Genomic DNA, 115,343 nt, shown 5'->3' with positions numbered 1-115,343 from the left:
ATATGGTCTAAGAAAATAGTAGGTGTGGTTATATTATTTGGCTGCAGAACCTTAAATAACCTTTTCGGGGATTGAATATGCCTAAGTCTGTACGAAAAAAACTGAAGTCGCTCAAATCACTCAAGGGAGAAGACAAGGACAGGATGGCACGTTTATTTGAAGAGATTACCGGCAAAGTGCAAGAGATGAGCACAATAATGAATCGTCTGCATGGCACGCCCGTTCAATGGTCACACTTCAGAATCTCGTCTTCAGGCGCGTCCGAAGCTGATGGTCCCTTCGTACTTATCGTAGTATGCAACGAAGAAACCGGAGAGTGTGGATGCTACGATCACGAGGCCGGAACATGCGGTCCCTGTCCCGATCTGAATTAACGGCGTCTATAAAGAGCAGTTCGAAAGCGATAACGTCAACGCGCCACCCCTTGCGCGTGCGCCCGATTGCGCCAACGAAAGATATTACCACTTAATCCGCCATCTGCCTGCACACAAGGCACAGCATACCAATAGCACAGGCATGTGAGTGAGGTACCGTAAAGGCATTTGTCAGTCAGGAGGATGATCATGACAATGAAGCATATAGCTGGCCCCAACGATTGGCCCAGGTTGCCGCTGTTGGAAGGGTGGCAGGACACCTGTACCACGCTCAATATGTGGGCACAGGTCGTCGGTAAAATCCGGCTGACGCTCTCCCCGGACATCAACCATAGTTGGGGCTCTACACTTTATGTTACCACGCACGGCCTCACAACTTCGCCCATCCCCTACGGGATGTTTACATTTGCCATCGACTTCGACTTCATCTCTCACGCGCTCTGCATCACGACTTCGCAAGGCAATGATCGCTCATTCGCTCTAGAACCAATGTCTGTCGCCAACTTCTACCGCAAGACTATGCAGGCGCTGGCCGAACTCGGTATCGAGGTCAGGATCTTTACCCGCCCGGTCGAGGTGGAGGTGGCAATACCATTCGAGAAAGATGAGCAGCATGCGAGCTACGACGCGAACGCGGCTTCCCTCTTCTGGCATGCGCTCGTGCAGACCGATTGCGTCTTCAAGGAATTCCGCGCTCGCTTCACAGGCAAGGTGAGCCCGGTGCATTTCTTTTGGGGAGGTATAGACCTGGCTGTGACCCGGTTTTCCGGACGAACTGCCCCGAAGCATCCCGGCGGCTTTCCTAATGTTGCCGACAGAATAACGCAAGAAGCGTATTCGCACGAGGTATCGAGCGCAGGTTTTTGGCCGGGGACAGGCGTGGGTGAAGCCGCGTTCTATTCTTACGCTTATCCCAGTCCCCCCGGTTTCAGCGACTATCCAGTTCAGCCAGAGGCCGCGTATTTTCATGACAAGCTGGGTGAGTTTATCCTTCCCTATGAAGCCGTGCGTACAGCCGCAAATCCTTCGCAAACGCTGCTCTCATTCCTTCAGACTACCTACGAAGCTGCCGCCACGCTGGCGCATTGGGACCGGTCAGCGCTGGAGCGCGAAATCGCATCGGCATGACAAGGCGCCGCAGCAGGCCTGCATCGCTTGAAGAGGCCGGGAAGCCGTGCCATGAAATGAAATAATAGTTCGATTGGCAACGCCAGTGTGACCAGTGTGCTCACGCTAATTGCGCTTTCACTTACAGGAGGAAGTATGTCGAATATCGATCAGCCCGATCAGGCAAAACGCCCGGATGTCAGACAATCTCCCAAAACGCTCCGGCTCACCTTTCGGGTCGCGGGCGGAGCAGTTCAGTTGATATCGCATGAACGACTGCAAATGATTTGCCCCCCTTCGATTGGAGAAGCTCCGCAGATCCCGAGGCATGGCGGATTCTGGATGGAGCTTCGCGACGAGAACAACCACGTCATTTTTCATCGGCTTATCCATTCGCCGTTGGCCGGATCGGTGGAGGTGCATTCGCCCGACGGCAGAATTCGGCGTGAATTTGGCGATGTCAAGGAAAGCATCTTCGAAGTGCTTCTTCCGGATAAGCCGGATGCTGCATCAGTGGCGCTGATGGGTGAGTCGCTAGACGTGACTCGGGCAGGTGCGTTGCAGGCGGGATCAACTGAACTGGCGAGATTCGACATACCCAGGGGAGAAAGAGGAGGCAGCCAATGAGCGCGAGTGATGGATATGTTGCTGGCACGACGAAGATTGTCGATCACGGTCCCGACAGTGCCCGCTGGAATCTCATCATTCTAGGCGACGGATACCGCGCGAGCGAGTTGCCCCGGTATCACTCAGATGTACAGAATTTCCTGGTGACCCTGCGCACGGCCCCGCCCCTGGACGAACTCTTTTGTGGAATCAACGTGCATCGGGTTGACGTCGTCTCAACCGATAGTGGCGCTGATGATCCCGGGTGCGCTGGCGGAACGCCAACAACAGCCAACACTTATTTCGACGCAACATTCTGCACGGATTTTGCCGGGACGCCTCTTGATCGCCTGCTGACCGTAAATACAGCCTTGGCATTGTCAGTTGCCACAGCCCAGGTACCGCTCAGGCATCAGGTGCTTTGCATCGTCAATTCGAGCAAGTATGGCGGCTCGGGTGGAACAATCGCCACCTGTTCCACAAATACCCTGGCATCCCAGATTGCAATTCACGAAATTGGCCACAGTGCTTTTGGGCTGGCGGATGAGTATGGCGGCAACGGGGTGGGCACACCGGCAGGAGAACCTTCCCAGCCTAATGTGACGCGGGACACGAATCGCGCCACGAACAAGTGGCGTACTTTGATTGCCGATACCACGCCCATGCCGTCACAATGTGATCCAGGCTGCGCGGCTTCCACCTGCATACCTCCTGCGACGCTTCCGGCGGCAGGAGCGGTAGGTACATATGAGGGAGCGATTTACTCGGACTGCAACACCTACCGTCCGCTGCCGAGTTGCTACATGCGGGACTACGCGCCGTTCTGTCCTGTATGTGCCGGTGTTATCCGCCAAACGCTACAACCGTTTCTACCGGCTGAATCGATCAGCCTGATTACACCGAGTATTGATTTCCGGGACGTTCCGGCGGGAATGGGGGGTGTCGGCATCACGACGCATCGTGCAATCGTATGGGAGGTCGTAGCCTGCCGCAGCCTCACGTTCGAAATTATCGCGGGACCGGCCGGCGGTTTCGACACACCGTATGGCACATCTGTCACTGTCACCAGCGATCCGATTCTCCCCATCATGCAAGCCCGCATCTGGTTGGCATACACGTCGACAAACCCGGGCGATTCCGCCAGCGGGGACGTTACCGTTCGTTGCGTCGAGACAGACCAGACCTGGACGATCAACATTCTTGCCAACACCATCGCGCGTCCCCGCGCGGCCGTCGTGCTTGTGCTCGATCGGTCTGGTAGTATGAATGACGACGCCGGCGATGCAGTTGCCAAGGTGCAGAAACTGCGCGAGGCGGCCAACGCTTTTATCAGCATCATGCAGTCCGGGGACGGGATTGGACTTGTCCGTTTCAACGAAGCTGCGCAACGGTTAATGGAAATCCAGGACGTCGGCGCTGCTCCCGGCGGTGCGGGGCGTACGACGGCGATCGGACATATTTCAGGAAGCGATATCGATCCCGCGGGCGCAACATCCATCGGCGACGGCGTAATGCAGGGAAAGCAGATGCTGGATGACGCGCAAGCGGCAGCGACCCCTCCATATGATGTGACGGCAATGGTGGTGCTCACCGATGGAATGTGGAACCGCCCTCCTCCGCTCGCCGATGTCTCAGGCAGTATCACGGCAAACACATATGCGGTCGGTTTCGGACTGCCCTCCAATATCAGCGTTCCCGCGCTGACAACGCTGTGCCAGGGGCACAACGGGTATCTTATGATTACTGGCGCACTCTCAACTGACCAGCCGATGCGGCTCGGCAAGTACTTTCTGCAAATTCTTGCTGGCGTCTCGAACGCACAAATCGCGGTCGATCCACGAGGCGTTCTCGGCAGGAATTCCGAGCATCGCATTCCGTTCTGGATTTGCGAGGCGGATTATGGAATGGATCTGATCGTGTTGAGTCCTGTTCCACAGGCCATCGATTGTCAGCTTGAAGCGCCGGACGGTTCACTTATCACGCCAACCTCAGGGCCGGGCGGAGCCAACTCTGAATTTGTGATGAGTCAGTATGCGTCCTATTACCGGTGCGCCTTGCCGGTGCTCCCGGCTCAGGCCGCCGGAACCCATGCCGGACTGTGGCACGCTGTGCTGAAACCACTTCGCGCATTGCCGGAAGGTGTCGCGCAACGGGCGGTTCTACCGTATGAGGTCGTGGCACACGTCTATTCCAGCTTGACCTTTTCGGCTTATGCGACGCAGACGAGTTTCGAGATCGGCGCCATCATCCATCTGACAGCGTCGCTGCGCGAGTATGAGGCGCCGCTCAGGGGCCATGCGGACGTGTGGGCAGAAATAATGCGCCAGGGCGGCGTAACCGACGTTATCGCACTGGGCCTGGATTCGGGAGGCCAATTCGTTGCGGCCTATCAACTGCAAATACCGGGGGTTTTCAGTTTCCGCGTTCGCGCACGCGGCGAGACCATGCGCGGACTACTTTTCGAACGAGAACGCACGCTTACTGCAGTGGCGACGCCAGGAGGCGACAACTGGGATCCGAACCATCCAAAGAGCAGCGATCTGTGCGATTTGCTGTACTGCCTGCGGGAGAGAGGTGTAATCAGTGACGAACTCACGCAAAGGTTCAAGGAGATGGGCGTCGACCTGCCGACGCTTCTTAAATGTTTGGGCGAACGGTGCCGGTCGAGGGCGGAGGACGGATGAGATCAAAGTCCGATGATACAAAACTGCCTGATCCGCCGGCCCTGTAAATGTAGTAGGCGGACCATTAACGAAATTCCTGATAGTACGGTTTAACAAGCACTTGGCAGAGAGGATGCACAGAAGTATGCCACCCCTGTATCCCTGTATATCAGCGATGCGAAAAATCCACTTGAAAGAGGAGTACAGACATGACAACCAGACCCATACCCGATGGTTACCATACCGTTACCCCGTACCTGATGATAAATGGCGCTGCCGATGCCATTGAATTTTACGAGCGAGCGTTTAACGCAGCGGAATTATACAGAATGGATATGCCCGGCGGCAAAATCGGACATGCCGAGATTCAAATTGGCGATTCCCGCATCATGATGGCTGACGATTGCGGCGGCGAAAGCCCATTTCGTAATCCGCAATCCTTAGGCGGCTCGCCCATTGGTCTTCATTTATATGTAAAAGATGTGGACGCGTTGTTTAATCAGGCGGTGAGTGCAGGCGCCAAGGCCATCAAGCCAGTCCAGGATCAGTTTTACGGTGACAGGACAGGCACGCTGCAGGACCCATTCGGGCATATGTGGTTCCTCGCGACTCACAACGAAGATCTCTCACTGGACGAAATCAAACAGCGCGCCAAGACAATGTTTCAGCAAGACAAGGCGAAAACCTGAACAACGGAACAGGCCCGATAAACGCATGGGGACATCTGGAATATTTATAAGCCTCTGAATAAACCTCGATGGAGGCCGGATTATCAACCAGCCCTCCCAAAATCGGACCGGGTCAGAGGCTTTCTTGGTGTCAGTTGCAACACAGGCTCTGATCCCGAAGGTAAACAAACCGTTCACCCCCAGCGTTGTAAGACGACAAGAAGCAAAGGCGCATTGCACCGTATGCAAATTGCCTCACTTTGTTGCCGCGGCACCTGATTATCATCGCGCATTACATGCTCTGACAGGTGTTATTCTTCACCCTCAATCTGCTGCTTCGCAGACTAGGAACCTGCTGATCGATACGGCGTGATGCTTCGCTTGTTTGGCCGCCTATCCCTGTGGCTAGTCGGACCACTTGCGAAGAAATCTGCGCCACCCTGTAGCAGTATTACAACTCGAAGTTTATTGGCTTCGACCGTATTGGTCTGTATGTAAATTATACGCAAGGCCACCTGTCTCCTCGATACGCTATAATGCTGGCTTTTTTGGCTTCGACAAATGCCAACGCTGCAAGGACACAACCTGACGTGCGTGCGCGGTGACCGCAAATTATTCACCGGTATCGATTTTTCCCTCGAAACGGGCGGGTTGATGCAGGTTCAGGGGCCCAATGGCAGCGGTAAAACCAGCCTTTTACGCATGTTGTGCGGGCTTGCAACTCCAGCTCATGGAGAAATTCGCTGGGATGGCGTCGAAATTCGCTCTCTGGGCGGCGACTACTACGGCGCAATGACCTATCTTGGCCATTTAAGCGGCGTAAAAGACGATTTGACCGCCATAGAAAACCTTCGTATTTCCAGTGCCCTGGCTGGTACCGAAATCGATGAACATAAGGCGCATGAAGCCTTGCAGCACATGGGACTGGGAGGACGCGAGCTGTTGCCGGCCAAAGTATTGTCGCAGGGACAGCGGCGCAGGGTGACGCTGGCGCGCCTGCTGGTATGCAGTACCGTGCTATGGATACTGGATGAGCCCCTGACGGCGTTGGATACAGTAGCAGTGAAACTGGTACAGGGTTTAATGGAGCGGCACCTGGAACACGGCGGCATGATAGTGATGACAACTCATCAGGAGATCGAGATAACTGCCTGCGCAACCCAGCGGTTGCAGCTCGCCTGACATGTTTCTGCGGATAATCCAGCGCGACCTTCTGCTCGCGATGCGACGTCGGTCAGATGTCTTGACGACCCTGTTTTTTTTTATCATCGTCGTGAGCCTGTTTCCTCTCGGCGTGGGGCCGGAGATGAACATGCTCCGAACCATGGCGCCAGGCGTCGTGTGGGTGGCCGCACTGCTGGCCTCGATGTTGTCGCTGGGGCGGATGTTTTCCAGCGATCACCTTGATGGCACGCTGGAGCAGATGCTGCTTTCCCCTCAGTCGCTATCCCTGCTTGTACTGGGCAAGGCGCTGGCGCACTGGCTGGTAACAGGTGTGCCCCTGGTGCTGATGGCTCCCGTGCTGGGCATCCAATATGATTTATCGGCGGATGCGCTGCTGGTCCTGACGGCCTCATTATTGCTGGGAACACCCGTATTAAGTCTGATTGGTGCGATTGGCGCGGCGCTGACTTTGGGATTGCGAGGCGGGGGGGTGCTGGTGTCGCTGCTGGTGTTGCCCCTCTATATTCCGGTACTGATATTTGGCGCCGGCGGGGTGGAAGCAAGCGTAGCGGGTTTGGGTGCTGGAGCACATATGTCGCTGCTGGGTGCATTTCTGCTGGCATCTCTTGCCCTGGCGCCATGGACCGCGGCCGTGTCATTGCGGATTTCGATGGAGTAACGGAAAGTCTGAGCAAGTCTTTCATTTTGATCACCGAGCGCAGCAAAATGAGGGTGGGCATAAAACGCATGACGAAGGTAAAAACTTGGCTGTCCACACACGTTACGCCAAAGCGCTCAGCCGAAGTTGATTGTGGCAACGAAGGAAGCCACCGTTTATTGCCAAATCCATGATACTTGCCCACGTCCTACAGTTGCCCGTTCTCCTGTGATGTCATCCCACTCCGATTCAAGACCGGTCGCGGCCCAGCTGCCAAACTCGAGACTTATTCAGAGCTTTCCAAAGAAACCAATTCTGAATTTAAGGTTTTTAGGTTAAAATTTGCAGTTAAGCACTTGAGGCGCAACACTTGAGGCGCAAAAACAAACACCTCAAACAGGAACTCGGTATTTTTCCATATGGCGATTAACTGGTTTAAATATTCCTCTCCGTCAAGTTTCTACTTCCTTGCCGGCAAAATGATCCCGTTTTTTTCCATCGCTGCGGCCATATTATTCGTGGCAGGGCTTTATGTCGGTTTCTTTGTAGCGCCCACTGATTTTCAGCAGGGTGAAGCTTATCGCATTATTTTCATTCACGTCCCTGCCGCCTGGCTATCCATGTTTCTCTACGTGATAATGGCGATGTGGTCCGGTATCGGCCTGGCGTTCAACACCCGCCTTTCCTCCATGGTGGCCACAGCCATTGCGCCGACAGGAGCAATGTTTACCTTTCTTGCCTTATGGACGGGCGCGCTATGGGGCAAGCCCATGTGGGGAACCTGGTGGGTATGGGATGCACGGCTCACATCCGAATTGATCCTGCTGTTCCTCTATATCGGCTTCATGTCGCTGCAGGCGGCAATAGATGACCCACGCCGCGCCGACAAGGCAGGCGCAATGATCGCTCTCGTTGGGGTAGTGAACGTACCGATCATATATTTCTCTGTGAAATGGTGGAATACGCTGCACCAGGGAGCTTCCGTCAGCCTGACCCAATCACCGAAAATGGCATCCACCATGCTGACAGGCATGCTGATCATGTCCATCGCATGCTGGATGTACGCAATCGCCGTGATACTGATACGCACACGGGCCATTATCCTGGAACGTGAGCGCCACACCGCGTGGGTGGGCGAGTTACAGGGGGCCGTACAGTGAACTGGGGTGGTCTATCGGAATTTCTGGACATGGGCGGATACGGATTCTACGTATGGGGATCCTATCTGGTAGCACTTCTCTGCCTGGCCGGAGAAATTTTTCTGGTTTTCAACCGCAAGCGAACTTTGCTCAGACATCTCAGTCTGATTCATCAGTCAACTAAACAACCAAGAGAAGAGAAATGAAACCACGTCATAAAAAACTGGCAATCATCGCCTCAAGCGTAACCGCATTGGGCGTTGCTTCCATACTGGTTTTGAATGCATTCCAGAGCAATCTGGTATTTTTCTTCAGCCCTACCCAGGTAGCCAACAAGGAAGCTCCCATGGGCAAGAGCTTTCGTATCGGCGGCCTCGTGGAAGAAGGCAGCGTCAAGCGTCAGAACGATGGCGTGACAGTGAATTTCGTGGTGACGGATACCGCAAAAGTTATTCCGGTAGTGTATACAGGCATTCTTCCCGATTTGTTCAAGGAAGGCAAAGGTGTGGTAGCTCAGGGAAAACTGGCGCAGGATGGCGTTTTCCGCGCAGACGAGGTACTCGCAAAACACGATGAAAATTACATGCCGCCGGAAGCCGCGGACGCGTTGGACCAGGCGGATAAGGCACGTAAAACGGTGCTGGTGCAATAGCACGAATAATATTGTGGGCGGAGGTTTGGCAGGACCGGAAACCTTTCAAACCTGGCCCAATCCTGGCCACATTTTCTATTTTCAATCCATAACTCATAGCCCCGACCATGATCCCAGAACTTGGTAATTTCGCTCTGATACTCGCCCTTCTGCTGGCACTTATACAAGGTACCCTGCCCATTATTGGTGCCGCCCGTGGCATACCCTCCTGGATTGCGCTCGCGCGTCCGGTAGTTCAGGGACAGTTTGTATTTGTCGTCATCGCATTTTTCTGTCTGGCCTATTCATTCGTCACCAGCGACTTCTCGGTAATAAATGTCGCGCAAAACTCCAATTCGAAATTGCCGGTGGAGTATCGGTTTGCGGCCACCTGGGGTTCGCATGAAGGCTCCTTGTTGCTGTGGACATTGATGCTGGCGAGCTGGTCGGTTGCAGTCAGTGTCTTCAGCCGCCATTTGCCTAACGACATGGTGGCGCGGGTGCTAGGCGTTATGGGCCTGGTGAGCGTTGGTTTTATTTTATTCATGCTTTTCACTTCCAACCCTTTCGAACGAATGCTGCCGGGCGCAATGGAAGGAAGCGATCTTAACCCGTTGCTGCAGGACCCGGGCATGGTTGTCCATCCACCTATGCTTTATATGGGTTACGTAGGCTTTTCAGTCGCATTCGCCTTCGCTATTTCCGCGCTGTTAAGTGGACAAATGGACGCAACCTGGGCGCGTTGGTCACGTCCATGGACGACGGTCGCATGGTTGTTTCTCACCATCGGTATCATGCTGGGAAGCTGGTGGGCCTATTATGAACTCGGATGGGGCGGCTGGTGGTTCTGGGATCCCGTTGAAAACGCCTCGTTCATGCCATGGCTGGTGGGAACGGCGCTGGTTCACTCCCTTGCAGTAACCGAAAAACGGGGAGGCTTCAAGAGCTGGACGGTGCTCCTGGCAATATGTGCGTTTTCCTTGAGCCTCCTCGGTACATTCCTGGTTCGCTCGGGGGTATTGACTTCGGTGCATGCTTTTGCAACGGATCCCAAGCGCGGCATATTCATCCTCGCCTTTCTGGTTATCGTCATAGGGAGTTCCCTGCTGCTTTTTGCCTGGCGCGCACCAAAAATTGGCCTGGGTGGCAAATTTGAACTGGTTTCGAGAGAATCGATGCTGCTTGGCAATAATCTATTGATGATGGTCGCGGCGGGCAGCATTCTGCTGGGTACGCTTTATCCGCTGATCATGGATGCGCTTGAGCTCGGAAAAATATCGGTCGGGCCTCCCTATTTCGAAGCCGTATTCGTGCCATTGATGACGCCCGCAATATTTTTGATGGGTGTTGGTCCCCTTGCGCGCTGGAAACAGGCAAGCATACCTGAACTCGCAATACGCTTGCGCTGGGCTTTTGCCGTGAGTCTCGTCACCGCCCTGCTGATGCCGTTTGTCATGGGTGAATGGAAACCTTTCGTAAGTTTCGGTTTGCTGCTCGCTTTCTGGGTAATTTCCACCATAGCCGTCAGCCTGACGCACCGATTACGGAGCAGTGGCAAGATAGGTTTATTCGCAAAACTTGCCGCACAATCGCGTAGCTACTACGGCATGCATTTTGCGCATCTGGGTATAGCGGTCTTCGTTATCGGTGTAACGCTGGTCGGTGGTTATGAAACCGAAAAAGATGTGCGCATGGCAATTGGCGAAACGGTGGAGGTCGGTGGCTACACATTCCGCTTCAATGGCGCTAAAAAGGCGCCGGGCCCCAATTACATTGCCGATATCGGCAATGTGGATGTCCTGCGGAACGGCGAAAAAGTTGGCGTCATGGAACCTGAAAAACGGGTTTACAACGCCTCTGGAATGGCTATGACGGAAGCTGCGATCGATACCGGTTTCCTGCGCGACCTGTATGTTGCCTTGGGCGAACCGCTTGAGAACGGAGCATGGGTGGTACGGGTTTACCATAAGCCATTCGTCGACTGGATCTGGTTTGGGTGCTTGCTGATGGCCTTTGGAGGCGCGCTGGCCGTAACTGACAGGCGTTATCGTCTATCGCCACGCGAGGAACGTGAACCTGCCGATGACAGAAAAGCTAGCGGCAAGAAAATCCCCGCTGGCAAGAAGGCTCCGGCTGCGCCCATGATTGCGAGGAGCAAGAAGGCATGACGCGTTTCCTGCTGCCATTGGCGGCATTCATCGTGCTTGTCGGTTTTCTGCTGGTAGGTCTGAATCTCAATCCCCGGCAGGTCCCTTCACCGTTAATCGGCAAGCCTGCCCCCGTTTTCCAGCTGGAACAGCTGCATGAATCGGAAAAAACGCTTACGTCGAAAGATAATCTAGGCAAGGTATGGCTGCTGAATGTCTGGGCTTCATGGTGTGTTTCCTGCCGCGAAGAGCACCCCATACTGGTTGAGCTGGCCAAGTCCGGAATAGTCCCCGTCTACGGCCTCAACTATAAGGATGAGCGGGACCTGGCTTTGCAATGGCTGAGGCAGTTCGGAGATCCATATACCGTCAGTGTCCGAGACCCGGAAGGTAGGACCGGCATAGAATATGGCGTCTATGGCGTGCCGGAAACTTATGTTATCGACAAGAACGGGGTGATCCGATACAAACAGATAGGTCCTGTCACAGTGGAAGCACTGGAGTCAAAAATTTTGCCGCTGGTGAAGGAGTTGCAGGGATGACAGCGCTTTTATTTCCATCAGTGAATCCTGTTTCCGCGCACACGCGCTTCATTATGCGAGAACATTTTTTTTGCATGGGGAAAATAATCCTGATGCTCGCCTTGATGCTTTTGCTATCCCCTGGATGGGCTAAGGAAGCTGCGCCGGTGGCCGAGGATCCCGAAATCGAAAGACGCATGATTGCGTTGTCGGAAGATTTACGCTGCCTCGTATGCCAGAACGAATCGCTGGCCGGTTCTCGAGCAGATTTTGCCAACGACTTGAGACGTGAAATCCGCGAACAGATGCGGGCTAACAAAAGTGATAAGGAAATTGTTGATTTTTTGGTAGCGCGTTATGGGGATTTTGTGCTCTATAACCCGCCGGTCAAGCCTACGACAATCTTCCTGTGGTTCGGTCCTTTCATTTTTCTGATAATGGGGGCAGTAATACTGGTTGTTTACCTCAAACGCCGTCGTAGCCAGACTGAAGAACCAATGCTATCCGAGCAGCAGCGCAAGCAGGCTGAAGCCCTGCTAAAGGAAAGCAAGGGTAACAACGCATGACGTCATTCTGGGTGGTAGCCGGCATATTTATTGTCGGTGCGTTGCTGTTCGTCCTCCCGACATTGTGGAGTAAAAAGAATCGTCAAGAGGGTGTCGAGCGCGATGCGACCAATATCAGCATCTATCGCGATCAACTGGCCGAACTCGATAGCGATTTCCTCAACGACGTTCTGACTCGCGAGCAATACGAACAAAGCAAGCGGGAATTACAGCACCGGATGCTGCAGGACATACCCGAAGGAGAAACCATGACTGCGGCAATTATGGGCGGCAACCGCAATGTTGCGACCATAACATTGACAACTCTGATAGTACCGCTTCTGGCAATATCACTCTATCTCTGGCTTGGCAATACGAAAGCGTTGCTGCCACAACCTGCCATGGAGCAGATGCCGATGGCTGGCGCAACGGACGATGGCAGTCACGCAAACATTTCGTCCGTGCTGGAAAACCTGACTGCACGCCTCCAGGAGCAGCCCGATGATGTAGAAGGCTGGCTCATGCTGGGTCGTACCTACGCAATGATGCAACGTTTCAACGAAGCAAAGGATGCTTACGAAAAAGTGCTTGCCTTGTCCCCTGATAATCCGGAATTCCTTACCGATTATGCCGATATTGTTGCGATGACGAACAACGGCAGTCTGCTGGGGAAACCTTTGGAGCTGATCAACAAGGCACTGCGCCTCGATCCCAGCAATCCCAAGGCGCTGGCACTGGCGGGCACCGCCGAATTTGAGCAGAAAAAATACAAAGAGGCGGCCGCCTACTGGGAAAAATTACTGGCGCTTATCCCGCCGTCAGAGGCCGAGCTGATGCAATCTGTCAACAACAGTATTGCGGAAGCAAAATCTCTGGCGACAGGAAAAGGTAGTTTAGTTGCAAGAGCGCAGGATCGGTCGCCGGGCAGTCAGGCGCCCCCTCCTGGAGAGAGCAAACCGGAGTCGGTGGCGGCGGCTGGCGCTGCCACATCAGGCTCGCTTTCCGGTACGGTGACATTAAGCCCCGCCTTGGCTGGCAAGGCATCTCCCAATGACAGTTTGTATATTTTTGCCCGCGCTAAAACCGGTCCAAAAGCACCACTGGCGACGCTGCGCCTGCAAGTCAAGGATTTACCTGCATCCTTTTCGCTGAATGACTCCATGGCCAGGTCTGGCGTCCAGCTATCCACTTTTCCCAATGAGGTAGTGGTGGGCGCCAGAATCTCTAAATCCGGATCTCCTATGCCACAAAGCGGTGATCTACAGGGTTTCAGCGAACCCATCAGGATTGGCAGCAAGGGTATTAATTTTGTAATTGACCAGCAACTGCCGTAGACAGATAGTTGTTTGAAGCAGGCAGAATTTGGAAGAACCGTACCAAAGTTTTTCCAGCAGCTCGTCGCTGCTGAAACGCTCATCTTCGGCCTTCCCGACTCCGAAAGTTAACTACCGCTTAGGTTGGTCTGCTTCCAGCCCAGCAGCCGGCGCCAGTATTGCAGTCCGGATCGTCGGTAGACCCTTCATGGAACTCGCACAGGGATTGAAGTCAGGAATTGGCGCGTCGTTTGTAACCGGATAGTATGGCAATGAGCATGCGCCCCCCGTTCGCCCCATACGCGTTGTGCCACAAAATACCAGGCCTGTTCCCGACTTAGCTGCGTAACCGGTGATTGACCCACAGGGCGGCGGTAAACAGCAACACCGCTCCCGCTTGGTGAGCTGCCGCCAGCTTCAGCGGAACGACGAGCAGCAAGGTGGAAATACCCAGACTTATCTGTACTGCCAGCATGATCAGTAGCAGACTGCATGCAAGACGAGCTGAACCATCAAGCGGCAGGCTTCTGGACTTATACCAGAAAATCGGTACTAGAATCGCGAGCGTCCAGGCAATAAGGCGATGATCGAATTGCACCGTCGTCATATTGTCGAAGAAATTTCGGTACCATGGTTCCAGCATGAATAATTCCGGCGGGACGATGTGACCATCCATCAGAGGAAAAGTGTTGTAGGCCAGGCCCGCCTGGATACCGGCCACAAACCCTCCGGATAGGATCATTACGAATATCAGCGAGGTCAGTGCGATCGAAAAACGGCGTAAACTGCGTAGCCCGCTGTTCGCAAGCGATATGCCGCTGGGGTAGAGCAGATCCATCGCCACCCAAAACATGGCGGCATAAATAGCGAAGGCAAGTCCCAAATGGGCGGTGAGGCGGTATTGACTGACGTGCGGATTATCTACCAGTCCGCTTTTTACCATGTACCACCCCATCCCTCCCTGCAACCCACCCAACAAGAAGATTCCGGCTAGTTTGAGGCCCAATGGCCGGTCTATTGCCTTTTTTGCAATGAAATACAAGAAGGGAATAAAAAAAGCCAGTCCGATGACACGCCCCAGCAACCGGTGGAAATATTCCCACCAGAAAATGCTTTTGAATTCATCCAGGCTCATGCCGAGATTGATCTTTTTATACTGAGGCGTCTGATGATATTTTTCAAAAAGTTCGTCCCAATCACTTTGACTGAGCGGGGGCATGGTGCCAACGATGGGCTGCCATTCGACAATGGACAATCCCGAATGGGTAAGCCGGGTGACGCCGCCGACAACCACCATGGCAAATACCAGCGCACAGCAAGCAAGCAGCCAGATGGCGATGGGTTTTTGCATGGCGAAATGGTAATCGGTTTTGGGCGGAATTAACGATGTCTGAGCAAGTTGCATGGCTAATAATTTAATTTAAGGGGCATCAGGATTTATTTGGCGCGCATCAATCGCTGCTTGTCGCGTGTCCATTCCTTCTGTTTTTCGGATTCGCGTTTGTCATGCTGCTTCTTGCCTTTGGCAAGACCGATTTCAAGTTTGATTTTGCCCGCTTTATAGTGCATATCCAAAGGTACCAGCGTGTAGCCGGCGCGCTCCACCTTGCCGATGAGCCGTTTAATTTCCTCGGCGTGTAGCAGCAGCTTTCGGGTACGCACCGGATCCGGCTGGATATGGGTCGAGGCCGCTAACAAAGGGCTGATATGACAGCCGATGAGGAACAGTTCCCCGTTGCGCAAAACGACATAAGCTTCTTTTAACTGCACCCGCCCCGCGCGAATAGCCTTGACCTCCCAACCCTCGAAAACTACGCCAGTTTCATATTTCTCCTCGATAAAATAATCGTAAAAAGCTTTTTTATTCTGGATAATACTCATGTAAAGGAAGAAAAAGGGTGAGTTCCAAGCGGGTTTGGTGTATTTTAACAGCTTTCAATAGGGTCTCGTTGGATCAGGGCGGTTTATCTCTATCTTATGGCTGAAATCGAGAAATCGGTGCTGATCGGTTATTCTGCGAGCCGTATGTTTGCGCTAGTGGACGCAGTAGAAGACTATCCCAAGTTTTTGCCTTGGTGTGGAGGTTCGTCCGTCGTTCCACAGAATGAGTCGGTTACCCACGCGACAGTCCAGATCGACTATCACCACATCAAGCACAGTTTCACTACCGAGAATATCAGGCAGCCGCCGGAATTGATTACCATGACCCTGCTGAATGGACCGTTCAAGAACCTTGACGGTCACTGGCGCTTCATACCTCTGGCGGAAAATGCCTGCAAAATAGAATTTCGATTGCATTACACGTTCGCGCACCTGTTTCTCGAAAAGCTTGTGGGTCCGGTATTTTTCATGATAGCGAATAGCTTTGTGGAAGCGTTCATTGAACGTGCGGAAGAAGTTTATGGAAGCTCCTGAACGAAAAGTTGAGATCGAAGTAGCGTACGCTTTGCCGGAGAACCAGGTTATGCGGCGGCTGAGCGTGCCGCCAGGAACAACAGCAGAGCAGGCTGTGCTGTTTTCCGGAATTATCGATCTTTTTCCGGAAATTGACCTTTCCCGCAACAAGCTGGGCATTTTTGGCAAGTCAGTCAAGCCTGGCATGGTCCTGCGAGATCGCGATCGCGTCGAAATCTATCGACCTTTAATCGTTGATCCGAAGGAAAGCCGCAGAAAACGGGCGAAAGAATCCAGCTCAACGCGGAAGGCCGGAGAATAAACCGCAAATCCGTCATCGCCCGCGCCGCGAAGACAGATGTTTTCGACATAATTGTCCGCGATCAATACGCCCGATTCCTGTGGTTTGTCCCCCCGCAATCTCCGGGTTTCGCTATAATGCCGCTTTGTGAAGGATCAATATCATGCGACTGGTTGAGAAAGCTCTAACCTTTGACGATGTTTTGCTGCTTCCTGCCCACTCCGTAGTCCTGCCGCGCAACGTCAATCTGACTACGCGGCTCACTCGCGAAATTTCTCTGAACATACCGCTGGTTTCCGCCGCCATGGATACGGTCACGGAGGCGCCGCTTGCTATTGCACTCGCTCAGGAAGGCGGCATAGGCATCATCCACAAGAATATGCCGGCAGAATCGCAGGCAGCCCATGTAGCGAACGTCAAGCGATTCGAGAGCGGTGTCGTGAAAGACCCGATCACCATCCCGCCAGACATGACAGTGCGCGACGTACTCAATCTCATCCATAAATACAAAATATCCGGCTTGCCGGTAGTGGAGGGTTCAAAAGTCGTCGGTATCGTCACCAATCGCGATCTCCGCTTCGAAACCAATCTGGATCAACCCATCAAAAATATCATGACGCTCAAAGAGCGGTTGATCACCGTAAATGAAGGGGCCAGCCGTGAGGAAGCAATGACTCTGTTGCACAAATACCGGCTGGAACGCGTGCTGGTGGTGAATGGAGATTTCGAGTTGCGCGGGTTGATTACCGTGAAAGATATTATAAAGACATCGGAGCACCCAAATGCATGCAAGGACGATTTTGGGCGCTTACGGGTAGGAGCGGCAATCGGGGTTGGCGAGGGTAGTGACGAACGCGCAGAAGCGCTAGCGGAAGCAGGCGTGGACGTGATAGTAGTGGATACCGCGCACGGCCATTCCCAGAGCGTGCTTGATCGAGTACAGTGGGTGAAAAAACGGTTTCCCCATATTCAGGTTATTGGCGGCAATATTGCTACTGCAGCGGCTGCCAAAGCGCTGGTTGACCAGGGTGCAGACGCCGTTAAAGTCGGAATAGGCCCTGGTTCGATTTGCACCACCCGCGTTGTGGCGGGCGTAGGGGTTCCGCAGATTACCGCAATCAGGAATGTATCCGACGCGTTGGCAAATACAGGTGTTCCCTTGATTTCCGATGGTGGCATCCGCTATTCCGGCGATATTGCCAAGGCAATTGCGGCTGGAGCCAGTTGCGTGATGCTGGGGGGGTTGTTCGCTGGCACCGAGGAAGCGCCTGGAGAAATCGAGCTATTTCAGGGACGCTCCTATAAGACCTACCGTGGAATGGGATCGCTTTCCGCAATGCAGCAAGGTTCAAGCGACCGCTATTTCCAGCAAGCCGAGCAGGACGCCAGGAAACTGGTGCCGGAAGGCGTGGAAGGGCGGGTTCCTTTCAAAGGCAGCGTTACAGCCGTTATTCAGCAGCTCATCGGCGGCGTACGTTCGGGCATGGGCTATCTTGGCTGCGAAACAATTGACGACATGCATGCTAAAGCCGAGTTTATCGAAATCACCTCTGCCGGTATTCGTGAATCTCACGTCCATAACGTGCAGATTACTAAAGAAGCGCCAAACTATCGCATGGAATAGTTTCTGGTACGAATACGTCGCGCCAGAAACTCGCCGTCGATGATGCGAATAACGCGCTCTCCAGGCACGGCCCGACATTGATTCAGTCTTCTTTTTAATTCCCGCCCGCTTTCTTGTTGTTCGAAGCTGTCATTCACAAAATTGCCGACGCACTGACCATGCATCAGAAAATACTCATCCTCGACTTTGGCTCCCAATATACACAGCTGATTGCCCGCCGAGTCCGGGAAAACAACGTCTACTGCGAGATTCATCCATGCGATATCAGCTCGCAATCTGTCATGGATTTCTCGCCCGTGGGTATTATTCTTTCCGGCGGCCCTGCTTCCGTAGCAGAGGATAAAACGCCGCGCGCGCCGCAAATCGTCTTCGAGTTGGGCGTGCCAGTAATGGGCATTTGCTACGGTATGCAAACGATGGCAGCGCAATTGGGCGGGGCGGTTGAAAATTCCAAAGTGCGCGAATTCGGTTACGCGGAATTGCAAATCAGGGCTCAGACTACCCTGCTGCGAGACATTGATGATCGCACCGATGCAGCGGGCAAACAGGTTCTCGATGTATGGATGAGCCACGGCGACAATGTAACGGCGCTTCCTCCCGGCTTTGAAGTCATGGCAAGTAACGCCGCGACGCCTCTGGCGGCCATAGCGGATGAGAGGCGCAAGTTTTACGGCATTCAATTCCACCCGGAGGTTACACACACCCTGCAAGGCAAGGCTATTATCGAACGCTTCGTGCATGAAATCTGCGGAGCAGGCTACGACTGGAACATGCCCGATTATCTGGAAGAGGCGATCGGCAGAATCCGTTCCGAAGTGGGCCGCGACGAAGTTATTCTGGGTCTGTCTGGCGGCGTCGATTCATCGGTAGCGGCCGCATTGATTCATCGCGCTATCGATAAACAGCTTACCTGCGTGTTCGTGGACAATGGTCTGTTGCGGCTCAATGAAGCCGAGCAAGTAATGGATGCCTTTAGCAGAAATCTGGGTGTAAAAGTCATACACGTCGATGCCGGCGGAGAGTTTCTGAAGCACCTGGAAGGAATTGCCGATCCGGAAATAAAGCGCCGCGTCATCGGTCGGGAATTCGTCGAAGTGTTTCAGCGTGAAGCGGCCAAAATCTCCAATGCCCGATGGCTCGCTCAAGGCACGATTTATCCGGACGTAATCGAATCCGCCGGCGGGAAAACGAAAAAAGCCCACACCATCAAATCGCATCATAATGTTGGCGGATTGCCCGACACGCTGCATCTGAAACTTCTGGAACCTTTGCGGGAATTATTCAAGGATGAAGTGCGGGAACTGGGACTGGCACTCGGTCTTCCGCACGACATGGTCTTCCGCCATCCCTTTCCGGGGCCTGGTCTGGGAGTGCGTATTCTGGGCGAGGTGAAGCGTGAATATGCTCAATTGTTGCGCCGTGCCGATGCAATTTTTATTGAAGAACTGCGTATCTCCGGTTGGTATGAAAAAACCTCCCAGGCCTTTGCGGTATTTCTTCCGGTAAAATCAGTGGGCGTGATGGGCGACGGACGTACTTACGACTATGTAGTAGCGTTAAGAGCGGTGCAAACCGAAGACTTCATGACGGCTCACTGGGCCGAGCTTCCTTACACCCTGCTCGCCAGAATATCCAACCGCATTGTTAACGAAGTACGCGGCATCAACCGCGTAGTCTATGATATCTCGGGCAAGCCGCCCTCGACGATTGAATGGGAATAAAGCATCCGGGTTTTCCCGGATGCTTTTAAACCTGGAACAGAATTCAGGGCGGACTTGAAATGTCGGAGAGCGCTTCCGCCACGACCCCGATATCGGAACCTTCGACGGCAAAATCCCCCAGCGATACAATACCCACTAGCCGTTGATCTGCGTCCACAACTGGCAGACGCCGGATCTGGTGATCGCTCATGATCTGAGCCGCATCTTCTACAGAATCGTTCTCGTCCACCCATATCACCCCTTCGGACATCACATCCCCAACCGGGGTACTGGAATCCTTACCCTCCGCGACCGCCCTGATGGCAATATCGCGATCAGTTATCACCCCGAGTAATTGTTCATCTTCGCCTACAGGTAACAACCCGAAATCGCCATCGCGCATTTCCTGCGCCGCTTCTTCGATCGTGGCGAGGGGGCTGATGGTCTGCACTTCCGAGCTCATTACCTCGCTGATTTTCTGCACTTTAACCTCCTTGTCTAAAGTTCCCTGTTATCGCACGCCCCAAGTGATCAAAGCGGTTTGCGACCACTAATCACTCTAAGCAGAATAACCACGATAGCGATTACCAGAAGAATATGTATGAAACCACCCATGGTATACGAGCTCACTAGTCCTAATAACCACAGGATGACCAAAACGACAGCGATTGTATAAAGCATGATAATTTCCTTTATAGTGAAAATTTATCGGCAAGCGGCTCGGCTGGGACCTGGCTGGATCTGGTGAATGTAGGAACATCGCATTGGTTCCGCCGGGTAGCATCCTGACCGCTTTTGCTGCTTAGTACTCTCTCTTGGCATCGGCTATTGCAGCTGCTTTCGCAGCTTTTGCTTCTTCCACGCAAACATCTTTAGCGTTCCCGTCTTTATCATCACATATCTCTTTTGCCACCCTGAAGTCTGCTTCCGCCTTTGCGGCATCTACTTCGTAGCGGGCTTTCCTGGAGGGTTTGTACCTGGCTTCGAGATCAGCCTTCGCGACTTCTTCCTTCCCCTTGGCTTCAGCAAGGCATATATCCTCGGCATTATCGTCAAGCGAATCGCAGCGCTCCTTGTCCACCTTATATTCACGTTCAATTCGATCAAGATCAGCCCTATATATATCGTATGGCATCTGAGGCTCGGCCACTACGCCGGCACTGCCAGCACTGAACACCAACCCGGCTGCTATCTGAATTACACTCAATTTGCGCATGATTTTCCTTGATTGGTTTGGCCGACACTTAGGCGAAATGCCGCAATTCGCTATGCCTGCTCCCGCTTCAATACTTCGGAGGATATACATCCTTCTGATTTCTTTCCCACTCGGAAATCTGCTCCTCCGCTTCTTCCTTGGTGATCCCATACGACTCCTGGATCTTTCCAGAAAGCTGATCTCGTTTTCCTGCAATAGTGTCAAGATGATCGTCGGTCAGTTTGCCCCATTGTTCCTTCACTTTACCTTTGAATTGCTTCCAGTTACCCTCTATTTGGTCCCAGTTCATTTGAATGCTCCTTATGCGTCAGACGTTAATAAGTAAGTAATAGCGTGTTTTTATTTCTTGACGCTCAGTTCATTGACAACATTCTTGACACCCTTTACTCCTCGCGCAACCTCTGCAGCCCGATCGATTTGAGCCGCGTCTGTCACATACCCGCTAAGCTGGACCTCCCCATCGCGTGTTACGACGGCGACATCGGTGCCATCGACACCTGAATCCCCCAGCAGTGCGGCTTTGACCTTGGTAGTGATGATTCCATCATCTATCTTTTCACCTACCGTGGTATCGGTCGTCTTCAACATCATTTTATTGTCCACGTTTTTTACACCTTCAACGCCGCGCGTAACCGTTATGGCGCGATCGATCTGAGCCTGGGTGTCTACATAACCGCTAAGTTGAACTTCGCCCTTGTGCGTTTCAACTTTGACATCCAGACCCTTGACTTCCTCATCCGCAAGTAGCGCGGACTTTACTTTGGTTGTAATGACGTTATCGTCGACATCGGTTCCGACAGTGGTTTTCGGCTCAGGCGCCGTTTCGGTTTTGACCTCAGGCGCCGCCTCGGGCTTGGGTCCCTTGTCCTCTGTTTTTCCGCAACCAGCCATGGACAAAGCGCCGATGAGGGTGATGGTCAGAACTACTAATTTATTTTGAATATTCATGCCATTTTTCTCCACAGTAGATTTGAATTAATAATTGCCGATGGCTCACAAGCAAATTCATGCTCGGCTCCACACTCCCTATCCGCAGTTTCATGATCGCGATTCTCAAGCAATGGCTCAGTGCGCTGGCGCACATAATTGTAAAAATAGACCGACCCGATCTGATCAATTATGAGGAGTTGGACATGCGCATCGCGACACAATTGGGGAAACCGGGGCTGCATCAGCATAGATGCCCTGAAAGGGCCTATGCTGCATCTACGTTTGAAGGACGGGGGAACAAAAACCTGAAAAACCCTGAACGGGCGGAAAAGGGGGCAGGATGCCTGGGACTGACTAAATCTATCGAGACTGGCGGTAACGGCTACAATTTATTTTCCCTCGAGGCCATTCAGAAAACATCGAAATATCCGTAAATTTCAGGAAGCTCAGCAAATTTCACACCGTATCTACTCAATTTTTCAACATGCTCAGTATTGCTGGTGGCAGTCGAAGCAACAGACTGATTTCCCTGAATCTGGTCGAATACTCCGCCGTTGCCGAAATGCGCGTTGTAGGCCTCCTTCCAGCCGCCAAAAACTTCATCGACCGTGAATAAATCGATAGGGGGAAATTGCATCGCATACTTGGCGGCAACTCTCTCATCGCGAGGGCGATAATAATGTTTGCCCGCGATATCCTGAGCTTTCGTGGTATAGAGGTAATCAATATAGGCTCGGGCAACCTCCCTCATACCTGTGTGATCGGCGACGTCGTTAACTATACTGACCGTGGGTTCGGCCAGGATCGACAGAGAGGGCGTAACCACCTCGAACTTATCGCCGCCTTCTTCGGCAATCAGATGCGCTTCGTTTTCCCAAGCCAGCAGCACGTCGCCAACACCGCGTTCGACGAAAGCATTTACCGATCTGCGCATCCCGGGATCGAGCGACTTGACGTTAGCAAACACTTTTCTGACGAATTCGAGTGCAGTTGCCTCATCGCCGCCTGGTTGTTTGAGTGCGTAGCCCCACGCAGCCAGGTAATTCCAGCGTGCGCTGTCGGAAGTCTTCGGATTGGGTGTGACCACTTCGATCCCGGATCGCGCGAGGTCGTCCCAATCTCTTAGTTTCTTCGGGTTACCCTTGCGCACCAGAAATACGATAGTCGAAGTAAAAGGTGTATTTTGCGGCAAGGCTTCCTGCCAATTAGGCAGTGTGAACTTGCTATTTGTTTTCAACGCATCTACATCATACGACAGGGCAAGCGTTGCCACATTAAGCCCATCCACAGCGGCGCGTATAGGCGCGCCCGATTTGCTTCTGGCTTGTTTGACCGTGACCTCGACGCCTGTCCGCGCTTTCCAGTGTCTGGCAAATGCTTTATTGAAATCTTCATACATCTTTTGGGTAGGATCGGAATTGTCTCTCTCGGAGATACCGTGCAGCGCCGCGAATGCAGCACCTAAACTGAGCAGAATCGCCGCCACTGCAAAAATAAGACGGGAACGATATGAACGCATCTTTATTTCCTCCAGGATAATAAACACCAGAGAAATTTAACATCCGTTTATTTCAGCAGCATTGCATAAACGTGAAGAAATTGAGTAGTTTCATGGCGTCTCCTGGATAAAGAGGGCCGGATACCTGCAGAAAAGGAAGGCTAATCCCGCGGGGCCTCTTCAGTAGCGGCATGAAATAAATGGTGCACCGGGAGCCGTGGCGTATAAAATTTAGTCGTCCAACATTGATGAGAATCGCATACCGAGAAAAACCCTCGTGAATATCAGAAACTTTACCAGTTTTTCCAATGTCGCTCTTGCGTTGCTACTGATAAGTATCGGAGCGCTCGTGTTTCATTCGCTGAACATCCGCGAGGAAATTAACAATGGTGAACGCCATCGATTCCGTGTGATTTTGCTGGTCGATGAGCTGCTTCAAAGCTCTGGAGATCTCACCTATATGGCTCGCAACTATGTGATTACGGAAGACCCGGTGTATGAGCGTTACTATTTCAAAATACTCGATATACGCGACGGCAAACGGCCCCGCCCCCTGAATTATTCCGCGACCTATCTTGTAGCCGCAGACGAAACTTCTGTCATAGAACAGGGTGATACGATTCCATTACTGGAAATGATGCGCCAGGAGGGCTTCAGCGATGAGGAATTTTCCCTGTTGCGAGAAGCGAAGGAGAGCTCGGATAGATTGGTCAAGATCGAAAAAAAGGCGTTTGCGGCCTTGACAGGGCGGTATGACGACGGACAGGGCAACTTTACTGTACATGGTAAGCCCAACCGGGAATTCGCTATCAGCTTGCTGTTTGATAAGCGCTACGTTGCGGGCATCTCCAGCATAATGACACCGATCCGGAAGTTCATGAATTTATTCAATGGACGTATACAGGCAGAATTAAACGCCAGGTCGGCCCGGCTCGAGCGCCAGATGATCTTTGAAATGGTGCTCATCTTCATCGCCCTGCTCGCCACGACAGGCATCATTTTTTATACCCGCCTTGGCATCCTACAGCCCTTGGCGGAGCTTGGCCGTCAGGTGGCTGGTATCACCCGCGGTATCCACCCTAGCCGCTACGGCAAAGCTACGAATAACGAAGTGGCGAAACTCGGCGAAGCATTAGCGCTGGCAGATGCAGAGAAAAGACGGCTTCTTGAGAACGAACGTATTGCCAGGAATGAAGCTGAACGCGCCAGCCAGCTCAAGGACGAGTTTCTGGCAACCCTGTCCCATGAACTGAGAACACCGCTGAATGCGATTCTGGGTTGGTCGCAACTCATCTTGAGCGGAAGCATGAAAAACGAGGACATCCAGCGAGGTCTGGAAACAATCGAAAGAAATGCTCGCGCCCAGAATAAGCTTATAGAAGATCTTCTTGAAATGAGCAGCATAATATCCGGAAAAGTCAGGTTGGATATGCAGCAAGTGGACGTTGCCAGTCTGGTCGAGGCAGCGGTCGAGTCAGTCAAACCGACGGCACAAGCCAAAGGAGTGGCTCTGCAAAAAACAATTGCCCCGAACATTGACCCCGTCACAGGGGATTACAATCGGCTCCAGCAGATCTTCTGGAATCTGCTCTCCAACTCGGTAAAGTTTACGCCCAAAGGCGGCAGGATAGAGATTGTAGTTGAGCAGTTAAACTCCTTGCTTGAAATCAGGATCAATGATTCGGGTCTCGGTATCGCGCCGGAGTTCATGCCTTATGTTTTTGATCGCTTCCGGCAAGGTGACCCTTCACTTACCCGACAGTATGGCGGCCTTGGCCTGGGCCTTGCCATTGTCAAGCAACTGGTGGAGCTTCACGGTGGAACAGTTCGGGCAGAAAGCGCCGGTGTCGGACAAGGCTCATCGTTTACCGTGATTCTGCCGCTTTCCATTGCTGATGATGTGAAAAATGAATTGCCGCCCTTGCGGGAGCACTTTGGTGGAAAAGATGCTTCGCTTGCGGGATTGAAAGTGCTGGTGATTGACGACGAACTGGACGCGCGCGAACTCATCAAGCGAATGTTGACTCAGTGTGAAGCGAGGGTGATCACCGCCGAGGGGGCCATGGAAGGATTGGAGCTTTTGAAAATCGAGAGGCCGGATGTGGTTATCAGCGACATCAGCATGCCGGAAAAAAATGGGTATCAATTCATTGCCGAGGTGAGAAGCCTTTCCGCAGAAGCTGGCGGTAAAACTCCCGCCATCGCACTCACGGCGTTTGCTCGTGCGGAAGATAGAGCCAGAGCCATGAATGCCGGCTATCAGGAGCATCTTCCCAAACCGGTCGGCTCATTTGAATTGATCACGGCCATTGATGCTCTTGTTAAGCAAAACGCAAATGCTGGAAAGAACATCGCACTGAACGGGAAAAAATCGTAACGTAACGCATCCTGTCTCTCAACAATCTGATCTGATCCCAGTTTCAAACAGCTCGATTCCTGTTTCCCGATACCAATTGCCATTGGCATGGTCCGAGCCGCCTTCGTAAAGCAATTGGCTATCCCGAGACTCACATCCCTATTCCTTTTCCGTTCAATCTTTCCTTCATTCTCAATTTACTTAATCATCATATTCTCTTAAAAGAATGATTATGCATTTGGATTAATCATTTCAACTGCATCCGCGCTCCCGCTATTCAAACTCCCGGTTATTGATGCGCCCATATCATCCACTGCGACAATTTGCCACATGCGGCAATATGTCACATTGATTTCTTGATATGAATAATAAATACTCCCTCAATCGGTTCTGCTGATGAGCATGACCGGTATAGAGAGATTATTTTCTACGTTTAACCACCGAGAGACCATATGAAAAAAACACTTCACTACGCATTTTTCGTGGCTGGCATGGCTTCATTGCCGGCCATGGCCCATGTTGGCTATGGCGGTCGCGATTTTGGAACTTTTGATAATACTTACGCCGCTTCCACCCGGCTAGATCAGGCGGTTACCGGAAACTATGGCTGGATAGACGGCACAGATGCCGACTATGGCGACAGTCATAAATTGCGCCCCTACCGCTTCACATTGCTTGAACCGACCGATGTCACACTTGAGTTCGCACAGGCTACCTCCCAGGTTACAGACCACCTTGGCAACGTCTCGATGTCTCAAGTTGGATTGATGCCGGCATTCTCGCTCTACCAAGGACTTGCCCATATGGCCCCGGTGAAGGCAGATCATGACTCTGCCGAAATATCGCTGGCCAATCGTCCAGACAATACGGAAGGCTCATTCAGAGCTTTGACGGACTGGTCGATCGGAAACGATCCAGGCGATCTCAACGGTATCCCGATTCCACCCAGCTTGAGCTTTTTCAAGTATATCGGTCACGCCTATGACGGCACGGGTTTCGGTTCGGACGGCGCACCTGACGGCAAGGTTTCACACACTTTTTCGAATCTCGCTGCCGGGGACTACTCTGTATTCGTGGGAGGCGCTGATTATTTTTCTCAGGATATCACCAACCCCAACCTCCTGACCAAGTATGGCGTTACCGGTACCCTTGTAGCTGGCGTAGTACCTGAGCCACAAACCTACGCCATGTTGCTGGCAGGCCTCGCGTTGATGGGTGTGATCATACGGCGACGATATAGCGGCGCCCCGCCGGCTGAGTCAGCATAAGCTATATTCGCGGGCAAGCCGCTTAAAGTGCAATCTACATCTTCTCCCACATCACATTGGACTGCTTTTTTGCCGCTGCGGTAAGTAATTCGATCAGGGGTAATGCGCGATGGGTAAGACTTACCGTTTGATCATTCGACCCCTCAGCTTCAGGCTCATCGTCCGTTTCCGGCGCTCTCGGCTTTTCGTGCTCAATCGAGCGTTTTAATCGATCAAGCACTGCCGGCACATCTTCGGCCAGTATCGCGCCGGGCACAGTTCCACTGTGTCCCATCATCCTCAACAGGCGGTGCGCGACATCGCCGAACATGGTTATATCGGCATAAGCATCGCTTTTAAATATTATCAGCATAAGAACTCGGTAATGAATAAAGAAATGCTTCTGTTCTGGATAAATCGGAGCCGCGATCAGGCGCCCTGGCATACCCTTGAAGGTTCCATGCTTCAGCTTTCGAACGATTGCTTCAGGGCACCTGCCCTCAGGCATGCGTACCGAGGTTCCGCTGGCGGTAGGCAGCGAAACCGAGAACAAACAGCCCGGCAATGAACATGGCTGTAACCTGCGGCTCCGGCACGGCACTTATGAAGGCGGATGCGAGAAGAGCATGAGCCCGCGTGGTGGGATGAACGCTATCCCAATAAAGATGGCCGTCGGGATTGTCACAAGAAAATACGAGCAGGGAAACACATGGATCTTGAACGTCCGTGAACCCATAATTGACCGGATTCTGGATTATGTCATTCTGGAAAGAATAAGTATCGAACTGATAAATATCCGTTGTAGGAAAATTCGAACTGGCGCTCCCCAACTGCGTTGCCAATTCCGTGTTGAAAACAAGTGAATATGCTCGAGCCTCAAATTCTTCGCCCTCGGATCTTGCAAGCGGTGTATGGCCCAGATCCACGAGATTTGGAACAAGGATATGCCTGGCTCCAGCTGCCGCTAGCGTATTTACATAACCCCCGATATTCTGTGCGGCTGCGACGGGAGAATTATGCGTAAGATAATCGCCCCCTCCGCCCCATACGAGGTACAAGGCGTTTGGATCGGCATTTCCTCCCGAGTCGCTCATATAAAGGTCCAGTTCCTGCTTGATACCTGGCAGGTTAAAAATTCCTGACTCGGTTGCACTGCCTTCATCGCCACTGTTTCCGATACCTGACGTGGCGCCTCCTACGGCGTAGCTGCGGAAATTCGTGCTGGTCACGCCTCCTGGAAAGAGAGACTCCGCCATATATTCGGAGGCGACAGGTCCATTGGAGAGGCGGCCGCCCTCATAAGGTGGACACGGATGAGAAACATCGCAGTTACCGCCCAGGATCTTGTAGATGCTAGTAACAGCAGAGGGACTATCCCCCGCATCCAAAAGACTGTCTCCAAACGTATGGAGACTGGTGAAAGCTGTAGCTGCCCAGACGTTGCTCCCTGCCGACAACAACGCGAAAAGGGCGACAAATGTCATTCGTGCATTCATGATCAACCTCCCCCATCAAATTGGTGACAGAAACCGGCCGGGTAGCCGGATCTAATGCTGATGCAAGAATAGCCGAGACTCAATTTTCCGCGCTGCTTGCTTTATGTGCGGTACCGGACCTGACCCTCATCCACCCTTCGTCTGCTCCTCATGAGCATTCGACGAGAAGGGCCGATTTTAGTCGCGATTCCTCATCAGGAGCCCAATCAGGATACCAACTCCAATTGCCAACCCGACGGTGCGCCACGCATTTTCATGCACATATTCATCGGTTGCCCGTGCCGCGATTTTGGATTTATCGACTACGGAACCTTCAAAATCATGCAAATAATCTTTGGCCAGCTTCAAGTTCTGATCGATCTTGTCGCGCAACACCTGGGCCTTTCCCCCTCCCTCGTTGCTCACAAATTTCATCAGTTCCTCAGTATCGGCAATGACCGATTGAAAATCCTTGATGAGCTTTTCTTTACTATCCTTGGCAGTCCTGGCCATCACAATCCTCCATATAAAATTAACATTGTTGTTATTACCATCCAGTTGCTTGCTGTGCCCATAAAAAAGCATTCTTCAGCATAAACACTGTATAGTCTACGTGCTCAATCCGAGGCACTTCATTCCTCTCACCTCGGCTTACTATCCCCTCAAGAGCGTTTATATCTTCTTTCCTGACATGCGTCTGTCGGGCACCGCACATACGATTTCCAAATTTAGATGTAATATTAAATCGTGCCGTTGCCGTACGTCCCATCCCATTCAACTACCGCACGTGTTGGACAACCATATGTTATCGAGACAAGCAAATAGCGAGGAATGTAATGACATATATTCATACCACTGAGCTGTATACCCCCAAACTTCATACTCCCAAGCAAAACCTGTTTCTGGCTTCTCTCCCCGAGAAGGATTACGAGCGGCTGCAATCGTGCCTTGAACTCGTGTCCCTGCCCCAGGGATGGGCCGTTTATGAAAATGGTGGGGGGTTAGGCCTTGTGTATTTCCCCACCACCAGTATCATTTCCCTGCACATCATTAACGACAAGGGAGAACCAGTGAAGATCGCTGCTATCGGCAAGGAAGGCGTATTCGGCATTTCCATGCTGATGGGGCGAAAAATTACGCCAACCCGGGCAATCGTGCAGAGTGCCGGTTTTGGGTATCGCCTCAAGGCAGCCAATTTACGAAGAGAATTCGAACTCGGCAGCCCGTTGCGTTATTTGCTTCAGCATTACACTCAGCGTCTTGCGGCCAAAATCGCCCAAGCCACAATGCCTGCCATTCACCCGGCTCTCAGACCTGGCATACCTTTGACTGGTTCACCCGCTCCTTTGGCTTGAGGCAGATGTAAATTTGTATTCCCCTTTCGTCAAGGCTGACGTATCCTCCGCTCTTTTCGGCCTTGACTGCCAGGCTTTACCTGCAGCATTTCCGCCTTAGCTTCCTCAACCGCATCCAGTCGGCGAAATTGCCGGTCATTCCCTCTGATTGTACTCACGCGCGAGAACTGCTTAACCGGACTTTGGCGGTGTGCGGTATCCGATCATCGACAAGAGCAATGGTCAGATCCTGCTGCTCGACACCATCGATTGTAAGGCCCTCATTTTCCATATCACCAGCTGTCTGTGCAACGGTAATGTGATAGATCGTTTCGCCATAACGGTATTTCATCGTGAACGTATTCCATTCCCCAGGCAGGCAAGGGTTGAAATGCAGTTTCTTATCCTCCAGTGAAAGGCCAAGCAATGTTTCCAGCATCAGCCGGTACAGCCAACTGGCTGAACCCGTATACCACGACCATCCGCCGCGGCCCGTATGCGGAGGAACCGCATAAACATCAGCGGCAACCACGTATGGCTCGGTCTTGTAGACCGAAACCGTCTCCGGTGACCGCGCATGGTTCACCGGATTAATCATCTCCAGCAGCTCCCATGCACGCTTATGATCTCTTAACACGGCGAAAGCCATCGTCGCCCAGATGGCCGCATGGGTGTATTGTCCGCCGTTCTCGCGTACGCCGGGCACGTAGCCTTTTATATAACCCGGATTCAAGTGGGACTGATCGAAAGGTGGATCAAGAAGTTGTATGAGACGAGCGTCGCGACGCACGAGATGTTCACTTACCGCTTCCATTGCCTGCCGTTGGCGCTCGGCAGAGCCGGCGCCGGACAACACTGACCAGCTCTGCGCGATCGAATCGGTCCGGCATTCGGGATTACTCCGGGAGCCAAGAGGAGAACCATCATCGAAGAAGGCACGGAGATACCATTTTCCATCCCAGCCGTGCTGTTCGATATTTTTACGTAAGCGATCAGCTTCCTTTTTGCATCGCCCGACAAACGCCGTATCGCCATATCGCTCGGAAAGTTCTGAAAACTGTATAAGATTGTCATACAGGAAGAAAGCCAGCCAGACGCTTTCGCCACGCCCGTGGAAACCGACAAGGTTCATTCCATCATTCCAGTCGCCAGTACCCATCAGTGGAAGACCGTGTTCGCCGAATCGCAGGCCATGCTCGATGGCGCGCACGCAGTGCTGATATAAAGTTGCGACCTGTTCGGAGTGGACCGGCAGATCATAGTACGACTCCTCGTCCACCGAAACCTGCCGACCTTCCAGAAAAGAAACCGACTCATCCAGCACTCCGATATCGCCGGTGGTGGCAACATAACGACAGGTTGCCAGAGGCAACCACAGATAGTCATCGGAACAGCGGCTTCGGATACCGCGCCCCGCTGGTGGATGCCACCAATGCTGGACATCACCTTCGATAAACTGACGAGCCGCCGACCGAAGCAGATGTTCGCGGACAAGAACGGGCTCAGCGTGAACAAGCGACATCACATCCTGCAGCTGATCACGAAAGCCGAAGGCTCCTCCCGACTGATAGTAACCGCTGCGTCCCCATAGCCGGCAAGCCATGACCTGATACACCAGCCAACCGTTGACCATCACGTTTACGGATGGATCGGGCGTTTCCACTTGTATCGTACCTAGCGTGCGAAGCCAGTATTGACGCACTTTTTCCAGTGCCTCATGCGCAACCGCGATCCCACGGAAGCGTTGAGCAAGCTGAAGAGCATCGTCAGCATTGAGCCCGGCGCCCAAACGAAATGGGATTTCCCGCGTCTGACCATCCAGCAATTCAAACGGAATACGGATAGCGCCACAAGGGTCGAAGCCCGCCCCCACCTGGCCCGAGAGGTCCTTCGAGGCCATCGCAGCGGGGTTCGTCAATCTGCCGTTGCGCCCGATAAACTCGGTTCGGTCGCCAGTCACACTGCGCGTATCATCGTCGACATCAAAAAAAGCGACGCGACCCGAAAACTCGTTGTTATAAGGATTGCGCGCAAGCAGAACTCCACTTTCGGGATCTATCTCGGTAACGATGTGCATTCTGCTCTTGGCTGGCAGATCGCCCAGTACCCACTCGACGCAGCCCGTTGCCGAGAGCTTGCGAGGCCGTCCGGATTCATTACGCACTCTCAGTACCGCAAACTTTACCGGGGCATCCAAAGCGACATAGATTTCAAGCTCTGAACGAATGCCACTCTCGATGTACTCGAAAATACTGTAACCGAATCCATGCCGCGTAACATATGGCGCTGCTCCCGGCTTCGGTAGAGGTGTCGGCGACCAGAAATTGCCGGTTTCTTCGTCCCGCAGGTAATACGCTTCACCACCGGAATCGCAAACCGGGTCGTTGTCCCAGGGAGTCAAACGGAACTCGTGCGCATTTTCATACCAGGTGTATGCTTGCCCGCTCTCGGAGATAACAGTGCCGAACTGCGGATTTGCCAGAATATTCGACCACGGTACAGGTGTCGTCCGACCCTGCCCTGTCGTTATGACGTACTCGCGCCCATCGGGAGTGAAGCCCCCAAAACCATTGTCGAAGAGCAGTTCGCGGGGCGGCGGTTCAACAACTTGATCGGGTTCTGGCTGCCGAATGGGCGCCAGCCTTTCGAGCGGACGCGGCAATTCGACCGGGAGCCGGCGGGTCAGTTGCTCCACCAGATTTCCGTTGGTGTCGAGAATAATCACGCGCGCGACGGTTTGCATCAGGATGCGATCTTCCGAGGCAATCTGCTCGGCGCGGCGGATGAAAATACCGCCGGGACGATCGAGCACGTGAGCTTCTGCACTGCCCGCGATAAGCCCCATGATGTGGTCGTGCAGGAGTTGCCGATAACTTGAATGGTCCTCATTCCAGATAACCAGGTCGACGGCCAGCCCCTTTACGCGCCAATAGGAGTGTGCCTGTATCAGCTGCCGCACCAGATTGAGATTAGCGGCGTCGCTGATCTGGAGCAGCACGATTGGCAAATCGCCAGAGATGGAGTATCCCCACAGGCCCGATTGACCACGCTGATTCCTGATAAGCACAGCGTCATCAGCACGTAGATAGGAACTCGCGTACAGCACCGAACCGGCCAGTCGGCCGAACAATTGTGCATCTGTCTCGGTAGCATTGAGTTGATGCAATACAACCAGACTGTGCGTCCATGCAAGATCGAAGACGCGATTCGTCAAGTGCTGATCCTGATACTTTTCGATCAGATGCATGGCGGCGTGGCGGGAATCACCTGCTCCGGTAACAATATCTATCGTCGCAGACTCCCCCGGTTCGACGGTCAAGCGTTTGCGGATCGCTACTATCGGATCCAGAACCGAGCCTGCGCCGCCGGAAAGTGGTGCGGAATCGGTCATCGCCTGCGGCGCGGACACATCGTTTCCGCGTCCGATAAACGCCATTCGATCCGTCTCATAGGAGGCGGCTTCGGTAACAACGCCATGGACCATCATAAGGTGGAACATCCAGGGAACCGCATCGCTTTGCGAGCGCGGTCGCCTGCTGCATACGATTGCATGTCGGTCAGGCAAAATTTCCGTCTGTACAAAAAGATTGCCGAAGGCAGGCGCTTGTGCGTCAGCTGCCGGTGCCGCCAGCACTACCTCGGCATACGAGGTGATTTCAATTGTCCGACTTGTCCATGCGCGATTGGTGATGCGAACCCGGCGAAGCTCGATATCATCTTCCGGCGATACGGAAATCTCGGTATGAGTATCAAAATCGAGGTCGCGCCGTCGGAACTCGACCCGTCCTTCTGAAAAGACGACTCCGTAACGCTTGGGTTCCTTTAATGTGGGCTGGTAGGTATTCGACCAGAAATCTCCACTCGCCACATCGCGCAGATAACAGAAATTGCCCCAGTAATCACACGTGCTATCCTCCCGCCAGCGGGTAACGGCAAGGTCCTTCCAGCGACTGCTCCCTCCTCCGCTATTGGTTACCATGACGTGATACCGGCCATTGGACAGAAGCTGTACTTCGGGAATAGCCGTGTTTGCACTCGATAGTATTCGCATCGGCATGTCCGGAAGTTCCTTGCTCACCCGCACATCAGGGAGCTCGGCGGCTTGCGAACGGAAGACAGTAGCCTTGGGAATCCGTTCCTGTAGCAGCAACATTGTTGCTTGAAATAAGGGCTCAGACTCAAAGCGCCGCTGCATGGGCCGATCCAGCAACACATACGCGAGGGACAGCAGGCTCATACCCTGATGATGGGCCATGAACGAACGCACCACAGCGCGCGTTTCGCCGCGCCGCAGCCGTGATGGTGTATAGTCGACGGCCTCATAAAAACCGAATTTACCCGCCATATCCTGGGCAGCCAGTTGCTGAAGGTTACGACACGCAGCCTCGGGCTCAACCATTAATGCCAGCACCGAAGCGTAGGGTGCAATGACCAGGTCTTCCCCGAGACCTCGCTTGAGTCCCAGTCCGGGAACTCCAAACGCGCGATACTGGTAATTGAATTGAACGTCAACCGCGTTGTAGCCCGATTCCGAGACCCCCCAAGGGACACCCCGTTCCTCGCCGTAGGCAATTTGACGCTTGACCGCCGCCTTGCAGGTCTGATCAAGAAGCGTGTTATCGAAGGTCGGCATCACCAGCAGTGGCATGAGGTACTCGAACATCGAGCCGCTCCAGGAGAGCAATGCGGCCTCTCCGCCGTAGGTGGTAAGGATGCGCCCCAGAGCGAACCAGCTTTCCTGCGGCAATTCCCCTTGCGCAATCGCCACAAAATTGCAGAGCCTGGCTTCGGATGCAAGCAGATCGTAGTAGCTGCCATCCAGTCGATCTTCCCCCGCGTTATATCCGATCGAAAGCTGTCGTTGCGCATGACTGAACAGGAACTCGTACTCCATTTGCGCCATTTCACCTGCCTGAAGCGCCAGGCGTTCGAGATTTGCCAGCCAGTCGCGCGCTACCTCGCTACCCTGGCTGGCGAGTTGCCGTAACGAGGGGATCCCGTCCGCATGCATTATCCCGGTTTCATCTTGCGCTCCAACCAGGGCGGGCTGCGGTACAAGGCCGGTTAATTCTGCAAGTGCGCTTTCACATTGCTTATTCAAAACCATCGCCCATTCATGAGCTTCGCTGGAAGTATCAGCAGCCGGCTCTTCGGCAATCTCGCGAACGATTTCTCTGGAGCAGGCCACCATCCAGTCAAGATCAGCATGCGCCCTCGCGATTGTGACCGGGCGGGTCTCTGCTGCAACCGCGAGCGCCATGCCGAATTGTGCGAGAGAGGAATTTGGAGCCATGGGACCGGCCGTTTTTTCCACTATCCGCAGCGTATCGGTCAGCCCCAAAAACAATTGTTCACTGACAATGGGTGCATCGGGTATCTCCAGAAGGCCGGCGCGCATTGTCAATAGGTGACCAGCCAGGTTGCCGCTATCCACTGTGGAGATATAGCGCGTCAATGGCGTCCTTGTTTCTGTATCGTACCAATTGTAAAAATGACCTGAATGCCGTTCCAGTGTTTCCATCGACTGCAGCATTTTATCGGTGCGGTCAATAAGCTGCCCGGCACCGACATAGCCGAAGTCGTAGGCGGCAACGTTGGCAAGCAGCGCCAGACCCATGTTGGTCGGCGATGTCCGCCGCGCTGTGGTTGGGACCGGATGCTCCTGAAAATTATCGGGGGGCAGCCAATTATCCTGTGGTCCGACATGAGTTTCAAAGAAGAACCAGGTCCGCCGTGCAACGTGGCGCAAGAAGTGTATTTGCCCATTGGTCAATTCCGAGCTTCGCGGCGGCAACGGCCGGCTTACCCACCACGCGATAGCGGGAGATCCCGCCCATAACAGCAGTACAGGCATGGCAACTATTAATGCATAGGGCTCTGTCATCACCATTCCCGTCACCGCCAGAACTACGGTCACAGGTGCTATCCACATAGATCGAAAGGATGCACCAAGGCTGGTAGGCCCATTCCTTTTGATCGCGGAGCCTGATTCGCGCTCGATGTAGTGGGAGGGATTCCACTCGAGCAGCCGGCGGTGTGTGATGAAAAGCCGCACGTGGGTGCGTATTACCGCGTCGAGGCTGAAATAAGCCTCGTATGGAAGACAGGCCAGTGTGAATAATATTTGTCCGAAGTGCCGTCCTGCCGCGCGCATTGAGGTGATAGCGTGCGGCCGCCACGCGACTTCGACCGGTTTCTTCAAAAGATCAGAGATGACGTCTATCGCGGCAGGGATAGCGAGCACACCAATAACGATCAGCGTCCAGAACCATGCATGGGCCAGTGCCATCCATCCTAGCAACAGGAGTAGCGTCAACGCGGCCGGCACAAGGCTGCGCCGAAGATTATCCATCAGTTTCCATCTGGAAAGCGCGGACAGCGGGTTTGGGTGATAGCTTTCCAGAGCTCCCGGTACCCGCCACAACAACCAGCTCGCGAGTTGCCAGTCTCCTCGAATCCATCGGTGGCGTCGGCTTACATCTGCACTGTAGCGGGATGGGAACTCCTCATATAACTGTACGTCACTTATTAAACCTGCCCGTGCATAGCATCCTTCCAGAAGGTCGTGACTTAGAATCCGGTTTTCGGGAAAGCGGCGGCAAACAGTCTGCTCGAATGCGTCAACGTCATAAATTCCCTTTCCGATAAATGATCCCTCATAGAACAGATCCTGATAGACGTCGGAGATAACCCGGGTGTACGGATCGATACCGGCCTCGCCGCCAAAAAGCCATGCGTATCTTGACTGATTTGTACTTGAGAGACTCACCACAACCCGCGGTTGCAGAATCCCGTAGCCCTCCGTTACCAGCATCGCATCTCCATCTGCGCGGATGGTGTCAAGCCTGGGGCGGTTCAGCGGATGAGCCATCGCACCAATAAGTTGATGGGCGGTCTCCCGCGGCAACTGGGTATCAGTGTCGAGCGTGATGACATACTTCACATTGGCCAGCACAGCTGTGTTGCCAACGATCAGGCAAAACGCATCGCCCCCGGCTCCCCGCAACAGCGAGTTCAAGTCCGCGAGCTTTCCCCGTTTGCGCTCCTGGCCCATCCAGAGACGTTCCCGTCCATTCCACCTGCGCGGGCGGTGGAAAAGAAAAAATTGACCATTCTGGTGTATTACGGTTGAGTCCTTTGCTTCAACCCTGCTATCACCAGGCGCACTGAAATATTTTTTATTCAGCTCTTCAATGCCGGCTCGAGCAAGCTTCAACAAGAATTCATCTTCAGGCAGCGTTTCCAGATTCGCGTCCTTGAAGTCAGTCAATAAACCGAAATCAAGGTTAACGTCGCGATTGGCCAAGAATCGTACTTCAAGGGCTTCAATAAGGTTAAAGACATCCGATTCGTTGGTCAGCATGGTCGGAACCACTACCAATGTCCGCAATGTGGGAGGTATACCCCTGGAAAAATCCATTCGTGGCAGCCAGTGGGGCCTCACCAACAAAGGGGTGGTCCAATTGACCAGTGATATGGCAAGCTGACCCATTGCAAAGAGCGACAGTATGCCTACTGCCGCCAGTAACCAACCGCTTGTACCGTCGAAGTACGCCTCGAGCAGCAGTAGACTGACCAGACTTAGCGTGATCAGCCCGATAGCGCCGAGATAACAGAAAAGCGGATACTGGCGGCCAGCCCGCCAAAATTTCTCTCGCAGCGATGGCAGTACCTGGGCTGCCTTCTCAAGGTCAGGCAAGCCTCTGTCAACCAGATAAAACCCGACATGAGCCCTGGCACTGTGGTTCTCGCTCGACGCAGCCTCCCGTGCCAGTCGGAGCGCCAGTCGGGCCACTTCCACTTCCGATACCGCGCTTGCCTTGGCCAGTCGCTCCACCGCATGTCGATAACGGTCCCGGCTCGCAAAATCCATTCGACCATAGATACCGTCCGGATCCTCTCGCAACGTCTGTTCCACAATACTTGTGGTTTCGACAAATTCACGCCAGTCGATGCCGCCTAGCTTGCGCAAACTATTAATACTGTTGGATATTGAAACCTGGTCAGCCGCCTGTTGCTGATTTCCCAGCTGTACCATCTGGTCGATGGTTTGATTCGATTCCGCGAGCCGCTGTTCGATCCAGGTCAACGGAAGCGCCAGCGCGGGGCCCTGCCCTTGCAGTCGGCGCGCCAGTTCGGAAATGAAAGGCGTGGTCATGGGCGGATTGGACCGCGCCATGTCAGCAATGACAAGAACCAGACTTTTGGGATCTTTTTCGGCAACCTGTGTGATTTCGTCAGCCCAGGCATCGGCAAGATTCCGGTCTATCCTTCCGGCCGCGACATGGACACCGACGCGACGGAGATTTTCGATCAACGCCAGCCGAAGCATGATCGGGATCGCCCATAATTCGCCCAACTGCAGGTTGGCGACCGCCTGATACGCAGCGACAAAACGCCTGAGACTCTCCGTGTCTACCCTCCCATCGCCATGCGAGATCGCTTGCAGGGCAATGTCATATACCCGTGGCAGATTTGCGGAAGTCCCATTTGCCAGAAGAGGTAATTCTCGGCTATAGCTTTTCGGAAGATGACGCCTGGCCGTACGGATCTGCTCTTCTATTAGATAGAAGTTGTCATAAAGCCACTCGCCTGCTGGCGTTAGCAGCTGATCCGCTGTTACCGCTTCAGTCAGCACATTGCAGATATCGAACAGCGTATTTTCGTTTTCATCCAGTCGCGCCAGAAGCTGAGCGGTGCCACGGCTTGAGGATACCTCGTGGGACGCCGCAAGGATGCCTCCATATAGTTCCATCTGATCGCCGCTGAATAGCTCGGAGCGTAACGGCAGTTCTTCGCTGATCGGTGCGGGTTGTCTTCTGATTTTACGAAGCCGGGCAGTAAGGGACGGTAAAAGCCCGGAAACAGGTGTGTCTCTAACTTTCAATTGGAAGATTCTCCGGCCCACGATTCATTCAATAGCGCGATCAAAATACTAGCCTTTGGCGATGGGAGACAGGCATGGGACTTTGTAACGTCGTGATCTCGTCTTGATTCCGGAGGTAATATGATAAACCTCCCCCGAGTGCGTAACTCCCTCAACCACAGAGCGATGGCGATGTGAGGGGAAAGAAGAATGCTTCCGGAGATATTACCAAGCTCCGTGCTGCCGGCAAAAATTTACATGAAGTAAGGCTTGCCGTTCAGTCCCATGCAATCTTTACTTGGTTTGCATGAAAATTTTCGCAGACCCGCGGACTGTAAGGCACCGTACCCAACATGTGCCACATGTATTTCTCGGAACCTCTGCAAGGCTTGATAGTCAGCGTGTTGTTGCAGCCTTCACCATTTGTCAGGTTGCTGGGGCGCCACGAAACCCCGCTCTTTTATTCGGCTTGGGTGTAATGATAAAGTCCTAACTCATCTGTAGTATGTACGCTAGCGCACAAAATGCTGACCCATAAAAATGGAATACTCGCAAAAGCTCTACTTGACAGGGTTGCATCTCGGGATAGATGCTATCATAAGTCTGGGAACCGGCTGGCAAGAGGAAATAGGGAAATAGGTCTGAAATAGGATCCGGGAAACAGGAGTCCCGAGCATTTGCGATTAGATTCCATTTTTTTGCGCCGGCTGCGCTTATTTTTTACATTTCTGTAGCGGATGCTTAGTTCTCCCCCACATCAGCCTAACCAGAACCATCTCCTCGCCGCTCTGCCGGCGGCCGAACTTGAACGTTTAAAGCCGCATCTCGAACTGATCCATTTGCCACTTGGTGATGTTCTTTGTGAATCCGGCGGGCGGCTTCCCTACGTCTACTTTCCCACCTCCACCATCATTTCCCTTCACTACATTCTGGAAAATGGCGCATCGTCAGAGATCGCGGGAGTAGGCAATGAGGGCATGCTCGGTATTTCACTATTCATGGGAGGCGAAAGCACACCGAGTTGGGCCACAGTGCAAACGTCCGGCTACGGCTATCGACTGAAGGCCGCGCTTCTGTTGCAAGAGTTTAACCAGGGAGGACCAGTCCAGCGCTTGTTGTTGCGCTACACTCAAGCACTTATTACGCAGATTTCCCAGACAGCAGTATGCAATAGGCATCACACGATCGAACAACAGCTATGCCGCTGGCTTTTATTGACGCTGGATCGATTGAATTCCGAGGAATTGGTCATGACTCAGGAATTGATCGCCAGCATGCTCGGCGTGCGACGGGAAGGCATTACAGAAGCTGCTGGAAAATTGCAACAAGCGGAAATTATTCGTTACCGTCGTGGCCACATTACGGTACTGGACCGAACCGGGCTGGAAGCACACGTTTGCGAATGCTATGACGTCGTCAAGAAGGAATTTGACCGCCTGTTTCGCGATGTGCGAAAGTACTAGTACTCACTGCCAATATCCTTCCGACGCCTCAATCTCCTCCGCCTGACATTTCCAGACAAGCAAAACTCGATTTCAAGTTTCACCTCCAGCAACCTCGCCGTTGAAGCATTCCTTCCCTGTAAAACTCCCTGTTGTACGACAGCTGGCAAATCACGCCTTATTCAAAGATTCCGCAATGTGCGATGACGTACTGAATCGCGCCGTCCGCAGAAGTATTATCGAGGTTCACTCGAACTACTGATTGCTCATTTTACTTCCCGGATTACGAATCGTGCCGTCATGAGAACCCGTACAAAGAGAAGATTGTCGGTCTTCAGCGCGATATTTGTGCTGCTTGTCATAATTTTTGTCATCTGGTTTGACTGGAATATGATGAAGCCATATATAGAGCACCAGGTCACCGAAAAAACAGGTCGCGAATTCGTTATTCGAGGCGACCTGGATGTCAGGTTATCGCTCAACCCGTTGATCAGTGCTGAAGGGGTATCGCTTGCCAATGCGGAATGGGGGACTGAACAGCCAATGTTTGGAGTGGATAAGGTTGCATTCAGGATCAGCCTTTGGGATCTGCTTCTGGGGGACATCGTATTGCCTGAAGTATCCGTGTCCCACCCGAAAATCATCCTTGAAAAAAGTGCAGATGGAAAGCGTAACTGGGATTTGAAAAAAGAAGAGGAAAAGAAAGCGGAATTACCGGAAATCGGAAAGCTCACCCTGGATCAGGGCAAGCTTATCTTTCGCGATCCGAAGACCGAAACTGACGTAACGGCGAGCATAAACAGTGAATCCGGTGCGGACGTGCGAGATATGCCGCTTGATGTGGCCGCGGAAGGCAAGTTCACCGGGTTGCAGTTCAAAGCTCAAGCCCAGGGTGGCGCAGTAGTATCGCTCACGGACAAGACACATCCCTATCCCATCAAGGCGAGCGCTGAAGTAGGAACAACCCGCGCCACGATTGACGGCACAGTTACCCGGGTTGCCAAGTTGCCCGCAATGGACTTGAACGTGGATATCCGCGGCGAGGATCTATCCGCACTCTACCCGATTGTGGGGATTGTCATTTTCCCCTCGCCGCCATACCACATATCAGGACGGCTTTTACATCAGAAAACCGAATGGTCCATGAAAGGATTTTCGGGAACGGTAGGCAAAAGCGATCTCGGCGGCGACATACTTTTTGATACGGGTGGTGAGCGCCCGATGCTACGTGGCGACGTCGTATCCCAAGTTCTGGATCTGAATGATTTAAGAGGTTTTATCGGCGCCAGACGCGCGCCGCAACCGCAGGATACTCCAGCGGAGAAACAGGAAAAGAAAGCCTCGATAGAAGCTCAGCGGCACCGTGTGCTACCTGATAAGAAATTTCAGGTGGATCGGTTGCAGGCCATGGACGCGGACGTCAAGTTCACGGGCAAATCTATCCGTAACAAGGATTTGCCGGTTGAACATCTGGTGGCCCATCTCAAAGTGGACAACGGGCTGCTGACGCTCGATCCTGCTAACTTTTCGGTTGCAGGGGGAAATATCGTTTCAAACCTCACCATAAATGCTCGCAATGAAACCCCCGCCGGTGAAGCCGAGGTGGATTTTAAAAGGCTGCAGTTACCGAAGCTTTTCCCCAAGATCGAACTTACCGAGGGCAGCAAGGGTGTAATTGGCGGCAAAATGAAATTGAAGGGTCAGGGAGAATCGGTGGGTGCGCTTCTGGCGTCGGCAGATGGTCGCTTTGGGTTAATCATGTCCGGAGGTCAGATCAGTAATCTGATACTGGAGATCATAGGACTTGACGGAGCCGAAATCATGAAGTTTCTGGTTGCCGGAGACAAAAACGTCAAGGTTCGTTGCGCTGTAAGCGATTTCGATATAAAGAACGGCATAATGGGCAGCGAGGTCTTCATCATTGACACAGTCGATACCAATATCATTGGCGAAGGGCAGATAAGCCTTGTTGAAGAAACCATCGGTATGAAATTGTCCCCTCAGCCCAAAGATTTCAGTATTGTCAGTCTCCGAACGCCTGTCCATATTAGTGGCACTTTCAAGGACCCAACGGTATATCCAGACAAAATGTTGGCCATACGCATTGGTGCAGCAGTACTTTTGGGTATTTTTGCAACACCGGCTGCCGCACTGATACCGCTGATCGAGACGGGCCCGGGCGAGGATAATGATTGCAAGGCATTGATTGCCTCGGTGCAACAGCCACAGCCGAAGAAGTCCCAAAATAAAGAGACTCAAGCCGAGAAACCCTGACATGGAGCCGTGGCGCCAGGTGGCGGTGGCGTTCGTTCAGCAAACCCTGACTATTGAGTAGGTAGTACTTCATCCGCTCCCTCTCTTATGTGTGCCAGCGTACGGATCAATGCGCGGCGATCATTATAGTTGCCTATTATCTTTCTGATTTTCAGCGCTCACTCCTGAACTCCGAGTTTCGTTACTGACTGGCGTTGATTCTTAACAGGAGGTGGCATCATGCCACTCTTTATCTCGAGATATCGGAGTAGCTAGATATGAGTACGGTCGCGCCGCTATGCACGCATAAGCCGTGGCATCGTAGCAGGTACCGAGCTATCCTTAAACGTCGATCACGGAGGCATTGCCAATGGGAACCATAGAAATTCCTGAACAGCATCAAACGCAGCAACCAGGCCTGGAAACAGAGATGGAGCCTCAGCCTGACTCGACTGTTGAGGGATACAAAGGCAGTGGAAAGCTGAAATCCAAGGTGGCGATTATTACCGGCGGGGACAGCGGTATCGGACGTGCTGTAGCAGTCGCTTTTGCCAAAGAAGGAGCGGATATCATCGTTGCCTACTTCAATGAGCACGAGGATGCGAATGATACAAAAAAAGAAATTGAGCAGTGCGGAAGAAAATGTCTTTTAATCGCTGGAGACGTAGGAGATGAAAAATTCTGTAACGAAGTCGTGCAAAAGGCGACCAGTGTTTTTGGCCAAATCGATATCCTGGTGAATAATGCCGCGGAGCAACATGTTCGCGAAAGCATTCTTGATATCGATAATGCACAGCTCGAAAGAACTTTCCGCACAAACATATTTTCGATGTTTTATATGGTGAAGGCTGCGCTTCCCCATCTTAAAAAGGGAGCACGCATAATTAACACTACTTCGGTGACAGCCTATAAGGGAAGCCCACACCTGCTTGATTACTCCACCACAAAAGGCGCAATCGTTTCGTTCACACGATCGTTGTCGCTACAGTTGATCGAACGTGGAATACATGTTAACGCCGTGGCTCCCGGCCCAATATGGACACCTTTAATACCATCCACTTTTCCGCCCGAGAAAGTCGGAAGCTTCGGAAAAGATGTCCCGATAAAACGACCCGGACAACCTGACGAGGTAGCGCCTTGTTATGTTTTTCTGGCCTCTCAGGACTGCTCATATATGGCAGGACAAGTGCTTCATCCGAATGGTGGCACTGTAGTAAATGGGTAAAAATAGGATTGGTTTAACTGGTTCTCCGTTTGGAGCAACCTATCAATGTGACTGCGCGGACGGGACTTTGTTTGCCTGATCCGTACGAATCGAGCTTCACCATGTTTTGCCGAAATAAAAAGCTGCGTTTTCCCTCATAACCACCCCCGACAATGGCTTGAATAGTCCAGCGATCTAATGCTGTCATAGTGCTGGTTTCATCCAGGAAATGATTGAACATGAGTCAGAAACAGGTTTATGAAAAATGATTCAGGAAGAAAGGATAAAACGCCGATGCCGATTCAGAGATGCCTTTCCAGGCCTGTCGACTTGCGGATTACCGACCGCATTGCACGCCTGGCAGGGCGATAATCGGTATTACATTCTCATAAAGCACAAGAAACTGCATCGATAGAATAAAGAGCATTATGAAAGACTATCTGGAGAAGTTTTGAAATTATCGAAAGCTAACGTATGAAATCATCCGCTCATATTGTTGGGGCCGGCGGTATCGGCATTGCTGCAGCGGCATGTCTAGTGCGCGCTGGCTGGGATGTGACCATGATTGAGTCGAACCCTGCGAAGGTCGCCGCTGGGCGTCGCAATGAAATGATGCTCGATGGGCGGCCCATTCACCACGTGCATTTTGTCCACTTTGATCAGTGGATTCCGCCAACGGAGGCAGTGGTGTTGCTATGCACAAAGACATTCGACAACGCTCCGATCCTGCAACGCATCGCGAACACCGAAACATTGGTGCCAATCCAAAATGGCTATGACAAAACACTTGAAGGATTTCATCATCCCGCGGAAGCTATTGCTTCGTTTGTTTCCGAGTGTCCTGATGACCGCCTGAGCGCCCGCATTACGCGCACTGGATCGCTGCATATTGGCCCACGGCGCAAAGCAAGCAGCGGTGAACGTAAACGCATCAATGGGCTCGCCTCCGCGTTTACCGAGGGCAAACTATTTCCCGTCGAATGCGTTGCGGATATTAGTCCATTCAAATCAACGAAACTGATGTACAACGCAGCTATTTCACCGCTGGCGGCAAGCACCGGTGTTGATAATGCGGAACTTCTCATCGATCCGCTCACGCAAAAACTGTTCTTCGCTTTGTTGCGGGAAAATTATTCGATCCTGCGTCACGCCGGCCTTACGCTGGAAAAGATTGGGCCATTTCATCCCGATACAGTCATACGCATATTGCGAACGCCGTTCCTGCCCAAACTCATGGGACTTTTCTTCCGCCCTTCCTTGCGTGGAACATATTGCTCCATGAGTCCGGATATGGGAAGCGGTCGGACCGAGATCGATGCGTACAACGGGCACCTTGTTCGACTTGCGGGAAACTTTCCCTGTCCAATAAATGATGCCGTTATCGATCTGGTTGATCGAATCTCTCGCCAGCGGCTCCCCAAGGCACGAACGCACCTTCACCACCTTGTGACGTCTCTGCCAGACGGTGTTTTGATATGAATCTGGTGACAGGCGGTGCGGGATTCATCGGTTCACATCTCGTGCAGCAATTACTCGACGCCAGCGAAAGCGTGCGGGTTCTTGAACACCCTTCTGCTGCGGTAAATCATTTACCCCTCGAATCTATCGAACTTGTTCGCGCAGATATTCGCGATTCAGGAGCAATGCGCAATATTATGCGCGGTTGCGATCGTGTCTATCACCTGGCTGCTGATCCAAATCTTTGGCGTCACAATCGTCGTGAGTTTGACGAGATTAACCATATTGGTACTCTCAACGTGATGCGGGCCGCACTCGACAGCGGAGTGAGTCGAGCGTTGTATGTAAGCACCGAAAGTATTCTCTCATCGAATCAATCCAATGGTGGAGCCGTTGAGTCTGCGCGCTTTCGCGAAGAGGACATGATCGGGCCTTACTGCCTGAGCAAATTTCGCGCGGAACAAGCGGTGTTCCAACTTGCCGAGGCGGGCGCGCCGGTAGTCGTGTGCAGTCCCACATTGCCCGTCGGACCCGGCGATCGAAATAAAACGCCTCCAACTCGTCTTTCGGTTGCATTCTGTCAAGGAAAGATTCCGGCATATCTTGATTGTCGATTGAACCTGATTGATGTACGCGACGTCGCTGACGGGTTGGTGCGTTCGATGCAGCGAGGTCGACCTGGTGTTCGATATTTACTTGGGGGACACAACTATCGGTTAATCGAGTGGCTTCAAGTTCTTGGAAATATCGTGAGTCGCTCGGCCCCACCATTGACCATTCCCTATTCGGCAGCGCTAGCGATTGGTTGGTTCAGTGAGTTGTGGGCCGACCATATTTCACATCGCATGCCGATGGCAACTGTCACCGGGGTACGGCTTACAAAACGTTCCATGCACTTCAATCCTTCAGAAACCTTTGCCGAACTTGGTTTGAAGCCGCGGCCCATAGAGGACTCAGCAAGGGATGCCGTGGATTGGTATCGACAACAGCGTTGGATCTAACTCGGCGAAATCGCCATTTGGTTGCGGTATGTGCCCTGCTCCGATCTATCGGAATTATGTTATCGGTGCAAGCCCAAAAACCGCTTCTTCACGATTGAACACTTGGTCTTTTATGCAACAAATGTTTGAGCATGAGTCAGAAAGGAGGGTTTATGAGAAATGATTTAATCATGTACATAGCCGGAATATCTTTGATTGCCCAAGTATCTTTTGCTGACACATTTCCCCCGAACACATTTTCCACGGTGGCCTTAGCCAAAGAGCCAGAGCCGAATCAAGCAAGCGCGCGGGCGGCGATTGCCGATAATCCAGAATCGATATTTACCCCGGCCAAGTTCTCGCTGAATCTGGTCAAACCTGCAGCGTTTGATGCTGACCCCCGTCCAAGAACGGGCATTGTTAACCTCACTGGCGATCATCATTGGTATCTGTTCATGAAACAGGGGCAATCCGATTTTACATTTGCCGGCAAGACAGGTATCGCGTACCCCATCGCGACCAATACAAAGCTGACTTTCGTCGATGCCACGGCCGGTGTTGCAGTTGCGGAAGCTGTTCTGCCCCCGGATAAGGTGATCAGAAACTACAAGGTGAACTTGACGCCGGGAAAGCTGTACCGTATCGATGTGAAAGACAAAGCCGGATTCGCCATTGATTGGGAGCCGCAATTTACCATGACACATGTCAACCAGGAATTGAAGAAGCCTTCGCCATTTAACGACAGCTATGCCGCTTATTTCTACGTACCGAAAAACACCAGCGTGATAGGTGGATACTGGAAGAATATCGGAGCGCGCATCATTGATCCGAAAGGTACTGTTGCATTGACAAATACAACAGAAAACACCTACTTCTCATATCCCGTACCAGACGGAATGGATGGGAAGATATGGAAACTCGAACAATGTGCCAATAATTGTTATCTGATGACCGTACCTCCGGAGATCGCGCGTCATCCACGAGAACTGCTTTTGCCTAAAGAAGTTGTTAAAGCGGACAAACTGAACTAAGCTTTGGGCTAGTCAGCAGTTGGGCTAGCCGGCAACTTGTTCAGCGCAGAGAAGATCTGCTCGTGATCTGCTCATTTTTGCTTTTATAGATGACCTTACCGGCGCGTTACTTGGCAACCGCATACAATTACTGTAAATAAGCAGACGACCGGGTCTCGAGGCTGAGGAACAGGAGTAGCGCACTATGTTCAATTTAGGGTCCATGTTCAACTTAGGCCCCTCTGAGCCTGTAGTGGGCAAGGCGAACATTCTGATGGAATGTTCTGCCATAAAGGTATTCAAGTATATCGGTGAAGATCTTTTTGCGAATTATCCCAAATGGTCGCCGGAGGTCAAAGAGCTTGAGCAGCTCGGCGACGGTCCTGTGAAGCTGGGAACGATCGCGAGGCAGGTGCGTGTTGACCAGGGACACCGGTCGGAATCGAAATTCAGGATAACGATTTATGAACCCTATAAGCGCCTGGCCTTTGCCGGCCTCTCCGAACCTTTTCGCTGTATTTACGAGTTACAGGATGACCGTGATGGAAAGTCGGTCAAACTGCAATTTACGTTTGAATTACTTGAGATCCAGGTATTTATGCGACCGTTTGAGCCGTTGGTCCGCACCGCCGTTCAGGATGGCGCGGAACGCACGGTGCGAAACATAAAACGTCTGATTGAGTCCGAGGGCGCTGCGCCAAGCTGACCTGGCTGAATCTCCCGTAATTAAAAAATTCGGGTATCCGCCGCTTGTCCACATATTGGACTGCTCGGTGAAAATAATGGCTGTATAGCTTGACCACCCGTTTCGGTAAAAAGGGATTTTACTTATGACTCAGGAAGCTTCCATAAGCGCTAACTCGATGAAAATAGAAGATGACCGGCCGCTATGGGATGTTGTACTTGGAATCTACGGCTATCCCGCGTTACTGCTGGCGCATAAGCTGAAGGTCTTTCCCCTGCTCGCCAATGAAGCGCTGACGTTGCCCGCTATTTGCGACAAACTGAACATAAAGAGGCGACCCGCCGAAGCTATTTTAACAACGGCAACAGCGCTTGGCTTCTTGTCCCTGCAAGATGAGCGCTATTCGCTCACCCCGGTCGCGGAGCATTATCTACTTGAAACGAGCCCCAACTATTTTGGTTTCTTTTGGGATTTGATGATAGATGATGATCAAGTCCATTCATTTGCAAGCCTGAAAAGGGCGGTCCTCACGGATACCCCCCAGGTTTACGGGGGATCGGCCATCTATGGATCTCATGAGGATCAGGCTGAGCAAGTGCGCCGGTTTACCCGCGGCATGTACAGTTTCAGTATTACATCGGCATTTTGCTGGCCGGGCGTTCTGGATCTATCCAGTCACCGGATAATGCTCGACATTGGCGGAAGCTCGGGCGCGCATTCGATTGGAGCAGTATCGAAGTTGCCACATTTACAGGCGATAGTTTTCGATTTTCCGCTGGTATGCCAGGTCGCCAAGGAATTCATTGCCCGGCACAACCTGCAGAGCCGGATCAAGACATGCGAAGGCGACATGTGGAGTGATCCCCTGCCTTCGGCCGATCTACACTTTTATTCCTCTGTCTATAATGACTGGCCGCCGGATAAATGTAATTTTCTTACGGCAAAGAGCTTTAATAGCCTTCCATCTGGAGGGCGCATCATCATCCATGGCATGCTCTACAATGACGAAAAAACCGGCCCTTTCGCGACCGCTGCCTTCAGCATGTTAATGATGGGATGGACAGAGGGTGAGTCTTATTCTGCCCAGGAGTTGTCTACGATGTTGTCGGAAGCCGGGTTTCAAGACATTCAGGTGTATCCGGCTTTCGGTTACTATAGCGTGGTTACCGGTCTCAAGCCTTAGGTCCGATCGGTGTGTGCAAGGTTGACTAAATATTAAGGTTTTCCCGGTTCATTCTCTTCCGCGCGCATTGTCCGACTTGAATCCCAATTTCTTCATCGCCGGAACTATCGACTGCTTCGTCGCTTCATAGTCTGACCACGGATCGTTGCCTTTATCCAAGCGCTCATGGATATTGGACGCAGACCAGCGCGCGCCACTGGTAAGCGACTCCAGTTCTTCCCAGGTCACGGGCACCGATACGCCCAAACCAGGACGTGCACGTACCGACCAGGCCGACACGGTCGTTGCCCCGAAACCGTTGCGGAGATAGTCAATAAAAATTTTTCCCACCCGGTTACGTGGTCCGCTTTTCGCGACGAAACGTTGCGGTATGGTTTCGGCCAGGTGTTGAACAATGGCTTGAGAGAAGTCTTTTACGGTATCCCAATCGCGCAATCTCCTGATCGGCACGATAACGTGCAAGCCCTTACCCCCACTGGTTTTCAGAAAAGACCTCAACCCCAGTTCCTTGAGAAATACGTAAACAAGCTGCGCCGACTCCTGCATGAGCGGCCACTTCACGCCTTCACCGGGATCAAGATCGAATGTCATCCTGTCAGGCTTGCCAATAGCATTTTTTGTGGCGTTCCAGGTATGAAACTCGATCACATTCATTTGAGCAGCGGATAACAGACCTTCAGCAGTTTCAATTTCAAGCAATGGCTCATGCTCAGGATCCAGAGCCGGGTCAAGCTGGTTCACTCCCGGCATGTTTTCTTTTTCCCAATGCTTCTGAAAAAACAGTTGACCTGAGACCCCTTCTGGCGCGCGCACAAGCGATACCGGTCTCGCTTTGAGGTGTTCAAGCATTAGTGGAGCCACCAGCGAGTAGTAACGGATGAGGTCAATTTTCTTGAACCCTGTAGACGGGTCAATCACGCGGTCCGGATTTGTTATCTTCAGCGACGACAAGAGAGAAGCTTTAGCCGGTTTCGCTGATTTCGCTGTCTCGATATGCATCGGTTTCTCGCGAATAATGGATTCCGCTTTCTTGTCCGATCTTAAGCCATGAAAAACTGAATGGCGAATATGACCGCCCCGCGTCCATTCGCCAAAGGAAACTTCAGCCACTAGTGCTGGCGAGACCCAATGGGCCTTTTTATCGATGCCGCTCCCTTTAACGAAGGGGCAACGCTGAGCAGGAACCTTGTCCAGTTTCGCTTTAAGGTTTCGAAGCGTTTTATCGCTAAATCCGGCGCCTACATTTCCAGCATATTGGAGTTTCTTGTCCTCGTCATAGAAGCCGAGCAGAAGCGAGCCGATCCCTGTTCGAGAACCCTTCGGGTCCGTATAGCCGCCAATGACAAATTCCTGACGTTGCTTGCACTTCAGCTTTATCCACTCGGAAGAGCGGCGCGAGACATAAGTCGAGGTTTTACGCTTGCCGATAACGCCTTCCAGTCCAAGGCGGCATGCGGAGGCAATAATGTCATGGGGTGACGCATCGAAAATATCGCTGAAGCGTATCTTTTCCACGGGGGGCGTTTCAAAAAGCGTTTTCAGCAGTGCCCTACGCTCAACAAGAGGAACGCCTCTCAAGTCGTATCCATCATAGAACGGCACATCAAAGAAATAATAGATAATGTCTTGCGTACGTGAACTGTCGAATGCGTTTTGCAGAGCCTGGAAGTCAGGTATGCCTTTTTCATTCAGTACCACGAGTTCGCCATCGAGCCACCCGGGCTTCAACCTCATTTTACCTATTGCTTCTACCAGGCTGGGCATTTTATGAGACCAATCATGTCCATTGCGGGTAAAAATCCTGACCGATCGGGCGTCTATTCTGGTCAACATTCGATAACCGTCGAACTTGATTTCATAGATCCACTCATCCGCGTCATTGGGAGGTCCATCTACGAGCGTGGCAAGTTGAGGGCGCAACGTATGGGGAAGATCAGCTTTAACCACGTTTTCCGGCAAGCCCGTTTTTTGTTTTTTCCTGGATGACCCTCGTCTGGTACCGGACGATTCTGTATTTACCGGTTCTTCAATTTTCCGAGTCGCGGGGCGTTCAAGCTTGGCAACGCTCTCGGGCATTTCATCCACCACGCTATATTCGCTTGACGGACGGACATAATCATCTTTTTCTTTAATAAGTAGCCAGGCTTCCTGCTTTTCTTCTTCCTTGCTTCTCATGCGGACTAATGCCCAGTGCCCCTTCAGCTTATGCCCGCGCAACTCAAATTTCAACTTCCCGCCACGATAACCCTTATGAGGATCTTCGAGAGGAATCCAGGTTCCCTTATCCCAGATAATGACTTTACCCGCGCCATACTGTCCGGGTGGAATTTCGCCTTCAAAACTGTTGTAGGAAACAGGATGGTCTTCAACATGAACTGCCATGCGTTTGTCATTTGGATCGAAGCTGGGTCCTTTCGGGACAGCCCAACTTTTCATGGTTCCGTCGAGTTCAAGTCTGAAGTCGTAATGCAAGCGGGTTGCCCAGTGCTTCTGGACGACAAACGACAAAGCCGTCCCTTCCGTCTTACCGCTATTACCGGTGCCCGGGGGTTCTGAAGTTACAGTAAAATCACGTTTGGCGCGGTAGGTTTTGAGTGAATCCGATTTGGCCATGTGCTTTACATCACGCGCGGCGCTTGCGTGTACCACTGGCGTTGCCCGGTACGGTATCTGCTCCAGCCTTCGCCGACCTTCTCCCGGTGGTCGTGCCCCTATCTTCCTCATCTTTGTCTCCGCCCTTCTTCAGACTACGCTGGAGCAATTCGGTAAGGTCCAGAATTTGTGCGCTGCCACGCGCGGCCTCGGCTTCCTCTGGTTGAGCAACAGTTTGGATGTCGCCCGTTTCGACTTTCTCATGCACAAGCTTCATGATTTCATCCTTGAACGAATCACGAAATTGCTCGGGATGCCATTTGCCGCTCATGTCCATCACCAATTGCTCAGCCATTTTCAGTTCTTTATCGTTAATGCCCGCCTCTTCGGTTCCCTCTGGAGGAAAACTCAATTTTTCCCAGCTGCGTATTTCGTCCCCCCATCGCAACAGATTCAGCACGAGCGCGGGACCTGATGGCACGAGCGCAGCGAGATGCTGCTTGGTCTGAATAACCACCCGGGCAATACCAACTCGCCGGGTTTTGAGGAGAGCCTCACGCAGAAGCGCATAAACTTTGCCGCCTTTATTGATCGGAACGATATAGTAGGGTCGCTCAAGATAAACGAACGGAATGTCAGTGGCCGGCACAAACATTTCAATCTCAATCGTTTGAGTGGTTTTTGGATAAGCAGCCGCGATCTCCTCCTGGCTCAGAACCACATACTGCCCATCCTCATATTCGATTCCCTTGACAATATTCTCCTTGTCGATTTCTTTCCCGGTTTTCTTGTTAATGCGCTTGTACCCAACTGGATCCATGCTGCGCTTGTCCAGCCAGTCGAAATCCAGTCCCTGTTCTGAAGTGGCGGAATGAAGGGCTACAGGTATATGCACCAGGCCGAAGCTGATAGCGCCCTTCCATAACGACCGACTGCTTGTAGTTGAAGTAGCCATTGTTTCGTTTCAGTAAAGATAACGTCCCAAACCAAAATCAGGTACCGATCAAACGCGTTGATACTGATACCGCTAACCAGCCACCGCGCCTTAAGCGCCTTTAAACACACCTCTTCGGCTGTCAGAAATGATAATGGTCTATCCGCACCTTGATGTCTGTGCGGTCGCGTACCAAGGTTAATTGCCCTGGCAGCCTGTCGGACTTGAAGAATCGAAGCGAAAAAGTGACTGGGTGAGGACAGATTTTGAGGATTTTGAAGGCCAATAGTTATTCTATTAGCCGAAAAAGCGGCGAAATATGGACCAGCCAGACGCTTTTGCAGCCGATTTCCTTTAGGTCCGACAGGCTGCTAGTGTGTTCTTTCGTACGGAACGATCAGCTCCCGAATGAGACATTGTTCATTTTCGATCGGGCATCACCGAAGATGACGCCGATTTCATCGGCCAAGGGCCGAATACCGTCGAGTACATTTTGCAAATACTTTTCTAGGGACTGAATAATATGGATTATTTTAACCTGCTACAATGGCCCGCTATGGTAATCAACATACTTTCGGTCTGGCTGCTGACGTATCAATCCAGGCATAAGCGTCATGCCGGATTTCTGTGCTCGCTCCTCAGCAATGGCTTGTGGATTCTCTGGGGATGGCATGTTCAAGCCCTCGCGGTTATTGGCCTGCAAGTTGCTCTGGCCACGCTTAATGTTCGCGGCATTCGAAAAACCGAGTAAAGAAAGCACAAGTGCCGGGTCATCAATAACAGCGCCGTTCTCTCTTTTTCCACCGATGCTCCCTTGTTCATGCAAAGGGAAGTTCAAAATATGGAAAAATCACTGGCAATTCGAGGAAGCAAAATTTTCCTGGTATCCGGTATCGGCTGCCTGACTCTGGTGGTTGCTTTTAACAATGTGGTTGATTATCAGTCAAACTTCCTGTTTGTTCAGCATGTGATGTCGATGGATACCGTTTATCCTGGAAATGTTCTGAAACATCGCGCTATCACTGAACCTCTTCTACATTCCATAACCTACGGATTAATCATATTTACGGAATTCGTAATTGCCATATCGTGCCTTTCAGGCGCGTTGCGACTTCTTCAGCATATCAAAAGCGATGCCGCGGCGTTTGATAAGGCAAAATTTCTGTCCGTCCTGGGCTTGTCCTGCGGCTTTGGATTGTGGTTTTTCGGTTTTATGGTGATTGGAGGGGAATGGTTCTGCATGTGGCAGTCGCCGGACTGGAATGGCCAGGAATCCGCGTTCCGGTTTGTGGTTTCTATCGTCCTGGTGCTTATTTACGTCGCGCAAAGTGATAAAATCGCCGCATCGGCAACAACGTGAAAATTCAGGTCGCTCCGTGAAACGGTAGCGGAAAACCAGCGCGAATACCGCGGTCAACGCTTGCCATATTCTGTTATTCTGCTTTTTCGATTGCGTTGACCAACATCGATAAAATCATCTGCGCTTCACTGAAGCATTCACCGACTGAAGAGTATTGCCGCATTCCCAAGCTAATCGGTATCGATTTACCGTAAAGAGAGACTACGGCAGGTGCAGCGATAATCGATAGCCTGCAAAAACCAAGTTATGCGAACCCTATATACCTACTGCATGCTTTTTCCCCGGCGCACGGCTTATGTCCTGCTTGCGCTGCTGGCGGCCGGCGTTGCTGAAGGGCTCAGTCTGACGGCGCTTCTTCCGTTGCTTTCGACTGCCGTGGGCGATACCGCCAACTCCGATGTCGGGCGGCGAATCGTGGCAGCGCTCCACAGTATTGGAATTGAACCGAGTATCGGCGTGATGCTGCTGATTATCGTCGGTGGCATGATCGTCAAGAGCCTCATACTGCTGCTGGCCAACAGGCAGGTTGGCTATACCGTTGCACATGTCGCAACCGCGCTTCGCCTCGAATTGATCGATGCACTGCTGGCCAGCCGGTGGCAGTATTATCTCCGTCAACCCATGGGTTCCCTGGCGAATTCGGTCGCCACCGAGGCGTTACGGGCAGCTAATGGGTTTGAGCATAGCGTCACCGTGCTCGCGCTGGCGATTCAGGTACTCGTTTATGGGACCGTGGCCATGTTCGTTTCATGGCAGGCAACGCTTACCTCCTTCCTTGTCGGCATCGTGATGCTGCGGCTGCTGAATCAACTGATCCGCGCCACCCGTCGGGCAGGGAGTAAGCAGACCCAACTGCTGCGGCTCCTGTTGACGTATCTTTCCGATGTGCTGGGCTCGGTAAAATCGCTGAAAGCGATGGCGCGAGACAATGTTGCAGATGCCATTCTGCATGATCAAACCCGGCAACTGGAAAAAGCTACCCGGCGTGAAATCATGGCGCGCGAAGCGCTGATGGCCCTGCAGGAGCCCATACTCGCCACGCTTATAGCAATCGGCCTGTATCTGGCCCTCGTGGTATGGGACCTTTCAATGGCTGCGGTGATGGTCATGGTCTTCCTGCTTACCCGTCTCCTGAGCTTGCTCAATAAAACCCAGCGGAAATATCAGAATCTCATGGCGCAGGAGAGCGCTTACTGGGCCTTGCGTACAGCGATTGACGAGGCGCGCGCTGCGGCGGAAAGAACCACCGGGACGCGGCAACCCACGTTTCAAAAGGGAATCAGCTTGCGCAATATCGATTTCGATTACGGCGCCAAGCCCATATTCGAAGGTCTCAACCTCGATATTTCCGTCAAATCGTTTACCACGATTGCAGGGCCATCAGGCGTCGGCAAGAGCACCATGCTAGACCTGCTGTGCGGACTGGCTGAACCCAAATCAGGGGAAATTCTCATAGATGGCGTACCTCTGCGCGAAATCAATCCCCGCGGTTGGCGACGCATGATCGGTTATGTGTCCCAAGAAAATATCCTGCTTCACGATACCGTCCTCAGCAACATAATCGTAGGCGCGCCCGATCTGGTTGAAGCGGATGCAGAAAGGGCGCTGCGCCAGGCAGGCGCGTGGGATTTCGTTTGCGCGCTCCCGGACGGCTTGAACACTGTGGTCGGCGAGCGTGGAGGACTCCTTTCAGGCGGCCAACGTCAGCGTATCGCAATTGCCAGAGCGCTGGCTCATCAACCGCTTTTCCTGCTGCTGGATGAACCGACCAGCGCTCTCGATCCCGAAAGTGAGCGGCTGGTTTGCCAAACCCTGCAGAAGCTCGCACAGAACCTCACCGTGGTTGCCGTATCTCATCAGCCTGCGCTAATCAATGCGGCCGATAACACATACACTCTTTTAAACGGTAAGGTGGAGCGACTGCAACGCACGTCCGAGGTTGAGGATGCTTCAGATGCACAATCCATATTACGCAAGGAAGCAACTTCGGGCTTCCCGATAAGGTAAGCGCCACTCAGACCCCGGGTTACGCTACGCCCATCGGCAACGTTCGGGGATCGCAACCGGTTAACCTGTTTTTTCAAATACGAAACAGGTTTCGCCCCAGTTTTTGGTTGTCTTGAATTTCACTTTCAGCCCCGCCTGCTCCATCAGATGGACGGCTTCGTTCTGCTCTTCAACCGTTCCCAACTCGACGATAACTGATTTTAGCGCTGGATGTTTCAGAACGTTCTCCGCTCCCTTGATTATGGGTATCTCTATGCCATCGACATCAATCTTGATATAGTTGGGGTAAGGGAATCCCCAGTTCGCACATAAATCGTCCAATGTCACCCCAAACATGCCTTGAATATGACTGGCAGGTTTTTTCATGTTCTTCAAATCTTCCTTACCGAACTGTGAGCGGTTTCCCCCGCCGATAAACTTGGGGATATACAGTTTTGAAAATCCCACCTGTCCGGATACAGCCACGCCATAGGCAGTAATATTTTTTTCCAGCCTGTTCAAGTAGATATTTTTATTGAGCAGATAATAATTGATACACTGAGGCTCAAACGAATATACCTGAATGTCATCTCCGTATTTTTTGGCCGGATATAAGGAATATTGACCTATATTCGCTCCCAGATCAAAGAAGCACGATCCGGCTTCAAAACTGTCAAGCCAATCCAGGGTATCAGGTTCCTTAATCGAATAAGTTTTCGCCCGTTGCAGAGTCCGGAAATTATCCACCGCGATACGTATGGACTGGCCCTTGACGTTTACCTTTGTGTAGCCGCCTTTTAGTCCATAAAGCGCTACAACAAACCCCGACAGAATATTTGTAAAAAATGAAGACATGTATATGTGTATGCGAGCTGTAAAATACCGATGAAGAGAAAAAGATAGAAGCGGATGCCGAAGGATATCTCGTTTATTTGTTTTAATCCCGAATATTTTTAATTTTTGCGTAGCATGTGGCTAACGCAATCGTTTGGATTAAATCCGCGAATAGATGTGGAATGAGAAGAACCAAATCCGTTCTACTTCTTGGGCGGAATCCAATCGCTGAGGATGCCGATATTATAAGGAGAGCCGCTTTCCGCAAGCACCGCTGACACTTCTTCCACGCTCACGCCTTTTCTCGTCAACAGGCTTTTTTTGAGAAACGGGAATTTGAACTCTGTAATAAGCGGCTTCCATAAGTGAAAAGTTGGCTCAATCCATGTGGCAGGTCTTTGATGGTAATGAACTCGAGCCAGGACCGGCTCTAAACCATAAAGTGCGGAAAGCCGAAATCGATGACGGAATAGCCGGGAAAACCCGACCTCGTATTTCCGAATAATGGCAATCTTGAGTTCCAGCACATCGACTTCCTGGAAGAAGCGGATAAATTCCTCAGATAACAAAACATTTTTTTTGCAATAGAGGAAATAAGATTGCAGGTGCGGATGGATATGAAAAGAGTCCGTCATGCCAATGATATCGGCACCGCAATTTTCAAGTCTCGTGATGATATCCCTGATACTGAAAAGCGGCCCAAGAACACTATCATTAGCCAACAGAAGACCGGCGTGTGTCTTGTATTGAGAATATATTTCCAGACCTATTTTCCATCCATAAAAATCGTATCCCTTATTCTCCCGATTTATAATTCTTACACAGCATTTCGAAAGTCTCTTCAGGTCTGCATCCGAAATCGTGTCACTCGAGCTGATGAATATGATGTTGAATCCTGCGAGCGCGAGCTCATCAAGATAATGGTATACATTCTCCCTGACAATATTTTCTCCGTCGTAGCTACAAAAAAGACACACCGGTCTGTCGTAATCGGGCGTTACAAATCCTTCTTCACACAGCCTTACCAATGGTTTTTCGCTTATCTTCTTCCTTGTAAGCAAATAGAAGGATAAATCGCGAACATATTTGAAGTCTTTCAATAGTGCTTTGATCGACCACTTCATCGGCCACTCGGATGAGCGATCATTAGGCCGCTTTAGGGATGTTTTCATGAATGTCAGCTATAACTGCTCGTCAACAGGTGAACACTAGAAAGAACCAGAGCGATACTTTGGCGCTACCCACTCGGCAAAAGAGATCTTCCCCCGTTCACCGCCCATAACGGTCATTCCGGCACCTGTAAGATGGTTAAGAAAGATTCGCGAAGCGATACGTAGATACCAAGCGGCGAGGACGCGCAAGCGGCTGCTACTTCCCACCAGAACTTTCGGCATCAGGTTCCGGGGGGAGTTGAAAACCGGCAAGTGTTTTGCCGGCTATCCGAATTATCATTTCACGATCCTCGTCACCCAAATTATCAGCAGTCATGATGCGCGTCCATACTTCGGCTGAAATATCCGCAGCCGCCCTGCGAACCGCCTGCTCGGCATCGGCCATGTGCTCTGACGGAACATTGTCAAAAAGCCTGGCGGTCAGCGCCAGCAGTATGACTGTTTGTTCAGGCACTGAAACCGGCGCGGACTCGGGCTGCTTGAGGCAAGCGCGGATGCGGCGGCCGTGCTCGATAATTTTACGTGTGTCTTCATCCAGCCTCGCGCCGAACCGGGCAAAGGTTTCCAGCTCTTCAAATTGAGCGTAATCCAGTTTCAAATCACCTGCAACTGCACGATAGACAGCACGCTGGGCCTTGCCCCCGACACGCGAAACGGATTTACCCACATCGACAGCCGGCAGCACACCCAATTCGAACAGCGATGGAGAGAGGTATATCTGACCATCGGTGATGGAAATCAGGTTGGTCGGGATGTAGGCGGAAATATCCTGCGCTTCCGTCTCGACGATCGGCAGCGCTGTCAGCGAGCCCCCGCCGAGCGAATCGCGCAAATGCGTCGCGCGCTCCAGCAGCCGCGAGTGAATGTAGAAAATATCGCCAGGATAGGCTTCGCGGCCTGGCGGGCGGCGCAGCAGCAGAGACAATTCCCGATAGGCGCGCGCGTGGTGCGTGAGATCATCGTACACTATCAGCACATCGCGTCCCTGTTCCATGAAATACTCGGCGATGCTGGTTGCGGCATAAGGCGCAATATAGGCGAGGCCGGGAGGATCGTTGCCTTCGGTTACGACAACTATTGTGTAGTGCATTGCGTCTTTTTCGCACAGGGTTGCGATCAGCTTGGCCACCCCTGACGCATGCTGCCCGATAGCACAATAAACGCATAGTACATTTTCATTTCGTTGATTCAGTATCGTATCCAAGGCGATGGCGGTTTTGCCTGTCTGGCGGTCCCCCAGAATCAACTCGCGCTGACCACGGCCCACCGGAATGAGCGCATCAATAACCTTGATGCCGGTTTGCAAGGGCACCGTGACCGGCGCACGGTCCATGATCGGGGGAGCAGGACGCTCGATAGGCAATCGTGCTGTGGAAATAACCGGCGCTTTTCCGTCCCGGGGCCGGCCTAATGGATCGATGACTCTTCCGATCAACCCGTCACCTACCGGTACATCCATTACATGTTCTGTCCGTTCAACTTCATCACCTGTATGTAATTGTGAGTAGTCATCCAGCAGAATCACGCCGATCTCGTCTTCTTCGACATTGAATGCTATGCCATATGAATCGCCGGGAAATCTCAGCACCTCCTCGAAGCCAACGCCAGGGAGGCCAGACACTTTTGCAATACCGGAGGCGATGCTCGTAATAATACCTGTCTCGCACTGCGCTATTTGCGGCGCCCAGGCTTGGCGCGCCTGCTCCATTTGTGCGAAAGCACTGTCGAATATGCCTTGTAGATTGTTTGCTGCCATCTTCATCGGCTCTCTGGCGGAATTTCAACAGTGGGTGCAGATCCAGGACCGGATCCATATTCGGTTTGATTTTCCAGAAGTTTCCCGATCTCCTTTTCAAGCGATGCAAGGTGATTCTCAATGCTCCACGCCACCTTGTGGCCATTGGTGACAAGCTCAATGCCGCTGACCAGTTCTGGCTCGACCGCAAACCGGACTGAGGATTTCACTCCCAGCATTTCCTTCAGCACAGCCGCTATTGCATTTTGCTGGGCAACAGATAATTCAAACGCGCTGCGAACCAGAACCTCCTCCGCTACCGCCGTTACCGTTGCCAGCATCGGCGTGGCCGTTGACGCTGCTGGCGTTGACACCGTCCCCGACTGAAACGCCGAAGCCAATTGCGCCTTTTCGTCATCGCCCAACTCCCGCACGCGCCTGATAAAAGCTTCTACGACATGCGCTTCGAGGGTGGTACTGGCGAGGTCGGTCAGCACCTTTCGCGCAATGGCAAATACCTCCGCGCATGTCTTCCGGGTAAGCGCTTCGCTCAGGCTCCGATATTCGCGGCTCAATGCTTTCTCCCGGCTCGCGCGCAGGTTGTCGAAATCATTTTGCGCGACGGCAAGCAGCCGCTGGCGTTCAGCTTGCGCCTCGCCCGAGGCCTTGCTCAAAAGCGCGGTCCGCTGCCGGTCAAACTCATCGTTCTTGTGCTGAAACTCGTTGCGCTCCTTTTCGGCCGCCATTTTTTTCGCATCGGCATCGGCCAGTTCCGCAGCGATTCGTCTCTCTCTCGCATCGAGGGCATTGAGAATGGGCTGGTAAAAAAAACGCTTCAACAACCATACCAGAACCAGAAAATTGACAGCTTGCGCTACGACAGTGAACCAGTCGATCAGCACGAATTACTTCCCCGCAGCCTCGGAAATCACGTGATTCCAGAACGGATTGGCAAAAATCAGAATCATGGAAACCACGAAACAGTAGATGGCCATGGACTCGACTATTGCCAGGCCAACGAACAATGTGCGGGTGATGGTCGCGGATGCGTCCGGCTGCTGCGCCAGGGAGCTCAAAGCCGTAGCAATCGCCCGCCCTTCCCCCAATGCCGGGCCGATAACGCCGATGCTGATCGTCAAACCGGCGGTGAGAATCGATACGATTGCGATCAGGGTCATGCTGTCCATAGTCTCTCCTATTCTATCTGATCCTGTTTCTTGAATATCAAGCCCTGCTTTGATTACCTCTTTCTCTTTCAAATCCAACGGATCTCCGGCTTCAACCGCCTCCGTGGCCAGACGCGGCGGCAGCGATATAAACCGTGGCAAGGATGCTGAAGATATAGGCTTGTACCATGCCGGTCAGCAGGCCAAGCGCACTCATGACGATTGGAAAGAAAAATGGCGTGATGCTTAACAGGATTGCAAGAATCATCGTTCCGCTCATCATGTTGCCAAACAGACGGACAGCCAGAGCCAGTGTACGGGAGAACTCGCCAATAATATTGAACGGAAGCATGAGGGGCGTAGGCTCGAGATAGGAACGAAGATAGCCGCCCAACCCCTGCTCTTTTATGCCGTACAGTGGCACGGCGATAAACACGCAAATCGCCAGCGCCGTTGTAGTCGAGAGCGATCCAGTAGGCGGCTCATACCCGGGGATGACGGTGAAGAGACTCGCCGTTGCAACAAACACAAACAGTGTGCCCACGAAACCCAGATACGTTCGGGACTGGCGCAAACCCACTTCCTCAATCTGTTTCTTGATGGCACTGACGATGATTTCCAGCAGATTCTGCCAGCGGGCACGTTCCAGCCCAACAGAAAGTTTGCGGGTAATGGCCTTTGAACCGGCGGCGAGCACAAACATGAGTCCCCAGGTATAGACAATCGTGGCGTTAAGTTTGATGAAGCCATATTCCCAGAAGATGATGTCGTCAGGACTAAGGTGCATGCCAGGCCCCTTCTATCCCGGTTGGTCCAGTTCTGCTTTTTCCACCGATGTTTCCGCGATGGGCACGGCGTTCGATAGGGGAACAGGCAAAAGCCGCGTCGCCGCCAGCCGTGCGATGAAAAATCCGAGCAGACCTGCAAGCAGGATTTTCCAGCTGCTGCCAAGCAAGTCGAGGAGTAAATAGAACCCCCACGTGACAATGCTTATGCGCAGCATCATGCTGCCGATAAACCACAGCGCTGGTCTGCGAGCTGCAACTGCATTGCGAACGGTGCACCACAGGCCGCCGAAAAATATCACGCCCAGCAGGAAGCCTGCTACCAGCCCCAACATCAGCGCCTGGTTCGAGATTTCGCTCATTCATGATTCTCCTGTTGCTTATGGGTTTCCCTATCTTCTTTGACGATCCAATGCCAGGCATTCAAGCAACCAACGACCAGGCCTGCAAACAGCAGCGTTAGCGTCCAGGAATGATTCATGGCGTAACGCCGGTCCAGCCAGACGCCGAGTGCTGCCCCCAACAGCGTTGGCACGACCACCGACCAGCCAACCAGACCGATCATGGTCAACCCTGACCAGGCGGTGCGCTTGACATGGGGCTCCGCCCGTTGTGCCTGTAACTTGCGTGCCGCCCGAGCCCCTACCCGCCGGCTTAATTCCGGCTCATTCGTTGAATGCTTCTCTTCGGGGTGATTCTCTCCCGACGGATCACTCACGATAAAATTCCGAGAAGCGGCGAATGAAACCGCTTTCCATCTTTGCCATCATCCGGCGCATGCCCTGCTCCTGCGCATCAAGATTTAAAAACTCATCCCTGACCGCCTCGCGCAATGTACCGAGATCCGCTCCTTCTATGGCATTACGGACCGAGACCAGCACGTCCGGGCCTGTTTTTATCAGGATGCCTTCATCGACAGCCAAGTAGGCCTCGCCGGCCTTGTCCTGGCCTTTCGTCTCGAAAACGAGTATTCCCGGTATAAGCGCCGCCACGCAGTCAAGCCGGTTGGGAAGAATCCCGAACGATCCTGCATCTGTCTCGGCGACAATACGAACGACACCGGTCTTTTCCGCAAGGACCCTGAAAGGTAGAAGAATTTTAAGATTCATGAGTTGCGCTTTCCTCGGCTCCGGCTTCGGCTTCGGCTTCGGCTTCGGCTTTACCACTGACTTGCCGAATCGTTCTTTTTTTCACCTCGCCAACCGTCCCGATCATATATAGCGCTCTTTCCGGAAGATCGTGGAATTCGTCCCGCAGGATGCGTTCGCAGCCATCCAGCGCATCCTTGAGGCTTACCAGTTTTCCCTTGATGCCGGTAAATTGCTCGGTGGTGAAAAATGGCTGGGTAAGAAAACGCTCCAACCGCCGCGCACGGGCAACTACGTTGCGGTCTTCAGGCGATAACTGTTCCAGCCCGAGCATGGCAATGATGTCCTTGAGTTCCGCATATTGCGCCAGCGTGCGCCGGATCTCCTGCGCAATCTGATAGTGCCGGTGACCAATCACACCCGGCGTAGCCATTTTGGAACTTGATTGCAGCGGATCGATGGCAGGGTATAACCCCTCGCTGGCTCGCTTGCGCGAGAGTACGATGGATGCGGAAAGATGCGAAAAAGTATGCACCGCCGCGGGATCGGTAAAATCATCGGCGGGAACATATACTGCCTGAATCGATGTAATGGCGCCGGTATCGGTATTGGCAATACGTTCTTCCAGCTGCGCCAGTTCCGTGCTCATCGTTGGCTGGTAGCCCAGGCGCGACGGCATCTGGCCCATCAGTCCGGATACTTCCATGCCGGCCTGGATAAAACGGAAAATATTATCTACGAGCAGCAGTACATCACGATGCTCGTCATCGCGGAAATACTCGGCCATGGTCAGCGCCGCATGGCCGACGCGAAACCTGGCGCCAGGCGGCTCGTTCATCTGGCCGAATACCATCACCATGTTCTCCAGCACGCCCCCAGCGACCATATCGCGGTAGAGTTCCTCGCCTTCGCGGCAACGCTCGCCTATGCCACAAAAAATGCTTACGCCCTCGTGCTGACCGGCCACGTTGTGGATCATCTCGGTCAGCAATATTGTCTTGCCTACGCCCGCCCCCCCAAGCAAGCCCGCTTTGCCGCCGCGTTCAAGGGGCATCAGCACATCAATGACCTTGATGCCCGTTTCGAAGATTTCCGCTTTTGTGGAGAGCCTCGCCAATGAAGGAGAGGCACGATGGACGGTGCGCCATTGGACATTTTCCGGCACCGGCCGGCGGTCGATGGCATTGCCGAACACGTCAAACATGCGGGAGAGCGTTGCGCTGCCGACAGGCGCCATCAGTGGTCCGCCTGTATTCCTGACGGACATGCCGCGAGCAAGACCCTGTGTCGGGGTCAGGGCAATGCCGCGCACGCCATGGGCGTCGAGCTGGGACAAGACCTCGATAACAATCCTCTCGTCCTTACCGGTACGCAGCAACGAGTAGATTGGGGGCACGCGAGTTTCAAACCGTATATCTACAATACCGCCGCGCACCGAAATAATCGAACCGAGTTCTGAGAAAGCCGACATCGTATTCATATTTTCCCCGGCAAGGCGAGGTGATAACTTTATGAATAGCTACTCCCTGCCAGTCTTGATTACCCCTAGTTATCCCTGACTGCTGCCAGTTTCAGTATAGTTCAGGAGTTATGCTATTTCCATCAAGTGCCAAAAAATGTGCGAAAAGCTCTTTGACATGCACGCCACTCCAATATTTGGGCACCGCTTCTCCAAACTCGGCAAGGCTGGCAAGCAGCGTCTCTCTCCGTGTCCGCTATGCGGACGGGTCCACGGCTTTTTGGGATGGGTCAGGCAGCATGAGCTTCAATGTTTCAAGAGTATCGGCTTCGTCGACTTTTTTGTCGTCGCGAATACGCAGCATTCGAGGAAATCGTACGGCCACCCCTGCCCTGTGGCGGGCAGACCGCGCAATCCCTTCAAACCCGATTTCAAAAACCATGGTGGGCGTTACACTGCGAACCGGCCCGAATTTCTCAACCGTTGTTCTGCGGATGACCGCATCGACTTGGGCGATTTCGCGATCCGTCAGACCTGAGTAAGCCTTTGCAAATGGCACAAGTTTGCGCTCGCCCTGCAAGCCGCTATCCCATACTGCAAAGGTGTAATCGGTGTAAAGCGAGGCGCGGCGGCCATGTCCCTTTTGCGCGTACACCAGTACCGCATCCACTGTATAGGGATCGATTTTCCATTTCCACCAGATACCGCTCTCCCTGGTACGGCCTATCCCGTATTGCGCGCTAACCGACTTGAGCATCATGCCTTCAACGGCGCGGGAGCGCGAACTGTCCCGCATAATGCCCAGCATATGCCAATCGGGAGTCTCGATCAGAGGCGACAGGATCAAACCAGGGGCGTTGATATTGAGCACGACATCCTCCAGTCTCTTGCGACGCTCCGACTGGACAAGATGCCGGATATCGTGTCCGCCTTGCTCCAGCAAATCGAATGCGATAAATACCGCGGGAAACTCGTTTAATATGCGGGATGACACTGTTTTGCGGCCGATGCGTTTTTGCAGTTCTGCAAACGAGGCCGGCCCGTCGTTCTTCCACACCAGAATTTCCCCGTCTAGGACCGTGCCGTCGGGAAGAGAAATACCGCTGACCTCCGGAAAGCGGTCCGTGATGAGATCTTCGCCACGCGACCATAGCCAGCTTTGCCCGCCGCGTTGCACCAATTGAGCGCGAATCCCGTCATATTTCCACTCAACCAGCCACTGCCTGATATCGCCCAACATTTGTGGATCGGCTTGTGGATTGGCTTGTAAAGGGTGGGCCAGAAAAAACGGATAAGGCTGGCCGCCTTTGTTCGCGTGTTCAAACTCCGACTGCGCAGCAGTCAGCAGCTTATAGCGTTCCGCGCTGGGTTGCAGCGCACTGTCGGTCCATCCCATCATTCGCTGGGCTATGATTTTGACATCCAGCCCGGTAAGTTCGCTTAATGCCCGAACCACCAGCAGCTTCGATACGCCGACACGAAACGCGCCGCTGATCAACTTTATCAACACAAAACGCTCCTGCGTTTCCAGTTCATTCCAGTAGCTGAACAATGCCTCCCGGGTCTTTTCGGGTGTTTCGTTCCGTAGCGGGATAATCCGCTCTTCCATCCAGTTTGCGAGGGAAATGTTGATTTCATGGGATGGCGGCGGCAGGATATGCGCAATCGTTTCGGCCAGGTCCCCTACCGCCTGATAGCACTCATCAAACAGCCATTCCGGAATACCGGACATTTCGGTTGAAAATTGCCGCAAGAATTTTGTCGAGACTGTCTGACGCGGTTTTCCACCGGCCAGAAAATAAACCGCCCATGCAGCATTGGCTGGTTGAGCATGGCTGAAATACCGCTTCAATGCATCGAGCTTGCCCAGGGTTGCGGTGGTTGCGTCCAGCTCGTTGTAAAGTCGCGCAAAATCACGCATGACTTTCCTTGAAAGCAATAGCTTCGTTGGCGGCTGTGTTGTCCTCTTCATCCGTACCGTATTCGGTCTCGAAAGCCGAGGCATTCAGGCTGTTTTCCTGCAACCACCGTACCATGACGTCTACATGCCCGTGCGTGACAATCACGCGTTGTGCACCGGTTGCTGTAATTGCGCGCATCAGACCTGGCCAGTCCGCATGGTCAGACAGCACGAATCCCCGATCCACCCCGCGTCTCCGGCGCGCACCGCGCAGAAGCATCCAGCCGCTTGCGAAGGCGTCGCTATGCTCGCCAAACCGGCGCATCCATGGGGACCCCGCGGCCGATGGCGGGGCAATAACAAGCGCTTCGCGAAAGCCGGATTTATGATTTACGTCGCTGACACTCAGCGTAGCTGGCAACGATATGCCGCCCTTGCGATAAATACGGTTGAGCGTTTCCGCAGCGCCATGGCAGATAATCGGACCGATAGTACTGTCGATACCGCTCAGGATGCGCTGTGCTTTGCCGAATGCATAACAGAAGAGAACACTGGGACGCCCCTGTTCGGCATTGCGCCGCCACCATTCGCTGATATCCTTGAAAATGGCGCTTGCAGGCTGCCAGCGATAAATGGGCAGGCCAAACGTTGATTCGGTGATAAACGTGTCGCAAGGAACGGTCTCGAAAGCATCGCAGGTACCGTCCGGCTCCAGCTTGTAATCACCGGAAACAACCCATACTTCACCCTTGTATTCGAGGCGGACTTGGGCGGAACCCAGCACGTGGCCCGCCGGGTGAAGGGAAATGGTTACACCGTTATGCGAGAGACGCTCGCAGTACGCCAGCGTATCCAGGTTGATATCGCCCAGCCGCAATTTGAGGATGGCCGCACCGGGAAGCGCGGCAAGGTAATGAGCATGACCGGGACGGGCATGGTCTGCATGCGCATGCGTGATGACCGCACGCTCCACTGGTTGCCACGGGTCGATGTAGAACTGCCCCGGTACGCAAAAAAGCCCTTCCTTTCTTGCAACAACCAGATCGGCCATACGCAGCTCAGCTTCCCCCTGATTCGAGCATGGCCACTTCTCAAGAGGTTGTTGACATAGAGTTGCTCGCCGTTGCGGAGCTTAGTGCTTCTTGTACAGCCCGATCAGCTCGGAATATCCGATGACATGACCTTGCATCGCTTCCTCCAGCTTTGCCTTGGTGGGCTGATTCAGGTTCGGAAGCACGGTATCCAGCGCGTAGAGTTTATGGAAATACCGGTGATTGCCGATCGGCGGACAGGGTCCGCCATAGCCGGTGCGCTCCCAGTCATTGAGCCCCTCTTGTGTTCCGGATGGAAGCTCTGTCGCTGGAATTGCCTCGGCCAAACCGCTGGCAGTGGTCGGAATGTTGTACAAGACCCAGTGCACCCAGGTTCTCTTGGGCGCGGCAGGATCAGGCGCATCCGGATCATCCATGATTAATGCCAGGCTTTTTGTACCCTCCGGTACATCCGTCCAGAAAAGCTCCGGTGAGGTATCGTGCCCCTGGCAAGTATGACGTGCCGGGATCGCCCCCTGGTGAGAAAACGATGAAGATGTGATGTTCATGGGCATGGCGGGTTTCTCCTTATTCTCCTTTGTCTGCTTTCTTTCCTTCTGTTTCGTGAAAGAGCCCGTTTCAGCCGCAACCGCCACAGACATTACAGCCGTGACAGCCGTTCCCGCCAGCAGGCAGATGAGGCTGATGCCCAGCAGGGCAGCACTTCGTATGCATGCAGCGGAATAGGGCCGTGCGCTCATCTATCGGGCCTGTTTATCATGATATCGGAATGAGGCGTCCTTTCTCCCCACCCAGCTTGGGCAGGTGAACGGTCAGCACGCCATTCCTGTAGTCCGCTTCCGCGTGATCGGCGTCCACATTGCTCGGCAATGGAATGGCCCGCTGGAACACTCCATAGGCGCGCTCCATGACATGGTAGGTGCTATCGTTCCTGGCCCGTTCAAAACGTTTTTCGCCTCTCAAATAAAGCATATTGCCGTCGATTGTAATTTGACAGTCTTCTTTTTCCATTCCAGGTACTTCTATCCGTACGAGAATCTCCTTGTCTGTTTCTTCCATCTCTCCCGCCAGCAGGCTCCAGGTTCGAAAAGCGGGAACCATGCCGCCTGTCTCCCGCACCTTCTCCACCTCATCCTTGCGATGCACGAAGTGAGTAAGCGCATCGCTACTGTGATGGGCCAGTTCACGCCAGCCCTCTGAAATATGGTCCCAGGTTCGGCCAAGCCCACGGCTGATGTTTGTTTTGGCGTGTTTCAAAGACTCAATCATGATCATGCTCCTTCTCATTATTGGAAAGAATTGGGTGGATGCCAGACAAGATCAACAATTGGCCCCTGACCAACTTTGCCATAGTGTTCGGCCTCATCTCCGTATGTTCAGTAATGCATCTCGACCAAAGGCTTTTGGATGCGAATACCAGGCTATCAGTGACGCCGCCTCGTCTCCTTTTGCCGCTGATAGCTGATCAACTTGGAAATGGCAAGCAATTCTTCCGATAACAGTTCCAATAGGTCATCGAGCGTCAGTATCCCCAGGAGCGCGCCGGTTTCGTCCACTATAGGCAAGCGCCTCACCGTCTTGCTGCGCATATACTGAACCGCCTCGAAGATTCCCACACTTTCTTTCACTGTTATCAATTCCTGCTCCATGATATCGCCTACCGTGATAACGGTATGGTCGAGCTCGGTGGCCATGATTTCTACCACCAGGTCCCTATCGGTGACAATCCCGACAGGAACCCGGACACCATCACGCTCCTCGACGACGACTACATCGCCGACATGATGCTTACGCATGAGTTTGGCCGCTTCCAGAACGGTATCGTCACGGCGTAAAAAAACCACATCGCGATTGCAAATTTCTCCGATAGGCATAGCGCCCTCCGTTTTAAATTACATGTTCGGTACAAAGTATTTAAGGCAACGCCATGCATGATTCTTTAATAGCTGTTAAGCCAAAATAAGCGGAATCGCCCATTCTGGTCGACATTGGCGTTCAGCGGGTCCAAGTCACCCGCAGCAGATACTCATCAGGGTTATAGTGAAATTCGAGATCGCCTTGATAGGCGTCGTGTACCGCTTCACCAATGCCTCGCGCCAAATGGATATCCGTTGTTGTAACCAGCGTTGCGCCATCTTTTTCTTCGATTTTCATGATGCGGTTAAATGGGTGCTCGGTCTTCTCACGTTTTTCTATGTTATTTACAAGGTGCATGATCTCGCTTCGGTGCGCGTTATAGAATTCCCCATCCAGGGTGATAAAACCGGCCGGATAATCATCCTGGATGCGCTGACAGGCAGCGCAAATTTGCTGGTGCGCCCCGGGGGGAGCCTCAAGCCACTGCCAGCGCCCTTCCTGGAATACCGCGCCGCATTGCGGGCATACGCTAGGCTCCGGAAGCTTTTGTCTTGCCCGATAGGCATCATGTACGCGCTCCTTGAAGAGTTTGTCATGGCGCGAAATCTGGCGGAAGCCTGGCGGAGTTGTTTGGGTGCCCATGATAAGACTCCTTTTATGTGAATCACTGGTTATTCGCTAAGGATGAAAAGTCCGGGATGTCTTGTTATACATAGTGCGCTTCATCACGGACCATCGTTGAAATCGTAGTTGGCAAGGTTGTAACTGACGCGCACTCTGATCGATTCTCGCTAATCTTCCCCTTTGATTTTTTCTCAAGAGACCATTTATCAGCCTGGGCCGCCTTTTATATATTCCTCAACCCATCTCATCCAGCTCCATCATTTCACTTGTATTGCCCGCCGTCCGTTTCTTTTCGGTCAATTCCGCAATCATGACGTCGACAGTGAGAATCAGGCCGGCTATCGACGCAGCATTCTGTAAGGCAGAACGTGTTACCTTGGTGGGGTCGAGAATGCCCATTTCGACGAGATCGCCGTATTCTTCGGTCGCCGCGTTATAACCGAAGTTGCCCTTGCCCTCCAGCACTTTGGCGAGGATTACTGGAGATTCGCCGCCGGCGTTTGCCACGATCTGCCGCAAAGGCTCTTCCAATGCGCGCAGCACAATCTCGATGCCGGCTTGTTGCTCATTATTGTTGCCCTTCAGTGTGCGTATTGCCTCTCTGGCCCGTAGTAACGCCACACCGCCGCCTGGCAGAACTCCCTCTTCCACCGCAGCCCGGGTTGCATGCATCGCGTCTTCAATCCGGCTCTTTTTCTCCTTCATACCTGTTTCGGTAGCGGCGCCCACTTTGATCACCGCGACACCACCAGCGAGTTTGGCGGCACGTTCCTGTAACTTTTCTTTATCGTAATCGCTGCTGGATTCTTCTATCAGTTTGCTGATGTGTTTGATTCGGCTCCGAATCGTTTCGTGATCTCCGGCACCGCTAATCAGTGTCGTGTATTCCTTTCCCGTTTCCACGCGCTTGGCTTGACCAAGATCTTCCAATGTAACCCTTTCCATTGTAAGACCCGCTTCCTCGGCGATTACCTTGCCACCGGTGAGAACGGCAATGTCATCCAGCATCGCCTTGCGCCGATCGCCGAAACCGGGAGCCTTGACGGCAACTGCTTTCAATGTGCCACGGATATTGTTGAGCACCAGGGTCGCCAGCGCTTCGCCTTCAACATCCTCCGCGATAATAAGTAGCGGACGTCCAGCTTGGGCGATTTGCTCCAGCAGTGGGAGCAGGTTCTGGATATTGCTGATCTTCTTGTCATACAGAAGGATATATGGCTCGTCCAATACCACGATCTGCTTATCCGCCGTGTTGATGAAGTATGGAGACAAGTAGCCACGATCAAACTGCATCCCCTCCACCACTTCCAACTCGTTTTGCAGGCTTTTGCCATCTTCGACCGTTATCACCCCTTCCTTGCCGACCTTTTCCATGGCCTCGGCAATAATTTCGCCAACAGCCATGTCCGCATTAGCGGAAATGGCGCCAACCTGGGCAATTTCCTTATTAGTCGTGCACGGTTTGGAAATTTTCTTGAGTTCCTCGACGGTAGCGGCAACCGCCATATCGATGCCGCGCTTTAAATCCATCGGATTGATTCCGGCCGCAACAAACTTGGTGCCTTCGCGGATGATTGCCTGTGCAAGTACCGTAGCGGTGGTAGTGCCATCCCCGGCCACCTGGGATGTTTTGCTGGCGACCTCCTTTGCCATCTGCGCACCCATATTTTCAAACTTGTCTTCGAGTTCGATCTCTTTCGCTACAATGACACCAGAGTTCGCGACCAGAGGCGGACCATAGGCACGATCGAGAATGATATTCCGCCCTCTTGGGCCAAGCGTCACCTTTACGGCGTCTGCAAGGATGTTGACGCCTTCAATAATTCTGGCACGGGCTGTTTCATGAAACAGAATCTGTTTTGCCGCCACGAAACCTCCGGAATAAATCGCGCAACCCGAGCCAGTTTTGCATGGCGAGGTATTTCCCCCGCCCGTGCGATCAGTTCCTCTCGAGCGGCTTTCCGTCTGAAGCAAACTATGATTGCAATATCATATCCATGCCTTCGCTTGATGCAGGACGGCGGCCGATACATATTCATCTTGGGCAGACCGGCAATCTCGCCGGCGGAATGGCCGGCATAGCTGCACGTTAGGACCTGCTGCCGGAATTATCGGTTTATTTAACCTCGATCCGTTTGGCGGTCTTGCCCTCTTTCTTTGGTAGCGTCAGTTCCAGCGTCCCATTTTCATACTTTGCCTCAGCTTTGGTCTCGTCCACGTCGCCCCCCAAAGTAAAGCTCCTGTAGCTCGATCCCTGATGGCATTCGCGACAAATCACTCTTTCGCCTTCTTTTTCCTCTTTTTCCTGCTTTGTCTCGCAACTGATGGAAACTCGATTTCCCTCTACTTGCACCTTCACGTCTTCTTTCTTCACCCCGGGGATTTCTGCACGTACGGTATAGGCCGTATCGTTTTCGCTCAAATCGATCTTGATGGTGGGAGCCGTCTCCCCTTCCATCGAAAAGGGACGCATTCCGAAATTTCTGAACAGGTCATCAAAATTAGCGAATGGATCGAAGCGAGCAATGTCACCATAAAGCGGTGAACGCCGAGCAATATTTGCCATGATGTCTTCTCCTTTGAAATATTAAAAATTCGATTATCAATTCGACTATCTTTACCACTACCCCTCACCTGATCGCGTAAGCAACTCTCGGTCTGAATCTTTTCGGCGATCAGAAATTCGCTTCGGGATATACGCCATCTGTTTCCGCGTCCGCCTCCAGCCCATCCTGCGCTTCGTCATAACCGTATCCGGCCAAGTCATAATAAAAGGCACTCGAAATAATGTGATGATCTTGTATATCATGCTCGACTGATTCTTGGTCTATCTCTGCTGTCGTTGACATGTCCGGCAAAGAATCCCCGGGGCGCTCAACAGAGCCGTCATTATTCGAGTCTTCCTCTACACCGACACCGGGCTTGCTTGATGAACTTGACAAAATATGCTCCCCCTTAAAAAATTGGCCCACCCGGCTATGCAAATTGGTATTACTCCAATTTACTGCACACTCTCGCCCCGACGGGGCGAATTTGCCAATTTTTAACACCTCATCATGAGCATCTCTGTGCGCTGCCTAACATTAGCCGGGACGTCTCCATAAGAATCTGTGGGACCTCCCGGACTGCTGTTATTTAGGCTCGCAGATCCCCGGACAATCCGCTCCACCGCGTTTCGGATCGCAGTCATCAGAAGGATCGTCTATACAGGTTTTGCCTTGAGGGCATGGAATCCCCGCAATTCCACCGCATGCTTTGGGTTCGGACTTCTTGCATTCCCCTTCATGCTCGATGGATACGCCCGCCGCTGCTGCGGTGCATGCGTTCCCATAGGTTTTGCCGTCGCAACCACAAACAGGCCGGAACTCCCTGGTACAAATGGAGGGCTTGGTCTTGCACGTACCTTGTGCGTCCGGCACCTTGCATTTACCGATATCAAAATCACAAAACTGTTTTGCGTCAGGACAGGCTGTTCCCGCAATACCGCCACAGACTGCAGACCCAGCATTATCAATCGGCTTGCATTGATCCGTTAGCTCCACGTTGAGGAAGGTCCCCGCCTTGGGCCGAATGTCCCGCAACTGCTTGATGAAGGCATTAAACTGGGTGGGTGTAGAGCTAAAACCTGCTTCCGCGCATGCGCTCAATCCACCTTCGATCGGAACCGGACCGCCTACCCTGGGGCTATAAACAGCGAAAGTATCAACGGTGTCCGCCGTAATCGCTTTTCCTACCAACTTGCGGACTGATTTCAATGCAGCGTTATCCAGCGCCCCGCCGGTACTGCCAAGAGAGATATTCACGGCGCGGCTTGCAGGACGGTCGCCTCCACGGTCTCCATCATTCTCGGCAAAGGCAGGTGCGCTAAGCGCGACTGCTCCGATCAGTAAAACATAAGGTAATATTTTCATTTTTTCCTCCCATCCAACAGTTAACGAGATCACATCCACTTCCCCTCTTGTGGGCTATCGGCCTGGAGGAACATCCTGCGGCGCGAGTGTTTTTTTGAGATCAGGGCAACCAAATAAAATCGAGCGCAGTCTAGATAGTTTCCTCACCCCCAATGCAGGTCTTCCGCCGGCGAGCCATGGCACCCATCAGGCCGAGTCCGGCGAGAAACATCAGGTATTGTTCGGGCTCGGGCACCGCGGTAACCGCTAGCGTTACATCGTGTTCATGGTAGAGTACGTCGAAGTCCACAGCCGAGCCAAATCCAGGAGTGCTGACGGAGGCGAATGTCGAATTTTCCAGACGCTCATCGAAAGTTGCCACCACAAAGGTGTCGCCGACCACAGGCGTATAGCCGAAATTCGATATGGCAATTTCACCGCCCAGCATTACATCCTCGGTAATCGTCAGTTGGTCAAAGCTGCTCAGGCTGGCTAGCTCGAAGTTGATTACACCGCCTGAAGCCTGATTGAGATCACCGTCGATAGTAAGATGACCAATGGCATCTCCGGGATTGATTTCCCCGGTATTGACCAGGTCGTTGTTGGTGTCGGTTTGAATCGTTCCGTTGCCTTGAAGGATTCCGTCATTCGCGAAGTTCGCATTACTGCCATGGAATACCGCTCCTGTAGCGACGTTGATCACGCCTTGATTATTGAACGATCTGGTGGCTTCCAGCGTGCCCTGCTGTATGTTAACCGAGCCCGAATTTTCGAACGCTCCGCTGATCACCGTCTTGTCGGAGCCGTCGGTCGCGCCAATCGACTTGGTCAGCGTGCCCTGGTTGATGAAGGTGCCGTTAACGAAGTCTGCATCAGTTTGAATATCAAGGGTGGCGCCTGCGCTGTTGGTGAAGCGCCCACTGTCCCAGCTCCTGATGTCGCCCGTGCCAGTCCAGGTGCCTGCACCGTTGTTGACAATACCGCTTGACCCCGTACCGTTCGAATGCCCAAGTATCTTGTTGTTGGCGCCAGAGATATTCAGCCCGCCATTGGCAATGACATTGCCGCCATCACCCCCTATCTGTCCACCAGAGTAAGTGGTCAAACCACTTACCGCCAGATCGCCAACTCCATGGAGATCGCCACTGGACATGGTAAGCGTGCCCGTGTTGGCCGTCACACCAGAAGCCACACTAAACTTGCCATTGCCTATGATTTCGGTCTTGCTGGCATTGTAGGTCGCGCCGGTGTTAACAACCAGCTCTCCAAAACTGCTCACCATACGCGCATTGCCAGTTACGTTGGCACCGGCATTCAAATCGTGCGTGGGCTTGCTGGAACTCCCGGCAAATTCAATCCAGCCATCGCTGTCGCTGGCAAAACTGCCAGTGTGGGTGCCTCCACCCGTTAATGACAGAACTCCTTGCGTTACATTGACTGAACCGGAATTATTGAATAGCGCACTGATTACCGTCTTGTCGGAGCCGTCGGTCGCACCAATCGATTTGGTCAGCGTGCCTTGGTTGATGAAGGTGCCGTTAACGAAGTCTGCATCAGTTTGAATATCAAGGGTGGCGCCTGCGCTGTTGGTGAAGCGCCCACTGTCCCAGCTCCTGATGTCGCCCGTGCCAGTCCAGGTGCCTGCACCGTTGTTGACAATACCGCTTGACCCCGTACCGTTCGAATGCCCAAGTATCTTGTTGTTGGCGCCAGAGATATTCAGCCCGCCATTGGCAATGACATTGCCGCCATCACCCCCTATCTGTCCACCAGAGTAAGTGGTCAAACCACTTACCGCCAGATCGCCAACTCCATGGAGATCGCCACTGGACATGGTAAGCGTGCCCGTGTTGGCCGTCACACCAGAAGCCACACTAAACTTGCCATTGCCTATGATTTCGGTCTTGCTGGCATTGTAGGTCGCGCCGGTGTTAACAACCAGCTCTCCAAAACTGCTCACCATACGCGCATTGCCAGTTACGCTGGCACCGGCATTCAAATCGTGCGTGGGCTTGCTGGAACTCCCGGCAAATTCAATCCAGCCATCGCTGTCGCTGGCAAAACTGCCAGTATGGGTGCCTCCACCCGTTAATGACAGAACCCCTTGCGTTACATTGACTGAACCGGAATTATTGAATAGCGCACTGATTACCGTCTTGTCGGAGCCGTCGGTCGCACCAATCGATTTGGTCAGCGTGCCCTGGTTGATGAAGGTGCCGTTAACGAAGTCTGCATCAGTTTGAATATCAAGGGTGGCGCCTGCGCTGTTGGTGAAGCGCCCACTGTCCCAGCTCCTGATGTCGCCCGTGCCAGTCCAGGTGCCTGCACCGTTGTTGACAATACCGCTTGACCCCGTACCGTTCGAATGCCCAAGTATCTTGTTGTTGGCGCCAGAGATATTCAGCCCGCCATTGGCAATGACATTGCCGCCATCACCCCCTATCTGTCCACCAGAGTAAGTGGTCAAACCACTTACCGCCAGATCGCCAACTCCATGGAGATCGCCACTGGACATGGTAAGCGTGCCCGTGTTGGCCGTCACACCAGAAGCCACACTAAACTTGCCATTGCCTATGATTTCGGTCTTGCTGGCATTGTAGGTCGCGCCGGTGTTAACAACCAGCTCTCCAAAACTGCTCACCATACGCGCATTGCCAGTTACGCTGGCACCGGCATTCAAATCGTGCGTGGGCTTGCTGGAACTCCCGGCAAATTCAATCCAGCCATCGCTGTCGCTGGCAAAACTGCCAGTATGGGTGCCTCCACCCGTTAATGACAGAACCCCTTGCGTTACATTGACTGAACCGGAATTATTGAATAGCGCACTGATTACCGTCTTGTCGGAGCCGTCGGTCGCACCAATCGATTTGGTCAGCGTGCCCTGGTTGATGAAGGTGCCGTTAACGAAGTCTGCATCAGTTTGAATATCAAGGGTGGCGCCTGCGCTGTTGGTGAAGCGCCCACTGTCCCAGCTCCTGATGTCGCCCGTGCCAGTCCAGGTGCCTGCACCGTTGTTGACAATACCGCTTGACCCCGTACCGTTCGAATGCCCAAGTATCTTGTTGTTGGCGCCAGAGATATTCAACCCGCCATTGGCAATGACATTGCCGCCATCACCCCCTATCTGTCCACCAGAGTAAGTGGTCAAACCACTTACCGCCAAGTCGCCATCACCTCGGAGGCTTCCACCGAGAAAATCAAGACCCGCTATCCCGCTATTAAACGATAGTGTTGAGTTGCCACCATTGATGATCGCCTTGTCGCCGCTGCCCGGCACACCAGCAGGTGACCAGTTCGTATCGACTCCAAAGTCTCCCGTACCGCCAAACCACGTTCGATCGACGGCAAGAGCTGGCTGAATGAAGCCGGACGCAGCCATCGCTGCCGCGATCGGCAATATTCGGAAATAGCTTCGGGCTGGCCTGATATGTTTAGCTTGATAATTTTTCTTTGTATTTTTCATCTGCATCTCCTAAAGGGATCACGGATTCCGCTATTCACGACTTCTTTTTGTGCTGCCGGAGAGACGGCATTATTAAAAATAGGTGAGATTTTTTAAAAAGCAAGGGATTAGTGGTGGCCGGAGGAAAAGAGGGGCATAGGTCTAGCGGTAGACTGAATTGGATCGTCTTCCACGGACAGGCCGCACGGCCCGCACAAAATTTCTGGTACTCCGAAAAACGGAGATGGGGAGAAAAGTGCTATGGAGTTAGCAACCTACAAGCCAGACGGATAGGTCTCGTCCAATTCGCCGGGCCTTTTCTGGACAAACGCCGGCAATGGCTGCAGAGCTTCCGTTCTATCGATGTGAATCATGAAGTCGAATTGTCTTGGCAGAGAGGTGTAGAAGTAATGGCTGACCCGCTCGGTTTCGGGCCGATAGATCACGCCGATCGCCCGCTGTAGCCTTTTCGCTCTTAACATGTCAACCGCTTCGCTTCCGGTCCTCAGGTTAAAAAAGAAACGTTTCTTTTCGAGCTGCGAAAAAATCTCTTCGTAGCTATCAGGCAACGGGTCACGAATAGTTTTCGTTTCGGCGGGTCCGTCCCAATCCGTGGCCGCCGTCACCTTTCCGCAGCTGGTCGAAAATCCGATGCGAAGCGATTTATCGGTATAATTTTCACTGACCAGCTGGCCGATATTGACTTCACCGCGCTGTCCCATATCGGTTGCAGCAGCATTGCCCAGATGGGAATTGTGTGCCCAGACAATGATTCGCGCCTCGCGTCCCAACCGGGATTCCAGATGACTGGCAAGTTTTTCGAGCGTTTCGAACATATGCCTGTCTCTCAAATTCCATGTGCTGGGCCGGCCCCTGAACATGGCGCGGTAATATTCCTCGGCATTTTTTACCAGTTCGGCATTCTGCTGCGCAGAGAAATATTCGTTTCCGGCAAAGACACCGTCCTTTTCAAGATAGAGCCTCGCCTTGCGTTGCAGTTGCATGAGCTGTGAGATGACTTCCTCCTCGCATGAATCCCACCGGCCCGAGGCAATGGCATAACCATACGCCTGGGGATTGCCGATGAACTGGCCAAAGCAGCCATAACGCGCCCGCGCGGCAGCGGCTTCTTGCGGGTCGACCTTGTCCAGATACGCGAGCACCGCCTCCATGGAGGTTGTCATGCTGTACAAGTCAAGGCCGTAGAACCCCACCGATTCCTGCTGACCCTTATATTTCCTGGCCTCTTCGTTGTAATTGCGCAGCCATGTAACAAAGTCGAGGACTACGGTATTACGCCACATCCATGTGGGAAACCGTTCAAAATTGGACAAGGCAGCATCGGCGTTCGTATCCTCCGATCGGCCGGATACATAGCGATTAACCCTGTAGGCGTCGGGCCAGTCGGCCTCAACCGCGACAGCGTCGAATCCTTCTTCCACGATGAGATGCTGAGTCATTTCAGCGCGAAGCTGATAAAACTCAGCGGTGCCATGGGTGGCTTCACCGATCAGGACGAACTTCTTTCCTTTGACATGCTCGCGCAGGGTTTGTATTAATCCCCCCTGATCGGTGCCGGCTTCCAGCAATGGTTGCGCTTGCTTTTCCAGTGTATCGATCAGATGGTGGCGGGAGTCTAGATCAGGCATATTCGAACCTCTTCGCTTTTGGGCGGAAATCCGGTTTCAGTAAATCTCCAGAAGCTTTCCATTTTTCATTCCGTACCTATTCCGTACCTCCCAGGCCACTTACATCCATGAAGCACGGTTTTTACCGGCTGTGGCGGCTGGGCCGAGGAGCGCCAGCACTTCCTCATCCGAGGTCTGCGAGAAATCGCTATACCATTGTCCTACGCCGTAAAAAGGTTCGGGTGTAAACAGGCACACAAGCTCATCCGCCTCCTTCTGAACTTTGCTGCAGGTTGCCGCGGCGCCCACCGGCACAGCGGCAATAATCCGTTTGGCGCCCACGTGGCGGAGGGAGGCAATAGCAGCGCGCATGGTCGCGCCGGTGGCAAGACCGTCATCGATAATAATGACGGTTTTTCCCTCGATATCGGGCGGCGGCCTGCCTTGACGGTAATGCCTGTTGCGTCTTTCCAGTTCCTTCTGTTCCCTGGCTACGGCGGCATCAATGGCGGCTTGATCAATATTCAGAATGTTGATGATTTCCTGATTGAGAATGCGAGTATCTTTCCCCGCCATTGCACCCATCGCCAGTTCTTCCTGGCCAGGCACGCCAAGCTTGCGGACCAGCCATAGGTCCATCGGCGCAGCCAGCGTCTTTGCGACTTCATAAGCTACCGGCACACCGCCGCGGGGAAGCGCCAGAACGAGGACATCGGTTCTACCGGCGTAGGCGGATAATGCTTCAGCGAGCATCTTTCCGGCTTCCGCCCTGTCTGCGAAATAGTGAACGGTGCTTGCCATTAAATAACCTTTGTCTTTTTTTTGGGGCTAATCCGAATTCCCCTGAAACCACTCGGCTGCCAGAAGCGCGGCCGCCTCCAGGGTGCCAGGCTCTTCAAATAAATGGGTCGCATTCGGCACGATTTCCAGTTTGGATTGGACGTTAAGCCTGGCGAGCGCTGATTTGTTCAATTCCAGAACCTGAGGGTCATTTTCTCCTACGATAAGAAGCACGGGCGCCAGGACATCCGGTAGGTAATCCCCCGCCAGATCCGGCCGTCCACCTCTTGAAACGACGGCCATGACGTTTTCCGGTCGCCGCGCTGCAGCAATCAGTGCGGCGCCAGCGCCTGTGCTCGCACCAAACCAGCCTATTTTCAAATGCCTTGTTCGCGGTTCACTTTGCAGCCATGCCGCGACGTGTATCAGCCTCTCCGCCAGCATGGGAATATCGAAGCGCAGATGCCTTGTCCGCATATCGACAACTTCTTCCTCTTCTGTCAAAAGATCGGCGAGCAGCGTTGCGAACTGGTATCCGTTCAGCATTTCCGCCACATAACGATTACGAGTGCTATGCCGGCTGCTACCACTTCCATGAGCGAAAGCGACAATAGCCTTCGCCTCTGACGGTACGGTAAGATCTGCGCTCAACAGCACCTCTCCGGCCGGGATTTTAACGGGCGTCGTTTCGGGATTATGGCTATTTAAGGGTTTACTCATAATTTGTCTCGCAGAATTCAGTGCTAGTACGTTAATACGGTAGGCGCCCTGCTACAACCACCCTGCTACAACATGTACCCGGCAATTATCGATTTTTGGGCGTACCCAGCAGCTTGTGTATGGAAAATCGCGAATGCAGCCTCCTCCAACTATTTTTGTCGTCAGTCGATGTTGTTTCCGTGCGCTGCCGAACATAGGCGGGGAGAGAGTTTCCTCTATGATCCTGGAACGGCAAATATTGGCGGGAAGTCAGGGAATTAGGGACAAGGAGAAAATACCAATGAAAACGATCTATCGGATTTATCCTGCAATAGGTGTTGCGCGGATAGGAAACAGTGAAACTGGTTATTTCCTGGGGCCGGAATCCCCAGGAGTTGTTCCCGAAGGACCGTATCGCGATACTTCAGGAAAAATAAAGCCGCAAGGGGTTCGATTCCGGATTTATAAATTTATTCGCGATGACTTCGGCAAAGAGACTTTCGACAGCGAACTTGTCATGGATGAAAAGACGAAAATCACGTGGAGTGTGCATCTCGTCAACAGGAAAGCAGCGGGAGGGAATTTCCCCCCGGGAGGACCGTCTTCTTCGCCCAGAAACGCCGAGTACGATAGGGCGGGATTAATCATGGATGCCTCATTACAATCCATATCCGGGAAGAACCAGACCATTGGCACGCTAAGCGGTGAAATCAATTTCATTAAGAACGGCAACGTCGAAGGCAGTGCAAAGGTTGAGCTTGGGACGCTTCTCACCGACGGAGAAGGACGGCTGATCGTCGTTGGCGGGCCAGGTAAATCGGCCTCGCCCATTGGTCGAGGTCTGGATAATTTTGCAAACAATGATGGTTGGTACGACGGAGTCGCCGATGGGCCGGTAAATGCTGTCGTAGAGGTCGAGGGAGAAACGCCCGGCAGCGCGGAAGGCGGCGCCTGGGTTGTTGTCGCTCCGCCCTCTTACGCGCCCGGCATCGAAAACGTAACGACCTGGTATGACCAGGCCGTGAATGTTGCCACCAGGAATTTCTCTCCACGTCATATAAAAGATGTACCATCCTTTACGCGGGACATCTACCCGATCCTGAAGCGGGTCGTCATGATTCATTGGGTGGTCGAGCAAAGAAACCGTCATCACGGCGATGCTGGAAATTTTCTTAATCCCGCACGGCTGAGCAAACTGGCAGACAAGACTGAGAGTGGAAAAGCCGCACGTGAAATGGTTTTGACGTGGCTGATGAAACCCAATACCCCTGTCGATCCCAATACCCCTCCCCGTCAAACTCCGCCCAGCATGCCGAAAGTGAATAGCGGAGTGGATCCGGACAACCCTGAGCGTGGCGAGTACACCGCGCTGACGGAGTACCAGTACACCATGATGGAAAAATGGGCACAGGGGGATTTCCATGCCGACTGGACGGCTGAGCCCAAGCCCGTCCCTTTCAACGAATTACCCCTGGATCAGCAACCCGAGGCTTTGACACGAGCAGCACTGGAAGGTTGTATAGGCGCCCCCTTCTTTCCTGGCATTGAGGTAACGTATGTAATCGCACAGGCCGCAACCTATGAATCTTCGTTCCGGATCAAGCATACCCTGCCCCCTGGTTTTCTGACCGAGCGCATGGCATTGCCATGGCAGGCCGACTTTCTGGCCTGTGGCGAACTTTGGTGGCCTGCGCAACGTCCCGTCGATGTCGTCACCGCTTCAGGAGAGATTCAGCCGTTCTCACGAGGCATAGAAGACTATGGCGATATGGTCCGGTGGTGGACTGAACTTGGCTTTATCGTTAAAAAGGACGATAAATTCGTTGAGGACGAGCGTAATCCGATAGCGGGCCAGACTTGACCTGGATCGACATCAGCCTTCAGCCTTGTGAATTCTGCGGCTGCTTGAAAACGGAGGGGTCTAGCTGGTATCTCTGAAGCAGCTTGTAGAACTCGGTGCGATTGCGTTTGGACAGGCGCGCTGCCTGTGTTACGTTGCCGCCGGTTATCTTCAGCACGCGCACCAGATAATCTCTTTCAAAACTTTTACGCGCATCCTCGAAAGAGACGAGCTGCTCCTCTTCCCGGTGCATGGCGTCATAAACCAGTACGGGCGATATGAGCGGAGCCGTGCTCAGTGCAACACATCTCTCGATAACGTTCATCAGTTGTCTCACGTTACCCGGCCAGGATGCGCTAACCAGCATCTCCATGGCCTCGGGGGAAAACCCATTGATATTTTTCTGATACTTCTCCGAAAACATGCTGAGGAAATAATTTGTCAGCAAGGGAATATCCTCGCGCCGCTGGGACAAAACCGGAATGGTTAATGCCACCACGTCCAGTCTGTAGTAAAGGTCTTCCCGAAAAGAGCCGGCAGCGATTTCTGCCTTGAGATCACGGTGAGTTGCGGAAATAATGCGAACATTCGCGGCAATCGATTGGGTGGATCCAACCGGGCGCACATGTCTTTCCTGCAGAACACGCAATAACTTGACCTGGAGCAAAAGTGGCATATCGCCAATTTCATCGAGAAACAGCGTCCCGCCCTCGGCCAGCTGAAATAATCCCTTGTGATCCCGGACAGCGCCGGTAAACGCACCTTTGACGTGTCCAAACAGCTCGGATTCCAGTAGTTGTTCCGGAATTGCGGCGCAGTTTATCGCCACAAACGGGTGATGACGGCGCTTGGAGGCTTCATGTATGGCATGCGCGAATAATTCCTTGCCTACACCGCTTTCGCCGTAAATCAGCACGCTAGCGTCCCCTTCGGCTACCAGCCCGGCCTTGGTGAGCAAATCCTCCATGATGGCACTTTGGGTGATGATATTTTTACGCCAGGAGGCCTGCGATATCTCGACCTGCGATACCGCCCCGGGAACAAACCTGAGAGCCTGGCTAATGTTAGCCAGCAGAGTCTTGCTATCGAATGGTTTGGCCAGATAACCGAATACGCCTCGCTGGACGGCTGCAACAGCGTCGGGAATGGTGCCATGCGCGGTTAGTATGATTACTGGCAATGTCGGCAGCGCGCGATGGATGTGTTCGAATAACGCCATGCCATCCATACCGCTCATCTGCATATCGCTTATGACCAGTTGCGGGCGAGACACATCCAGATAATTCAGCGCTGCCTCTGCACTTTGCACAGCCTCTACCTTGTAGCCAGCGGCTGTCAGCCTGATGACGAGTAATTCAAGCAGATCTGTATCGTCGTCGACAATGAGTATTCTTGGCTTGGAATCGGACATATTTATTTGAATTTATAGTTCTCTGAGAATGAGATTCTTTTCCATGCTTTTTATGGCATCAATTTGACTTTTAAGCGTCTCTACACGTTTTTGCTCATCTTTCAACTTCTGCGACAACTCTTCCACGCTATGATGCAGTCGCTGTTGATCCGCAAGAAGAGCCGCGAGCAGGTTTCTGAAATTTTGCAAATTGGTTGTCGGTTGCGCCTCCCGCGGCCACTCATTCAGCAGGTGGAGTGCCGAGTTTATGTCGCGAAAGGAAGTATTGGGCAGGATGAGAAGTAATACCAGTCTGGCTCGGTTTGCGTCGCTTTTGTTCCGTACGAATTTCTGTTTTACCGTTTCATATACCTGGCCGAGTTCTGGCGCCGGCAGTTTACGTATGGATTCGTAAAACTCCATCATATCATCCATCTGACCGGTTACAACCAGATCAGTTGATCGTGACGCCACTATCGGCTGAATTCCCGGAATGACCGAGCAGGCAGTGAGCAACGTCAACATCATTGCCGGCAGAATCCATAATTTTCGACCCGTACTCATGTGGAGCCCTCCGGATCGCAAACAGGTATGGTGAGACGGAAATGGGCGCCAACGCCAACTTGCGATATAAGCATTATGTTACCCCCGTGCGCCAGCGCATACTCGCGCGCAATGGATAGGCCGAGTCCAGTGCCCCTCACATGGCTGTCAAGGACTCTCCGCCCCTGGTAAAACGGTTCGAATACTTTCTCCCGATCCGCCTCGTCAACACCCAGGCCAGCATCCACAATATCCAGTTGAACCACATCGGCCGTCTTGCTTGTCCAGATGCGAATACAACCGCCGGAAGGAGAGAATTTCACCGCATTCGATAGCAGGTTATCCACGATTACCTTGATTTTTTGTTCGTCGCAGTCGATTATCAATTCCGGGCAAGATAAATCAATTCTCAAGCCTTTGCTCATGATAATAAGATTCTGGTCTTGTAGTACCGCCTCCAGAATTTTTGTCAGATTCGCCTCATTTTTCACCAGCGCGGCTTTCTCCGCCTGGAGAGCGCTATAGCTCAATAAATCCTCGATGCGTCGCTGGAGTTGCATGCTATTGCTGTGAAGGATTCTCGCAATACGTTGTTGTTCTTCGGTCAATTCCCCGGCCACACCTTCCGCAAGCAAATCCGCACCTTCGCGCATTGCCGTGAGGGGCGTCTTGAGCTCATGAGAAACATGCTGCAAAAACCGGGTTTTCTGCTCTTCGAGCTTCAGCAGGCGGCGGCGCATCCAGTCAAGGCGTTCGCCGAAATACACCAGATCCTGAGGACCATCCACACGTATCGGCTTATACAGTTCACCTTGCCCCATGTTGCGGATGGCTTCGTCAATCTGACGAATCGGGCGTGCAATCCGCACTGAAAAAAAGAACGCGAGCAAAATTGCAAATGGGATCAGAGCGAGCAGTTGCCACCCGACGGTAAAGCGCGCGTACCCTGCCATGTCCTGCATTTCATCCACCTCGCGCTCGATCAAGGTATAACCGACCGAAAAAAAGGTTCGTGCTGAATCCCGCAGCAATGCGAAGCTCCCAATCAGATCGCGCAGTTGTTCCGGCGATTGTTTTACAGCCGATATTTTCTGGAAAATCGAGGCTTCGGAGGATTGCAGTTCCGTCAGCAATTCCTTCTGTTCAGTATGCAATGAGAGTTCGGAAAGGCTTGCCGCCATGCCCTCGAATTTAGTATGCGCACGAAAATAATTTTCGAGCAGGGAAGTGTCGCCAAGAATATGGGTTTGCCGCACAGCGCGCTCCATGGTTGCAATCTCATCAGCCAGAGCACGGCTACTATGCGCGATTTGCGCGGCCTGATACACGGCCTTTCGGCTCTGATCCGCCAACCGGTCAATGGAAAACGCGCTGTTGACAAGTGCGATGATCAGCGGCAAACCTACAAGCGCGAACCCAAGCAGGATCAATTTGAGGAAAGACTTGGGATCGCGCCGCAAACGTGAGAAAGAACTTCCGCCAGTTCCGCTGTCCTGCCTGACGGTGTCTCCGCGAGCAATCATTTCTTTCCTTCGGATATAGTCCAAAACGGGAACGATTCTAATTCTATTCGCGTCGCTGGCCCCACACTCACGTTGACTATCATGTTTAGAAAACTTTGAAACCTGGGATAATAAAGTAATAAAACTGCTGAAGACTTGCGCGAAATATGACGCACAAACTTGATCTGCTTATTTGACCTGCTTACTCGATCCTTCCGTGGAAGCGCGCCCACCCTCTGTCACCTGCCCCTGATTCTAATTTCTTGCCGGTGAAGCGACGTAGGGCTTGCAATAATGCTTGGAAGGAAATTCCTTGTTTCGGCGCGAATTCATCACAACATCACCGCCGTTTCTTACACATTCCATGATTGACTTATTTAAACTTGCATAATGCTCATTCGGCTCCGTTTTTTTCGAAACGGCAGGTACTTTCTCCCTGATTTTAAGACATGTCGCAGATTCGTCGGGGGCAGGCGGAGTGTTTTCCATGGGCGGCAATGAACACAACTTGCAGGGATTCCCGGGACATAAACATCCGGCGCATTCTGCCTGCGCAACAGTAGCGGAGGCTCCCAGCATGGTAGCAAGAACAATTGGAGTAATTAACCGTAAAATAGCGGCCGTTATCGTATTCACTGTCATTCCTTCTTATCTGATTTTCATATCGCTTCGACTCGCCGACGCTCGTTGCCTGCAGCCCGTTCAGCCCTGTAAGAGTTTAATGCTTGCGGGTAACTGTTTCAAATATTTGAGATAGTGCAAGAGCATATTATTCATATCGCCTGAACAAATGCGATCAGGGCGACACTCAGGCGTCGCATAGAGACGGCATAAGCTGCACGCATTTTCCATTATCGGGGTATAAGCATTATAAAAATTTCTTCACATTCTCCGGCGGGCGGCACAACACCGCCTCATCACCACGCACAACGATAGGCCGTTGAATCAAATCCGGGTTTTCCACCATGATCCGTATCAATTCGTCATCGGATAGCTGCCGCCCGGCAAGTCCCAAGTCGCGTGCCAGCGGTTCGTCGCTGCGCAGCACGTCCCGTACCGGCAAGCCCAGCTTACCAATCAATTCACGTAATCGCTCCACCGTCAAAGGCACTTCGTAGTAATTGACAGCATCGAACTCTTTCCCGCTACTCTTGAGAAGAGCAAGTGTGGCCCTGCATTTACTGCACGTAGGTTTCTGATAAACGAGAATTTTGTCACTCATCCAATTTCCTCCAATGTCAATCTATGGCGCGCCAAGCCGCGTGGAGAGTTCAAGACGACTTCGAGCTGCCGTTCAACCTGAATCGGCGGTCGACCCTCCATTCTTCGGTTCAGCGCCATCGCACGCAAGACTTTCTTGCGTCACTCAATCTTCATCTTCCATATCACTTTACCGCATATCTCATGTTGTTTTTCATTTGCTGGCCGTGATTTTCGTCAGTACATGCCGAGTCATGCTAAGAGCGAGCTCATGCTCGCCCAGAAACACCGCTCCCCCGCTTTCCCTCCGTAGCAACGCCGCTTCTTCGTCATTGTGGGTGCGCACGATAATCTCAATCGGGGGATTAAGCATACGCGCGGTTTCGATCATCCGCCGAGCCCGTAGTGTATCGGGAACCGCAATTACCAGGATAGCGGCGCGCGCGATATGCGCCTGTATCAATACGGCAGGTTCGGCGGCGTCGCCTGCTACAGCATGAATTCCACGTTTGCGTAATCCTTCCACTATCTCCCGGTTTTGCTCCGCCACGACGAGTGGTAATCCCTGCTCGGCTAGGGCTTCACCTATATGCCCGCCGACACGGCCATAGCCGACAATCACCACATGACTTGTGACATAGCTTGACGTAACGGTCGTCGGCAGTTCCGCCAGCGGATCGTCGGAGCGCTCCAGGATGCGGGCGAGCCTGGAGCGGGTACGTATCCAGGCTTGCGCGGGTTCGATCACCCGAAATACAAGCGGGTTTAGGGTAATCGAGATAAAAGCCCCTGCCAGTATAAGGCTTTGAGCCTCAACCGGCAGCAGCCCGAGCGAAACGCCCAGCGCTGCGAGGATGAACGAGAATTCGCCAATCTGCGCGAGACTGGCGGACACGGTGAGCGCCGTGTTCAAAGGATAGCGGAAAGCGAGTACCAGTAAAAAGGCTGCCAGCGACTTGCCTACGATAATAATCCCCAGTGTAGCGAGAACGTGGAGCGGTTGCTCTATCAGCACATCCGGATCGAACAGCATTCCTACGGAAACAAAAAACAGCACTGAAAAAGCGTCTCTGAGAGGCAAGGATTCCTGCGCCGCCCGATGACTCAAATCGGACTCCCGCATGACCATGCCAGCAAAAAAAGCACCTAGTGCGAAAGAGACGCCAAAGAGCATTGCGGACCCATAGGCTATACCTATCGCCACCGCGATCACGCTCAAGATGAAGAGCTCATTCGAATTAGTGCTGGCGACGTGCCAAAGCAGCCAGGGAAATACACGTTTCCCGACAACAAGCATTAGAGCGATGAAAAGCGATACCTTCCCGAAGGTGAACAGTAGCGTTGTCAGTAAATCGGAATTGGCTTCCCCCGCGGACCCGTCCGAATTGGTACCCAACCAACCCGCAAGCGGAGGCAATAGAACAAGAACCAGAACCATCGCCAGGTCCTCGACAATAAGCCAGCCAACCGCGATTGATCCATTGACGGACTTGAGCAGGCCGCGCTGCTCCAGCGCCCGCAGCAGCACGACTGTGCTCGCTGTGGAAAGCGCCACACCGAATACAATGCCCACAGCCAGATTCCAACCCCATGAAACAGCGACGATGGCGCCAAAAGTGGTAGCCACCCCGATCTGCACAATCGCACCAGGCAAGGCAATCCGTCTGACAGCCAGCAGATCGTTTAGCGAGAAGTGAAGTCCGACTCCGAACATCAGCAGGATAACCCCGATTTCCGCCAACTGGCCCGACAACTCAATGTCGGCTACGAAGCCCGGCGTATTGGAACCGAGAATTACTCCCGCAACCAGATAGCCAAGCAATACCGGCAACTTCAGCCGGTGAGCGATGAGCCCCATCAGCAGGGCAAGACCGAAGCTGACCGCAATGGTGGTGATCAGGGTAAAACTGTGGGGCATGTGTTTTGCCGCATGTTTGCCGCGTACAGAGGGCTGACCACGGCCCAAGACCTGACGGGTTTATCGCCGATCGTGCAGTGCCCTGATTTGACGAGAATGCAATTACGGTGTCGGAAGATGCGTTTTACGGTACTTTGATAATCAGCAGATCAGTTATGAAATAATTGGTGCATCCCAATCCAAATGCTCAGCCTCTGCGTTGAGAAGCGCGAAAGCGCCAGCCCAGCAGTCCCAACCCGGCAAGCATCATGGCCCAGATTTCCGTCTCCGGTATTGGAGAAACTTCCCACCCTATATCTTTCATTGCAGCAAAATCAAGTTCCGTAAAATGCTTGCGCTGGTTAGCGGAAATGCCTGGGGTCATCGCTGCTGCCTGTCCATCATAGCTGAGTCCAGATACCCAATGTCCGTCGCTGGCAAGGGAAGGATTCGAACCAAGCAGGTCATTAACGGCGGAGCCGGTAAACACGCCGCCGGAACTTAGATTGGTAAAAGATTGAGCGCTGGCGAAACCCAGAACATGAGCCAGTTCATGTACAGCTACCGAATAAAAATCATACTGACCTGAGAAAGATTCATTTGTCTTGATATCGGAGTCGAAATACCAGTTGGACGTATTATTAAAAGAAATCCTGCCACCCCAGGGACCAAAATCCGTCTGCGTGGATAAAAGCGCTCCGGGCTGCCCTCTACTGGAAGCATTGGCGAGGAAATCGGCGGAGCCACTGCTGGAGAACCCACCCGGACCACCTACTGCCAAACTGCCAGGAATATTATAGGCCCCGACAAAAACTACAATCTGATCAGCGGCGACACTGTAGTTGGGAATGTTAATGATCTTACCGTTGTCCGGCTGATAAAGACGTGCGTGAAACCCGTTAGAACCCGATGACGAGATTGCGGTCAGATCGTCCTGGAAACGGGTCTCGAATACAGAGGCGGCTGCATTCAATAAGTTCTGACGGGGACTATTTGCGCCGCTGAAAAAACTGGAACTGTCATATCGATAATCAAAGACGATATCGACATTGGCTAAAGCGGGCTGGCTCGCAACGAGCAACGGGGCAAGCAAAGAGGCGAGCAATGCTTGTGAAAACGTGGAATATGTGAATTTCATTTTTCCGGGCTCCTGATTATCGATTAGTAGTTGATAGCGTGCGCTAATGCCTGCATCGGATCGATATACTCCATACCGAATTCCTCTGCGATAGCAGGATAGGTCACCGATCCGCGATGCGTGTTGAGACCATTTTGTAATGCCTGATTTTTTCGCAAGGCATCCAATCCTTCGTCCGCCAACTGCAACGTATAAACGGCCGTCTGGATGTTAAGTGCGAAGGTACTGGTGCGTGGGACTGCGCTCGGCATGTTGGCGACACAGTAATGCACCACGCCATCCAGCTCATAGGTTGGATTGCTGTGAGTCGTAGGCCGCGTTGTTTCCACACATCCGCCCTGGTCCACTGCCACATCGACGATTACCGAACCCTTTCGCATATTGGGCAACATCCCGGCTGTCACAAGCCAGGGGGCCCGCCCACCGGGAATCAATACCGCGCCGATTACCAGGTCGGCATTGTAGATTATCTCTTCGATGTTGTATTCATCGCTGAAGCGCGTCTGTAATTGCCCCCGATAAATGTCATCCAGGTATTTCAGGCGATCGTGACTCACGTCCAGGACAGTAACCTGGGCCCCGCATCCGACAGCGACACGAGCGGCATTCGTACCGACGATGCCGCCGCCAAGAATTGCGACATTAGCGAATGGGACACCAGGAACACCACCCATCAATACACCTCGGCCGCCGTGCGTTTTTTGCAGATAGGTCGCGCCGATTTGAGTAGCCATGCGGCCTGCAACCTCGCTCATGGGCGTTAACAGGGGTAATTTCCCATCTTCGGTCTGGACCGTTTCGTACGCTATGGCTGTGACACCGCTTTTCAGCAGAGCGTCGGTTAGAGACATGTCCGAAGCCAGATGAAGATAAGTGAAAAGAATCATGTCCTCGCGCAGGTAACGGTATTCGGCCGGGGTGGGTTCTTTGACTTTAACCACCATTTGAGCTGCCCAGGCGTCTTCAGCCTGGGGGACAATTACTGCTCCGGCTGATCGATATTCTGCATCTGAAAGGAAGCTGCCCTCCCCGGCGCCGCTCTGCACGAGTACCTGATGTCCACGCCGTGTCAGGGCTTTGACCGTACTGGGCGTCATGCCGACCCGGTCTTCGTGATCCTTGGTTTCTTTGGGTAATCCAACCAGCATATTATTCCCGACTATTGACGAGTAACGTTATCTTGTCGCGAAAATGACACGAATTACAAGGTTCGTGGATACTCTCACGCGCTTCAATCAGGGGTGAATTCGACCAGGAGCCTGCTGTTCACGCCGCGATTGCCTCCACGGGTAGCTCCGTCCTTTTGCGCCATCATTCAGCCTTGAGTATAACAACCCAATGGCAAAATCGCTGGAAAATTAGCATTCCGCTTGAACCTTTTACACTATCATCGGGACACCCGGCCGTTCAATCGTGCAACTGCGCGCGCAAGTGCTGGAGCACCAGCTCTCGTGTATCGATTCCCTGGTCGAGAGCGGTCTGATAATCGAGCGTAAGGGTTGAATGCGCTTTTCCGGGCACGGTTATGGAACGAAAGCGCGGCCTCGCTGATCCTGCCGCGTTCTGGAGCGATTTTTCCAGCCGCTGGAAACGTGCCGCAGGACAACGAAAATCGTCCTTGAAGCGGAGTCCGAGTAACGACATCGTGTCTTCGCGACTGGAGGCGAATGCCAGTACCTCCGGCTCGACATCGAGCGCGTCGGGTTGAAATAATGGAAGACTGGGTTGCGCCGCTACGGGCGCAAGAAGCGATGCTTCCAGCATCATCGCGAAAACAAAGCCGCCGGTATAGCACATGCCTATGGCCCCTATGCCCGGTCCGCCTCGCTCGGCATGCACTTTTCCGCATAATGCCCGCAGCGGCACCGTGATGGCGCTGGATTTACCCGCCGCAAGAATGTTGAATTCCTTTCGAATGCAGACGAATGGCGCCTTCAGGAGACCGAGTATGGGATTCTGAAGCGGCCTGCCGAACAGGAGCGGCATGACAACGTGAAAACCGCGATCGGCAATCCACTCTGCAAATTCGACAGTTTCCTGAGTAAGACCTGGCAACTCGTGCAGGAGAATAACGCCAGGCCCTTCTCCTTTCCTGAAGAGCGTAAACGTACGATCGTCTGCCGTAAACGTTTCCTCGGAAAAGCCTTTTATCGCGCTCACCGCGCGCGTCTCCTATTATTCCTATTGATGCTCCGGATTTTTGTAACGGTTTGTTCCAGCATAATCATCCATGTATCAAGCGGCTGGAAATAAACTTCGGGAGTACTTGCTGCAACGATGGGCCAGTTTAATGTTGCGCGGCCGTAGCCAGTACGGCCTTATCCCCGCAGGTCAGGCGGAAACGCTCCTCTATCAGATCAAGTGGAGCCAGTACATTCAGCCGCTAAACTTTTGGCTTTTTAAGCCTTCACGTTTACTGTTTATATGAATATCGCAATCTATTTTTGGGTTAAACGCTGGGTAGTTAACTGTTTTCTTATGCGAAATGGGTTATAACGCCTTGACCATGTCTTCTACAACTTTCTTGGCGTCGCCAAAAACCATCATGGTCTTGTCCATGTAGAACAGGTCATTGTCGAGACCCGCATACCCTGCCGCCATGCTGCGTTTGACCACCATCACCGTACGCGCCTTGTGGGCGTCCAGAATGGGCATGCCATATATCGGGCTCCCCGGAACATTGGCCGCAGGGTTTACCACGTCGTTCGCGCCCAGCACCAACACCACATCGGTATTGGAGAAATCGCTGTTGATCTCATCCATCTCCAGCACTTGCTCGTAAGGTATCTCTGCTTCCGCCAGCAATACGTTCATGTGTCCCGGCATGCGTCCCGCAACCGGATGAATCGCGAAACGCACATTCACGCCTTTTTCGTGAAGCTTTTCCGCGAGTTCCTTGACTGAATGCTGCGCTCGCGCCACCGCCAGGCCGTAACCCGGCACGATGATCACGCTGTCGGCATTACCCATCATGAATGATGCATCCTCCGCACTGCCGCTGCGATAAGTTTTCTGCGTTCCATCACTTGCCGCCGCGGTTCCCGTCTCACCCCCGAAGCCACCAAGTATGACCGAAAGAAACGGACGATTCATGGCCTTGCACATGATGTAAGAGAGAATGGCGCCGGAACTGCCCACCAGTGAACCGGCGATGATGAGCATGGGATTCCCGAGAGAAAATCCTATTCCCGCCGCCGCCCACCCGGAATATGAGTTGAGCATGGAAATGACCACCGGCATGTCCGCGCCGCCGATCGGGATGATAATGAGAAAACCCAGAACGAAGGCAATCGCGGTCATCGTGGCAAAAGCTGTCCAGTTGGTGGTCTCGCTGAAGAAGAACCACAGGCCGAATCCTACCATCACGATCGCCAGAACAAGATTGACCATATGCTGCCCGCCGAAGGTAATGGGCGCACCGCTCATGCGGCCAGACAACTTCAGGAACGCGATCACGGAGCCCGACCAGGTCATGGCGCCGATGAACGTGCCGAGGAACAGCTCCAGCTTGCTACCCATCGCCAGCTGTACAGGCAGGCCGAATGAAGCGGGATTATTGACGGCAGCGATTGCGATAAAGACCGCCGCCAAACCCACCAGCGAGTGCATGAACGCAACCAGCTCGGGCATCGCCGTCATTTGCACACGCCGCGCAACAACAGCGCCTATCGCGCCTCCCAGGGCGATACACCCGACTATCAGCGCCCAGTTCTTGGTAACGGTAAGCGTCGTGACAACGGCGATTGCCATCCCCACCATGCCAAACAAATTACCGCGACGAGCAGCTACCGGCGAGCTTAAGCCTTTTAGCGCCAGAATGAAGAAAACCGATGCGATAAGATACGCAAGTGCGACCAAATTTGCCGACATTTACTAGCTTCCTTTTTTATCTTTTTTTCTGAACATTTCCAGCATCCGCTGAGTGACAAGAAACCCGCCGAAGACGTTGACCGCGGCCAGCGTCACCGCTACCGCCCCCAGCCATACGCCCCAGTCTGTTTCGGCCGGCCCGGCGGCCAGCATGGCACCCACCAGAATGATGCCGGAAATTGCATTGGTTACCGACATCAGCGGCGTATGCAAGGCCGGCGTCACATTCCACACTACGTGATAGCCGACAAACACTGCCAGCACGAACACAGTGAGATTAATGATGGTTGGGTCAATTTCACCAATCATGATTGCTCCTTCTAATCCTTGTTTATCTATTCTACGAATCTTGAGCTATCAGCAGTAACGTAGCATGAAGAAACATCCTCTGCTTCTCCGTTTTTGGCGTTTACCCGTGATTTTTCAAGCTTTCCTGATAATTTCCCCGTCTGCGCAGACCAGCGTCCCGGCGATGATTTCGTCTTCACGGTTCACCTTGAATTCGCCGCTCTTCGCATCTAGCATCAGGTTGAGGAAATTCATTAAATTACGAGCGTACAGGGCGCTGGAGTCAGCCGCCACCAGCCCCGGCAGATTGGCAATACCGATAAGATGGACGCCGTGCTTCACTACGATCTTGTCCAGTTCCGACAAGGGGCAGTTGCCACCCGCCTCTACCGCCATGTCAACGATGACCGATCCGGGCTTCATGGCCTGAACGGTTTCTTCCTTGATCAGAACCGGCGCCGGCCGGCCGGGAATCAGTGCCGTGGTAATGATGATATCGGCGGCGGCGGCGCGTTGATGCACCAGCTCCCCCTGACGGCGCTTGTAATCATCCGACATTTCCCGCGCATAACCGCCGGCTGTCTCCGCCTGCGCCTTTTCTTCTTCGCTCAGCGGAACCTCGACGAACTTGGCCCCGAGACTCTCCACCTGTTCTTTTGCGACTGGACGCACATCGAATGCCTCGATCACCGCGCCCAACCGCTTAGCCGTAGCGATCGCCTGCAAGCCGGCCACTCCCGCACCCAGAATCAGCACTCTTGCCGCCTTTACTGTGCCAGCGGCGGTCATGAGCATGGGGAAGAATTTCTGATAGACGTTGGCGGCCATCAGCACTGCCTTGTAACCGGCGATGTTTGCCTGGGAAGACAGCACGTCCATACTCTGGGCACGAGAAATTCGCGGCAGTTTTTCCATCGAGAAGGCAGTAATGCCATGACGCGCGAGCGCTTCTATGCCTTCCGCCTGATGCGGAGAAAGTAATCCCAGTAATACGGCGTCCTTGCGCATCAGCGCCAGTTCGCCTGATTCCGGACCACGTACCTTCAGCACGATTTGAGATTGACCATACAGCTCTGCCGCGTTCGCCACGATGCTGGCCCCGGCAGCCTGGTATGCCTCATCCGGTATGCTCGCACCGGCGCCCGCGCCGGACTGTATCAGAACAACATTCAAACCGTTGGCGGTAAATTTCTTCACCGTTTCCGGCGTGGCCGCAACCCGGGTCTCTCCCCCGCGGATCTCTGCGGGTACCCCTATGTGCATTGGTATTCCCCCTTATGTTTCCAATATGGTTATTTTTCCGGCAAACCGGCGAAAATCAGCCGACACTACCCCTGTGATGGCCTGTTCATCACGAAGCCCGGATTATAAATGAACCTGACCATGATGCATTGCCCGATTGATGAAAACAGCCTGATCCCTGGCAAGTTACACCTGACTTTATTCAAATCAGGCTCCGACTTTACTCGTTTCTTTCAGGCAATGACTAATCCAGCGAGTGGTCAGCTTCTCCTGGACGCTGTTCTGGCGTAAACGTGAAGCCAGTCCGCCGAAATCAACCTGATCAAGCGGTTGATCCTGGTTGAAGCATGAAAACACGTAAGTAATCTCTCCCGTTGCCGGGTCCTTATGGGGTTGCAGACACTGGGCGCAAATCTCTTTCATCATGCATTGCATGGGCGAATTGATGGAGCCAATCGCGAAATGATCTGTTTTCAGATAAGGTTGAAGTTTGGCATGACGGGCAGCGCCCACCGCCGCCATCATTCTGTCGGAGCCGATGGCAATGATACGATCGGCTTCCGCCAATCGGATTTTCTGAGGACCCAGTGCACCGCTGCCATAAGCGGCCATCGCCTCCACGATATTTCCCACGTAGCTGAGGTCACCGGGCCGCGAGGGTTTGAAACCGGGAGCCTCATCGCAGCACCACACCACCACGTCCGCCGCGGCTTCGATTTCCGCAACCTTGTAGCGATCGATCAGTTTCTTGTAACCGGCAAAATACAAGATTTTTGACCCGGCGGCTCGTGCTGCCGCACCTATCGAAAATAACACCGCATTCCCGAGTCCCCCGCCTACCAGCACGACGGTTTCATCCGGCAGGATTTCGGTGGGCGTACCGGTGGGACCCATCAACACTACTGGATCACCAGGATTGAGCCTGGCGCATAAATCCGCTGATCCCCCCATTTCCAGTGCAATCAGCGATACCAGTCCCCGCGGCACATCCACTGAGGCTCCCGTTAGTGCGATACCCTCCATCGCCAATTTTGTGTCGCCCGCGGTGGTTGCGAGCGTCGCAAAGTTCTGGAAGCGATAGAACTGGCCGGGATGGAAGCGTTCCACCGCCATCGGCGCATGTACCACTACCTCTATGATGTTGGGAGTAAGCCGCTCGACCTTATGTACTGTGGCGCGCAGTTGTCCATTCATTTCTGCGAAAAACAACCACGCTGGTTTGGTGGATGCCGGCGCCATGCGTTCAAGCACCCGGCTTACCACCGGATAACCCTGTTTTGCGCTGGACATTGCTTTTACGACATTTCCGGAATAGGACGGATGCAGATCACCGAAAAAGCTGATGAATCGTCCATCGTCGTTGCGACTCAGCAGTACGTTAGGGGTTTCAGGCTTGGGATTCGCGCGCGGTGGATTGGCTGGATCGCCATTTTCATCGCAAGCCGCAAAGTAACGGCCGTGCAGCTTGAAGTGCTTATCGTCTTCTCTGGCAAGCACCGTATTGGGCTGGGTTCCCGCCGCAACCAGAACAGCACGGGCAGGCAATACGGCTTGCCCCGTTTTTTGCCACGATCCCGTTTCGTCCAGAACCTGTACCGCGAACTGCACAGCCTTTGCGTGTTCCCACTTGTCAGTGTCCACCCGCATCGGCGTAAGACCCTCGGCGAACCGGATACCTTCTTCCAATGCCTTTTCGACTTCTTCGTGATTGAGCGTGTAGGAAGGACTGTCGATGAGCCGTTTCCGATAAGCGATAGTGGCGCCTCCCCATGACTGCAGCAATTCCAGGATATGTGGCGCCCGCCCTTCCCGCTCCGCTTCCTTGCGCTCTGCACGGATGGCGCGGGCATGACTGAGAAACTCCTCGGCAATTTCCCGCTCTTCCTCATCCCATGCTCCACGGATAGCCGCTTCGCCCTGCACCGCTGTCAAAATTTCGTAACGGCGAAGAAATTTGTCCACTTGCACAGGATAATAAGCAAGTGCTTCAGTTGCCGTATCGATAGCTGTCAAACCTCCGCCGATTACCACTACTGGCAGGCGCAGCTGCATATTGGCGACAGAGTTGGTCTGGGCTGCGCCGGATAACTGCAGCGCCATGAGGAAATCGGATGCGGCGCGAACCCCTCGCGCCAGACCATTGGGCAGATCCAGTACAGTGGGACGTCCGGCGCCCGCGGCAAGCGCCACATGATCGAATCCCAGCGCGAAAGCGTCATCGGCGGTAAGCGTTCCGCCAAAACGGACTCCGCCGAAAAGTGCAAACTCTTCTCGCCGCTCCAGGAGTAGCCGGATCAGCTTGAGAAAATTTTTGTTCCAGCGCACCGTGATGCCGTATTCCGCAACACCACCAAATCCACCGGGCATACGCTCATCCAGATTCTCGGCAAGTTCATCGGCATCGCGGATGGCCTTGAACGGAACATGTTCTCCCTGTTGATTCACCCCTGCAATCTCGGGCGCCAACGGCTCGATCTTGAGACCGTCGATGCCAACCACCGCATGGCCGTCGTTCATTAAATGATGCGCCAGGGTATAGCCGGCCGGGCCCATTCCCACTACCAGCACTTTCCGGCCCGTCGGTGCCTTCGGTACAGGCCGGCGCAGATCAAGCGGATTCCATCGGGTAAGAAGGCTGTAAATTTCGAAACCCCAGGGCAGCTCCAATATGTCCTTGAGGGTGCGCGTTTCAGCCTGAGGGATATCGACCGGTTCCTGTTTCTGGTAAATGCAGGACTTCATGCAATCGTTGCAAATCCGATGGCCGGTGCCAGCGCACATGGGATTGTCGATCACAATCATGGCCAGGCTACCGATAGCAACGCCTTGAGTCTTCAGTTTGTGGAATTCGGAGATGCGCTCTTCGAGCGGACACCCCGTCAGCAGGACGCCAAGCTGGCTTTTTTTGAAAGACGGGACTTCTTCCGGCGTCTTCGGTTTTTCCTTCAATCCTTTCGAGCATGAATCTTTTCCTTGCTCATGACACCAGATGCAGTAGTTCGCCTCATCCAGGGCGCCTGTCAGATCGGTTCCCGGATCGGTGAGGGCGAAACCCTCCCGACGGCGTATATGGTGAAGACTGTGAATGGTATAGCCCGCCACATTGTCGGTATCCGTCGACAAGAGCTTCAGGAAATCGAGCTTGGCGGGGACCTTGAACAATATGCCGTCCCTGTTACGTTCTTTCCCCTCAGGAGTCTTGAGCGCCCAGGCCGCGTAAAGCAATGCCGCCTTGACCCGTTCTTCGTTTTCATCCTCGTTCACTAACCACTGCGAGATTTTGGTTGCAAAAGTCAGCTCGGAGAAAGGCGCTTCGAATTCGACCGCCAATTTTTCTTCCAGCGCAATCCCATCCACTGCCACCGCCTCTGCCTCGCTTACCTTGCTCATCGCGCGACGTTGCACAAACTGTCTTTTGCAGGAATAAAGCGGGGCAAGCCGGTGATGGCGGGCAGCAAGGACGCCGACCTCTTCCTCTATACCGAACAAACGGGCGATGAAATCTTCCATCCACGGGGCAACTTCAATCAGTAGCGCGGCTTCTGCTTTGCGATCCAGGCTATCGGGATAGGCACGGGCATGATCCAGGCTGGCGCGCAGTACGGGTTCTCCTTCCCCCAGAAACTCAAGAAATGCCTGATCCAGTCTCACGAGCCCTTCGCGGCGATACAGATCCGCAAAAGCCATGCCGAATCCAAGGATGGGAGAAGGCGTAGCGGTTGCTGATACGGGATGGGGCGCCAATTGTAAACTTGTCATGATAAAGTCATCATATTTATAGAAGTGAATCAAAAAAAGGAGGAGACAAAAACGTTACCCCAATTAATTGTTAGAGACTGTACTCGTACCTTAATTCGGAGTGAATGCGCTTTTTTTTCAATCAACGCCAGGACGCACGAAGACTTTTTGCGTCACTTGACCTTCACTTTTTATGTAAGTTCAGTACTGCCAAATTCAGATGAAAGTTTATAACCCTTTTCATTTTGTGCTTTTCCCCGCTAAAAAGTACAAAAGCGGAAAGGCCCTTTTCGCCTTGTCCGCCTTTCCTCACACATTCTGGCCAAACGCTACTATGCGCCTCAAGCGGTTTTCGCTGAACCGTCAGAAATCCGGCCAAGTGCGAGTCCAATCTCTAATCTTTTACCGGGCAGATCATGCCTGCCGCAACGGTATTGTTATTGACTTCGTCAATGACAATAAAGCTGCCCGTAGCATGATTGCGCTGATACGGGTCCCACGCCAGAGGCTGGTGCACTTTCAGCGATACCCGCCCGATGTCGTTCATTTTCAGCGTATCAGCCGCTTCATGATTCAGTGTATTAATATCGACGCGATAATCTATCCGTGACACCAACGCCTTTACAGTCCGCGTCGTATGCTTGATGAGATATTTACGCCTCGGGTCAAGGCTCTGCTCGGATAACCAGCATAGCATCGCATCGAACTCGTTCGCGACCACTGGAACTTCAACTGGTTTTACCAGCATATCACCGCGGGAAATATCCACGTGGTCTTCGATGGTCAGGGTTACCGACTGGGGTGCAACCGCATCATCGACGACGCCATCATACGTGACGATTTCCTTGATACGCGAAGTCAGCCCTGAAGGCAGAATTTTCACCGCATCGCCTACGCTGATGAAACCGGATTCGATGCGACCCATATAACCCCGAAAATCAGGCAATTCCTCGGTTTGCGGGCGGCACACCCATTGCACTGGAAACCGGAAATCTTCAAGATTGATGTCGTGGTCGATAGGGACGCTCTCCAGCAAGTCCATCAGCGTCATGCCTTCATACCAGTCAAGCTTGTCTCCCCGCTCCACCACCATATCGCCATTTAAAGCAGACATCGGGATGTAGGCGATATTGTTCAGCTTGAGTCCTTTGGCAAAGGTGCTGAAATCTTTGCAAATCCGCTCGAATACATCGCGGGAATAGCTAACCAGATCCATTTTATTGACCGCTACCACCAGATGAGGAATGCCTACCAGGCTGGCAAGGTAGGCATGCCGACGCGATTGGGTAAGCAATCCCTTGCGTGCGTCGATCAAGATGATGGCGAGATTGGCGGTGGAAGCGCCGGTAACCATGTTCCGCGTATATTGCTCATGGCCTGGCGTGTCGGCAATGATAAACTTGCGTTTGGGCGTGGCAAAGTAACGATAGGCTACATCGATGGTAATACCTTGTTCACGCTCCGCTTGCAGACCGTCGGTGAGCAGCGAAAGATCGACACTCTCCATCCCGCGCCTGCGCGACGTGTGGGTAATGGCGCTCAACTGGTCCTCGAAAATGGACTTCGAGTCGTGCAGCAAGCGCCCGATGAGCGTACTCTTGCCATCATCCACGCTACCGGCCGTGATAAACCGTAACAGTTCGGTATGATCAAATGAAATGCTATCAATGGCTGACATTTAATACTCTTCTTGAAATTCTGGTTTCCGGGATATTTCTATGAAATCCCAAGTGCTATGAAATCCCACGTGCCAAAGCGGGAAAGAAGGTTTGCGTTACGTCACTCACGTCGCTTATGCAAGGTATAAATTGACAAGAACCCTATCAACGACATGACCTGTATCTGTAAAGATACGTTTCAGAAATATCCTTCTTTCTTGCGCCGCTCCATGGATGCATCGGATGTTTGGTCGTCCATGCGCGTCGCGCCGCGCTCGGTAATTCGTGTGATCGCGGTTTCAGCAATAATTTCGACGACACTGACCGCCGAGGATTCCACCGGACAGGTGCAGCTCATGTCACCTACCGTCCGGAAGCGAACCATGAGATTCTCCACTTTCTCCCCTTCCAGGGGCTGAACCAGGTGGGATAACGGTAAAAGTCCGGTACCACGCCTGATTACATCGCGGGTATGAGCGAAATAAATGTGGGGGACCTCCAGTTCCTCGCGGGCAATATATTCCCACACATCAAGTTCGGTCCAGTTGCTGATGGGAAACACACGAATATTTTCCCCCGGATGCACACGGGTGTTGTAGATATCCCATAATTCCGGGCGCTGGTTCTTCGGGTCCCATTGACCGAATTCATCGCGGAAAGAAAATATACGTTCCTTGGCGCGCGCTTTTTCTTCGTCGCGCCGGGCACCACCAATACAGGCATCAAAACGGAATTCAGCGATGGCGTCGAGCAGTGTCACTGACTGAAATGGATTCCGGCTCTGGTTTTCCGAACGCAGCACGACTCTTCCCTGCCTGATGGAGTCTTCCATACTGCGCACGATTAACCGCTCACCCAATTGTTTGACGCGGCGGTCGCGAAACTCGATCACTTCGGGAAAATTATGACCGGTATCAATATGCAGCAAGGGAAATGGAAAACGCCCCGGGCGGAAGGCCTTTTCCGCCAGGCGCAGCAGTACGATGGAGTCCTTTCCTCCGGAGAACAGCAGAGCCGGATTGGCGCATTCCGCGGCAACCTCTCGCATGATATGGATGGCTTCACTTTCCAGCGCGTCCAGATGGCCCAAGTGCCTTGCAATACGGCGCTTGATGGCTACTGGCTCGGTCTTCGTGAGAAAACCTGGATCAGGACTAACAGACTCTTCCATTTCGTTCAATATTTCCATCGATCGATCCTCATAATCTCCTGGCTCGGCCTTTAGCCCGAACCTGACCCATGCTCCTTTTGTTGCATATCTTTACCTTGTCCGGCAGCAGCCGGATTTGTTACCGCCGCGGGAACTGCTGTCGTAACGAGCCGTTTGTCAGGATGTAAACCGCACTCCTTGATTTCCGGATCTTCCCACCACCACCGGCCGGCGCGAACATCTTCGCCAGGCGTAATGGCGCGGGTACAGGGTGCGCAGCCGATGCTCGTGTATCCCTTATCATGCAATGCGTTGTAGGGCACATTGAACTGTTTGAGATAAGCCCACACTTCGGACAGGTTCCAGTCCAGCAGCGGACTGATTTTTTGCAAACCATTACCGGCATCGAATTCCGATACCGCCAAATCCGTTCTGGTCGGCGCCTGATCGCGGCGCAGACCGGTGATCCATGCGCGCTTGCCGCTCAGCGCGCGTTTCAGGGGTTCGACCTTGCGAATATGGCAGCATTTTTTACGTAAATCCACGCTGTCGTAGAAGCCATTGGGCCCGTTCTGCGCGACATACGCCTCCACCGCGGCGGGCTCTGGAAAATACACTGGCACATGAATGCCGTAACGATCCGCCACTTCCCTCATGAGGCTGTAGGTTTCTTCAGGCAGTCGCCCTGTATCCAGTGTAAATACCGCGATACCGGGATAATGCCGCGCAATGAGATCCATCAACACCATATCTTCGGCGCCAAAGCTGCAGGCGAAGGTGACGGGAGCATAATCTCTCTGCACCGTATCCAAAAGTGTTCGCACTTCAGCAATCTTGTGATCCAGGCTCATATTACCGGCTCAAGAATAGGCATCGAAATTCATCAGACTATGACAGATGACCGGGCTGGTTCAGACAATGATGACGACGGCGATTTGACGGAAACCGTCAGCGGCTCCGGTAGCGCACCCGTCAGGTCGAGCTGCCGGTCGAAGTTCAGGCAAAACTCCGCAATCTCCATTGTCCACGCATCCAGGTCGGAAAACCATTCAGTCAGATGAGCATCGTTCAACTCTTCGCCCGGGCTCGCAAAATTCTCCGCGAATCTACCCAATTGCCTGGAGAGATGCGGCTTGGTAGGCAACACACGGCGCAATTCTTCCGCCTGCGTGGCCAAATCGTCGTGCTTCACACCACCGAGCATTTCAGTCACGCCCTGACCGATCAAGCGTGCGATCTCCTCCGCACACGCGACTGAGTCCACAAATTTTTGCTGAAACTTGAGCGCATTCCGATAATTCCGTTCATGGGCCGCTTCAAAGAAAATGGTGCCGATCTTTATCTGGCTCACCCCTGCGCATTCGCCTCCGCCCAGTTGCAGCACTTTGAAATCGTTATCGTTGCCATGATCGCGCAAGACTGACGCCAGTTCTTCCGGCTTAACCTCAACCAGGTCCGCAAGCAGCTCGGTGAAATAGGTCTTATCCATCCGATGCGCCCAGGAAAAGAACGTTTCGCCCGACTCACGTTCAGTCGCAAAGGCAGACTGCACTCGTTCCACCGCTTCCTCGATCCGCGCCGTGGGTATCGACGGGCCTTTAAACGCCAAGGCTCCGCGCGCCATCGCATTCCCGCCGAAATGCAACTGGTAATGCGGCACGAGTTTGCCGTGCATGCGTTTGCCTTCGCCGTATATGCCAATATCTCCAGCCTCGGGCTGGGCGCAACCGTTATGACATCCTGAAACACGAATTTTCAGGTCATGCTTGCCGCCACTTAGCTTGGGCCCGAGGATCGTGCTTGAAGTTATCCCCAAACGGCAGGTCGAAGTGCCGGGACAAGCCACCACATCATCGCCTGCCTCAGGTACTCCCAGACCCAGTTCTGCCAGCGCGGCGCGCAGAGGTTCAATTCTGGCTTCCGGCACGTTCGTAAAAAATATGTTCTGATCCTGAGTGGTGCGAATATCAGGCAAGTCGAAGGTTTCGCAAATATCGGCCAGACCATTCAGTTGCGCTACATTCAGGTTACCCATGGGCACGCTGATCGGGAATACGTAATAGCCCGGCTGTTTCTGCGCGAAAATATGACGCGGCGCCCCAAGGCCGGGAACCTCGCTGTCGGCGCCGGCGCTCCATTCGCCTTTTGGATAGTCCAAGGTCGCCAGTGCCGATGTCGTCCGAACCAGTTCTTCACGATATTTCTCGACAAATCCTTCGGGACCAAACTTGTCTACCAGGAATTTGATCCGCGATTTTGCGCGTTTGCGCCGGTCCGAGTAGCGGTTATGTAACTGGATGACCGCTTCCATCACGGACAGCAGGTCTTTTTCTTCGATAAATTCTTCAATGACGAGCGCTTCATGCGGCTTGTGGCCGAGACCGCCCCCAGCCACAACCTTGAAACCGAACCGGTCGCCGTTCCGCACTGCGACAACGCCCAGATCGTGCATCATGCCCTGTGCGCAGTCGGATTCACACGCCGATAGACTGATTTTGAATTTGCGCGGCATTTGCTGAGTCAGCGGATTTCGCAGAAGATGCTGTACCGTGCCCTCCAGATGCTTCGTCACGTCCACATGCTCGCGGGGGCATACGCCGGATAGAGGACAGGTCGTGATATTGCGTATGGTATTGCCACATGCCTCACGAGTCGTCAATCCACCCGCGGCCAGGTGACGGAGCACAGCCGGCGTCTGCTCGAGTGGCACGTAATGCATCTGAATATCCTGGCGTGTGGTGATATGCACAACGTCATGACGCGAATATGTCTCCAGGGCGCTGGCGATCGTCCTCAATTTCCGCGCCGTCACACGTCCGCCCGGAAGCTTGATGCGCACCATGTTGACACCCTCCTGCCGCTGACCGTAGATACCCATTTGCAGCCGGCCTGCGGTAAAGCGCGAAACGTCCATGTTCAGGTCTCGATACTCCTGTACCGACTGGGCGTACAAATTTATTTCCTCGTCATTCGCGAGATTATCCAAATAACTCATCTGCATCCTCCACATTTATGGCCGTATCAGCTTGATGCCCTAAAAATCCAGGAATGGATCATCTGCTCCACGCCGGCTCGCGTTTCCACTGGTATTGGCACTCGGTCTGACTTCTGGCGAGGTAGTATCCGTAATGCGGGCAAACCAAAAAATCTACTCTTCTTTCAACGTCCGGTCCATCAGGCTCTGCGACTCCTGCTCCTACCATGACACCCCTCGCAGTCAAACCCCGCATGGTGCCTCGAAAACGCAATAATAGCAACGAACATATATATCGTGAAAGAATATTATGTTAGATTAACATAACCTAATCTTCTTTAGAAAACCCAACTATGAAATTGCAACAATTGCGTTATCTTTGTGAAGTCGCCAATCAGGGTCTGAATTTATCCAAAGCGGCAGAAATCCTGCACACGTCCCAGCCGGGAATCAGCAAGCAGATTCGCCTTCTGGAAAACGAACTGGGAGTGGATATTTTTGTACGCAACGGCAAACGCGTGGTTGAAACCACGCCGCCTGGACGGGCTATTCTTGAAATTGCCGAAAGAATGCTGAGAGATGCAAAAAACCTGAAACAGGTTGGCCAGGAATTCGCGAACGAAGCCAGCGGTTCTCTCACTATTGCTACGACCCATACTCAGGCACGGTACGCACTACCCGCCGCAATAAAGCATTTTACCGCACGCTACCCCAATGTGAAATTAGTTTTGCATCAGGGCAATCCGACCCAGATATCCGAGCTGGTCACTTCGGGCGTAGCCGACATTGCGATCGCCACCGAGGCTATCGAACTATTTGCTGAACTTGTGATGCTCCCGTGCTATCAATGGAACCGCTGCATCGTTGTCCCGCCGAGGCATCCGCTGCTTAAACTCCAGAAACTGACGCTGGAGGCGCTCGCCGAATATCCGATCATTACTTACGACTTTGCTTTTACCGGTCGCTCGAAGATCAACCAGGCATTCGAAGCGAAGGGGTTGACGCCCAACGTGGTGCTTACGGCCATAGACGCGGATGTGATCAAGACCTATGTAGAAGTGGGATTGGGGGTAGGCATCCTGGCGCAGATGGCGTTCGAGCCCAAACGCGACAGACATCTGCGGTCTATCGACGCCAGCCACCTGTTCGAGCCGAGCACGACTAGAATCGGTATAAGCCGTAACGGCTATCTACGCGGATATGTTTATGATTTTATCGAAATGTTTGCTCCTCACCTTGACCACGGCACGGTTACCGCCGCGATGAAAGAACGTTCATGAGAACATGACCTTGAGGCTGCCAGGGGCGATGGAATGTCGACCTGACCACTTTCGGAGGGCGTCCGTATCCGGCGCACGGCTAAGGAGCATCCTCCCTTAACCTTGGGAGCTCCGGGGGCGGGAGTATAATAATATATTTCATCGAAAACGCTCATGAACGCGATTAAACTGTTACCCGATCTGCTCATCAGCCAGATTGCCGCTGGAGAGGTGGTAGAGCGCCCCGCCTCTGCCCTCAAGGAAATGCTGGAGAACAGTGTTGATGCCGGATCGACCGAAATAGCGGTGCAAATTTTGCAGGGCGGAATCAAACAAATACGCGTCGCGGATAATGGAGCAGGAATTTCCAAAGATGATCTGCCCCTGGCGCTTGCCCGCCATGCCACGAGCAAAATCAATGCGCTGGAAGATTTGCAAAAAGTAGCAAGTCTGGGATTCCGTGGTGAGGCACTGGCCAGTATGGCCGCAGTTTCGCGGCTGACGCTGGCAAGCCGCACGCCCGAGGGGAAGCATGCCTGGCGGATAGAAGTGGAAGGGAGCCGTCTATCAGGGCCAGAACCTGCGGCGCTTGCCAATGGCACCACGGTGGAAATGCATAATCTCTACTTCAACACACCCGCCCGACGTAAATTTCTGAAAACCGAAGCCACTGAATTTTCCCATTGCGAAGAAACATTCAAGCGCATTGCGTTGTCGCGCGCCGATATCGCTTTCACGCTGCAGCACAACGGCATCGTGCGCAGTCATTTACGTGCGGCGGACGCAAGGCAGCGCATCGCGGCCTTACTGGGCGATGAGTTCGCGCAGACCTCGGTATTCGTTGATGAGCAGGCAGTGGATTTACGGCTATGGGGCTCAGCGGCGTTGCCCGCATACTCGCGATCTTCTCGCGACGCACAGTATTTCTTTGTCAACGGCCGCTTCGTACGCGACAAACTGGTTTCCCATGCGCTACGCGAGGCCTATCGCGACATACTTCATCTGGATCGCCATCCCGCTTTTGTGCTGTTTCTCGAAATGAATGCCGAGGGCGTGGATGTCAATGTGCATCCCACTAAAACCGAGGTGAGATTCCGTGATTCGCGTGCACTGCATCAGTTCATTTTTCATGCGGTCCACAAGGCACTGGCATCGCCTCAATCCGCATCAGCGGCTTCAATCGCGATTGGGAGCCGGCAGGAAACCAGCAACTCCTCCACCATGGCGGGCGCGTTGTCAAAGAACACCGATACGCTTTCGGTCTACTCGCGGCAAACCTTCATGCCGCTTGTTCCCCCTGTGTCTGCTACAGGGGTAGCCCAATCCCAGGCGTTTTATTCGACACTCTTTTGTCCCAATAATCCCGACCCAAAGTCATCGGATGTGTCAATAACACCAACAGGTACTCAGAAACAGGATATTCCGCCATTGGGTTTCGCCTTGGGGCAGCTCCTCGGCATCTATATTCTGTCGCAGAACGAACGGGGCTTGCTTATCGTGGATATGCACGCGGCGCATGAGCGGATTCTGTATGAAAAACTCAAATCCGCGCTGGATAACCACACTCTCTCCATGCAGCCCTTGCTGATCCCCGCGATATTTCAGGCGGATAGCCTGGATATTGCTACCGCCGAAGAAAACGACGCCCTGCTGAACGAACTCGGGTTCGAGATCTCTGCGCTCTCTCCAACGATGCTGGGCGTGCGCTCAGTTCCAGCCACGCTCAAGGATGCCGATGTGGTAAAACTGGCACGCGATGTATTGAGCGAGATCCGTGAGTTTGGAGCCAGCCAGGTATTGACCAGCAGACGCAACGAACTTCTTTCGACCATGGCCTGCCATGGGGCGGTTCGCGCCAATCGCACCCTCACCGTTCCGGAAATGAATGCGCTGCTACGCGAAATGGAGATAACTGAACGTGCTGGCCAATGCAATCACGGCAGACCAACATGGTTCGAAATCAGCCTCACGGATCTCGACAAGATGTTCATGCGGGGAAATTAATCAGTAACTTAGCGAACAATACTATCACTTCGAAAAAACGTCAAGTCGCAACTGAGTCGCAAGCTAAGTAGGCTTTAATGAACTCTTCCGCTTGCGGAGCGCAGATAGCGTTTCCGTAGGCGCGCAGGCGTCCCACTCGGGCGGCAGCCCCATGAGCCAGCGGGAATGTGCCGGGTTCAACTGGCCTGTACTTTTCGTCCCGGCAGTAGATCCAGTCGGCTGCGGACCAGAAACCATTTGATGCACCTGCTCGCTCAATGGTTTTCCCCGCGGTTCCAGCATCCGTTTTAGGTGGTGTTCTTCGCTCGCCGAATTGCTTCTCCAATCCCGTGCCGCCGGGGTTGCCCAAGGTGCCAAGTTCGCCGCACTGTTCAGCGAATGCCCGCGCTTCCCCCTGGATATGCAACCCTGCCCACCCGCCTGTTCGCTGTCCATTAGCGTAGGAGTCGGCCATCCCGCCAGCTTCGCAATATGGTTTAGCGATACCGTGGCCTTGCTGCCGTCCGGCCGCCGTCCCGTAGGGCTGTAATTCCCTACCTGTCCCCCGTCCCCGTTGCTCTTCGTCGGCGTCGGCCACCCAATACATTCTGTGTCTTTGATGGGGCGCCCCGAAGCCCGCAGCAGGGGCAACGATCGCCCCGACGGTGTAACCTGTACCTTCCAAGTCAGCTTGAACAAGGTCGAGCCAAGCGTATCCGTCCTTGCTCGCAACTTGCTCGCCAAAGACGACGAGAGGTCGGCGCTCTTCGATGAGGTGGAAGGCCGCAGGCCATAAGTGCCGCTCGTCATCAAATCCAGCATGTCGGCCTGCCGCGCTGAAAGGTTGGCAAGGACAGGAACCGGTCCACACGGGGCGGTCATCGGGCCACCCGGCGCGGCGCAGGGCGTAGGACCACACGCCGATACCGGCGAAGAAGTGGCATTGAGTGTAGCGCTTGAGGTCGTCAGGTTTAACATCCAGTATGCTCCGTTCGTCAACATCACCTGGCGCTATGTGCCCGGCTTTAATAAGGTTACGCAGCCACTCGGCTGCGATGGGGTCGAACTCGTTGTAGTAGGCGGTCATTGTTCCCACCTTACTTTATGCCCGATGAACTTCTCCCAATCTGTTCGGGAAATCTCAACTCTCGGGACGTGGTAAACGTAGGGCAGTTCATCACCCCGCCGTGCTCTTGACTTCGTGATACCAGGCGCGCATTGCTTGATGAGCCGCCCTATTGCTCTGTCCTCGGGCACGCGGCTTCGAACATTGCGATCTTTTACATACCTCTTGAATGCCGCACGGAAGCGTTCGCACTCGATATCTTCCGGCCAGCCGCCGAACTCGGAACCTACAATGCGTTCTTCTTCCAGGCAGTCCAGCCACCATTGATGCAACGGGTCCAGTGATTCATTCTTCTGGTCGAGCAGGGCGTTCGTCACTGGCGCGAGATTGATATCAATTCCTGTAAGGTCGAAGTCCATCAGGTAGCGCAGCAGATGGGGGTAACCGTCTTTCTCCATACCTTCACGCATGGACTGGAAATATTCCCGGTCCTGCTTACGGCCGTCGCCCACATCGAACACAGCGAAACGGCGCTCGTCATGGGTGGCAGGCACAAGCCACTCTTCATTACCGATAATGCAAACCCGCGTACGGTTATCCACTGAGTAGGGCTTCTCGCCCTTGTGCTCGATGATGTGCTCGCGCCCGGTAATCAGGTCTTTGATAATGCCTTCCGCCTGTTTATCTCCGGACCAGAAGGCTTCATCGAGGGTGAAGAGCAGACAGTTTTCTAAGTGCCCGTTGAAGTTTCCGATAAGATATCGGCGGTTCGACGTAAGAAGGAAATGACCTCCGAGCAAAGTGCCGACTCGTTCGACGAGAGCGTTCTTCCCGACTCCTTTCCCTCCGCGGAACACAAGTGCAACAAGAGGTTTCTCCCATGGTCGTTGGACAAGGTGCGCAAAATAACCGATGAGCCACTTGAAAAGCACAACGTCACCACGGCAAACGTTATCCCGGGCGTGTTCGATGAATTGCTCGACGGCGGGGTGGTTGGTGTATCGTTCGGCTGGTTCATATTGAAATCCTTTCCATAAGTTATAAAAGCGATCCGGAGCTTGTTGCCCCGGCATAAACACGATTCCCGCGTAGCTGCGGCGGCCCTTCGACTCAAGCCAAAGCTGCGAGATTGATTGTTCTTTCTTCCCGACGACCATCTTTTTGTTGGCGAAGTCGGCGTGGAACGCCCCGAGCGATAGGTGATCGAGCTTGTATTTCCCGTTCGCGTCGGTCGTTTCCCAAAGCACCTGCGCCCCGCCGCCCGCCAGCACGAAAGCGTAACGGTCGTTCAAGGCTTCGATGGGGTCCTTCAGTTGGGGCGCACCTGGCGGGGTGGGAACCGGTTTAAACTCGGCTTCGGGCGCGGCTATCCCTTGCGGCTCGTGGCCGTACTCGTACGCGTTGCGCACCTTGACGAGAAGCGCGACATACGCCCACGGTGGGGAGCAGCGCTCGTTCCAGTGGTCATACATTAACTGCGCGCAACCACTCTCGTTTATTCCCAAGTCCTTGCAGCGCGCAGCAACCCGGTACGCTGTCTCGTCGCCACCCTGCCCTTCGATGGACAATGGCGCTTCGGTTTCCAAATACTTGATTACTCGGGTGGCGGCGCGATCATGATCCACGCCTTCCACGATTGATGCTTCGACGGTGGATTTTTCCTTTACTGCCCGGCACCGCTCAATGAGCCAGTCGGGGGCGTCAGCGATTGGGGTGTCGTCAATTGTGTACGCTCCGCTTCCGATAACACTTCCTGCGCCGACAATGTAAGATCCCCCGCTTCGGATATCGAGGCCTTTACCAAGTACATTCGCGCCTGGGCGGACGGGTGCGTCGCTCGCAAATATAAGGTGTCTACCTCCATTTGCAGTCCTTTGAGCGAGGGTTTCTGGTAGTTCAAATCCCTCGAGTTCGAGCTTGAGTAATGTTTGTTCTCCATTTTTTCCATCCTTTACGTCAACATCGACAACGATAAGCGCCTTATCGTCGCCGAACTTTTCGGTGAATATTCCTATGTTCGCGTCAGTGTTATCGAACCAACCAACCAGCGCCGTAACACTCCGTGTCGCGCTCTCCTTGAAGTGCATGCCCTTGGGCGGCGTCTTGCGGTCGGACAGCAAAGGGAAAATGTGAAAGCCCATCTTCGCCAGCTTTACGGCGTAATCAATACTCTTCATCGTCGTCACACCTCGCTATTTGCTTCGCCTGCCATTGCGCTTTCTGGTAGTCGTCCCTGCACGCGGCGTCGCACCACCGCCGATCGTCGTCAATATCCGTCTCGCAACTCAGGCACATGCCTATTCCCTTTGGTGTGGAAACGTCCTGTTGTTGCTGTTTCCTCAACGCAAGGTCCAGGAAAAATTCGGCGGTTTCGTTGCCTTGATCTATTTCGTCAGCCATGATTATTTCCCACTGGCAATCGCGAAAGCCGCGACACCGAATAGCACACAAACCACAATGGCCGCGATATCGTTCACCCCGTAAGATGCGGCCAACCAGATATTCCCCACCACAAACCAAGTTTCTTTGCTCATTTTCTATACCTCTTTCCTCTCCATCCTTCGACTGCAACCGGCAGCCCTTCGGCCCATGATGGGGTTTTCGCCATGTGTTCGTTCACTGCGTCCAGCATCCCGTCCGTTGCATACTCGTCCGGTATCTCGATGACGGCCTCATCATGAACATGTAAAATTACTGGCAGGTTCGTTTCTTCCAACCGCACAATCGCTTCGGCCAACACGTCGCGGGCTAGAGCCTGCGTAACATTTTCCGAAATTTTTCCGCCGTAGGTGTGTGTCTCAACCCACTTGTTTGTTGTGCCATCCACGGTCATGTAGTGAACGCATTCTTTCATCGCGCCCCAGGGCGTTTCCTTCGGCTTCAGCTTCGGGTACGGGTAGGTGAGAACACGCTTGCTCGGCAATTGGCAGAACAGGAACGAGCCTTTGACCTTGAACTTGATCTCGCGGCCCTTCGGCCCTGCGGTAAGCGTGTGGCCGGGATTCATTACCGCGTCGGTGGCTGCGTTTTCCAGGTCGTACCAATACTGCTTGATACGTGGGTGGGCTTCACGCCATCTGTTCTTGATGTCGTCCACTTCGTCGTCGCTCATCTTCGGGGGGTTGTAGGCTTTCTCCATCGTCCGCCAGGCACCGACGCCGCCGCCGAAACCGAACGCGAGCTCTTCCACCTTACCCACTTGCCTGCGCGGGTCCTTCTTGTTGATAGTCTTGTGGTCGAGGCCGAACGATTTTGCATACGTGAGAATGTAAAGATCCGGCCCAATACCCGCGTCGTATTCACGGAAGGCGTTCAGCTTCCACTCTTCCCCGGCGAGCCATGCCAATACGCGGCCTTCGATGTTTGCAAAGTCGGCGGCTATAAGCTCATGGCCTGGCGCTGCGGTAATCATTCCCCGCAGGCAATCGGATATAACCGACATGGCGGGGCCGTAGAGTAGTTCGATTCTTTGTATTGCGGCTTCAGGATTCAGACGCGGCAGGAATTCAAGCACTTCATCGATCTCTTCCTGGGATAGCTTCGGGCGGGGCATATTCTGCGGCTGGATTCGGCGGCCCGCCCACCGGCCTGTACCGGCACCGTGATATTGCAGAATGTTCTTGACGCGGCCATCGTGGGAAATGGCGGAAAGCATGGATTTCAGCTTTGCCGTGGATGACTTGGCGTATTCCTGCCTTATCGATAGTGCCTTACGTACTTTTTCAGGCAGAGTGTCCAAGGCGAGTAAATCCAATATATCCGCTTTCGCAAGAGATCCAACTTCCACACCGTTAGCCGCAACCCACCGCGTAAGCGCCGCGACTTCTGATGGGACGGATACCGCGTTGCCAGTAGTTTCGCGTATTGCCACGGCCAAACGTTTTTGCTCGTACTCAACCACTCTAATCGCCGCTTCGATTGCTGGCTTATCAACATAGACCCCCCTGTTGTTTATCTTGTAGTCAAGCGCCCAAAGCTTTTGCTCGGAATCGGAAAGCTGCAACACCCGCTTTTCAAGTTCGCGCTCCACTCGCACGTCCTGCTTGCAATAAGCGTAAAGGGTTTCCAGCTTTTCCGGCTCGTCCCACCAATGGATTTTTTCGTGCGCCCACGTGCCGCCCTGCCCTTTCGGATCTTCAGGCATTTGGCGCGGGCGGCACATTTGCATCATGAGCCGCGAGCCCTTCATATCCTTTTGCTCGCTGATACCGACGGCGGCCGCCGCTTTTTCGAGGCTGCCGGGTAGCGCCATGCTGTATGCCATAGCCATCGTGCAACGCACTTGCTCGGGCTTGAGTTCCGGCCACCCGTAGCGGGGAACCATTATGTTGTTCCAGATCGCAAGCTCGAAGGCGGCGTTGTGGGCCATAACGATACCGCCGCTTTGAACGTGCATAGCCACAAAGCCGGTAAAGTTAGCGAACTCGCCGAATGGTTCGCCCATCCGCCAGATTTGCACATCACCGGCGCCCAAGCAGTAAGCCATGCACCAAACATCGGTGTCGGGGTGGCGCGAGTAGATATCAATTCCTACGGCTGGCAGTTCGATCGTGCTGCGCGTTTCAAAATCGACGTGAAGGGCTTCGCTCATATCGGCAGCCTCAACATGTAGAAGCTATCCCGATCGTTTACCAATAGGACGTCCCGCTCTGGCTTGTTCCCAAGCACAGCGTCTTTATAGTCCTTCTCGCTCCACTGGTTTCCGCCAGACCAATGACTGCCCTCTTCTTCGTAGCCGCAGGACAAACATATTCGCAGGGGGTTCAGGCCCCCACTGAAAGCCAGTGACTTCCAAGGCGTCTCAGCTACTCGATGGTGTTTGCACTTCGCCTGAACCTCAGTTTTCACTGCGGCCAACCGCTTTTTCGCTCCGCGAAGGCCCGACATCGCCGCCGCGATTCTAATATTCAGTTTTTGCATTTCTACTCCATCAAAAAGAGGAACGCTTTACAGCGTCCCTCATTACCTCAATATGTTGAGAATATCACAACGCCTAGTCGTCGAAAACGCCTGCGCTGGTCTTTACCTCACCAACAGGGGTGAAGTCTTGCGATGGAGCAGTGCGCCCACCCAACGGTTCGCCTTCGCGCATCTTCTGTATGTTGCCCAGGCCGAACGACGCGCCGCGGTTGCCCTTCTGGTCGTAGCCGAACGCACGAACCGAAGCGCGAGCGTAGCAGCCGGAATAGAAGTGTTGCGGTTCGATGATGTCCTGGACCTGATTGTCCACCAGGCCGGGCTTGCCCTTGTCAGCGTTCTGCTTAAAAGTCATGAACACTGCGTCGGGATCTTCGTAGCCAGCCGGGATAACCTGCTTGCCGTCCTTAAAGCTCCACCGCTCTTTGCACTTACGGAAGGGGCTTTTCAGGGTGGCGGGCCAGTTGGCTTTATTTGCGCCGAACTTTTCCATCAGTGCATCTTCTGCGGCGGATTTCAACGCCGACAGGTCCGCGCCCTTATCGAAAATGGCGACGACGGAATATTCCATGTTGCCGTTAAGATCGTTTTTCTGCGGTTTGAAAACGTGTGCGTAGGAGACACGGAATTCAGGGGTTAAAACGTTTGCCATACATACCTCTTCAATCATTTACAACAGTTTGCCCGGAAAGCGTCCGGGTATCGCTTGTTACCCTTCAACTACCGAAAACTCTTCTTTGGCGTTCGGCTTGACCGACGGGCGTTTGTCGCTTTCCGGCGCGAGTGTGTGGCCGCTGGATTCCGCTACCACCAACTCGTCTATAAACCCTTTGCCTAACAGCTTTTCCAACTGCGCGGGGGATTTAATGGCGGTTTCCATAAAAGCGGAAGTCGCCACCCCTTTGCCCTGCAACGCGGTCATGGCGTCGCCTTCATTCCGCCATTTGCGTGTCGCTCGCTTCGCCACCAGCTTGTAACCGGGCGGCGTGCGCCCTGCTTCAGCTTCAGCGTAGGCAAACTCATCGACTGCTTTCAGCCACGCCTTGACAACTTCGCGGGAGTCAAGGGCCAGTTTCAGCTTCGCGGGGTCGTACGATAGAACGGGGCTGAACTCCATCTTCGCCACGGCTTGAGCTTTGTTCTGAAGCGAGGGGCAAGTACCCGCCGCGGGGCAGAATCCACACCAGCTACCCGGCACAAGCGGCGCGTCGGGTTTTTCGGTGGCGAGTGCGTAGTCCTTCAGGTCGGTTTTGAAGTCCAACAAGTCGATAGCATCAATCACCTGCGAACGAATCGGCCGTCCGGATGGGCACAACGCGGTTGAACGATTACCATCTCAACCGTCATCGGGCTGAAGCCGCACGTCACGAGAGCACCCAGGGCGTAATACATTAGCTGCGGGTTATCCGTAACCTCGACCTGGATACCAGCGCCATACTTGAAATCAATTACCATCAAGCGTTTAGTCGCGGGTTTCCAGATAACTGCATCGGCGGTCCCGAAGCAACCGGCGTGTATCTTCGTCAGGTCGAATTGATGCTCAACGAGCAACGTATCGCCCGGATCGACGTGATCGCGCACGAAGTAGCCATATTCAAGCACCGCTTCGTGCATTACCTCGTCGTCAGCGGCTACCCCCTTGCCTTCCAGAAAATCGGCGGCCATGTCGTGCGCTTTGGTGCCCTCTTCCGCGTACTTCGATGAGCGTGATTCAATGCCTTCGGAAGCTTTAACGCTTCCAGGGCACATGCTCCACCGGTACATCGAGCTTGCGCCTATTTTGGAATGGGCCGTCATGCCGGCACCTGCCCGTGGCGTTTCATGTCTTTGTACATCGCACGGGCGCAGTTATCTTGCAGCTTGATCGTGCCTGTTTTCAGAAAGCGGCGGAAAACCGGCTTGCCGTCCTTGCCGAGTTCACCTGTGGGTTGCGCAACTTCACGCATCCCGCCCGGCATTTCGTAGCTCGCGCCTTGCACGCCGATATTGTTGCGGCGTAGAAACTGGCGTATC

Annotated in this window: 100 protein-coding genes; 35 read left to right on the top strand and 65 right to left on the bottom strand. The window is 53.2% G+C overall.

Annotated features, from left to right (window positions below):
* Positions 1–77: 77 nt before the first annotated feature.
* The 14 genes from CRO05_RS08560 to ccmI all read left to right on the top strand — a co-directional run bounded on the left by CRO05_RS08560 (position 78) and on the right by ccmI (position 13,557).
* Positions 78–374, top strand: coding sequence for a hypothetical protein (locus tag CRO05_RS08560; RefSeq protein ID WP_107758413.1), 297 nt, complete (start codon positions 78–80; stop codon positions 372–374).
* Positions 375–563: 189 nt separating this feature from the next.
* On the top strand, positions 564–1,502 hold the full coding sequence (locus CRO05_RS08555) for a DUF5996 family protein (RefSeq protein ID WP_097066829.1): 939 nt from the start codon (positions 564–566) through the stop codon (positions 1,500–1,502).
* A gap of 135 nt (positions 1,503–1,637) precedes the next feature.
* On the top strand, positions 1,638–2,108 hold the full coding sequence (locus CRO05_RS08550) for a hypothetical protein (RefSeq protein WP_235001352.1): 471 nt from the start codon (positions 1,638–1,640) through the stop codon (positions 2,106–2,108).
* Positions 2,105–4,771 (top strand): M64 family metallopeptidase, encoded by a 2,667-nt coding sequence (locus tag CRO05_RS08545; RefSeq protein ID WP_097066828.1) that lies wholly within the window; start codon positions 2,105–2,107, stop codon positions 4,769–4,771. The genes CRO05_RS08550 and CRO05_RS08545 overlap by 4 nt, the downstream gene beginning before the upstream one ends.
* 188 nt (positions 4,772–4,959) lie before the next feature.
* The gene (locus CRO05_RS08540; RefSeq protein ID WP_097066827.1) at positions 4,960–5,439 is read left to right on the top strand and encodes a VOC family protein; all 480 of its coding nucleotides are present in this window, start codon (positions 4,960–4,962) and stop codon (positions 5,437–5,439) included.
* 540 nt (positions 5,440–5,979) lie between these two features.
* Positions 5,980–6,600, top strand: a complete 621-nt coding sequence (gene ccmA / locus CRO05_RS08535) for a cytochrome c biogenesis heme-transporting ATPase CcmA (protein ID WP_097066826.1) — start codon at positions 5,980–5,982, stop codon at positions 6,598–6,600.
* Position 6,601: 1 nt separating this feature from the next.
* Complete coding sequence (gene ccmB, locus CRO05_RS08530; RefSeq protein WP_097066825.1) at positions 6,602–7,261, top strand: heme exporter protein CcmB; 660 nt, start codon at positions 6,602–6,604, stop codon at positions 7,259–7,261.
* 398 nt (positions 7,262–7,659) lie between these two features.
* Positions 7,660–8,400, top strand: a complete 741-nt coding sequence (gene ccmC, locus CRO05_RS08525) for a heme ABC transporter permease CcmC (protein ID WP_097066824.1) — start codon at positions 7,660–7,662, stop codon at positions 8,398–8,400.
* A gap of 29 nt (positions 8,401–8,429) precedes the next feature.
* Positions 8,430–8,585, top strand: coding sequence for a heme exporter protein CcmD (ccmD, locus tag CRO05_RS08520; RefSeq protein WP_235001468.1), 156 nt, complete (start codon positions 8,430–8,432; stop codon positions 8,583–8,585).
* Positions 8,582–9,031, top strand: coding sequence for a cytochrome c maturation protein CcmE (ccmE, locus tag CRO05_RS08515; protein WP_090877415.1), 450 nt, complete (start codon positions 8,582–8,584; stop codon positions 9,029–9,031). Before ccmD ends, ccmE begins: the two co-directional genes overlap by 4 nt.
* Before the next feature lie 107 nt (positions 9,032–9,138).
* Positions 9,139–11,178, top strand: a complete 2,040-nt coding sequence (locus CRO05_RS08510) for a heme lyase CcmF/NrfE family subunit (protein WP_090877413.1) — start codon at positions 9,139–9,141, stop codon at positions 11,176–11,178.
* A complete protein-coding gene (locus CRO05_RS08505; protein ID WP_097066823.1) occupies positions 11,175–11,699 on the top strand; it encodes a DsbE family thiol:disulfide interchange protein in 525 nt (174 codons plus the stop codon). The genes CRO05_RS08510 and CRO05_RS08505 overlap by 4 nt, the downstream gene beginning before the upstream one ends.
* Positions 11,700–11,773: 74 nt before the next feature.
* Positions 11,774–12,244: a cytochrome c-type biogenesis protein gene (locus CRO05_RS08500; RefSeq protein WP_090879612.1), complete on the top strand. Its 471-nt coding sequence runs from the start codon at positions 11,774–11,776 to the stop codon at positions 12,242–12,244.
* Positions 12,241–13,557 carry a c-type cytochrome biogenesis protein CcmI gene (gene ccmI / locus CRO05_RS08495; RefSeq protein WP_097066822.1) on the top strand — a complete coding sequence of 439 codons (1,317 nt, stop codon included), beginning with the start codon at positions 12,241–12,243 and terminating at the stop codon, positions 13,555–13,557. The genes CRO05_RS08500 and ccmI overlap by 4 nt, the downstream gene beginning before the upstream one ends.
* Positions 13,558–13,873: 316 nt before the next feature.
* Here the strand turns inward: ccmI and CRO05_RS08490 are convergent, their stop codons facing one another.
* Positions 13,874–14,887 carry a COX15/CtaA family protein gene (locus tag CRO05_RS08490; protein ID WP_181319757.1) on the bottom strand — a complete coding sequence of 338 codons (1,014 nt, stop codon included), beginning with the start codon at positions 14,885–14,887 and terminating at the stop codon, positions 13,874–13,876.
* Between the two features lie 86 nt (positions 14,888–14,973).
* On the bottom strand, positions 14,974–15,417 hold the full coding sequence (gene smpB, locus CRO05_RS08485; protein ID WP_097066820.1) for an SsrA-binding protein SmpB: 444 nt from the start codon (positions 15,415–15,417) through the stop codon (positions 14,974–14,976).
* A 96-nt stretch (positions 15,418–15,513) separates the two neighbouring features.
* Between smpB and CRO05_RS08480 the strand changes: the two genes are divergently transcribed.
* The 4 genes from CRO05_RS08480 (at position 15,514) to guaA (ending at position 19,576) form a co-directional block, all read left to right on the top strand.
* The gene (locus tag CRO05_RS08480) at positions 15,514–15,951 is read left to right on the top strand and encodes a type II toxin-antitoxin system RatA family toxin (RefSeq protein WP_090877405.1); all 438 of its coding nucleotides are present in this window, start codon (positions 15,514–15,516) and stop codon (positions 15,949–15,951) included.
* Positions 15,938–16,252: an RnfH family protein gene (locus tag CRO05_RS08475; RefSeq protein WP_097066819.1), complete on the top strand. Its 315-nt coding sequence runs from the start codon at positions 15,938–15,940 to the stop codon at positions 16,250–16,252. Before CRO05_RS08480 ends, CRO05_RS08475 begins: the two co-directional genes overlap by 14 nt.
* Positions 16,253–16,394: 142 nt before the next feature.
* Positions 16,395–17,855 (top strand): IMP dehydrogenase, encoded by a 1,461-nt coding sequence (gene guaB, locus CRO05_RS08470; protein ID WP_097066818.1) that lies wholly within the window; start codon positions 16,395–16,397, stop codon positions 17,853–17,855.
* Positions 17,856–18,013: 158 nt separating this feature from the next.
* Complete coding sequence (gene guaA, locus CRO05_RS08465; protein WP_097067881.1) at positions 18,014–19,576, top strand: glutamine-hydrolyzing GMP synthase; 1,563 nt, start codon at positions 18,014–18,016, stop codon at positions 19,574–19,576.
* Positions 19,577–19,619: 43 nt separating this feature from the next.
* Here guaA and CRO05_RS08460 read toward each other — a convergent pair whose 3' ends face one another.
* The 5 genes from CRO05_RS08460 to CRO05_RS08445 all read right to left on the bottom strand — a co-directional run bounded on the left by CRO05_RS08460 (position 19,620) and on the right by CRO05_RS08445 (position 21,719).
* Positions 19,620–20,039, bottom strand: a complete 420-nt coding sequence (locus tag CRO05_RS08460; protein ID WP_097066817.1) for a CBS domain-containing protein — start codon at positions 20,037–20,039, stop codon at positions 19,620–19,622.
* A 47-nt stretch (positions 20,040–20,086) separates the two neighbouring features.
* Complete coding sequence (locus CRO05_RS15305; RefSeq protein ID WP_107758414.1) at positions 20,087–20,236, bottom strand: lmo0937 family membrane protein; 150 nt, start codon at positions 20,234–20,236, stop codon at positions 20,087–20,089.
* A 121-nt stretch (positions 20,237–20,357) separates the two neighbouring features.
* Positions 20,358–20,771: a hypothetical protein gene (locus CRO05_RS08455; RefSeq protein ID WP_181319758.1), complete on the bottom strand. Its 414-nt coding sequence runs from the start codon at positions 20,769–20,771 to the stop codon at positions 20,358–20,360.
* Positions 20,772–20,838: 67 nt separating this feature from the next.
* Positions 20,839–21,060: a CsbD family protein gene (locus tag CRO05_RS08450; protein ID WP_097066816.1), complete on the bottom strand. Its 222-nt coding sequence runs from the start codon at positions 21,058–21,060 to the stop codon at positions 20,839–20,841.
* Positions 21,061–21,110: 50 nt separating this feature from the next.
* Entirely contained in the window at positions 21,111–21,719 is a 609-nt protein-coding gene (locus CRO05_RS08445) for a BON domain-containing protein (RefSeq protein WP_097066815.1), read from the bottom strand.
* A 59-nt stretch (positions 21,720–21,778) separates the two neighbouring features.
* On the opposite strand from CRO05_RS08445, the gene CRO05_RS08440 reads away from it, so the two are divergent.
* Positions 21,779–22,135 (top strand): hypothetical protein, encoded by a 357-nt coding sequence (locus tag CRO05_RS08440; protein ID WP_097066814.1) that lies wholly within the window; start codon positions 21,779–21,781, stop codon positions 22,133–22,135.
* Here CRO05_RS08440 and CRO05_RS08435 read toward each other — a convergent pair.
* Complete coding sequence (locus CRO05_RS08435; protein WP_097066813.1) at positions 22,111–23,220, bottom strand: sulfate ABC transporter substrate-binding protein; 1,110 nt, start codon at positions 23,218–23,220, stop codon at positions 22,111–22,113. The two genes, CRO05_RS08440 and CRO05_RS08435, sit on opposite strands and share 25 nt — an antisense overlap.
* A gap of 256 nt (positions 23,221–23,476) precedes the next feature.
* Here CRO05_RS08435 and CRO05_RS08430 point away from each other — a divergent pair, with 256 nt between their 5' ends.
* Complete coding sequence (locus CRO05_RS08430) at positions 23,477–25,576, top strand: ATP-binding protein (protein ID WP_097066812.1); 2,100 nt, start codon at positions 23,477–23,479, stop codon at positions 25,574–25,576.
* Positions 25,577–26,007: 431 nt separating this feature from the next.
* Complete coding sequence (locus tag CRO05_RS08425; RefSeq protein ID WP_097066811.1) at positions 26,008–26,823, top strand: PEP-CTERM sorting domain-containing protein; 816 nt, start codon at positions 26,008–26,010, stop codon at positions 26,821–26,823.
* Positions 26,824–26,857: 34 nt separating this feature from the next.
* Here CRO05_RS08425 and CRO05_RS08420 read toward each other — a convergent pair whose 3' ends face one another.
* From CRO05_RS08420 to CRO05_RS08410, 3 genes are all read right to left on the bottom strand, one after another.
* A complete protein-coding gene (locus CRO05_RS08420) occupies positions 26,858–27,175 on the bottom strand; it encodes a DUF1840 domain-containing protein (RefSeq protein WP_097067879.1) in 318 nt (105 codons plus the stop codon).
* 127 nt (positions 27,176–27,302) lie between these two features.
* The gene (locus CRO05_RS08415) at positions 27,303–28,298 is read right to left on the bottom strand and encodes an SGNH/GDSL hydrolase family protein (RefSeq protein WP_097066810.1); all 996 of its coding nucleotides are present in this window, start codon (positions 28,296–28,298) and stop codon (positions 27,303–27,305) included.
* Positions 28,299–28,475: 177 nt separating this feature from the next.
* On the bottom strand, positions 28,476–28,790 hold the full coding sequence (locus tag CRO05_RS08410) for a YqjD family protein (protein WP_097066809.1): 315 nt from the start codon (positions 28,788–28,790) through the stop codon (positions 28,476–28,478).
* 323 nt (positions 28,791–29,113) lie between these two features.
* On the opposite strand from CRO05_RS08410, the gene CRO05_RS08405 reads away from it, so the two are divergent.
* Positions 29,114–29,632 (top strand): Crp/Fnr family transcriptional regulator, encoded by a 519-nt coding sequence (locus CRO05_RS08405; RefSeq protein WP_181319759.1) that lies wholly within the window; start codon positions 29,114–29,116, stop codon positions 29,630–29,632.
* A gap of 154 nt (positions 29,633–29,786) precedes the next feature.
* Here CRO05_RS08405 and CRO05_RS08400 read toward each other — a convergent pair whose 3' ends face one another.
* Complete coding sequence (locus CRO05_RS08400) at positions 29,787–38,498, bottom strand: GH36-type glycosyl hydrolase domain-containing protein (protein ID WP_097066808.1); 8,712 nt, start codon at positions 38,496–38,498, stop codon at positions 29,787–29,789.
* Positions 38,499–39,214: 716 nt separating this feature from the next.
* On the opposite strand from CRO05_RS08400, the gene CRO05_RS08395 reads away from it, so the two are divergent.
* From CRO05_RS08395 to CRO05_RS08360, 8 genes are all read left to right on the top strand, one after another.
* Positions 39,215–39,940: a Crp/Fnr family transcriptional regulator gene (locus tag CRO05_RS08395; protein ID WP_097066807.1), complete on the top strand. Its 726-nt coding sequence runs from the start codon at positions 39,215–39,217 to the stop codon at positions 39,938–39,940.
* A 279-nt stretch (positions 39,941–40,219) separates the two neighbouring features.
* Complete coding sequence (locus CRO05_RS08390) at positions 40,220–42,193, top strand: AsmA family protein (protein ID WP_097066806.1); 1,974 nt, start codon at positions 40,220–40,222, stop codon at positions 42,191–42,193.
* Between the two features lie 349 nt (positions 42,194–42,542).
* Entirely contained in the window at positions 42,543–43,397 is an 855-nt protein-coding gene (locus CRO05_RS08385) for an SDR family oxidoreductase (RefSeq protein WP_097066805.1), read from the top strand.
* A gap of 453 nt (positions 43,398–43,850) precedes the next feature.
* Entirely contained in the window at positions 43,851–44,855 is a 1,005-nt protein-coding gene (locus tag CRO05_RS08380; protein ID WP_097066804.1) for a ketopantoate reductase family protein, read from the top strand.
* On the top strand, positions 44,852–45,835 hold the full coding sequence (locus CRO05_RS08375; RefSeq protein WP_097066803.1) for an NAD-dependent epimerase/dehydratase family protein: 984 nt from the start codon (positions 44,852–44,854) through the stop codon (positions 45,833–45,835). The genes CRO05_RS08380 and CRO05_RS08375 overlap by 4 nt, the downstream gene beginning before the upstream one ends.
* 131 nt (positions 45,836–45,966) lie before the next feature.
* Positions 45,967–46,845, top strand: coding sequence for a hypothetical protein (locus tag CRO05_RS08370; protein WP_146166034.1), 879 nt, complete (start codon positions 45,967–45,969; stop codon positions 46,843–46,845).
* Positions 46,846–47,029: 184 nt separating this feature from the next.
* On the top strand, positions 47,030–47,530 hold the full coding sequence (locus CRO05_RS08365; RefSeq protein ID WP_097066801.1) for an SRPBCC family protein: 501 nt from the start codon (positions 47,030–47,032) through the stop codon (positions 47,528–47,530).
* Positions 47,531–47,654: 124 nt separating this feature from the next.
* Positions 47,655–48,692 carry a methyltransferase gene (locus CRO05_RS08360; protein WP_097066800.1) on the top strand — a complete coding sequence of 346 codons (1,038 nt, stop codon included), beginning with the start codon at positions 47,655–47,657 and terminating at the stop codon, positions 48,690–48,692.
* A 48-nt stretch (positions 48,693–48,740) separates the two neighbouring features.
* Here the strand turns inward: CRO05_RS08360 and ligD are convergent, their stop codons facing one another.
* From ligD to CRO05_RS15505, 3 genes are all read right to left on the bottom strand, one after another.
* Complete coding sequence (ligD, locus tag CRO05_RS08355; protein WP_235001351.1) at positions 48,741–51,416, bottom strand: DNA ligase D; 2,676 nt, start codon at positions 51,414–51,416, stop codon at positions 48,741–48,743.
* On the bottom strand, positions 51,316–52,239 hold the full coding sequence (locus CRO05_RS08350) for a Ku protein (protein ID WP_097066799.1): 924 nt from the start codon (positions 52,237–52,239) through the stop codon (positions 51,316–51,318). Before CRO05_RS08350 ends, ligD begins: the two co-directional genes overlap by 101 nt.
* Positions 52,240–52,759: 520 nt before the next feature.
* Positions 52,760–53,044, bottom strand: coding sequence for a hypothetical protein (locus CRO05_RS15505; RefSeq protein ID WP_159462711.1), 285 nt, complete (start codon positions 53,042–53,044; stop codon positions 52,760–52,762).
* 15 nt (positions 53,045–53,059) lie between these two features.
* Here CRO05_RS15505 and CRO05_RS08340 point away from each other — a divergent pair, with 15 nt between their 5' ends.
* Together CRO05_RS08340 and CRO05_RS08335 are read left to right on the top strand one after the other, a co-directional pair.
* Positions 53,060–53,578, top strand: a complete 519-nt coding sequence (locus CRO05_RS08340) for a DUF2165 family protein (RefSeq protein ID WP_097066797.1) — start codon at positions 53,060–53,062, stop codon at positions 53,576–53,578.
* A 246-nt stretch (positions 53,579–53,824) separates the two neighbouring features.
* Positions 53,825–55,585, top strand: a complete 1,761-nt coding sequence (locus CRO05_RS08335) for an ABC transporter ATP-binding protein (protein WP_097066796.1) — start codon at positions 53,825–53,827, stop codon at positions 55,583–55,585.
* A gap of 60 nt (positions 55,586–55,645) precedes the next feature.
* Here the strand turns inward: CRO05_RS08335 and CRO05_RS08330 are convergent, their stop codons facing one another.
* The 24 genes from CRO05_RS08330 to CRO05_RS08210 form a co-directional block, all read right to left on the bottom strand.
* Positions 55,646–56,419, bottom strand: a complete 774-nt coding sequence (locus CRO05_RS08330; RefSeq protein ID WP_097066795.1) for an FkbM family methyltransferase — start codon at positions 56,417–56,419, stop codon at positions 55,646–55,648.
* A 182-nt stretch (positions 56,420–56,601) separates the two neighbouring features.
* Positions 56,602–57,570, bottom strand: coding sequence for a rhamnan synthesis F family protein (locus CRO05_RS08325; protein WP_097066794.1), 969 nt, complete (start codon positions 57,568–57,570; stop codon positions 56,602–56,604).
* Between the two features lie 196 nt (positions 57,571–57,766).
* A complete protein-coding gene (locus tag CRO05_RS08320; protein WP_097066793.1) occupies positions 57,767–59,332 on the bottom strand; it encodes an alternate F1F0 ATPase, F1 subunit alpha in 1,566 nt (521 codons plus the stop codon).
* The gene (locus CRO05_RS08315) at positions 59,329–60,207 is read right to left on the bottom strand and encodes a F0F1 ATP synthase subunit delta (protein WP_097066792.1); all 879 of its coding nucleotides are present in this window, start codon (positions 60,205–60,207) and stop codon (positions 59,329–59,331) included. The genes CRO05_RS08320 and CRO05_RS08315 overlap by 4 nt, the downstream gene beginning before the upstream one ends.
* A gap of 3 nt (positions 60,208–60,210) precedes the next feature.
* Positions 60,211–60,492 (bottom strand): F0F1 ATP synthase subunit C, encoded by a 282-nt coding sequence (locus tag CRO05_RS08310; protein WP_097067877.1) that lies wholly within the window; start codon positions 60,490–60,492, stop codon positions 60,211–60,213.
* Positions 60,493–60,583: 91 nt separating this feature from the next.
* Entirely contained in the window at positions 60,584–61,258 is a 675-nt protein-coding gene (locus CRO05_RS08305) for a F0F1 ATP synthase subunit A (protein ID WP_097066791.1), read from the bottom strand.
* A gap of 12 nt (positions 61,259–61,270) precedes the next feature.
* A complete protein-coding gene (locus CRO05_RS08300; RefSeq protein ID WP_097066790.1) occupies positions 61,271–61,618 on the bottom strand; it encodes an ATP synthase subunit I in 348 nt (115 codons plus the stop codon).
* Entirely contained in the window at positions 61,615–61,974 is a 360-nt protein-coding gene (locus tag CRO05_RS08295; protein WP_097066789.1) for an AtpZ/AtpI family protein, read from the bottom strand. The genes CRO05_RS08300 and CRO05_RS08295 overlap by 4 nt, the downstream gene beginning before the upstream one ends.
* The gene (locus CRO05_RS08290) at positions 61,967–62,365 is read right to left on the bottom strand and encodes a F0F1 ATP synthase subunit epsilon (protein WP_097066788.1); all 399 of its coding nucleotides are present in this window, start codon (positions 62,363–62,365) and stop codon (positions 61,967–61,969) included. Before CRO05_RS08290 ends, CRO05_RS08295 begins: the two co-directional genes overlap by 8 nt.
* Positions 62,355–63,824, bottom strand: coding sequence for a F0F1 ATP synthase subunit beta (atpD, locus tag CRO05_RS08285; RefSeq protein WP_097066787.1), 1,470 nt, complete (start codon positions 63,822–63,824; stop codon positions 62,355–62,357). Before atpD ends, CRO05_RS08290 begins: the two co-directional genes overlap by 11 nt.
* 235 nt (positions 63,825–64,059) lie before the next feature.
* Positions 64,060–65,724, bottom strand: a complete 1,665-nt coding sequence (locus tag CRO05_RS08280; RefSeq protein ID WP_097066786.1) for an ATP-dependent DNA ligase — start codon at positions 65,722–65,724, stop codon at positions 64,060–64,062.
* Complete coding sequence (locus CRO05_RS08275; protein ID WP_097066785.1) at positions 65,717–66,754, bottom strand: ligase-associated DNA damage response exonuclease; 1,038 nt, start codon at positions 66,752–66,754, stop codon at positions 65,717–65,719. Before CRO05_RS08275 ends, CRO05_RS08280 begins: the two co-directional genes overlap by 8 nt.
* An 81-nt stretch (positions 66,755–66,835) precedes the next feature.
* Positions 66,836–67,495 carry a YbhB/YbcL family Raf kinase inhibitor-like protein gene (locus CRO05_RS08270; protein WP_339389580.1) on the bottom strand — a complete coding sequence of 220 codons (660 nt, stop codon included), beginning with the start codon at positions 67,493–67,495 and terminating at the stop codon, positions 66,836–66,838.
* 16 nt (positions 67,496–67,511) lie between these two features.
* A complete protein-coding gene (locus CRO05_RS08265) occupies positions 67,512–68,024 on the bottom strand; it encodes an Hsp20/alpha crystallin family protein (protein ID WP_097067875.1) in 513 nt (170 codons plus the stop codon).
* A gap of 155 nt (positions 68,025–68,179) precedes the next feature.
* Positions 68,180–68,629: a CBS domain-containing protein gene (locus CRO05_RS08260; protein ID WP_097066784.1), complete on the bottom strand. Its 450-nt coding sequence runs from the start codon at positions 68,627–68,629 to the stop codon at positions 68,180–68,182.
* A 121-nt stretch (positions 68,630–68,750) separates the two neighbouring features.
* A complete protein-coding gene (locus CRO05_RS08255; RefSeq protein ID WP_097066783.1) occupies positions 68,751–69,254 on the bottom strand; it encodes a BCAM0308 family protein in 504 nt (167 codons plus the stop codon).
* Between the two features lie 216 nt (positions 69,255–69,470).
* Positions 69,471–71,105 (bottom strand): chaperonin GroEL, encoded by a 1,635-nt coding sequence (groL, locus tag CRO05_RS08250; RefSeq protein ID WP_097066782.1) that lies wholly within the window; start codon positions 71,103–71,105, stop codon positions 69,471–69,473.
* A 247-nt stretch (positions 71,106–71,352) separates the two neighbouring features.
* Positions 71,353–71,802, bottom strand: coding sequence for an Hsp20/alpha crystallin family protein (locus CRO05_RS08240; protein ID WP_097066780.1), 450 nt, complete (start codon positions 71,800–71,802; stop codon positions 71,353–71,355).
* Positions 71,803–71,911: 109 nt separating this feature from the next.
* Positions 71,912–72,178 carry a hypothetical protein gene (locus CRO05_RS08235; RefSeq protein ID WP_143860899.1) on the bottom strand — a complete coding sequence of 89 codons (267 nt, stop codon included), beginning with the start codon at positions 72,176–72,178 and terminating at the stop codon, positions 71,912–71,914.
* Positions 72,179–72,367: 189 nt separating this feature from the next.
* On the bottom strand, positions 72,368–73,147 hold the full coding sequence (locus CRO05_RS08230; protein ID WP_097066778.1) for a Kazal-type serine protease inhibitor family protein: 780 nt from the start codon (positions 73,145–73,147) through the stop codon (positions 72,368–72,370).
* 130 nt (positions 73,148–73,277) lie between these two features.
* On the bottom strand, positions 73,278–76,589 hold the full coding sequence (locus CRO05_RS08225) for a PEP-CTERM sorting domain-containing protein (protein ID WP_159462710.1): 3,312 nt from the start codon (positions 76,587–76,589) through the stop codon (positions 73,278–73,280).
* Positions 76,590–76,843: 254 nt separating this feature from the next.
* A complete protein-coding gene (locus tag CRO05_RS08220; protein WP_097066776.1) occupies positions 76,844–78,217 on the bottom strand; it encodes an erythromycin esterase family protein in 1,374 nt (457 codons plus the stop codon).
* A 99-nt stretch (positions 78,218–78,316) separates the two neighbouring features.
* Positions 78,317–78,997: a phosphoribosyltransferase gene (locus CRO05_RS08215; RefSeq protein WP_097066775.1), complete on the bottom strand. Its 681-nt coding sequence runs from the start codon at positions 78,995–78,997 to the stop codon at positions 78,317–78,319.
* A gap of 27 nt (positions 78,998–79,024) precedes the next feature.
* The gene (locus CRO05_RS08210; protein ID WP_097066774.1) at positions 79,025–79,696 is read right to left on the bottom strand and encodes a dienelactone hydrolase family protein; all 672 of its coding nucleotides are present in this window, start codon (positions 79,694–79,696) and stop codon (positions 79,025–79,027) included.
* A gap of 280 nt (positions 79,697–79,976) precedes the next feature.
* Between CRO05_RS08210 and CRO05_RS08205 the strand changes: the two genes are divergently transcribed.
* A complete protein-coding gene (locus CRO05_RS08205; protein ID WP_097067874.1) occupies positions 79,977–81,536 on the top strand; it encodes a LodA/GoxA family CTQ-dependent oxidase in 1,560 nt (519 codons plus the stop codon).
* A gap of 19 nt (positions 81,537–81,555) precedes the next feature.
* Here the strand turns inward: CRO05_RS08205 and CRO05_RS08200 are convergent, their stop codons facing one another.
* The 16 genes from CRO05_RS08200 to CRO05_RS08115 all read right to left on the bottom strand — a co-directional run bounded on the left by CRO05_RS08200 (position 81,556) and on the right by CRO05_RS08115 (position 104,126).
* A complete protein-coding gene (locus CRO05_RS08200) occupies positions 81,556–82,926 on the bottom strand; it encodes a sigma 54-interacting transcriptional regulator (protein WP_097066773.1) in 1,371 nt (456 codons plus the stop codon).
* A gap of 12 nt (positions 82,927–82,938) precedes the next feature.
* Complete coding sequence (locus CRO05_RS08195) at positions 82,939–83,469, bottom strand: dihydrolipoamide acyltransferase (RefSeq protein ID WP_097066772.1); 531 nt, start codon at positions 83,467–83,469, stop codon at positions 82,939–82,941.
* Positions 83,466–84,971 (bottom strand): HAMP domain-containing sensor histidine kinase, encoded by a 1,506-nt coding sequence (locus tag CRO05_RS08190; protein WP_097066771.1) that lies wholly within the window; start codon positions 84,969–84,971, stop codon positions 83,466–83,468. Before CRO05_RS08190 ends, CRO05_RS08195 begins: the two co-directional genes overlap by 4 nt.
* A gap of 847 nt (positions 84,972–85,818) precedes the next feature.
* On the bottom strand, positions 85,819–86,172 hold the full coding sequence (locus tag CRO05_RS08180) for an arsenate reductase family protein (RefSeq protein ID WP_097066769.1): 354 nt from the start codon (positions 86,170–86,172) through the stop codon (positions 85,819–85,821).
* A gap of 192 nt (positions 86,173–86,364) precedes the next feature.
* The gene (ybaL, locus tag CRO05_RS08175; RefSeq protein ID WP_097066768.1) at positions 86,365–88,068 is read right to left on the bottom strand and encodes a YbaL family putative K(+) efflux transporter; all 1,704 of its coding nucleotides are present in this window, start codon (positions 88,066–88,068) and stop codon (positions 86,365–86,367) included.
* A gap of 187 nt (positions 88,069–88,255) precedes the next feature.
* On the bottom strand, positions 88,256–89,185 hold the full coding sequence (locus tag CRO05_RS08170; protein WP_097066767.1) for a hypothetical protein: 930 nt from the start codon (positions 89,183–89,185) through the stop codon (positions 88,256–88,258).
* Between the two features lie 23 nt (positions 89,186–89,208).
* Entirely contained in the window at positions 89,209–90,333 is a 1,125-nt protein-coding gene (gene ald / locus CRO05_RS08165) for an alanine dehydrogenase (protein WP_097066766.1), read from the bottom strand.
* Between the two features lie 259 nt (positions 90,334–90,592).
* A complete protein-coding gene (locus tag CRO05_RS08160; protein WP_097066765.1) occupies positions 90,593–91,345 on the bottom strand; it encodes a dienelactone hydrolase family protein in 753 nt (250 codons plus the stop codon).
* A gap of 330 nt (positions 91,346–91,675) precedes the next feature.
* The gene (locus tag CRO05_RS08150; protein ID WP_090877291.1) at positions 91,676–93,055 is read right to left on the bottom strand and encodes an NAD(P)(+) transhydrogenase (Re/Si-specific) subunit beta; all 1,380 of its coding nucleotides are present in this window, start codon (positions 93,053–93,055) and stop codon (positions 91,676–91,678) included.
* A 3-nt stretch (positions 93,056–93,058) separates the two neighbouring features.
* Complete coding sequence (locus tag CRO05_RS08145) at positions 93,059–93,364, bottom strand: NAD(P) transhydrogenase subunit alpha (RefSeq protein ID WP_074793893.1); 306 nt, start codon at positions 93,362–93,364, stop codon at positions 93,059–93,061.
* A 114-nt stretch (positions 93,365–93,478) separates the two neighbouring features.
* Complete coding sequence (locus tag CRO05_RS08140; protein ID WP_097066763.1) at positions 93,479–94,606, bottom strand: Re/Si-specific NAD(P)(+) transhydrogenase subunit alpha; 1,128 nt, start codon at positions 94,604–94,606, stop codon at positions 93,479–93,481.
* 186 nt (positions 94,607–94,792) lie between these two features.
* Positions 94,793–98,344 (bottom strand): FAD-dependent oxidoreductase, encoded by a 3,552-nt coding sequence (locus CRO05_RS08135; protein ID WP_097066762.1) that lies wholly within the window; start codon positions 98,342–98,344, stop codon positions 94,793–94,795.
* Between the two features lie 373 nt (positions 98,345–98,717).
* The gene (gene cysN / locus CRO05_RS08130) at positions 98,718–100,001 is read right to left on the bottom strand and encodes a sulfate adenylyltransferase subunit CysN (RefSeq protein WP_097066761.1); all 1,284 of its coding nucleotides are present in this window, start codon (positions 99,999–100,001) and stop codon (positions 98,718–98,720) included.
* Between the two features lie 179 nt (positions 100,002–100,180).
* A complete protein-coding gene (gene cysD / locus CRO05_RS08125; protein WP_369831617.1) occupies positions 100,181–101,170 on the bottom strand; it encodes a sulfate adenylyltransferase subunit CysD in 990 nt (329 codons plus the stop codon).
* 32 nt (positions 101,171–101,202) lie between these two features.
* Positions 101,203–101,982: a phosphoadenylyl-sulfate reductase gene (locus CRO05_RS08120; RefSeq protein WP_097066760.1), complete on the bottom strand. Its 780-nt coding sequence runs from the start codon at positions 101,980–101,982 to the stop codon at positions 101,203–101,205.
* Between the two features lie 32 nt (positions 101,983–102,014).
* On the bottom strand, positions 102,015–104,126 hold the full coding sequence (locus CRO05_RS08115; protein ID WP_097066759.1) for a nitrite/sulfite reductase: 2,112 nt from the start codon (positions 104,124–104,126) through the stop codon (positions 102,015–102,017).
* Positions 104,127–104,458: 332 nt separating this feature from the next.
* On the opposite strand from CRO05_RS08115, the gene cysB reads away from it, so the two are divergent.
* Both cysB and mutL read left to right on the top strand, forming a co-directional pair.
* Positions 104,459–105,385, top strand: coding sequence for an HTH-type transcriptional regulator CysB (gene cysB, locus CRO05_RS08110; protein ID WP_097066758.1), 927 nt, complete (start codon positions 104,459–104,461; stop codon positions 105,383–105,385).
* 153 nt (positions 105,386–105,538) lie between these two features.
* Positions 105,539–107,368: a DNA mismatch repair endonuclease MutL gene (gene mutL, locus CRO05_RS08105; protein ID WP_097066757.1), complete on the top strand. Its 1,830-nt coding sequence runs from the start codon at positions 105,539–105,541 to the stop codon at positions 107,366–107,368.
* A gap of 40 nt (positions 107,369–107,408) precedes the next feature.
* On the opposite strand, the gene CRO05_RS08100 is transcribed toward mutL, so the two are convergent.
* From CRO05_RS08100 to CRO05_RS15500, 10 genes are all read right to left on the bottom strand, one after another.
* On the bottom strand, positions 107,409–108,434 hold the full coding sequence (locus CRO05_RS08100; RefSeq protein ID WP_097066756.1) for a DNA cytosine methyltransferase: 1,026 nt from the start codon (positions 108,432–108,434) through the stop codon (positions 107,409–107,411).
* Entirely contained in the window at positions 108,431–110,590 is a 2,160-nt protein-coding gene (locus CRO05_RS08095; RefSeq protein WP_097066755.1) for a bifunctional DNA primase/polymerase, read from the bottom strand. Before CRO05_RS08095 ends, CRO05_RS08100 begins: the two co-directional genes overlap by 4 nt.
* Positions 110,577–110,813, bottom strand: coding sequence for a hypothetical protein (locus CRO05_RS08090; protein ID WP_097066561.1), 237 nt, complete (start codon positions 110,811–110,813; stop codon positions 110,577–110,579). Before CRO05_RS08090 ends, CRO05_RS08095 begins: the two co-directional genes overlap by 14 nt.
* 2 nt (positions 110,814–110,815) lie before the next feature.
* Positions 110,816–110,947: a hypothetical protein gene (locus CRO05_RS16015; protein WP_255405866.1), complete on the bottom strand. Its 132-nt coding sequence runs from the start codon at positions 110,945–110,947 to the stop codon at positions 110,816–110,818.
* The gene (locus tag CRO05_RS08085; RefSeq protein WP_097066560.1) at positions 110,944–113,004 is read right to left on the bottom strand and encodes a DNA polymerase; all 2,061 of its coding nucleotides are present in this window, start codon (positions 113,002–113,004) and stop codon (positions 110,944–110,946) included. Before CRO05_RS08085 ends, CRO05_RS16015 begins: the two co-directional genes overlap by 4 nt.
* Positions 113,001–113,333 carry a hypothetical protein gene (locus CRO05_RS08080; protein WP_097066559.1) on the bottom strand — a complete coding sequence of 111 codons (333 nt, stop codon included), beginning with the start codon at positions 113,331–113,333 and terminating at the stop codon, positions 113,001–113,003. The genes CRO05_RS08085 and CRO05_RS08080 overlap by 4 nt, the downstream gene beginning before the upstream one ends.
* Positions 113,334–113,406: 73 nt before the next feature.
* Positions 113,407–114,000, bottom strand: a complete 594-nt coding sequence (locus CRO05_RS08075; protein WP_097066558.1) for an ssDNA-binding protein — start codon at positions 113,998–114,000, stop codon at positions 113,407–113,409.
* Between the two features lie 39 nt (positions 114,001–114,039).
* A complete protein-coding gene (locus CRO05_RS16010; RefSeq protein WP_159462709.1) occupies positions 114,040–114,612 on the bottom strand; it encodes a DUF2800 domain-containing protein in 573 nt (190 codons plus the stop codon).
* Positions 114,609–115,127, bottom strand: a complete 519-nt coding sequence (locus CRO05_RS16005) for a DUF2800 domain-containing protein (protein ID WP_097066753.1) — start codon at positions 115,125–115,127, stop codon at positions 114,609–114,611. Before CRO05_RS16005 ends, CRO05_RS16010 begins: the two co-directional genes overlap by 4 nt.
* On the bottom strand, positions 115,124–115,343 hold a 220-nt coding region (locus CRO05_RS15500), incomplete at its 5' end, for a hypothetical protein (RefSeq protein WP_159462708.1). The genes CRO05_RS16005 and CRO05_RS15500, both read right to left, overlap by 4 nt.

This window comes from Nitrosovibrio sp. Nv4 (assembly GCF_900215485.1).
Lineage (GTDB): Bacteria > Pseudomonadota > Gammaproteobacteria > Burkholderiales > Nitrosomonadaceae > Nitrosospira.
This window is presented reverse-complemented; position numbering and strand designations above follow the sequence as displayed.

What these genes read in the sequence shown, in the direction of transcription:
- CRO05_RS08480 (WP_090877405.1), top strand. Translation starts at nt 15,514, where the DNA reads ATGGCTGAAATCGAGAAATCGGTGCTGATCGGTTATTCTGCGAGCCGT.
- cysB (WP_097066758.1), top strand. Translation starts at nt 104,459, where the DNA reads ATGAAATTGCAACAATTGCGTTATCTTTGTGAAGTCGCCAATCAGGGT.
- CRO05_RS08080 (WP_097066559.1), bottom strand. Translation starts at nt 113,333, where the DNA reads ATGCAAAAACTGAATATTAGAATCGCGGCGGCGATGTCGGGCCTTCGC.
- CRO05_RS16015 (WP_255405866.1), bottom strand. Translation starts at nt 110,947, where the DNA reads ATGAGCAAAGAAACTTGGTTTGTGGTGGGGAATATCTGGTTGGCCGCA.
- CRO05_RS08440 (WP_097066814.1), top strand. Translation starts at nt 21,779, where the DNA reads ATGCTCGGCTCCACACTCCCTATCCGCAGTTTCATGATCGCGATTCTC.
- CRO05_RS08280 (WP_097066786.1), bottom strand. Translation starts at nt 65,724, where the DNA reads ATGCGTGATTTTGCGCGACTTTACAACGAGCTGGACGCAACCACCGCA.
- CRO05_RS08510 (WP_090877413.1), top strand. Translation starts at nt 9,139, where the DNA reads ATGATCCCAGAACTTGGTAATTTCGCTCTGATACTCGCCCTTCTGCTG.
- CRO05_RS08305 (WP_097066791.1), bottom strand. Translation starts at nt 61,258, where the DNA reads ATGCACCTTAGTCCTGACGACATCATCTTCTGGGAATATGGCTTCATC.
- ald (WP_097066766.1), bottom strand. Translation starts at nt 90,333, where the DNA reads ATGCTGGTTGGATTACCCAAAGAAACCAAGGATCACGAAGACCGGGTC.
- CRO05_RS08445 (WP_097066815.1), bottom strand. Translation starts at nt 21,719, where the DNA reads ATGAATATTCAAAATAAATTAGTAGTTCTGACCATCACCCTCATCGGC.
- CRO05_RS08365 (WP_097066801.1), top strand. Translation starts at nt 47,030, where the DNA reads ATGTTCAATTTAGGGTCCATGTTCAACTTAGGCCCCTCTGAGCCTGTA.
- CRO05_RS08320 (WP_097066793.1), bottom strand. Translation starts at nt 59,332, where the DNA reads ATGAAGATGGCAGCAAACAATCTACAAGGCATATTCGACAGTGCTTTC.
- guaA (WP_097067881.1), top strand. Translation starts at nt 18,014, where the DNA reads ATGCATCAGAAAATACTCATCCTCGACTTTGGCTCCCAATATACACAG.
- CRO05_RS08210 (WP_097066774.1), bottom strand. Translation starts at nt 79,696, where the DNA reads ATGAGTAAACCCTTAAATAGCCATAATCCCGAAACGACGCCCGTTAAA.
- CRO05_RS08555 (WP_097066829.1), top strand. Translation starts at nt 564, where the DNA reads ATGACAATGAAGCATATAGCTGGCCCCAACGATTGGCCCAGGTTGCCG.
- CRO05_RS08100 (WP_097066756.1), bottom strand. Translation starts at nt 108,434, where the DNA reads ATGACCGCCTACTACAACGAGTTCGACCCCATCGCAGCCGAGTGGCTG.
- ccmA (WP_097066826.1), top strand. Translation starts at nt 5,980, where the DNA reads ATGCCAACGCTGCAAGGACACAACCTGACGTGCGTGCGCGGTGACCGC.
- CRO05_RS08435 (WP_097066813.1), bottom strand. Translation starts at nt 23,220, where the DNA reads ATGCGTTCATATCGTTCCCGTCTTATTTTTGCAGTGGCGGCGATTCTG.
- CRO05_RS08265 (WP_097067875.1), bottom strand. Translation starts at nt 68,024, where the DNA reads ATGATTGAGTCTTTGAAACACGCCAAAACAAACATCAGCCGTGGGCTT.
- CRO05_RS08190 (WP_097066771.1), bottom strand. Translation starts at nt 84,971, where the DNA reads ATGATTGCTCGCGGAGACACCGTCAGGCAGGACAGCGGAACTGGCGGA.
- CRO05_RS08325 (WP_097066794.1), bottom strand. Translation starts at nt 57,570, where the DNA reads ATGAAAACATCCCTAAAGCGGCCTAATGATCGCTCATCCGAGTGGCCG.
- CRO05_RS08120 (WP_097066760.1), bottom strand. Translation starts at nt 101,982, where the DNA reads ATGAGCCTGGATCACAAGATTGCTGAAGTGCGAACACTTTTGGATACG.
- CRO05_RS08115 (WP_097066759.1), bottom strand. Translation starts at nt 104,126, where the DNA reads ATGAGTTATTTGGATAATCTCGCGAATGACGAGGAAATAAATTTGTAC.
- CRO05_RS08140 (WP_097066763.1), bottom strand. Translation starts at nt 94,606, where the DNA reads ATGCACATAGGGGTACCCGCAGAGATCCGCGGGGGAGAGACCCGGGTT.
- CRO05_RS08290 (WP_097066788.1), bottom strand. Translation starts at nt 62,365, where the DNA reads ATGAATCTTAAAATTCTTCTACCTTTCAGGGTCCTTGCGGAAAAGACC.
- CRO05_RS08415 (WP_097066810.1), bottom strand. Translation starts at nt 28,298, where the DNA reads ATGAATGCACGAATGACATTTGTCGCCCTTTTCGCGTTGTTGTCGGCA.
- CRO05_RS08075 (WP_097066558.1), bottom strand. Translation starts at nt 114,000, where the DNA reads ATGATTGAAGAGGTATGTATGGCAAACGTTTTAACCCCTGAATTCCGT.
- ccmI (WP_097066822.1), top strand. Translation starts at nt 12,241, where the DNA reads ATGACGTCATTCTGGGTGGTAGCCGGCATATTTATTGTCGGTGCGTTG.
- CRO05_RS08550 (WP_235001352.1), top strand. Translation starts at nt 1,638, where the DNA reads ATGTCGAATATCGATCAGCCCGATCAGGCAAAACGCCCGGATGTCAGA.
- CRO05_RS08335 (WP_097066796.1), top strand. Translation starts at nt 53,825, where the DNA reads ATGCGAACCCTATATACCTACTGCATGCTTTTTCCCCGGCGCACGGCT.
- CRO05_RS08350 (WP_097066799.1), bottom strand. Translation starts at nt 52,239, where the DNA reads ATGGCTACTTCAACTACAAGCAGTCGGTCGTTATGGAAGGGCGCTATC.
- CRO05_RS08425 (WP_097066811.1), top strand. Translation starts at nt 26,008, where the DNA reads ATGAAAAAAACACTTCACTACGCATTTTTCGTGGCTGGCATGGCTTCA.
- ybaL (WP_097066768.1), bottom strand. Translation starts at nt 88,068, where the DNA reads ATGCCCCACAGTTTTACCCTGATCACCACCATTGCGGTCAGCTTCGGT.
- CRO05_RS08405 (WP_181319759.1), top strand. Translation starts at nt 29,114, where the DNA reads ATGACATATATTCATACCACTGAGCTGTATACCCCCAAACTTCATACT.
- CRO05_RS08095 (WP_097066755.1), bottom strand. Translation starts at nt 110,590, where the DNA reads ATGAAGAGTATTGATTACGCCGTAAAGCTGGCGAAGATGGGCTTTCAC.
- CRO05_RS08135 (WP_097066762.1), bottom strand. Translation starts at nt 98,344, where the DNA reads ATGACAAGTTTACAATTGGCGCCCCATCCCGTATCAGCAACCGCTACG.
- ccmC (WP_097066824.1), top strand. Translation starts at nt 7,660, where the DNA reads ATGGCGATTAACTGGTTTAAATATTCCTCTCCGTCAAGTTTCTACTTC.
- cysN (WP_097066761.1), bottom strand. Translation starts at nt 100,001, where the DNA reads ATGTCAGCCATTGATAGCATTTCATTTGATCATACCGAACTGTTACGG.
- ccmB (WP_097066825.1), top strand. Translation starts at nt 6,602, where the DNA reads ATGTTTCTGCGGATAATCCAGCGCGACCTTCTGCTCGCGATGCGACGT.
- CRO05_RS08240 (WP_097066780.1), bottom strand. Translation starts at nt 71,802, where the DNA reads ATGGCAAATATTGCTCGGCGTTCACCGCTTTATGGTGACATTGCTCGC.
- CRO05_RS08270 (WP_339389580.1), bottom strand. Translation starts at nt 67,495, where the DNA reads ATGAGCGCACGGCCCTATTCCGCTGCATGCATACGAAGTGCTGCCCTG.
- CRO05_RS08360 (WP_097066800.1), top strand. Translation starts at nt 47,655, where the DNA reads ATGACTCAGGAAGCTTCCATAAGCGCTAACTCGATGAAAATAGAAGAT.
- CRO05_RS08255 (WP_097066783.1), bottom strand. Translation starts at nt 69,254, where the DNA reads ATGGGCACCCAAACAACTCCGCCAGGCTTCCGCCAGATTTCGCGCCAT.
- CRO05_RS08085 (WP_097066560.1), bottom strand. Translation starts at nt 113,004, where the DNA reads ATGAGCGAAGCCCTTCACGTCGATTTTGAAACGCGCAGCACGATCGAA.
- CRO05_RS08545 (WP_097066828.1), top strand. Translation starts at nt 2,105, where the DNA reads ATGAGCGCGAGTGATGGATATGTTGCTGGCACGACGAAGATTGTCGAT.
- ccmE (WP_090877415.1), top strand. Translation starts at nt 8,582, where the DNA reads ATGAAACCACGTCATAAAAAACTGGCAATCATCGCCTCAAGCGTAACC.
- CRO05_RS08260 (WP_097066784.1), bottom strand. Translation starts at nt 68,629, where the DNA reads ATGCCTATCGGAGAAATTTGCAATCGCGATGTGGTTTTTTTACGCCGT.
- CRO05_RS08150 (WP_090877291.1), bottom strand. Translation starts at nt 93,055, where the DNA reads ATGTCGGCAAATTTGGTCGCACTTGCGTATCTTATCGCATCGGTTTTC.
- CRO05_RS08540 (WP_097066827.1), top strand. Translation starts at nt 4,960, where the DNA reads ATGACAACCAGACCCATACCCGATGGTTACCATACCGTTACCCCGTAC.
- CRO05_RS08330 (WP_097066795.1), bottom strand. Translation starts at nt 56,419, where the DNA reads ATGTCTTCATTTTTTACAAATATTCTGTCGGGGTTTGTTGTAGCGCTT.
- CRO05_RS08300 (WP_097066790.1), bottom strand. Translation starts at nt 61,618, where the DNA reads ATGAGCGAAATCTCGAACCAGGCGCTGATGTTGGGGCTGGTAGCAGGC.
- CRO05_RS08420 (WP_097067879.1), bottom strand. Translation starts at nt 27,175, where the DNA reads ATGCTGATAATATTTAAAAGCGATGCTTATGCCGATATAACCATGTTC.
- CRO05_RS08215 (WP_097066775.1), bottom strand. Translation starts at nt 78,997, where the DNA reads ATGGCAAGCACCGTTCACTATTTCGCAGACAGGGCGGAAGCCGGAAAG.
- CRO05_RS08205 (WP_097067874.1), top strand. Translation starts at nt 79,977, where the DNA reads ATGAAAACGATCTATCGGATTTATCCTGCAATAGGTGTTGCGCGGATA.
- CRO05_RS08380 (WP_097066804.1), top strand. Translation starts at nt 43,851, where the DNA reads ATGAAATCATCCGCTCATATTGTTGGGGCCGGCGGTATCGGCATTGCT.
- atpD (WP_097066787.1), bottom strand. Translation starts at nt 63,824, where the DNA reads ATGAATACGATGTCGGCTTTCTCAGAACTCGGTTCGATTATTTCGGTG.
- CRO05_RS08200 (WP_097066773.1), bottom strand. Translation starts at nt 82,926, where the DNA reads ATGTCCGATTCCAAGCCAAGAATACTCATTGTCGACGACGATACAGAT.
- CRO05_RS15305 (WP_107758414.1), bottom strand. Translation starts at nt 20,236, where the DNA reads ATGCTTTATACAATCGCTGTCGTTTTGGTCATCCTGTGGTTATTAGGA.
- CRO05_RS08195 (WP_097066772.1), bottom strand. Translation starts at nt 83,469, where the DNA reads ATGAGTACGGGTCGAAAATTATGGATTCTGCCGGCAATGATGTTGACG.
- CRO05_RS08475 (WP_097066819.1), top strand. Translation starts at nt 15,938, where the DNA reads ATGGAAGCTCCTGAACGAAAAGTTGAGATCGAAGTAGCGTACGCTTTG.
- CRO05_RS08180 (WP_097066769.1), bottom strand. Translation starts at nt 86,172, where the DNA reads ATGAGTGACAAAATTCTCGTTTATCAGAAACCTACGTGCAGTAAATGC.
- CRO05_RS08410 (WP_097066809.1), bottom strand. Translation starts at nt 28,790, where the DNA reads ATGGCCAGGACTGCCAAGGATAGTAAAGAAAAGCTCATCAAGGATTTT.
- cysD (WP_369831617.1), bottom strand. Translation starts at nt 101,170, where the DNA reads ATGGAAATATTGAACGAAATGGAAGAGTCTGTTAGTCCTGATCCAGGT.
- CRO05_RS08310 (WP_097067877.1), bottom strand. Translation starts at nt 60,492, where the DNA reads ATGGACAGCATGACCCTGATCGCAATCGTATCGATTCTCACCGCCGGT.
- ccmD (WP_235001468.1), top strand. Translation starts at nt 8,430, where the DNA reads ATGGGCGGATACGGATTCTACGTATGGGGATCCTATCTGGTAGCACTT.
- CRO05_RS08505 (WP_097066823.1), top strand. Translation starts at nt 11,175, where the DNA reads ATGACGCGTTTCCTGCTGCCATTGGCGGCATTCATCGTGCTTGTCGGT.
- CRO05_RS08090 (WP_097066561.1), bottom strand. Translation starts at nt 110,813, where the DNA reads ATGGCTGACGAAATAGATCAAGGCAACGAAACCGCCGAATTTTTCCTG.
- CRO05_RS08340 (WP_097066797.1), top strand. Translation starts at nt 53,060, where the DNA reads ATGGAAAAATCACTGGCAATTCGAGGAAGCAAAATTTTCCTGGTATCC.
- CRO05_RS08560 (WP_107758413.1), top strand. Translation starts at nt 78, where the DNA reads ATGCCTAAGTCTGTACGAAAAAAACTGAAGTCGCTCAAATCACTCAAG.
- CRO05_RS08395 (WP_097066807.1), top strand. Translation starts at nt 39,215, where the DNA reads ATGCTTAGTTCTCCCCCACATCAGCCTAACCAGAACCATCTCCTCGCC.
- CRO05_RS08225 (WP_159462710.1), bottom strand. Translation starts at nt 76,589, where the DNA reads ATGAAAAATACAAAGAAAAATTATCAAGCTAAACATATCAGGCCAGCC.
- CRO05_RS08450 (WP_097066816.1), bottom strand. Translation starts at nt 21,060, where the DNA reads ATGAACTGGGACCAAATAGAGGGTAACTGGAAGCAATTCAAAGGTAAA.
- CRO05_RS16005 (WP_097066753.1), bottom strand. Translation starts at nt 115,127, where the DNA reads ATGACGGCCCATTCCAAAATAGGCGCAAGCTCGATGTACCGGTGGAGC.
- CRO05_RS08490 (WP_181319757.1), bottom strand. Translation starts at nt 14,887, where the DNA reads ATGCAAAAACCCATCGCCATCTGGCTGCTTGCTTGCTGTGCGCTGGTA.
- CRO05_RS08275 (WP_097066785.1), bottom strand. Translation starts at nt 66,754, where the DNA reads ATGGCCGATCTGGTTGTTGCAAGAAAGGAAGGGCTTTTTTGCGTACCG.
- mutL (WP_097066757.1), top strand. Translation starts at nt 105,539, where the DNA reads ATGAACGCGATTAAACTGTTACCCGATCTGCTCATCAGCCAGATTGCC.
- CRO05_RS08385 (WP_097066805.1), top strand. Translation starts at nt 42,543, where the DNA reads ATGGGAACCATAGAAATTCCTGAACAGCATCAAACGCAGCAACCAGGC.
- CRO05_RS08455 (WP_181319758.1), bottom strand. Translation starts at nt 20,771, where the DNA reads ATGCGCAAATTGAGTGTAATTCAGATAGCAGCCGGGTTGGTGTTCAGT.
- CRO05_RS08375 (WP_097066803.1), top strand. Translation starts at nt 44,852, where the DNA reads ATGAATCTGGTGACAGGCGGTGCGGGATTCATCGGTTCACATCTCGTG.
- ligD (WP_235001351.1), bottom strand. Translation starts at nt 51,416, where the DNA reads ATGAGGAAGATAGGGGCACGACCACCGGGAGAAGGTCGGCGAAGGCTG.
- CRO05_RS08370 (WP_146166034.1), top strand. Translation starts at nt 45,967, where the DNA reads ATGAGTCAGAAAGGAGGGTTTATGAGAAATGATTTAATCATGTACATA.
- CRO05_RS08170 (WP_097066767.1), bottom strand. Translation starts at nt 89,185, where the DNA reads ATGAAATTCACATATTCCACGTTTTCACAAGCATTGCTCGCCTCTTTG.
- CRO05_RS08230 (WP_097066778.1), bottom strand. Translation starts at nt 73,147, where the DNA reads ATGAAAATATTACCTTATGTTTTACTGATCGGAGCAGTCGCGCTTAGC.
- CRO05_RS08220 (WP_097066776.1), bottom strand. Translation starts at nt 78,217, where the DNA reads ATGCCTGATCTAGACTCCCGCCACCATCTGATCGATACACTGGAAAAG.
- smpB (WP_097066820.1), bottom strand. Translation starts at nt 15,417, where the DNA reads ATGAGTATTATCCAGAATAAAAAAGCTTTTTACGATTATTTTATCGAG.
- CRO05_RS08145 (WP_074793893.1), bottom strand. Translation starts at nt 93,364, where the DNA reads ATGATTGGTGAAATTGACCCAACCATCATTAATCTCACTGTGTTCGTG.
- guaB (WP_097066818.1), top strand. Translation starts at nt 16,395, where the DNA reads ATGCGACTGGTTGAGAAAGCTCTAACCTTTGACGATGTTTTGCTGCTT.
- CRO05_RS08390 (WP_097066806.1), top strand. Translation starts at nt 40,220, where the DNA reads ATGAGAACCCGTACAAAGAGAAGATTGTCGGTCTTCAGCGCGATATTT.
- CRO05_RS08500 (WP_090879612.1), top strand. Translation starts at nt 11,774, where the DNA reads ATGGGGAAAATAATCCTGATGCTCGCCTTGATGCTTTTGCTATCCCCT.